This is a genomic window from Dehalococcoidia bacterium (assembly GCA_022449765.1).
Taxonomy (GTDB): domain Bacteria; phylum Chloroflexota; class Dehalococcoidia; order Lucifugimonadales; family Australimonadaceae; genus UBA2963.
This window is the reverse complement of record JAKUPZ010000002.1, coordinates 57,672-167,446: the sequence shown is the minus strand read 5'-3', so window position 1 is coordinate 167,446 and position 109,775 is coordinate 57,672. Positions and strand designations below refer to the sequence as shown.

Genomic DNA, 109,775 nt, shown 5'->3' with positions numbered 1-109,775 from the left:
GCCCCTCCTGGTAGTGGGAGCTTTGAATGGATCGTTTGTTTTCTTAGCTGACTTGATTCGTCATTTGCATCTGCCAATCCAAGTCGATTTCATCCGCCTATCAAGCTACGATGAGGCCACCGATTCGTCAGGTACCATTCGTTTACATCACGGGGTTAGGACACCGGTGAATGGCAAAAATGTGCTGGTAGTAGAGGATATTGTGGATACAGGATTAACAGCTCAATTTATACGACGGTATTTTGATGATGAAGGGGCTGCTACGGTCCGTATATGTTCGCTGTTAGATAAACCAATTCGACGGGTCACTTCTGTTACTGTGGACTACGTTGGCTTTGAGGTTCCAGACGAATTCCTTGTCGGGTATGGCTTAGACTTCAACCAGCAATACCGAGAGTTGCGGGCCCTTTACTCCTTAGAGGGAATAACGCAAGACGCTTAAGCCTCATTAGCCGCTTGTTTCATCGAATTTCAGTTTTGAAGATTCCTAATAAATCTATTGCTTAGAGTATTAGCCGTAAATATGCTTTTTTTTATATCAAAGTAACCGAAAATGAGATTCAAGAGGCCTCTTTTACACTATTTATTAATCTTCCAAATGTGTTAGGTTCCAGCAAGACACCCACCTTGGGTTAAGTGAAGGAGACATTGATGTTAGAAAAGCTTTTTCGTTTGAAACAGGCAGGTACATCTGTCAGGACCGAACTCCTTGCCGGTTTGGCTACGTTTCTTACCATGGCCTACATAACGATTGTTAACCCGCTCACTCTGAGCACCGATGGGACTGGAATGGCATTTGGCCCGGTCTTCACGGCTACAATCATTGCAGCCGTTGTAGGCACATTAATAATGGGTCTTTGGGCAAATTGGCCAGTAGCATTAGCTCCTGGTATGGGCCTCAATGCCTATTTTACTTACACCGTTATTCTCGGTGATGGCTTCAGTTACCAACAGGCACTCGCGGCCGTATTAGTCTCTGGTATTGTTTTCTTAGCGTTGTCAGTTACGCCTGCTCGTAAATACATCATTAATTCCATACCAAAGAGTATGAAGTTAGGTGTAGGTGCAGGTATCGGTTTATTCCTTGCAATTATCGGATTCCAAAATGCAGGTATTATTGTCGACAATCCGGCAACACTGGTTGGTATCGGTGATGTTGCGTCCTCTCCGGTACTTCTGGCCGGGCTTGGCTTCATTATCATGGCGGTGCTCAGCAACCGGAACATACCGGGATCAATCATCATCGGAATCCTTGCGGTATCAGTTATTGCATGGATATCCGGCGCAGGCGGAGCCTCCCTCAGTGGAGTAGTTGATGCTGTACCAAATCCAGAACATGCCTTTAAGTTAGATTTCACTGTTGAAAGTATTGGGCTTGGAACCTTTATCGGAGTAGCCTTTGCATTCTTGTTCGTCGATTTCCTTGATACAGCAGGGACATTAACCTCTGTTGCGAACCTCACAGGCAGAATTAAGGATGATGGTGAGGTTGAAGATATTGACCGAGCATTACTTGCAGACTCCTCTGCAACAGTAGTAGGCGCATTGGCAGGTACATCCAGTACCACTTCTTACATAGAAAGTGGAGCCGGAATCAAAGAAGGTGGTCGTACTGGCTTAACAGCGGTGACCGTAGCAGTGCTATTCGCAGCCTGTCTATTCTTTGCACCACTGGCACAGTCCGTACCGGCCTTCGCAACTGCACCTGCTTTGATTTTCATTGCCACTTACTTTGTCCGCAATATTAAGGATATAGATTGGGATGACATATCAGAGTACGCACCTGCGATTCTTGCTGCAATAGTCATGCCACTGACCTATTCCATTGCTTATGGAATAGCAATTGGTTTTATTGCCTATGTAATCATCAAGGCAGCGAGCGGGAAGATAGACGCGCTTAACATCGCATCCATAGGGATTGCTATAGCGTCGGTTGTATTCTTCTACCTTAGCACTATCTAATTGCTAATTTTAAGGGCCAGGTAAATTTAATTTAACCTGGCCCTTTTTACCTTAAGAAAATCCCCCCATTGCCACAATAACGTCCTGTTATACTTCCGTGAATGACATGGCTTCCTCTCTCACTCATTCTTTTATCCGGGCTCGCACATGCGCTCTGGAACCTACTCTTGAAGCGAAGCCGAAACCAAGAAATATTCGCCTGGTTGCTTTTGGTCGCCCAAGTTGTACTATTCGCGCCGCTTGCAGTTTTTTTGCTAATCATTGGTGGAATACAAGATCAAGGCTGGTGGTTCATCCTTGGGACATCACTAATTCATGTTCTCTATTTCCTTTTTCTCAGCCGTAGTTACATATATAGCGATCTTTCCCTAGCCTATCCAATAGCAAGAGGAATTGGACCAGCTCTCATACCAATTGTCGGCGTAAGCGTACTTGATGAGAAAATTACCTTATTAGCAGTTTTAGGAATTATGGCCATAATTGGAGGCATCTTTATAGCGTACTGGTGGGGGCAGATTTTAATCATTGCAAGAGACCCATTGAAACTGCTAAAAGACCCCGGCGTAAAATACGCTTTACTTACGGGCATCACCATTACTGCTTATTCTGTATGGGACAAGATTGGAATTGGCTATGTTACTCCAATGCTATACATGTATTTGCTATCCCTTGGGGCAGCATTGGGACTAGCTCCCTATATATTGTTTCGACACAGATACAAGGCAATCAAAGAAGAATTGCAATTTAATGCAGTGAAAGTATTTGGGGCAGGAATTCTTGCTTTCTTTGCTTACGTAGCAGTTCTCGAGGCGCTACGGCGTTCCAATGTTAGTTATGTCGCACCTGCTAGGGAAATCGGCATCGTCTTCAGTGTGCTACTGGGTGCGATAGTGTTAAAGGAGTCGTTAAGCGTAGGACGAATTATTGGCGCAGTGGCAATTACTTTGGGAGTATTTTTAATTGCTCTTGGATAATTTATAGCTTTCAGTTACCAAAATACTTCGGCGATTATCAATGCCAAAAGAAGCTCCTCCGAAATGGAGGAGCTTCTTTTACTCTACTAACTATAACGATCTTAGTTCTTTGATCGAAGAGTCTGAACACCAATCCCAAGTGCTACTAGCATCATCACAAGCCAACCAACAAATCCACCCATTTCGAGGGATTCGCCTCCAAATGATGCAAGAAATCCCAATCCTGCAATTACTGCCAGTCCACCAATAGCTATATGGTAGTTTTTCTCAAGGATAATACCCACTCCAAGCAAGAGCATCAGTATTCCGCATGACGTAAAGAATGTAGTTTCACTAGCAACACTGATCTGCATGAGGTCAATGCCTATAGCATCTGAGCTAGCTTCGACAACAGCCCATTCAATTCCTAGCATAAAAGCACAAAGTACTACTAATACTAGTGCAGAAATCCCGCTAATATTGGCGTACGAAGCCCCAGGACCTCCTCCAGACGCCATCTTGCGGGAAACGTTTAACAATCCGATAAACAGTGCTGCCATACCTCCGAATCCCAAGAGCATACCCACTTTAGATAGGCCCGGGTCTGCCATCAAGTCTGCAGCATCCGTAGTCGCGACACCTTCACCTGCCGGGTAAATAAACATCCATCCTACAAGTGCAACAATGGGACCTATGATTAGCAATAAACTAGTCTGCATTTTCGATTCCATAACGAACTCCTTTTGCCTATTTAGCGAACAGACGACTCATAGTGCTCTCAAATAGGCTTCGGAGTCAACGAAATACGCTGCATATTACTCCTAATTCAACGGTTTTAATAAGTAATCGATTGAAAATTGATCTACGCTCATGCAGTATTTCTTCTGAAAGAGGCTCATTTATGCTCGATAAAAACTCACCCTTCGACCCACAGAAATGGTACGCAGAAACAATTTGGGGTAATCGAATTGATAATGATGATGCGCTCTTTGAAATAATGAGTTTGCAGATTTTCCAGGCCGGCTTAAGTTGGAACATGATAGTAAAAAAGATGCATGGATTTCGCAAAGCCTTTAGTAACTGGGATATTAATATTGTCGCAAATTTTCGAAATGAAGATATCCAAAGGCTCTGCAGTGACCGAGGAATAATTCGGAATAAATTAAAAATCGAAGCAACGATTCTTAATGCAAAAAAGATCCTAGCAATCCAGAAAGAATACGGCAGTTTTACCCATTGGTTCTACGAAGTCCTTGAAGGTGACGCGTACCCATCTCTACAAAAAATAATTAGTACCCACTTTAAATTTATGGGGCCTGAATTATGCAGGATGTGGCTTATGGCTACGGGACGAGTAAGCCTTGAAGAGGGTAATAAATATCGGCCTTCCGGAACACCTAAATATGGCAATGCTCTAGAAGTACTTTAACCAAGAGAGTGATTAAATAATTACCCGTTGATTTTCATCGGTAGCTACCATCAGGAATTCTTGACACATTGCGTTACTTTAATCTTTCTATTGCCTTTTTCTTACCCAGAATTACGCCTGGGCTATTAGGTCTAGCAGTCAAGGACTTATCAAATGCGGCAATTGCTTTTTGTAGATTCCCGACCTCACTAAAGGCCGCACCCAATTCGTAAAAAGCAACCGCTGCTTGCTCGGAATCAACCCATTTTGCAGATTCACTTATACGCATAGCAATGTATCTCTCTAAATATACAATCTGGTCCCGAAATTGACGCAATTCCAAATATGCAAGAGCTTTATGGTGATTCACCCATATCTGGTTTGGGTTGATTTCTTGGGCCCGGTCATAATCCTTTATCGCGTCCTTATACTTCCCTAAGCCAGCTAAGCTCTCTCCGCGCTTCATATATACAAGGCCATTGGCATGATCATTATCTAATGCAATCGTGCGGTCATAATCTTCTATCGCCATATCAAACATTTTTGAGTACTGGTACGACCGCCCTCTACCAAAATAACCCTCAGGGTTGTTGGGTTTCAAAATAATGTATTCGTTGAAACGCTCCCGAGCCATTGGGTAATCATCATCTTTTAGGAGAAATTCCATGCCTTCACTAAATAGGATTAGGGATCCATCATCGGGGGTTGGCGTAGGTGATGGTATTGGAGTAGATGTCGGCTGGATACTCACCGAAGTAACATCTGTATAGCTGCCTTTTTTCGGACCGGGTTTGGTTTTTCCTTTTAACTCTGTGCTTGCGGCAGTAGAAATTGCATGTTGGGTTGGATTCGGTTCAAAGTTTGCATTTATGTTGAGTGGTGATTTCGGAGTACCGAAGAAAGCAAACAATAAAAAGCAGGAAATAAGGAAGTGCATTAATATACCGATCCACAGTATTTTGTGTTTGCTTTTCTTAGTATTTGCTGCGGCGTAAGCACCACCGACAAACGGGAATATAGGTAGCGCCACTAAGGTACTTATTACAATGAATACCATAGGCCCGAATGTCGAACTTCCTACGCCCTCAAGACCTGGTAAAAAACTCTCGGAAACAGCAGCAAGTATGAAGAGCGGAAAAACCCCCGGTAACATACCGTACCCAAAACCAAATAGCCCACCAAGAAAAATGCCGCTGCATTGATGTTGGTCCTTAGGGTTCGGTGGGTTATCGCTATTTAGGTTTGTAATCAGAGTTCTCCATAATATTTAGAGCGAAGCATCTAATTAGAACCAATACTTGTTTAGTCTTTGAAAGATATCAAGTGGTGGGCGATAGAGGACTCGAACCTCTGACCCCCTGCGTGTAAAGCAGGTGCTCTAACCAACTGAGCTAACCGCCCCTGATAATATCCTCGCCCTATGATACCTCCAGTTTGTAAGTTGTGGTAGAAACGCTATTCTTTCACTTAGCGCAGCACCTCTGTGGTAGCCTAAGCCGGAAGATTTCCTATGAACAGAAAATTCTGGAGTGCAGCACTCCATCTCTACTTACCTTCGCTATTAATGATGATGGGCCAAGGGATGATAATCCCTGCACTGCCATTACTTGGCGAAACATATGGTGTATCAGGAGCGCTTGCAGTCCAGGTAATTACTGCTCAGCAAGCCGGGAGATTCCTTTCATTTATACCTACTGGTGCCATCGTGGACCGTTGGGGATCCAAAATGCCAATGGCTGTGGGAGCATCCATCTCCACATTAAGCCTTCTTGCTGCGATATTTTCACCCAATTTCATTTTTTTGATGCTAACTCAATTAATCTGGGGATTCGGGCAAAACATGTGGATGTTCGGTAGGGAAATAGCAGCAGCGGAAATGGTTAAAGCAGAACACCGTGGCAGAGCATTGAGTACTCTAATGGGCATCAGCGGAGCAGGAACAGCATTTGGACCTGCGGTGGGCGGGGTTTTAACTGAGCCCATTGGGATACAAGGATTGTTCGTAGTATTCTTTGGTGTTAGTGCGGTGGTTCTTTTGATTTCTCTATCGCATAAAAGCGTCAAAATTGAACGTCCCAAAAATCCTCGGTCAATGCTTGATTTAACGGCATTTAAGGAAATTCACACCTATTACAGACTAACTTATTTCATTCTGTTTATTTCTACTTTCGGTGTTTTAACGAGAACCCAAGTTACAAATACAATGCTACCTCTCTACGCTCAAGATCAATTAGGGTACTCGGCAGCAACAACAGGATTTTTGTTTACAATTCTCGGGATTGCCACATTTGCGATCATTATCCCAGCAGGATTTGTTTCAGATAAGTTCGGAAGAAAATGGGTTGCTGCTCCATCAGCATTAATCGCAGGGGTTACCTTCGTACTTCTTCCTTTCTCAACAAATCTCTATATGCTAGGACTTGTCCTCACGCTTATGGGTTTTGCAAGTGGAATGGCAATGGGATCAATGACTACATACACGTTTGATATTGTCCCAGTACATTTACGCGGACAATTGCAAGCTTTACGTAGAACGTTTGGTGAAACAGGAGCAATCGTTGGGCCAATAATTGCAGGAGTAGTAGCAACTGCCACTAGCCCAGCGATGTCGTTCTGGGTATTTGCACCTCTTCTATTAGTTGCAGGACTTGCACTTGTATTCGTTGCAAAGGAAGGGCTTCCTAGCAAGAGGCCCCTTGAAGCGCCTAAACTTGAAGTTGAAGAAATACCTTCAACTTAAGTTCAGAATATTAATAAAGAAATACAGATCCTATAGGAGTCTCAATGCGGTCAGGATCGACATCGTTCGCATCCGCAACATTGTTTATATATTTCCCGTCCATGCTTATGAGCATGGGACAGGGCATGATCATACCTGCGCTGCCAACAATCGGGCTTACATTCGGCGTGTCAGGCGCGATCGCAGTTCAAGCTGTTACAAGCCAGCTAATTGGTCGCACAGTTTCAATGATACCGGCAGGTGCTTTAGTTGACAGGTATGGGACAAGACCATTAATGATCAGTGGCGCCTCGTTGGCAACAGTTAGCACATTAATTGCAGCTTTCTCTCCTAGTTTCGTAATCATATTGATCACCCAGTTTTTCTGGGGCATCGGAATGAGTATGTGGATGTTCGGCCGCGAAATTGCCGCATTTGACATGGTTAAACGTGATCAGCGTGGTCGGCAAATGAGTGCATTAATGGGAATCGGAAGCACTGGGATGGCTTTCGGTCCAGCCATTGGAGGCTTTCTAACCGACTTCACGGGAATTCGAGGTTTATTCCTTGTTTACACCGCAACTGCATTCATAGTTTTACTCCTTTCTATAGCGCAAAAAGAGCAAAGCAAAAGATCCTCAGTTCCCACAAAAACCAAATTCTTTGATGTACAGGCTTTTAAGCAAATACATCCCTATTTTCGAATAACCTACGCAATTCTTTTTTATTCAACCATTGTGCAATTTACACGAGTACAAGTAGTGAATACCATGCTCCCACTCTATTCCCAAGATCAGCTAGGGTATTCCGCTTCTACATCAGGGTTAATCTTTACTGTAGCGGGCATCGCCACATTCGCGATGATAGCGCCGACAGGATTTATATCGGACAAAATTGGACGGAAATGGGCTGCTGGAATGGCTGCAGTATCATCGGCAATAGCATTTATTGCATTTCCATTGGCTACATCATTACCGGAGCTAATGATCGCGGCTGTAATTGTTGGAATTGCGAACGGTCTCGCTCTTGGGGCCATGACAATCTACACCTACGATATAGTGCCTTCACATGTGAGAGGTCAGCTCCAAGCCGTTCGCCGTTCCGTAGGGGAACTCGGTGCACTTACTTCACCTCCAGTTGCTGGTCTAATTTCTGCCACATACAGCCCTGGAGTTACTTTCTGGTTTTTCGCCCCATTACATGTCCTCTCAGCGTTTCTAATTTTTGCTATAGGAAGGGAAAGCTTACAAGGTAAGCGAGGGGAAAATGCACCTTCCACTGAGGAAATCGATAAAGGGTATAGTCCCGAATAAAGTTTTGGTGGCAACGACAGGATTTGAACCTGTGACCTAGCGCTTATGAAGCGCCCGCTCTAACCACTGAGCTACGCTGCCACCGAGTTCGTGAGGAGCCAGACGCTCAACTCATCGAGTGAAAATGATACATCACCTATTTAGTGCGTCAAACTTTACGGGCATTTGGTTTGCCAATAGGAGGCAAAAAGACAGAAGCAACTGTTGCAGCGATGGCAAATACAGCCGCATAAGGAAATATAAGACTGTAATCTTCAGTACCCGCTGGTGAAAATGTGGCGATCACAAAACCTAAGAGTATTGGAGAAAGTGAACCAAAAAGAGCATTATTACCCCATAGTAGGCCAATCATGCTCCCTTCCAAGCGTTTACCTTCCGCAATATCAAGAGAAGCAGCCTGTGCCATATTTGCGCCTGCAAAACGAACCAATCCCAAAGCACCCACCAACACAGCGAAAGCAACCCCAATAGTAGAAGTAAGACCAAGCAGAATACTAATTAATGCCGAAAAGGCTAAAACAGTAACTAAAATGGGCTTACGTCCAACTCTGTCTGAGAATGCCCCAATGAAAGGAGATACTACTACGGAAGTACCTGTCATCAATGCAAGATGGAACGCCACTACCGTGGCAATTCGAACATCGCTAACGCCGGGGTCAACCTCACGCAACAATTGAGCAATCAGAACAGGTAGGAAAAAAATCATTGATCTATCTGCCATTCCGCGAAGTCCCGTCACTAGTAGCAATAGAGGCAAGGCACGGTCTTTAAACAACCCTCCAATGCTCCTCACTTGCTCCCCTGTACTCCTGGCTTGGTGTTCACGTTCAGGTACGCCGATTTTAAGCAAAATTACCAGAAGACATGCAGCTACCAAGGCGATTAAAAAGAACCCACCTACTAGTACGCCTCTCCAAGATACAAAAATGAGAGCTCCAGCTACTAAAAACGGTGTGAAAGTTTCTCCAAAACTCCCCGCTGACCGATGAAGGGACATCATTAAAGCTCTATTATTCGGGAAAGTATAAGAAAGAATCCCTAGTCCCACAGGATGCCAGAAGGAACCAGCTGCTGATCCTAACCCTACACCCAAAACCAGTATCCAAAAATTAGGAGCCAAGCCAGCTAGCAAATACGCTAGGCCCATACTGAACAGGCTAGTAGCAAGTAGCAGCGCGCGCTTACCTGAGAACATATCTACAAGGAAACCACCTCCCATACTAAGCAAACCGCCTGCAGCTTGCCTGGCAGTTGATAAAACGCCTAATTCAACAGCGCCCACGCCAAAAGCATCTTTAATAAGAGGGAGTAGAACGAGGAAACCATCAGCATACATATGCTGGAATCCATGTCCAGTGATAATTGTTCCGGCTACGCTTTTAGGCCGCTTAAAAACATTAGTCCCTGTAGTCGTAGCAGCATTTGCTTGAGTCACTTAAACCTACGCTTTCAATTGTAAAAAATATCAGAGACGAAAGCATTTTTCCGCATTATCCCACATTAACTTCCGCATTCTTTCTTCGCCAAGGCTATCCCAGTCAAGCACAATATCAGCAGACTTGGGAAAACGTGACTCCGCATGGGGGTAATCTGAACCAAACATCAGAACATGATCACCCATCATTTCGCTCACCATTTTGGTCATTTCTTCACCTTCGTGAATCACTATGCCTGCAAAAAAGCGCCCTCCTGTCATGTATTCATCCATCCTGTGCTTTAGGCCATCTGCCACATAACCCATATAGTGAACTTGATCTTCCATTCTTCTCATCCAAAATGGCAACCAGCCAAATCCGGATTCTAAAATGGCAAGATTAAGGTTGGGGTATTTATCTAACAATCCAGCACCAAGAAAAGCCGCGATCATACGCATTGCTGCCCACGGGTGTGAAGCCGTTCTTCCTATGAACGGGTTATCCCATAAATCCCGATAACCCGGGTAACCCCAAGCAAAGCTATGGTGAACTATTGTCAGCCCATGGCTATCAGCTGCTTCCCATATCGGGTTTAATTCAGGATGATCAACGGGATAGTCAACAGGCAAGTTCACCCATATACCTTTAGCCCATTTACTCCCTGCATATTTATTAATTTCTGATAAAGAGCCTTTTACATCACGTGCAGTAGCGAGGATAAGTGAATTCAATCTCTCGGGGTAACGAGAGCATGCGTCATCCAGTTGCCGATGGACGCTTTCAATCATTGCCATATCCACAGAGGGGTCCTTATGACCTAAGGATGCACCAGGAACCATTAAATGTACGTCGACTCCTTCTTCGTCCATATCCCGAATTCTGGCATCAATGTCCCAGTCTGAACCACCTACGGTTGGAAATTTGAAGCCTTGGAATTTTTGGAAATGGCGTTCAGCGTTTGGCCTCGGTCCTGCCTCACCCAAATACCTTGGCGGAGCAGCTCCCCAACCAGAGGTATCTCCTAGCCTATAAAGATGGTTATAGGGAGCTTCCAATTTTTCTCCTGCCCATCCTGTTCGGAATTCTTGCAGCCCCACCCCTTCAATTGAATCTCTTAATGAAGGAGCTAAGAAAGGTTGGAGGGTCTCGGAAGATGCATGAAAATGGGTATCAGCATCAAATATTTTGTAACCATTCCGCATAATAGCCTCTCGCTTATATATTCTTCGGTGCAACTATATCGATTGTATCTGATATAACTTTTTTATCAGAACCAAATGGAAACATAAGTATTGGAAGCGTAACACCCGCGTCGAATAAGCTCATAAGCTGATTCTTGGCATGCTGGAGACTGCCCGCAACACTTGTTTGATCAACCATTTCATCTGTCACTAAATCTCTTGCCATGACTCTACCTTTGCGATCTGGCATATCCCAAGCAGCACGTATATCTTCGGCTTCAGAGCCCCATCCAAATTTACTCATCATGTTTTTATAAAAACTGCCCATGCCACCTACATAAAAAGCTATATGGGCTTTAACCATGTTCCTAGTTATTAATGCGTCGTCCGAAACGGCTGCAAGCACAGAAGGAGCAATTTCAAAGTCCTCTAAATCTCTTGGCGCGATAGTAGCCCCTTTTCGAATCAACTCTTTACATTGGGCTATAGCATCTCGCTTAAGAAATATCGGCAGCCAGCCATCTGCAATTTCACCAGTCAATTCGATATTTTTTGGTCCAATCGAGGCAATCATGATTGGGATTTTTACTTCCTCTACAAGGTCGCGAAGCTTGAATCCTTTAAGTTGGTAGAGGCTCCCGTCGTAATCAACTCGCTGACCGCTCAAAGCTAACCTGATAATTTCTACATACTCCCGAGTACGAACCAAAGGGCTTTCCCATTTAACTCCATGCCAGTGTTCCACCACCAGTGGTCCACTTGTTCCAATTCCCAAAGTGAGTCGACCTCCAGATATTTCATTCAGTGAAAAAGCACTTTGAGCTGTCATTGCAGGAGTTCTACTGAAGATCGTAGAAATGTGAGTACCTAACCTAATTTTCTTTGCGTGGGAAGCGACCCAAGCAAGCGTCGTAAACGCATCGTATCCCCAAGATTCACCAAACCAAATTGATTCGTACCCTAATTCCTCTGCGCGAAGCACAAAGTCCAATGTTTCTTGGCGGCTAAAGCCATTACCTAGTGGCATATGCAGCCCTACTCGAGGGGACATCTTCGAATTCAAATAATTACACTAATAGAGAAGCAAGCCTATCGGGCAATTCAATATCGCCTTGAGCTATTTCTTCTATTCTTTCCGATGTAATTGGAAAACTAAATTCCTCATTCCTCATATACAAACGTTGCATTGAAATTGCTGTAACCATCTCTTTTGCCAAGGCCCAGTCAGTTTCTGTCTGAGCTACGGTATTCAAGTCACTAGCTCCATGTGCAGCATGATCAACTTCATCGTCATAAACATTTTTGCAGGCTGCAGCAATCTTATCGCTCAAAGGGTCTCCACTTATCTGCATGCCTTCATAAAAAATTGATGCCCCACCTCCCTCACAAAAAGATGAAGCAAAACGTCCAAGCTCGCCATGTGTTTCGTAACATTCTCGCCGTACCTGGCGAAGCTTCTGTTCACCTTCTGTATCATAGGTTGCAAGTTCTTCGGTAGTTAAATTTCCGCCAGTGATGTAGTCAATGATGTCTGCAAAGACGACATAATGGCGAAATTCTTCTTCCAAAAATTGAATATTATAGAGAAAGTCTGAACGAGTTACCCCTTTCTCAAGGGAGGGATAGTTGTTAGCTAACTGTTGAATATTCCTTAAGATTATCCCATCGTTACGCGGCTGAAGCTCCTTGTAAGCCTGCACGCGCAACCAGACCAGATGCTCTTCAGGAGTTCTGCGCGCAGCAAAAAACGTCTGCGCAATTTCAGCTTCACCAGCCCAAAATCGTGCTGCATACCGAGTCAATTCATTCTGATGCGCCCTAGAAATCTTCTTATCCATATCCCCTCCTTCAATTGGGATTATAATCCATTCGAATACGTTGTCCGACGGCAAATTACTTTTTAGGCGGTGTTATGCGAGCAGCAGTTTTTTCTGAACCAGGGAAGCCCATGAATATTGAGGACTTAGTCACTCCAGAGCCTCTCGAGCATGAGGTTCGTATCAAAGTAGAAGCTTGTGGCGTATGTCACACCGATCTTCATGTGCTCAAAGGTGAAGTGGCCTTCCCTACCCCTGGTGTATTAGGCCATGAAGTTTCAGGCATCGTTGATGCTGTTGGAGCAAATGTTTCCAACGTCTCTCCAGGTGACCAAGTAGCCTGCTCGTTCATCATGCCCTGTGGTTACTGTAACTACTGCATCCGTGGCCGTGAGGACCTATGTGAAACATTTTTTTCCTTTAATCGCCTAAAAGGACAACTGTATGATGGGAGCACTCGACTCTATCGAAGCAGTGGAACCCCGATAGCAATGTACAGCATGGGTGGGCTAGCAGAATATGCTGTCACACCAGACACATCTGTATTCAAATTACCATCAACCATCCCTTTAGATGACGCAGCAATCATAGGCTGCTCCATATTCACTGCTTACGGAGCCGTCCGTAATCAGGCTGATATTCGACCTGGTCAACGAGTCGCTGTTTTCGCTATTGGTGGTGTCGGAACGCAAGTATTGCAAATGGCTAGGGCATTTGGAGCGTCCCAGGTGATCGCTGTAGATATAAAGCCAGAAAAACTAGAAAGCTCTTTGCAATTCGGGGCAACGCACACGATTAACAGCTTAGAAGAAGACGTAACCGAAAAAATTAAAGAATTGACCGAAGGAAAAGGTGTTGATGTTGCGATTGAGGCTTTAGGATCTCCTATTACTGTGAAGCAAGCCTTCAATTCAGTTCGTGATGGGGGCAAAGTCGTATTAATCGGAATTGCCGCTGCGGGAGTTGAAGTTCCGTTAGAAATCACAAGATTCGTACGAAGAGGTGTCACTGTAGTTGGTTCCTATGGAGCACGCGCGCGAAGTGATATGCCAGAAGTAATCAACTTAGTGCAACGAGGAGAATTGGACACAAGCTCTCCCATCACTAGAAGGTATTCCTTAGATCAAGTAAATGAGGCGTATGAAGCTCTCGCTAAGGGAGAAATTATAGGTAGAGCCATTATAGAAATGCGTAGTTAAAGGGGCGATTCTACCGGGCCCATGGGAACCTCTATCAAAGTAGGCAAATCTGCATCTAATCCATTTTCTATCGCAATTTTTAATTGCTCTGGAGTTTCAGCCTTTACCCCGATTGCCCCATATGCTTTTGCTAATTTCACAAAGTCAGGATTATGCAATCTTGCCCCAACAACTCGTCCATTAAAACGCTGTTCCTGATCTCGCATGACGTTTCCAAAAGCATTGTCGTTGAATACAACAACCACAGCGTTAATTCCGTATTGGACAGCAGTTGCTAATTCTTGAGAATTAAACAAAAAGCCTCCGTCTCCTGAAATACACACAACTGCCTTATCTGGTTGCGCCACTTTTGCACCTAGAGCTGTAGGCCATGCGAATCCTAGATTTCCAAAATAAGAAGAATTGAGGTAAGTACTAGGTTCTTCAACAGAATAAAAAAGTCGGCTGTAGTAGCCCATTTGTGTCATCCCTGCAACTAAAATACCATCCTGAGGAATTGCTTCCCTTATAGCTTTCATATAAGAATCTAAAGGCTCAATCCGGAGCTCAGGGCCAAACCTTTCAGCCCGTATTGCTTCTAGATCTTTCCTGCGATTCTCTCTTGGAGGCATACGCTTTTCGAGCACTTCAACTAGTAACTTAAGGGAACCTCGAGCATCTCCTTGAACTCGGAGAGTATTGCTATGGTTCCTTCCTAATTCATCTGGGTCGATATCAATTTGAATTACTCTTTGATTTTCATTTAAGTCCGCAGTCGCAAATCTCGTCCCGACCGCTAGAATTAGATCGTATTCATTGAGCATAGGGCGCCAATTATCAGAGCGTGACTTCAAAGTCCCTATGCTTAAATAATGCGAGTCTGGAATCGCCCCCTTGCCTTCATGTGTAGTCATTACAGGCGATTGGAGATATTCTGCAAGTTTGAGCAATCCCTCGGAAGCCTGAGATGAAAATACTCCACCGCCAGCCCAAATCAATGGGTTACTAGAATCTGCAATTTCATCGGCTGCTAATTGAATATCTGCTAGATCTGCGGGTAAACGCTTGTAATTGCCCGGCTCCAGCAAATCAATATCCGCAATCTCTGCCAATGTTTCAGGAGGTATTTCAATTTCTACAGGCCTAGGCCTACCAGTCCTGAGCTGCTTAAAAGCTTCATGAACGACAATTGGAACTTCATCCGCCTCCATAATTCGGTATGCAGCTTTAGTTATAGGGCGAATCGTATCCATCTGGTCATTTACTTCATGCAATATCCCCCTATCAACTCCTATCAAGTCTTTCTGGATTTGACCAGATATCACTAAAATAGGTGAGGATGCTGCATATGCAGTCCCTATGGCTGCTGATGCGTTGAGCAATCCAGGACCTGGGACAACAAGCGCAGTACCAATACCGCCACCTGCACGAGAAAAACCATCAGCCATATACGCAGTAGCCTGCTCATGCCTCACAGAAATAAATTTCATCCCAGGTTGGTCAATAATTGGGTCCGTGGCGTGATACATCTGCACACCAGGCACTCCAAAAATTACTCGGATTCCTTCACGGTAAAGTGATTGAATCAAGGCTTGTCCAGCAGTCATTTTGGGCAAAATTCACCCCCATTAGGAAATAAAATTATTCTTCCGCCTATAATGCGCATGCAAATATACGAAAAAATACCGACTCCAGCATCATATTCTAAAAAATAGGAGATTGAGATGTCTCGATTACCCAAAGTTACACGAGAAAGCCTACCTAAGGAAGATTTACCTCACTTTGACTATGTCGCAGGTAGTCGAGGCAACGTAAGTGGTCCATTTCTAGTATTACTAAATAGCCCTGATGTCGCCGAACGTATTGCGCACGTTGGTACATACATCAGATTTGAAACAACATTGAGCCCAGAAATGCGTGAAATTGCAATTTTGACTGTAGCGCGTACTTGGAATTGCCAATACGAGTGGACTGCACACCAGCCAATAGCTGAAAGCGAAGGTGTTCGTGCTGAAGCAATAGAAGCAATACGAGAGAATAAAGCCCCAGAAGGATTACTTGAAGATGAGGCTCTTGTCTTTAATTATGTGAGTAATCTTTTGAGGAATTCACGAATACCCGATGAGGTTTTTCTAAAGGCTAAAGAAAAGTTAGGCATAAAATCAGTGACTGATTTAACGGCTACTGCAGGCTATTATTCAATGCTTGCTTGTGCCTTAAATGCAGCAGAAGTGATGCCTGAAGAGGGGAATCCAGCCTTATTGAGTAATGCGGAGTATTAATTTATGGAAAAATCCTCTGCAATAAGCGTAAAAATTGATGGAGTTACAGCACTAGCATCCATTGTTGGTTCAAGTGACTCACTATTCCTATATGCACCCGGGTCTTCTTCAAACGTACATGATCCGTTCGGCGCTTTCCTTTCCCAATTTCTTACCCTGCAAGGTATTTCTTCAATTCGCTTTCAATTCCCTTACCAAGAAGCTGACAAACGCAGCCCTGATTCCGCTAAGGTGCTAAAGGAGACGTGGCGAAGCATAATTCGATGGTCGCGCCAATACCAACTAAAAACAATTATTGGTGGTCGTTCCCTAGGAGGGAAGGTAGCCTCTTATGTAGCGTCAGAAGACGAAGAAATAGATGCCCTTGCACTTTTCGCATACCCCTTCCATGCACCAGGAAGACCAGCATTAGCGCAAAATGAACATTTAACTCAAATAAATCTTCCAATATTTTTCTGCACCGGTACCCGTGACAATTTTGCAAATGCTGATCTAGTTACCAAAACGCTATCTTCATTAACTCAAGCTTCGTTTCACTCATTAGAAAATGCAGATCACGGATTCTCTCCAGGAAAAGCAGCTACGGAAACCAAGGAGCAATTATGGTCACAAGGGGCAATTGCGTTTGTTAAATGGCTAGAAAGCTATGCACTCAACTGAAGCGGTAAATCGCATTCTTTAGAGTCAATATCTGGACGAAGTGAATTGAATAACGGAAACCTGATTTCGCCTGAAGGCGAAAGTTCTCCAAATTCAATTTCAACAGCTAAAACTGGATCGCACCAATAGAAAAAACTCTCTAAATTAGGCTCATTAATAAATGGGCATTCATCAGTATGTAGCCTTGAAATTAGCTGATAAAGCATATAGACGTCACATTTACCAAAACCGCCGCCGATGTTACCTAAATAACGAAATTCACCTTGATCAAATGCTCCGACTAGTAAGGTCCCAAAAGGAAGAACGGTGCCTCCAAATGTGTAACCACCAATGACAAGATTTGCTGTACGCGCATACTTTAATGAAATCCAACTTGGGGATCTCTTCCCCGGTTCATATGCACTAAATTTATCTTTAACTAAGATCCCATGCAGGCCAAGTTCCTGAGAAAAACCATAAATATCTGATCCGTCATTTTCAGAATACCTACATATATGAACGTGCTTCACAGGCTTGATCACTTTATGCAAAAGCTTCTTCCGCTTATATAAAGGCATATCAAGTAACCATTTGCCGTCCAAATAAAGAATGTCGGAAATTTCATATCTGAAAAAGTTAGGATGATGAGATGATGTTAGCCATCGCTCCATCACAGCATGGCGCTGAGGAAGGTCGTTTTCATCTAAAGCTACAATCTCTCCATCGACGATTATGTCATGAGCTTCTATCGCACTCTGCAATGATAAGGTGATTTCAGGAAAAGCAATGGTGACATCTTGCGCACCTCTGGTATGAAGTGCAATCGATCCATTTGAGCATACAGAAACTACTCTAAGCCCTTCCCATTGAATCTCATAAATTAAATCAGAGTTACTATTCAATTCTTCAGACACAACCGGGGTCATAGGTTCAATATAATCAAAGGCTGAAGAAAATTCAGGGAGTGTAATTTGAGTACTAGTCATTTAGATTTTTCGCATGCTCTTCCACACTAAAGCCAGTGTATTTATGCGTAATCTAGCGGTCAACGAATCTTTTTTACATTAAAAGCCTACTTAGGCGTAATGGCCTCAGACAAAAAAGATCGATCCAAGTAATTATCGACATTTGTACCATTCGGGAGATGAAACCCAAAATCAGTTCTTAACGTTAATGGAATTTGTAATTCTTCTCCGATTAATTGCAATCGCGAGGGTACTCGACTAAAAATACCGCTCGCCTCACTTGCAGAAATACCTAAACCTTGTGAAATGACTTCTGTTAATCGCACATGATCCGATTCAGAATAAATCAGATCAGTAGCGCGTAGCATACTTCGAAGAAAAGCGATTACTACCTGCCTATTTTTGGTTGCCCAATCTTTGCTAACAGCGTAGGTCCCGCCTGGGTACTCCGGAAGAACTTGATTATGATCAGCAAGTAATTTCATGCCGCATTCTTCCGCTTTTTTATTCCAAGGAGGGTTCAAAATAGCACCGCAAGTTTTGCCCGAATACATTGAATCGAATCGGAATCCTGTCGAACCAGCCGGGAAGAAACTATAGTCTCGGTCTAAGATCAGGTCATGTGCTTGCAGGATCCTTCGTAAAACAAGTGCATATGCAGTATCTACCGCGTCAACTGCTAGTACTTTGCCTTTAATATCGATCCAATTGGATATCTCCTGCGTCACGTACATTGGCAAGGTAACCATCGAACTTGCTTTTGCAATAGCCAAAATCTCAGCACCGTCTCTTTTTGACCAAGCCAAAACATTGTCGAATGCAGTTGAAGCAAATTGATACGTCTCGTCAATTAAGCCTTTCATCTGAACAGATGAACTTGGGGTGCGTGTTTCCAGTACATTAAGCCCTTCTTCTTTGAAGAATCCGTAATTCTGGGCAATGGCAACTGTCGCACTTGGGGCAAAAGTAATAAGCTCAATGTCGATTAGTTTATTTGTCATCTTGTAACCTTAAGTATGGAAGCTAGCCGTATTCTACAAAATGAAAGACGTCAGCATGAAATCAACTATCAGTGATATCCAACTTTATGTTGAGAACCAGATACCAGAAATAGCGAAGACGAAAAAGCTTTTGGCTGGTTCTATCGGAGAATCACCTTCAAAATATTCGCGTAGCCCAGGCATGTGGAATGCAGTATTCGATGGGCTCGACTTCGATGCTGCATACGTTCCTTTTGACGTCCGTCCAGAAAATCTGAGTAATTTCATAAACGCTTTAAAAAATTACCCCGGCTTTATGGGTGCTAATGTAACCGTTCCTTACAAACTTGCAATTATGGATTTGCTAGATTCTATCGACTCGACTGCTCGCCAAATTGGTGCAGTCAATACGTTTGCATTAAATAGTGATATGACAATGACAGGCTTTAACACAGATGCTGACGGATTGATTGCAAGTATGCTGCTACGTTTACCTAGCGAAGTAGAGCCTTTTATACCTACGCTTGAAGGTAAAAATGTACTCCTGCTCGGAGCTGGCGGTGCTGGCAGAGCAGCAGCATTCGCAATTGCAAAAAACATCAAGGGCGGGGCTTTACTTATGACAAATCGATCGCTACAACGCGTAGAGGATCTGGTTTCAGAAGTAAACTTGACGGCCGAAAATGGAACTAGAATTGTAGCAATCGGGCAAAACATGATAGGGCAGAATGTGCATGACGTAGATTTGATAGTGAATGCGTCTACCGTAGGTCAGTCCGGAATCAGGAGTTTACCTGATAATTTTCTTACATCACTAGAACCATTTTCATCCTTGGCTCCCGCCAACCCTCCAGAAGTACCTGACCCAGGGGACTCCACTCTTTTTTGGCAAAAGTGGTTTTCGCTTTCGTATCCAGAAATTACATCCAATAACCATGAATCCATGGAAGCAATTTCATCTACAAAATCAACTGCTGCTTTTGTAGATGCGATCTACTCTCCCAGTGAGACAGTCTTGTTGAGACAAGCGCGCTTATCAGGTCGTAAAACATTAAATGGAAGAGGGATGTTGATCATGCAAGCAGCTTCATCCTTCGTAAATAGGATGACAAGACGCCACTTAGAAAATGCTGGTTATAACCCCGATTCGTTGTATGATTTTGTTGTAGAAACAATGTCGGACGCATTTTAAACAATTAGACTTTCTATTCGAAAATTGTCCTCTGGAGCAAAAAATGGTTGCAAATGAGACTAGATCAAAAAATTTAAAAATCGATGGTGATAGTCATTTTTTCCCACTACCTGATTTCACTGATGTACATAAAACATTAGGAATTTCAGAAGCAGCAATTGATATGCTCCTTCGAGATGGGGAAATTTTCTCTAATCGAGAAGCACGTAGGGGAGGTTTCAGGGCTACATCCGCTGGACGAAAAGCTGGTGCTGTAAATCCTACAGCTGCTACAACGTCCCAAGGATCTGGCCCAGTAGGGCATGGTATAGCCGAGCAGAGAGTTCGCTTACTGCCCGATACTGGATTTGATGCACAAGTTCTGATACCCGACGGGATATACGCTAACCCTTTCGGCTCACCTATAGACAGGGACTGGGATCCTGGTCTTAGGCTAGCGTTGTCGATGGCCTACAACAACGCTACTTCATCTGCACAAAATCAGTTCCCAGAGCAACTAATTGGATGTGGAGTAATCCCATTTGGGACTGAATCGATCGACAAATGTATTGCTGAAGCAAAGCGTGCATCTCAAGAACTGGGGTTAAAGGCATTAACCATTAACAGTAATTGGAACGGCCAAAACTGGGACTCGATAGAATTGTATCCACTATGGGCTGCAATTTCGGAACTTGATATGCCCCTTTATGTTCACGGGAATCCTTTCCAGTGCCAAGTAAACGACCATATCCCAACTAATCACACATTAGGCTGGGAAAGAATGCGCAGACTACATATTAGTAATTACCTCGGTTTCGCATTCGAATACATGGTAGCAATGGCAAGCCTGACCTTAGGTGGAGTACTCAAGGAATTCCCAAATTTAAGATTCGCCTTTTTTGAAGCTGGAGGATCTTGGCTTCCATGGGTGATGTACACACTTGATCGGGTATTTCAAATAGAGCCACAGTGTGCGAGATGCGATGAATTACCTAGCGAATTAATCAAGCAAAGTTGTTTGGTAGCAGTAGAGCCTGATGAAGAAGCAATAGTGGGCTCTATACAGACAATTGGAAGTAAAAATTTCATTATCGGAAGTGATTACCCTCACCCTCCATCAACCTACCCTAATACTGCAGCAGGGATTTCATCGATGGAAGGCTTATCAGAGGAAGCAAAACAAGATATTTTAGGTGACAACATGTCTCGCTTTTTTAGGCTTAGCAATTAGCTTACATTCCTCAAATGGAGGTGCGTTATTTCTGAATCAAAAAGACCTTATGTATTAGTTCATGGGACAAATGCAGGCGGTTGGTGCTGGCGAAGAGTAGCTGACATTCTTAGATCTAAAGGCCATCAAGTATTTACTCCGACTTTGACAGGGTGTGGTGAACGATCTCACTTAATGAATGCATCAATTAACCTTGATACACACATTACCGACGTAGTTAATGTAATTAAATGGGAAGAACTATCCGATGTAGTATTGTGCGGGCATTCTTCCGGAGGATGGGTTATATCCGGAGTGGTAGAGGCAATTCCTGATAAGATTGGATCCATTGTTTATTTAGATGCCTTTTTGCCAGAGAATGGCCAAAAAGCTTTTGATATGCAATCTCCAGGAAGCCGGGAGGCGGTACTTGCAGCAAGAGAAGCTGGAGAAATTTCTCGTCCACCAGGTTCTATGGAGAGATATAACATAAATGAAAATGACCGGTATTGGTTCGAGTCGCTAGCGACTCCGCAACCCATAGGCACTTCACTCCAAGAGATAACTCTGACAGGTGCAATAAATAGAGTACCTAAAAAATGTTATATAAGAGCTACCGCCTACGAACATCAGTATTTCCAAGCTTATTACGATTCACTAAAGAGTGATTCATCCTGGAAACTGTTTGATCTACATTGCGGGCATATTGTAATGGCCGATATGCCTGTAGAACTTGCGGAAATTCTAATTGATGTAGCTTGATCGAACTAGCGCGCTACTTTCTTGTTTCTACCCCTTCAATATGACCATCGCTGAAAGCGTATCTTTCTTCGCCAGTTAAAGTCCTAACACCGTCCCATTCAGTAAGCGAAGCACCTTGGCCAGATAGTATTGCTTCTACCGCAGCTGGCGCTGGTTTTAAATCTTTGAAGGGTCCGCCAGTACCTTCATATCCAGGGTATTGAAAATATTCACAAGGAAGCACGAGAATTTCGTTTTCTAATTCATCCCTATAAATATTCATCGGCTCTCCACCGTCCTCAACCACGCTAATTTGTTCATCAAGTAAACGACGAAACATAATCACCCCTACATCTGTAACGCCGAGTCTTTCAGTGGTTCTATCCGATATAGGGCCTTGTATTACCCAAGCCAACTGATCTTGCGCTACTACATAGTCGTACCTAAGTTTGCCCGCATCATCAAACAGTGGCTCTTCAATATAAGGAATTTCTTCCTGGTGCTTTTCCTCCTGAGCTAATGGTCTAAATTGCATTGTCACATGCAGCGTATGTGTGTCGTCTACGGGGGTTCTAAATTGCATTCCATGAGCTACTCTAAGAATATTAGGGAATAAAATCGGGTGCCCAATACGCCAAAATTCACTCTCCTCTGTCTCTTCCCCAACCAAGCGACGCTTGATTACGCCATATTCAGTTAAATCAAATCCTATTTTCTTATGATCCGAGCCTTTAGCCCCAGTGGTCGCATTCCAAGCATCTCGTTCTTCAGGGGATTTACCACGGTTCATCATCCAACCGCCAAAATACCTATGGAGCCATTGGAAATGCAATGGGTCTAATGAGTTTTCCTGACATTGCAGCCAATTGCATGGGAGGCTAGTAACTTGCCATTGACGATGTCCCTCCCATTCGAGAACATCCCAATGAGGAAGCAGGGGTGCCGGCTCAGGTCCTACATACGCCCAAATTGCACCTGCATAATCCTGAGCTTTATATGCCTTTAGTTTGACTTTGTCTTTGAATTTTGAACCTTCAGGTTCCGAAGGCTGATCTACACATGCGCCAGTTTCATTGAATATCCAGCCGTGATAAGCGCATCTGATTCCTTCGTCTTCAGGGATGCCATAAGCAAGACTTGCTTTGCGATGCGCACAACTTGGTTCTATTAAGCCCAAGACACCTTTCTTATCCCTATAAAGAACAAGATCCTCTCCAAGTAAGCGTACTTCTCTTGTAGGGTTCTCTTCATCTAACTGGGAGGAGCCTGCAATAGGATGCCAATATCGCCTCATCAATTCGCCCATAGGCGAACCAGGTCCCACTCTAGTAATCCTATCGTTCATTTCTTGGGTAAGCATAAAACACCCCTGCGATAGATAAAAAAATCCCTAGTTAGACTCTCTCTTGTGTAGCACATAAGATGTCGCAGCTAGGCCTGCAGCAATCACAAACCAGCCTATAAATATAATCCAAAATTCTGTACCCATTAGGTAAGCACCTCAACGATGGTAATCATACTCTAAAGATGATAAATCATAGGCGCAAGACTAGCAGGTGTTGTTATAAGTAAATAGTAGGAAAGGAGAATTATGGCAAACCAAGTGGCAAGATTTAATTACCCTGGTCCATATGCTGAGGGATCAAGAGATAGAGGATCAGAAAACGGGCGATCGTACGATCTCATCTACAACGAATCGGTAATCAGCACAGTTCAAGTTATGGAAAAAGGGCAAGGGAATAAACTTCATTATCACAACGATCAGGATGGTTATTGGTTAATACTAGGCGGGAAAGCGAGGTTTCACGGTGAAGAAGGCGTAATTTTAGGTGACCTTGGGCCATTTGAAGGTATATTCATCCCGCATCACACGCGTTACTGGTTTGAAAGTATTGATGACAAGCCACTAGAAATATTAAGGGTAAGCTCACTGCTCAATAGCAAGCAGTGAACCTTTTACTACGCTGCAGTTTTTCGGCCACCTAAAAGTGATACTGCAACCTTCACATCCATTGATCTTCCGCATTGAAGGCAACGGGCTTCAGGGCCATCAATTTCTTCAAGGCAATTTACGTCACCACCGCAGTTGGTACATGCCTTTACTAAAATACCTGTCATTACAACTAATCTCCTGTCTTTGATACCGAAATGGTGGCTATGCAGCCACCATTTCTAACTGTTCAGAATCGTTAATCAAATCAGTTCCAGCTTCAAAGTTACGAGTTTCGTACTTCGAAGCCATTGCTGACTGTATCAATCGAACCATTTGAGAGGGTTGGTCTGAATGGTTACTCGCGATTGCGAAATACGCCAAGCCTTCCTCTAAAGCAGTAAACAATGAACTCAACATAGTTAGCATCTTGCTCCTTCCTTCGTGTTATTCAGCAAACCATAGTAGCGCCACAATTTAGCCGACATGTGTCATTATACATCATATATATGCCGGAAAACAACTATGCGGTTACGAATTTATATCAATACGGCTAAAATTTAAGTAATTTACGAATATTTTTCTACGACAATCGCACATAATGAAAGACGCTCTATTACCATTTATTTATTGATCAAAGGAATACCAAACTACCTGTTTTGACAGATTCCGAAAAAGAATTACGCCTTCCGTAAATGTGGCTACCCGCCGCCAACGGGTCGAACTATTTCAACAATGTCGTTATTTGAAAAACATATTTCCGGAAACGATTTACGATCAATTATATTTCCATTAATTGCAACAGCTACGTAATTACCTACAAACCCCATCTCGTCAAGGTAGCTTTTAACAGTTGTGGCCTCAGGCATTTCTTGCTCCAGCCCATTGATCACAATTTTAATCATCAGAATTAAACCTCGAATTCCAACTGTTGTTCACAATCCTAACTAGTTCAGCCGCCGTCGCTTGGGGATCTGAGGCTTGAATTATTTCACTAATCACTGCAACCCCCGCAGCTCCAGAATAAATAACCTCCGCTGCATTGGCAGGATTGATTCCTCCAATGCCTACAACAGGTATCTTGGCTCTTTGCACGCTTTTCTCAATAAGTGTGACACCCGATCCTGTAGTCTCTTCATGGCTTGGGCTCCGGAAAATTGTCCCTGCAATTAATAAGTCTGCTCCATGTGAAATTGCTGATTCTGCAGCTTTAATAGAATGCACTGAGCAACCAAAATACATATTCTCATGATATTCAGCCATCTCTTCAATCTGGGTGATTCCAGATTCAGGGATTTGGATTCCATCTGCGCCCACTATCTGCGCAATTTCCAATTCACTATTAATGAATAATAAAGCCCTATCCTGTGTAACCTGCCGCAACTGGCTAGCTAAGTCTAGTTGCCTACTGTAGTCCATGGTTTTCTCACGAAGCTGCACAGCATTTATTCCCCCGTCAATAGCATCTGCAACAATAGAAACTAGAGGTTCAACTCCTCCCGCAAGATGAGTATTTGTAACCAGAATTGTTAATGGTAAATAGTTTGTTATATCTAATTTCAAGCTATTATTTTGATGCGTTAATTACGCCTTCCAAAGGGCTACTTGCTTGAGCATATTGCTGACGTTCTATTCGACCAGCCAAAAATGCTTTCCTACCTGCCTCAACTCCCAGTCTAAATGCTCCGGCCATAAGCTGAGGGTTTTTTGCGCGTGCGATAGCAGTATTAACCAAAACTGCGTCTGCGCCCATTTCCATAGCCTGGGAAGCATGCGAAGGCACAGCTAATCCTGCATCAACAATTACAGGAATCTTAGCTTGCTCAATAATAATTGATATCTCTTCAGCGGTATGTATACCTTGACCAGATCCTATTGCAGATCCTAAAGGCATTACCGTGACGCAACCAATTTCTTCAAGATGCCTAGCTAAGACAGGGTCAGCGTTAATATAAGGCATCACATCAAATCCTTCTTTTATCAAGACTTTTGCAGCCTCTAACGTCCCCACAGGGTCTGGCAACAAATATTTTGGGTCTGGAATAACTTCAAGCTTTATCCAATTAGGTAAGCCCATTGAACGTGACAATTTTGCAATCATCACTACCTCTTCCACAGTGGAGCAACCAGCTGTATTGGGAAGGATTGTGTAAAAATTAGGATCAATTGAATCCAGAATACTAGGAGTATTTGGGTTAGTAAGATCTAAGCGGCGTATAGCGACGGTTACAATTTCTGTACCCGCTTCCTTAAGGCTATTTTGCAATTCAACATCATTCCGATGCCTACCAGTACCTAAAAGTAGTCTCGAGGAAAAAACTTTTTCTCCAATTTTCAACTGATCGTTAACCATTCAATTCCTCCAAATTAAAAAGGGGAAAATCAGAGGCAAGAGATGTACTTATACCACAAAGAAAATCCAACATATAGAAATTCTATTCTCTGGAGTTCTTAGCTGTAAAACTTCAACGCGAGTTCTTACTTAAATAAGTCTTTATCAATGTCTCTAAGTAGTGGTTGGACTCCACTATTTTCAGTGCTAATTCTGAATTCGTAACCTCTGACAATTGCCACAGGAATTCTATCTATCTTATTCATTACTAATTCTGCAGCAGAAGCCAATTCATCTGCCGTAGCAATGGTAGTCGAGTGCATTTCCCGACCGTCAGTATCTTCAATGCCTCTATAATCAACCAATGGGTCCATCCCGGCCACTCCTACAGCTACGTTAATGGCACCTTCACGCCAAGGACGACCAAACGTATCTGAGATAACTATAGCGACTTGAACATCAGTCAATTCTTCAATTCTTCTTTTAATTGCCATGGCTGATTTGTCACAGTCCACTGGTAATAAAATCACAAAGTCTCCATTTTTCCCCACATTAGATGCGTCTATACCAGAGTTAGCGCATACAAATCCATTTTTATTCTCAGTAATTAAAATGCCATCCTGCATGCGGACGACTCTATTGCTCTCCTGCAATGCAAGTTCTATAACACGCGCATCCTTACCCCATTCTTCAGCAAATTCTATTGATTGCCTTGAAGGCACAACCGAACTTAGATCAATTATCCGACCCTCTGCCTTAGAAACGATTTTCTGAGTGATCACGACAATGTCATTTTGTAATAAATCAAAGCCTTCTCTAGCCAACGCCTCGATAATTAATACTGCTAAGTCGTCACCAGGTAAAACCTCTGGCAAATTTTTGACACCTGATATAAGGATTGAACGCTGCATGGCGAAATCCTAACAGAGAACTTTGAAACAGATATGTTATTGAAACAATCTTATTTAAATTAGGTGACTGTTACACTTCAGGTATGGATTACATTGAAGTGGACGTATACAGCGGAGGCAATTGCGATCTCGATATAAATCGCATTTTTGAGCCATTAGAAAACCCTTTTCAAGTGAGTTGGGTAGAAACCGCGTTCCGGCCTGATGGATGGGAGGGTCCATGCGAGATAATCGGCTGGTCTTCAGAAGGTCCGGTTGCAGCTTATGCTGCAAAGGTTATGGATTCCGGTGACGGGGCAGTGATTTTAATCTTTGGAGGAGATGAAGGAATACGGCTCAGACCCCAAAACTCTTCAGATGACTGGTCCCTGGAAAGCAAATCCCAATGGGGAGAGCCTTGTCTGATGCTCGAACCTACTACAAGAATATCGTAAATTATGAAACCCGAATTACTACTAGAAAACGCCATATTGGGGTTTATACAAGGAGTCTCAGAATGGTTGCCTATTAGTTCAGAAGGCCTAGTGGCATTGGTAGGAAATTTAGCTTGGGGCCGAGATTTTGAAGATGCAATCGCCTTGGCACTGTTGCTTCACATTGGTACGGCGCTATCTGCAATAGTTTATTTCAGAAGAGAGATCAAAACTCTTATTCTTGACACCTATAAAGGACCTCGAGAATCAAACCCCTTGCTCGCATTCATTCTCTATTCATCCATTGGGTCAGCTTTAAGTGGAATCCCCATATTGATTGGCATAAATTCTATTTCTGCTTTAAATGGTTCGGTTGTCATGATCATAGTGGGGTCATTGGTGTGGATTAACGGTGCTGTTCAAACGAAGCAAAAAACCGCTATAGAGCTTAGGAAAATTGATTCTATTAATTGGGTAGAGGCTACTGGAGCAGGGTTAATTCAAGGGCTTGCCATACTGCCTGGGCTCAGTAGATCCGGCTTAACAATTTCTTTCTTGCTATTTAGGAAATATGAAAGTAAGTATGCGCTTTTCCTAAGCTTCCTAATGAGCATTCCAGCAAGCCTCGGGGCGGCCTTGCTAATCATCATTACACGTGATTTCTCCTTACAAATAGAGGAAATAATAGGTGCGGTAGTCGCATTTTTTATAGGCCTCATAACTATCCATTTACTAATCTCCTTAGCATCACGAATTAGATTTAGCAGCTTCCTATTCACTGCAGGCCTTGTGCTAATTATTGGTGGCATTATGGGGCTAATTTAAGTAAACCAGTGTAAAAGATTGTTCGCGTTTTCACCTATGATGAGCTTAGTTTTCTCAGGGCTCAGCGTCTCAAAAACCTGCCTCATTACGCGCTTTGCACTTAACAAAGGATAATCCGAGCCAAAAATAATTTTCTCGGCCCCTATAATCTGATCTGCAATACTAAATATTGACGGATCGTACAAGAATGGCGATGCAGCGCTATCAAAAAACACATTTTTTAGTAGTTCGCGGACTTCAGGCATCAACGCATAAAATGGTAATCCGCCTCCCCAGTGAGCAAAGACAAGTGAAGCTTCGGGAAACCGCATAGCAAACGAAGCTAATTGTTCTGGCGACGTAAGTCCTTTACCTGGATATTTATGACCTACTGGCTCCGATCCATGGATAACTATAGGCATATCATTTTCACTAGAAATTTGAACTAATGAAGATATAGATTCGCTAAGAGCGAGATCTATAGATTGCGAAGTGGGATGTAATTCTCCAATTCCTTTTGCACCAAGAGAGAGGCACCTCTCAATTTCGTAAACAGCTAGGTCTCCCCAATCCGGATGTACCGAACAAAATGGAATTATCTTAGGGTGGTATTTTTGGGCTGTCTCTAAAATGAAATCATTAGAAGCTTTTGCTATTTCGTAATCACACCATCCGTACCCCATTACTACCGAAGCATCAATATCATCTGCTTCCATTGATCGAATAAGATCTTCAGTCGAAGGCAAATTCAAATCACTTTTACCGAACATCGATGCAAATGTTTGATCCTTCATAACTTGATCGTAGTTCTCTTTAATAAAAGAGGGTGGCAAAAGATGAGTATGGAAATCAATTATCATCAGATTTAATTCTCTGAGTTTGCTTGATCATCCTCGGAATACTCACTATTCGAAAATATGCCTACTTCACGTCCTTGATGAACATGCACGACAAAGTCGTCTCGCGCCAAGCCAATTGCATCCAAAATTTCGTCGTTAATATCTTCTATAAGATCTTGTATTTCATCCGTTGTAAATCTCTCAGATACACATAACGTTGCATGAATCAAGCTTCCCGCAAAATGAACGTCAAAACGACCTTGCGGTTGACCATCATCAAAAATCGTATATGCCTCTGAGTTCGGGGTTCTACATTCACGCTCAAATCGCAACATTTTCTCTCCGATGCAACAGTAAATTATCGGTTTTACTTCACCTTACTTGGCCTTGCCCAAAAGCAATCCATTTATAAGTTGTGAGCTCTTTTAGTCCCATCGGACCGCGTGCATGCAATTTATTAGTACTTATTGCAACTTCTGCACCTAATCCCAATTGCCCGCCATCGTTAAATCTGGTACTAGCATTTACTAAAACGACAGATGCTTCAACTTCATCAAGAAATTTATTTGCCGACTGAGGATTTTCAGTGATGATCGCTTCAGTATGGCCAGAACCAAATTCTTCTATGTGATCGATAGCGTCGTCGATACTATCCAAAATCTTCACTGACATAATTAATGAGAGGAATTCCTGTCCAAAATCACTTTCTTCTGCAGCCTTTACTAATTCGGAAGAACCAGCAGAACCCATAACAGACAAAGCTCGTTTATCACAACGTATCTCTACTCCTGCACTAGTTATATTCGGCACTAGCGACGCCAACAAATCCGCAGCAATGGTTGAATGAACTAACAGCGTATCTAAAGCATTGCAGACGTCAGGTCGCTGCGTCTTCGCATTGTGCACAATTTCGACCACTTTTTGTAAATCTGCAGACTCATCTGCGTAAATATGAACCACTCCGATACCTCCTGTAATTGAAGGAACGGTAGCGTTATCTCTAACGTACTGTATTAACGAGGCTCCCCCACGAGGTATAAATAAATCTATACAGTCATTAGCCCGAATCATTTGATCCACCACAGATCTATCTGTGCTATTTATAAATTGAACTACATCAGCTGAAATATCTGACTTTTCCAAAGCTTGCCTAATAAGTTTAATCAAGGCAGCGTTGGAATTAACTGCCTCTTTACCTCCCCGAAGGATTACGGTGTTACCTGATTTCAAACACAGGGCAACAATGTCGGTAGTTACGTTAGGCCTGCTCTCATATACGCAGCCAATCACTCCTAAAGGTACCCGGCGCTTCTCAATTTTTATTCCATTATCCAGAGTCTTAGCATCAAAACTCTCCCCTACAGGATCAGGCAAAGATGCAACCGAGCGAAGATCCATTGACATGCTATTTAAACGTGTTTCATCAAGCAAAAGCCGGCCTAAAACTGCAGTTGATAATCCATCTTTTTGGCCAAGCTCCATATCAATCATATTCGCTTGCAATATTTCTTCGTGACTTTGGTCTAATGAATCTGCAATCGCATTTAATGCTATATTTTTTCTTTCAGATGAAAGAGTCCGTAAATCTCGGAAGGCATCTCTCGCTTTTCCAGCTTTTTGGATCAGCTCAAGGCTATTTGTTGAATTAACCATTTTTGCCTCCATAATCTACTTTTGCAGTGAATAAGGTGCCCACTTGAGATCCAAATGCAGAAATCTGTATAACGTTTTTGAGATTTCCGGGGGCCACAATTACCGCTACCCCAGCGTCTGTCGCATAACGTGCTGACTCCAATTTAGAAATCATTCCTCCACGACTAATATTGCTACTGTGCTCTTCAGCTAGCGACATAATCGACTCATCAATAATTTCAACTTTACTAATCAATTTTGCTTGCTGATTGCGTTTGGGGTCTGAAGTGAATAAGCCGTCAGTGTCAGTCAGTAATAGTAAAAGATCAGCACTTACAATTTTTGCGACTATCGCAGACAAAACATCATTATCACCAAAACGCTGATTGTTAATTTCAGCAGTATCGACTACGTCATTTTCATTAACTATAGGAATTATCCTTCTCTCTAAAAGGCCCACCAGGGTGTTCCTCACATTTTGATATCCAATTTGATCATCAACATCCTGTGCGGTTAGCAACGCTTGCGCCACTGTGATACCTCTCTTGGAGAATAGTTCTTGGTAGGCATGCATCAACCTACTTTGGCCAATAGCCGCGAGCATTTGGCTAGCTCCTATACTTTTTCCTCCTGAAATATTTGGCTCTACCTCACGACCTGCGGCAATTGCTCCCGAGGTCACTAATAAAATTTCAATTCCTTCGCTCCAAGCTTTGGCAATCTGGTCAACAAGGGAGTCCATTGCAGCTCGATTAAGATCAGAACCCCCATGTGTCAAAACGTTCGTCCCTGCTTTAACTACAATTCTTTTATAAACCAAAGCATCATTCTTAAACGGTGGTATTTGCCTTGCCATATTTGTTCCCCATTACCAATTCACGCTGCAATTGTATCCCATGCAGTAGTTACAATTCTCTTAACCAAGCTCAGCTGCTAAAATATGTCTAATCAGGCGCCCTTTTACAAGGTGCGCCCCTTCTTTGCGAGCAAAACATGGATGCCTCAAAACTAATCAATGTTTTTGATGATATTGAAGAATACAGGTCTATTAACCAGTTAGTAGGAAGCTCTTACTTAAAAATCGGGTCAGTACCTGATTCTTCTAAAGCTATATTGATTTCAAGGCTACAAAAAGATCAAAATCGTCCAATTCTGGTTATCTGCCCCTCAGCTGACTCCGCACGCGAGCTAACCCAAAGCCTTGAAAAATACTCCAGTGAGAGTAATAAAGCTTTCCATTTCCCCGAAGCTGAGATTCTCCCTTTCGAAAGGCTTTCAATTGAAGCCGGAACCGTACACGAGCGACTGGTGGCCCTAGGGTCTATATATTCGGCTACATCTAATCCTCCGATTATTATCACCTCAATCATGGGCCTACTACAAAAAACTTTAGATCCCGAAATTTATAAACATTACGCACAAGTATTAGATACGGGTGAAAAAATATCCTACGAATCCATGTTTTTAAACTGGAATAATCTAGGATATAGCGTCGACGCTACAGTGGAACGTATGGGTTCAGCAGCTAAACGGGGCGGGATTATCGACATTTTCTCCACTGCCCACGAAATGCCTTGCAGGATAGATATGTGGGGAGATGTCATAGATAAAATTTGCACATTTGATCTGCTAACTCAACGGTCATTAGATACTCATATGCCTTTAAAAATATACCCAGCCAAGGAAATTCTTCCACAGCTATCGAATAATCAACAGATTAATGAATTGATCTCCCGCTTAGATTTCTCACAAATGGATCAACTTGAAATCGACAGAGTGCAAGAAGAACTAGCAAATCTTATAGCTGGTATCCACTCTGAACATGCTGCTATGTATTCTGGGTTTTTTCTACAACACACGTTATTAGATCATTTACCAGAAAACACATTAATAATCACAAACGAATTCTCAGAGATAACTGAATTAGCGACTCAGATTGAAACTAGGCTGATTCAGCTACGAAAATTAAAAGAAAGTAGATCTGAATTACCCTTCAATTTCCCTTCAGTATTATGCTCCTGGGATGATGCCAAAGCCCATCTAAAGAGATTTAGTAGTCAAATTTCATTATCAAGGTACCTTTATCCTGACCGAGAAACCGATTCGGTTAATTTCCCATTTTCTCCAGCACCGAGTTATCACGGAGCAATTGAAAAAATGGCCTCTGATATAAAAATGGGCTCTCTGGGGAAAGTCGTGCTCTCTACACGTCATGCAGAACGACTTAGGGAAATTCTTTCAGAAAATGATATAGGCGTTTCTGAATCCGACTCAATCACTGGAGATGTCTCTTACTACAACCCTATTCTTACAGATTCAACTCACTCTACAGGGTATGTTGTTGAAGATCTAGAAAAAAATCAAAAAATATTAACCCTGCTGACTGACACTGAGTTATTTGGTACTAAAAAGCAATTTGTTTCAAAGCCTAAAAGGCATTCTTCCAAATTTCGATCAACCTCTATCGAGGAATTAATTCATGGAGAATACGTTGTACATGCGGATCATGGGATTGGAAAATTCATAGGGACAGTAATTCGCTCTGAGGAAAGCCCTAAAGAATACCTAGTATTAGAGTACGCCGAAAAAGATCGACTCTACATACCCATGGAGCAACTTTCCAGAATCACGCCTTACTCTGGAGGTACGGATACTCCTCCAAATCCTACAAGGTTAGGCACACAAGAATGGACTAGAACGCTTGCAAGAGCAAAAGAGTCTACAAAAAAACTAGCCTTTGATCTTCTAGAATTGTATGCACAGAGAGAGTCTGTTAAGGGGTTTTCTCACGAAACTGATTCAACTTGGCAGTATGAAATGGAAGACGCATTTCCTTTCATAGAGACACCTGATCAGTTGACCGCAATTCAAGATGTTAAATATGACATGCAACAACCCCGCCCAATGGATCGTTTGATCTGCGGAGATGTTGGCTACGGAAAAACTGAAATAGCGTTGAGAGCAGTTTTTAAATCAATTCTAAGTCGCAAGCAAGCAGCTATATTGGTACCCACGACTGTACTTGCTTCACAGCATCATCAAACATTGTCAGACCGATTAGCACCGTTCCCTGTAAGTGTTGAGTTACTTAGTCGATTTAAATCCCCTAAAGAACAACAGGAGATTCTACTCAAGTTAAAAAACGGCACTATTGATGTAATAGTAGGGACACACCGACTCGTACAAAAAGATATCGAATTCAAGAACCTTGGCATAGTGATTATTGACGAAGAGCATCGTTTCGGAGTAAATCACAAAGAGCAACTAAAATCATTACGCGAAGAGGTAGATGTTCTCACTTTAAGTGCTACACCAATACCAAGAACGTTGCATATGGCCTTAGCCGGTATACGTGATATCTCAACAATACAAACTCCACCTGAAGAAAGACTTCCTGTAAGAACATTCCTTGCCGAAAAATCCAATGATTTAATCAAGGAAGCTATTCAACGTGAAATAGACAGAGGTGGTCAAGTTTTCTATCTGCACAACCGAGTACAAAGTATTCAATTTGTAGCGTCTCAAATTCGCCTTATGCTACCTCATGTAAAAATAGCCGTCGCCCATGGGCAAATGCCAGAAAATGATCTCTCTACAGTGATGGATGAATTTGCTGAAGGCGAAGCAGATGTTTTGGTTTGCACTACTATCATTGAGTCCGGATTAGATATTCCGAACGTTAACACTTTGATCGTAGAAAATGCCGATAAATTCGGTCTTGCTCAGCTCTATCAACTACGCGGAAGGATTGGTAGGAGAGCGCAAAGATCTTATGCATATTTAATGGTAGAACATGGCAAAACACTGACAAATACCGCTCAAAAACGCCTAGAAACAATATTAGCTGCTAACGAACTCGGAGCAGGCTTTAAGATCGCGATGAAAGACTTAGAAATACGTGGAGCTGGCAATCTACTTGGAGCAGATCAAAGCGGTCATGTTCATGCAATAGGATTTGAAATGTACTCCAAGCTTTTGGCAGAGGCCGTAGAAGAATTACGCAGTCAAAATAATGAGACTGCTAGCGTTAAGCATTCAAGATCTGAGGCAATTATTGATTTAGAGTTGACCGCTTCAATTCCTGAAGCATTCATTGAAGATATGCCTACCCGAATGAGAATGTATCAAAAATTAGCGAATGTCAGAGATAAAAAGGATATTACAAACCTTCAAGACGAAATTGCTGAGAGATTTGGAAGGAAATTACCTGACGAAATGCACAATCTGATATTTTCGACCAGAGTAAAATATCTTGCAGAAATCGCGAATGTTCAATCCATACACCAAAAGCACAATGAAATTCAAATTCGAATGAACGAGGAAATAGCAGGAGCGCGATATGCATTAGCAACATGCTTAGGCGCTAATGTACATGTAGGCAACCAATTCATTACGATAAGGACAGACAAGGATACTGATCCTTGGGGGAAAAAATTGATTGAAACTCTAGAAAATCTCTATTCCTTCCAAGAAAAGCTTTATTCCTTAAACGAAGAGATTACTAATTTTCAGAACCCGAAGACCTTGAAGAGCGACTAGACGTTGAGTTCCGTCGTGAGCTCCGCCGGATTCCACCACGGCCGTAGCTACGAGGAGTGGGCTCCTCTACAATCGTCTGAGGCCATGGAGTTGGACTACCTCTGAGTTCTTCTAAAAGCTTTGCCTCGTTATTCTCTATAGTCCCCGCCTCTTCTTTAAGGCGAAGGAGTGTTAGCGTTAGCGCTTTATTCTCTTCAGATAAATCGGCAAAATATACTTGATATGCCATTGCAGGACACCTATATAAAATTTCTCAATCTTTGATGGAGAATACCATTATCGCAATGAATTAGGTTCTCGCCAAGTGTTTCTATAGTAATGTGCACAATTTTCGATTGCATATAGTACAGAATAAACCCTATGCTAAATACAAATTCTCCCCCGAATCAGATAAATGGAGGAATAGATTGAGTGTCCTTGCAGAAAATGACCCAGCAATTGCAGATGCAATAAAAAAAGAAACCGAAAGGCAACGTAGAAATATCGTACTGATTGCCTCTGAGAATTACGCAAGCAGCGCAGTACTTGAAGCGCAAGGTTCGGCTCTGACTAATAAATATGCAGAAGGCTATCCTGGCAGGCGCTATTACGGCTCATGTGAATATGTCGACATTGCAGAGCAGTTTGCTATAGATAGATCAAAGGAGCTTTTCGGAGCGCAGCACTCTAATGTACAGCCACATAGCGGTGCAACCGCTAATTTAGAAGCCTATGCTGCAATCTGTGAACCAGGGGACACAATCATGGGGTTGCGTCTTGACCAAGGAGGACATCTAACTCATGGCAGTTCCGTTAATTTCTCCTCAAAACTTTATAATTTCGTTGCATATGGGCTGAATTCAGAAACAGAGCAACTGGACTACGAAGAGATTTCTGCACTTGCGCGACAGTCAATGCCAAAAGTAATTGTAGCGGGCTATACCGCCTATCCTAGGACAATTGATTTTGCTCGCTTCAGGCAGATTGCAGATGAAGTAGGGGCAATATTAATGGTCGACATGGCTCATATCTCTGGCCTTGTAGCTTCAGGGGCTCATCCTTCTCCGGTTCCATATGCATCGGTAATCACTAGCACAACGCACAAATCCCTAAGAGGGCCAAGAGGCGCATTCATCCTATGCACTGAGGATTACCAGAGAAACATAGACCGTGCTGTATTCCCATATGCTCAGGGTGGCCCGCTAATGCATGCCGTTGCAGCCAAGGCAGTTTGCTTCCAGGAAGCACTTTCACCAGATTTTAAAAAATATGGTGCCGATATCGTTGAAAATGCGCGCGCAATGGCTTCAGCGCTCGAAGGTGCGGGGATTCGAATCGTATCCGGCGGGACAGACAATCACTTAATGCTAGTTGATTTGAGGCCCATTAATTTAACTGGTGCTGAGGCCGAGGATGCACTGGGTAAAGTAGGCATAACCGCAAATAAAAATGCGATTCCGAATGATCCCCAACCACCTCGAATTACTAGCGGTTTAAGGCTAGGAACACCTGCGATTACCAGCAGAGGGTTTGGGGTTGAGGAGTCGCAAAAAGTCGCCCAATTTATTGTTAGGGCTCTCAATGAAAAAGATAATCCTGCGCAATTGAAAGTAATCGCTGATGAGGTTAACCAATTAACTGCAAACTTCCCTGTCCCTGGAATTGATTATTAAATTTGCAAAATATTTGAGTAGGCTTACATTCACTGCTATAATCTTGATTCGCGTGTAGGTTTATCCCGCATAACGTTTTGAGTATTAGGAGAAATAGTGCGCCAGTACGAATTAGTTTTAATGATTAACCCAGAAGCTGATCAGGAGCGGGTCGATGCAGTAGTTGAGCGTGTCCGCAAAATTACTGTTGACCACGGTGGTGACATTATCAGTGAAAACAACTGGGGTAGACGCAAGCTTGCCTATAAAATTGGCTCATATACTGAAGCAAACTACCATCAAGCTAATATCCAAATGGAAAATGACGGAACTCATGCATTGGAAAGTAATTTAAAGCTGGCAGATGATGTTATACGCCATTTGCTAGTCCGTGCAGAGGACTAGGAGTCTTCCTTGGTAGGACTAAATAAAATTATGGTAATAGGGAACGTGGGTACTGACCCCGAGATGCGGTACACGCCCTCCGGAAGTCCTGTAACGTCTTTTCGCATTGCTACAAGTAGATCTTACAACGCACAAGATGGAGAGAGAAAACAGGAAACTGAATGGTTTACTGTTGTTGCGTGGAATAGCTTGGCGGAGCAAGTTAATCAATATTTGGCTAAGGGCCGCAGAGCTTACGTTGAAGGAAGGCTTCAAAGTCATTCCTTCCAAGGCAATGACGGGCAAATGCGCTTTCGCAATGAAATTATTGCAAATCGCGTCCTATTTCTTGACAGGCCTAGTTCGGGTGAAAATTACGAAGATTATGGGAATGCTAGTTCCATTTCCACCCAAGAATTTTACGGGAGTGAAGCTAACTCACCTGAAGACTTACCCTTTTAACCAATCACGTCCCTAAGCGAGTTATTTAAGGAGTTTCTGAATGCAGAGTACACGACGTCGAAGAACTGGAGGAAGGAGATTTTTCCCAAGGAGGAAAGTCTGCTACTTCAGTGCTGAACATAAGTCACCTGATTACAAGGATGTTTCTATTCTTCGTCGCTTTGTTTCGGAATGGGGGAAAATAGATTCCCGAAGGCGTACAGGAACTCGGTCAAGACATCAACGTAAGCTTGCAGTCGCAATCAAGCGTGCTCGATTTTTAGCTCTTCTTCCTTATACTGGAGGCCATAGTCAAATCGAACTGGGGCGCCCTGACAGGGGTAATCGAGACCGGAAGTTCACCCCTCGGGATAATTCAGGAAGCAGATTTTCTGCCCCTCCCGCTAATGTAGAAGTTCCACAATCTGCAGCGCTAGCAAACGAAACAGGTGCTACAGAGACAAAAGCACCTAATATGGAAACCGTTGCTACTGATAGCGCCACTATTGAAGCTGAAAATTTGGATGAGTCATCAGCCCCAGTAGAAACCGCGCCTGCAGATGAGCAATCGGAAGAATAAATGCGACAGCGCCGTCGTGCGGAACGCCAAAATACCGCGCGCCCGACTCTGAAGGACAACGTCCATAACAGGACAGAGGAGCGCTATTTACAACGCATCCTAATTGGAGCTGCCGTGGCATTGGGCCTGTTGATTATAGGGTTATTGGCTACAGGTTGGTATTTCAATTTTTTAAAACCTCCAGAGAAAATCGTTGCGAGCGTTAACGGCGAGGATTATCTTTTACACGAAGTAGTTCCTTACACAAAAATTGAAGGCTTTTACACGAGTCAATTCAATCCAAATATTGCACTGAATACACTTATTAAAAACAATACTCTGGATCAATTTTCTCAAGACCAAGGTATTGATATCCAATTGAACCAGGTTGAAAACAAACTGATCACCATGTTTGAAAAAGCGACAGGTACTTCGGATGTCCCCAGCTCTCTAAGTCAAGAAGGTGAAAGAGAATTAGAAAATTTCGTAAATCTCATCGGAATTGAAGTCTCTGATTATAAAAACTGGATACGAGGGCAACTTTTAGAAGATGCCTACTTTGATTTATTCCTCACCCAAGCTTCAAAAACGGCAGACCAGGTATTTTTAGAATGGATAGTCGCCGCTAATTCAATCAGCGGGCAAAACGCATATGAACGAATTTCTTCAGGAGAAAATTTCAATTCTGTGGCCACAGAATTGAACGTTGATAGTATATTCGCTGATAAAGCAGGAGTTGTTGGCTGGGTCCCGAAAGGTGCTCTTTTAGAAATGGACCCTTATTTATTTGCAAATGATAATCAGAACAATTCCATAAGCCCGCCTATCGTGACAAGCCTTGGAAGCATCGTCTATCGCATAACAAATAATTCAAAGGATCGTGAGATTTCAGAATCAATGCGAATATTATTGGCTCAGAATAACTTCCAATCTTGGATGGACCAAATAACAAGTGAAATCATATTCACTTTCAATGATGATGATATTAAGTGGGTTCTTGGCCAAATTGAAAGGGAATATGAATAAAGTAAAACCAATTGGCATTGGCTTACTTGGAGCAGGTACTATCGGAGCTGGTGTTATAAATGCTCTTGAAGGCAAATCTGATTTACTTACAGAGCGAATCGGGCGACCGGTAAAACTGATGGGCATTCTAGTAAGAAATGCATCAAACCATCATGCATCTTCAAATATTGATTTGCCATTTACTGAAAACGCAGAAGCTCTAATCACGTCTGATGACGTAGATATAATTATAGAAGTATTAGGTGGTGAGCACCCTGCTATTGAATTGATAAACCTTGCCATTAAATCAAATAAACATGTTGTTACTGCAAATAAAGAAGTGATGGCTAAACATGGAATGGCGCTGCTTCACAATGCAAACAAAGAAGGAGTTTTAATAGGCTATGAAGGATCAGTTGGGGGAGGTATCCCCATTATTTCGGCGCTAACGCACCAATTAGCTACTAACGAAATTAGTGCAGTTCAAGCAATCATTAATGGAACTACAAATTATATTCTCTCAAATATGTCAGCAGGCGGAGCCTCTTTCAATGCAGCCTTAAATGAAGCTCAAATGAAAGGGTTCGCAGAAGCCGACTCTTCATATGACGTTAATGGTGATGATGCAGCTTACAAATTGGCAATTCTTAGCTCTGTGGCATTTCGGTCCGCAATTCATGATGAAGATGTATTTAGAGAAGGGATTGAGTCAATAGGGCCCGAAGATTTTATTTATGCAAAAGAGCTTGGATATTGCATCAAGCTGTTAGCGATCAGCAAACTGGAAGGCCAATTCGTACGAGCGCGTGTTCATCCTTCTCTTATTCCTATGGATCATCCATTAGCGCAAGTGAATGGTGTTGATAATGCAATTGAATTAGAGGGGGATCTTGTAGAGTGGTCAATGCTACAGGGACCAGGCGCAGGCTCGGGTCCGACTACTTCTGCCATCCTAGGTGATGTCATTAACATTGGGCAAAAATTAGATTCTGCCGGACTGAAACCAAACAATATTGAAATCGCCTCAAAATATAAGTCCTTACCGCTTGATGATTTGGAAACAAAATACTACCTTCGCCTCCATGTCAAAGATTTACCAGGAGTAATGGCGAAAATTTCTAGAGTTCTTGGTGATATGAATGTTAGTCTTGCAACAGTAATCCAAAAAGAAATTGACGACGAAGCCGAGTCTACGGCTGAAATTGTCATTACAACTCATAAATCCTTAGAAAAATCAATGCAGAACGCAATCAAGCAGCTAAAATCCTTAGACGTAATCAATGCTATTTGCAGTTTCATACGCATTGAAGACAGCGGATTTAGTAAATCTTGATTGGAGGTATGCATGGGTCAAGGAATCATAAAAAAATATGCGGCCTATCTTCCAATCGATAATCAAACACCTTCCTTAAGTATAGGAGAAGGGGATACGCCTTTAGTTAAATCCCGTTCTATTGGTGCCCATCTAGGTCTTGAATCTTTGTATTTTAAACTTGAAGGATGCAACCCCACTGGGTCTTTCAAAGACAGGGGAATGGTTGTGGCTGTAGCTAAGTCACTTGAGCGAGGTAGTCCCAAATTGCTATGTGCCTCTACAGGTAATACCAGCGCTTCAGCAGCAGCATATGGAGCTGCAGCTGGTCTTGAAACAATAGTACTTGTACCAAAGGGAAACATAGCCATAGGGAAAATGAGCCAAGCCATCGCTTATGGGGCTCGAATAATTACCGTCAACGGTAATTTCGACGAATCTTTAAATATTGCCATCAAGCTAGGTGAAGATGAAGCCAATTTCGCATTGGTCAACTCAGTAAATCCCCATAGAATTGAAGGTCAAAAAACTGCTTCATTCGAATTGATTGATGAATTAGGGGATTCGCCAGACTATGTATATATACCTGTAGGAAACGCTGGGAATATCACTGCTTATTGGAAAGGGTTCAAAGAATATTTAAGTATCGGAAAATCAACCCATAGTCCTCGTATGATGGGGATCCAAGCATCCGGGGCTGCGCCTATCGTGCACGGGCACCCAGTGGCAAATCCTGAGACGATTGCTACCGCTATTCGTATTGGAAATCCCGCAAGTTGGGCAACTGCCATTACTGCTCGTGATGAATCAAAAGGAACGATCGATTCAGTATCTGACGAGGAAATACTAAGTTCCTATAAGCGTATGGCAAGAGAGGAAGGTATTTTTTGTGAACCTGCCTCAGCTGCTTCTATTGCAGGCTTGATCAAGCATGTAAATCAAGGATTGGATCTACGTAATAAAACTATTGTATGCATAATTACTGGCAACGGACTTAAGGATCCACCAATCGCAAATTCACTGGCAGAGGCTCCCCCCGAAGAAGCTTTGCCTAGTTTTCAGGAAGTAATGAAAATAATTGAAAGCAATAGAGGATAAAAATGACAGTAGACACGTCCCGTGTTGAAAAAGCAGTTCATGAGTTACTAATAGCTATAGGGGAAGACCCGAACAGAGACGGTCTGCTTAATACTCCTAAACGCGTAGCGCATATGTATGAGGAAATCGTCGGTGGATACGAAATGGATCCCCACGAAGTATTAAAAGTTCAATTTGAAGAAGATCATCAAGAAATGGTGATAATGCGCGATGCTCCATTTTATTCTTTATGCGAGCATCACTTACTACCTTTTTTTGGTACTGCACATGTCGCATATATACCAAGAGGAAAAGTTGTAGGGATAAGCAAATTGGCCCGAGCTGTAGATATTTTTGCTAAGCGTCCTCAAGTACAGGAGCGACTAACATCCCAAATTGCTGATTCCATCATGGATGTCGTAAATCCTGAAGGAGTTGCCGTAGTTATGCGCGCAGAGCATCTATGCATGGCCATGCGAGGCGTTCGAAAACCTGGAACATCAATTGTCACTTCAGCATTAAGAGGCATATTTGAAACGAGTAGCCGTACTCGTTCAGAAGTCCTGAGCTTACTTCAAGAGGGTCTGCATTGACATTAGCGCATGCGCATAACTCGTCGTCATTCGATGAAATTCGTGAACAATGGAAAGAGTTTCAACTACTTCAGGCGTGGAGTAGCGTGTTCCTTACTCCTGAATGGCAAGAAACATGGTGGTCTGTCTATGGTGACAGGGAGACCTTAAGTCTTATTGACGTGAAATCTATTAATAAATCCCTGGGTGTTGCCCCTCTCACCTTAAAAGATAACACTTTAAGATTCATTGGAGATACCGACCTATTTGATTACCATGATTTCATTACTAATGACAGAGAATTTTATCCGTATTTATTTGAAAGTGTTGAGCAATTAGACTGGACGAGCTTCGAATTGACATCAATCCCTGCATGGACACCAACGTTTTCATTATTACCTAAAGCCGCATCAGAGCGTGGATACAGCGTTTCAATCGAATTTGAAGACGTTGTGCCAGGAATAAGCTTGCCTTCGTCTTGGGATGAATACCTTTATCTCCTTAATAAAAAAGATAGGCATGAGTTGCGTCGGAAATTTAGACGAATTGAAAGCTCTGGAGATCTTCGTCTTCGTACCTCTAATTCATCCACGCTAGAAGATGATTTAAATTTATTCATATCAATGATGGCCGGGAGCCGTGAAGACAAGAAAGATTTTTTAATACCTCAACGGGAAAATTTCCTTCAGGCAGTAGCATATAAAATGCAGGAATGCCATTACCTAAAATTATTTATCCTTGAATTGAAGGACGCACCAGTAGCTGCAGTAATGTGTTTTGATTATCAAAATACAAGACTTGTTTATAATAGTGGGTACTTGCAAAACTTCTCAAACTTATCAGTTGGTTTAATATTGAAGGCGCTCTGTATAAAAGATGCGATTGAATCTGGTTTAGGCTATTTCGACCTGCTGAGGGGGCCAGAGGCTTATAAGTACCATTTAGGTGCAACTGATTCAAGTGTACATAAGATACGAATCTCACGTAGTCTTCTCTAATCGAATGAATACCTTTTCAATTAACAAAAATTGCAGAAGAGTGGCATTTATTTCTACTCATGGTTGCCCATTAATGACACCAGGTATGCGATCCGCAGGTGGAATGAATGTTTTTTTGAGAAGAATTGCACCGTTACTCTCGCGACAAGGTATTTTGGTTGACATTTTTACAAGATGTCATCATGTAGGCGGTCCAGAAATTTTCCAATTTGACCAAAATTCACATATTTTTCATCTTCCCGCAGGCAACCCACAAATAAGTAAAGATGAAATTACTAAGCACCTGGACGAGTTCACGGACAATCTACTCGATTTTATTTCGGACAACGAACTCTCCTACGATCTTGTACATAGTCATTACTGGCTCTCTGCAAGTGCAGGGCAGAGTCTCGCAAATTACCTAGGTGTACCTCATTTATTCACTTTCCATACATCTGCTGAAATAAAGGAACGTTCTGGTGGTCATAAAGAGGGTTCCTACCGAAAGCAAAATGAAGCAAATATTGCAGTTACTGCGGATGGGATCATCACTTTTACTGAAGAAGAATCCCATGCGATGCATCGTATATATGGAACAGAGGTAAATAAGACAAATGCTGTTCAGCTTGGAGTTGATTCCAAGTTGTTTCACCCAGGAAGCCAATCAGATTCTAGGCTCCGGCTAGGCCTTAGCCCTGACAGCAAAATTATCTTGTTCGTAGGACGGATAGAATATTTTAAGGGCCCGGAACTGCTGCTCTCGTCCGTAGCGCAAATGCAAAATCTTGATGATGTGAAAATACTATTTGTGGGGGGAGACGTTGGAGACTCCAGTTTGATTTGGCTAAAGGGAATTGCCTCTAAACTGGGTGTTTATGAAAAAATAATTTGGCATCCTGCGGTTCCTCAAGCAACCTTGCCAGATTATTACATCGCCTCTGATCTCTGTGCCATTCCTTCACTAAATGAAACCTTCGGTCTAGTTGCCTTAGAAGCGATGGCGTGTCGAACGCCTGTGGTTTCTTTTGATATTGGAGGATTGAAATCAATTGTTGTTAATGAAGTTACCGGATATAGAGTCCCGCCAGGCGACATTATAGAAATGGGCAATAAATTTCAAAAAATTCTTTTTGACAACAATTTAGCCAAAAATTTGGGAGACCATAGTTTTGAACATTCAAAGTATTTTTCATGGGAGCATTCAGCGCACGAACTTTCCAAAATATATCGATCATATGTGACTAGCGAAAGTTCTTATGCTGCGCTTCAACCCAACGAAAAATTAGCATGACTTATCTTCTTTGGTCCTTTATAGCATTGACTCTTTATGGCATAGCGATCGCCCTGCTAAAAGTCTCACTTAAGACCATTCATCCTTCTGTAGCATTAATTATCACAAACTCTTCGATTGTATTATTAGGATTTATTTGGTGGGCTATCGAAGGAACTAAAGCCACTAGAGGATTGGGTTTTAATCAAACTACAGGTATTTTACTTCTCACATCAATAGTTTTGGCGGGTGCCATATTCTCACTCTATCGCGCTCTAAACCTTGGTCCTGCCTCCATAGTTGCTCCAATTTTTTCCATGAATTTAATTATTGCTGCAACTATAGGGTTCCTTATCTTGGGTGAGCCTTTCAAGGTCTCCTATGTTGCTGGGATCGTACTTGCGGTTATAGCTCTGGCCTTCCTGATCAAATAAATATTACCCGCCTGGTTTACGCTCATACCAAAATGATTTCCAATCTAAAGTAAATCCTGCTTTTTGATATACGTGAATTGCAGATGGGTTTTCACTATCCACAGTTATTTCAAAGCAATCCAAACCTGATGCTTGTAAGTGGCTTAACCCCGAAGATAAAAGTATTTTCCCAAATCCGTTGCCTTGATAGGAAGGAATCACGCCTATCATACCTATAATTCCAGAATTCTTTATTGAGTCTACGTGTGTCCAGCAATAGCCTACTGCCTCTGTATTTTGTTCCAGAATTAATACTCTGTCAGGTTTGTACTCAGGTAGATCAAAAATCCTGTATTCAATCTCTGCCACGGTATTGGGGCAATACCCCCAGCTACCTTGAAATGCTTGATTCTGAATAGAAGTAACCACGGCTGCATCTTCTTTATTAGCGATTCTCAAATTTAAATTCCCTGGAATCTCTATCTCAGGGAATTCTCTAACATTGGTAACCAAGTGCAGGTGTGTTCGAATATGCTCCCATTGAGGGTTTGCATTAAAATTTTCCAAATATTGACTCGATTCCGGAACGTCTACGTGAAGTATTTTAAGATCGGAGTCCGCTGCTATTTTTGATGCGGCATCCAATAAAAATCGAGTTATCCTATTTCGTTCAGGAACATCAATAACGCTATATTCTAGTACTCCTCTCGATAATAGCGTCTCCTGAATTAGCAGAAAATACCCGACAGGTAATGACCCATCTAGGACGAAAAAACAGTCTCGCTCTGGATCGATATTAGGCTGGGCCAATTGGCGCATCAGAAAATTTTGCTCTCTCTTTGAAGCTGGAAACCCTAACTTTAAATCAGCTAATTGGGGAAGTTTATCTAAGGTAAACGTAGCCAAACTCAAAGAGTTGCTCATAGAAATTAATCTCCAACAATCCAAGAAACCAAATGACAGCGGGATCATAGCAGAATAACATGAGACCAATGAATATTATTGAGACACCTAAACGTGCCATGCTTGTTATCCCACATCCAGATGATGGTGAATCTGGGGTTGGAGGTACTGTCGCAAAATGGGTCAATGAAGGCGCGCACATCCTTTATGTAATCTGCACCAATGGCGATAAAGGATCTTCTGACATTAATATGACAAGTGAAAAATTAGCCGCCATAAGACGCGTAGAGCAAATAAATGCTGCAACTATATTAGGGGTGGAGGAAGTTCATTTTCTAGAATATGGTGATGGAGAATTAGCAGATAACAATGAGTTTTTAGGGCTCGTGGTTGAACAGATACGTCGCTGGCAACCAGAAATAGTAATGGCTATGGACCCAATAAGGCATTTGTCACACAGTCACCGCGATCATCGTATCTCAGGGCAGATTGCATTAGATGCATGTTTCCCATTTGCCAGAGATTTCTTGCATTTTCCTTCACATTCCCAAAATGGCCTTAATACTCATAAGACTAGCTGCGCTCTTCTTTGGGGAACAGAAAACCCTACAGACATGGTAGATATTGGCGCAACTATTAATCAAAAAATTCAAGGACTTGCAGCGCATGTAAGTCAATTATCATCAGATCTTCAAAAAATAGAACAATTCGCTAAACGACGTGCCGAAGACGCTGCGAGCAAAGCTAACAAAGATGGGCATAATGTAAAATACGCAGAGGTATTCAGGCGAATAAATTTCCGCCAATAAGTATTATCTCCAGGGAATTTCAAGAGGTGCCAGTATATGAACCCTTCAAACTCGGAAGCATTTAATCATCCCCTCCTACTCGAAACCGAAGAATTTAGGTTCGGCATTGATTCGATTAAAGGAACAATCGATTACCCTGATGAAGCAGGGATTGATTCAATTCTCCTAACGAATTTACGCGTCCTCAAGTTAGGTAGAACTTCAGAATCTGTCACTTCAACAGCGGTCCCTATTCAGCAAATTACAAGTATTGATGTAGTTAAAGTTACAAAATCTAACGCAAAGCTATTGCAAAGCTTTGCACTTATGCTAGCAGGAGTTTCATTAAGTGCGCTTAGTTGGCTATTACTTGATGTAATGGCGATTACTATAATACTCGGAGGCCTACCGACTCTTGCTGGAATTTATTTATTTTCGGGATGGGCAATACCTGACGCTAAGAATGAGCTAATTCTTTATTCAATGCAGCAAGCCATTAGCCAATCCTTGCAAACTAAAGAGTCTGAATTAGCTGCTCATCAATTCCTTTTAAATTTTTATAGTGATTATTTTGCAACCAATTCAATCGCTCGAAAAAATATTCTCGCCGATGATTCAGGCATTTCAATTTCTCCTAATTCAACGTTTGGAGGTACTAGTACTGCAAACCCTTTAGAGAACGCAATTTTGTCGAATTTGAGAAAAGCACTTCCCTACTCTAATAACGACCCCGATCCATCAAAAGAGGAGCCCCAGTAAGCTTTACGGCTTTGTGATTTTCATAATCACTTTATTTGTTTCAGTTGTTTGCAATTTCCCTGCCTTGCCTAAATAAACTTCCCCGGAACTATGGATAACTCTCGTCATTTGCTGTAGTTTTTTTGACCCGAGAGTTGAACCGTCCTCGGTTAATTGCCGCCAGGAATTCTCAAGAATACGAACAAGTAAAGGCTCCGGTATTTGCCTCAATTGCTTCTTATCCCATTCAATAGAAAATTTGTGTCTGGATTCAAAACCAGCCACTGCTTCAAGCGCAAGGTCCTCCAATAATTGATTGTCGCTGGCAGCACGTTCCGCAAAAGAAGCTAAGGCAGATTGGGCCTGGCTATTTACTTTAATGAGCTCAGGAATAACCTTTAATCGAACTCTATTCCTAGAATAACGTAATGACTCATTCGACTTGTCCCGAGCAGGCTGAATATTAAATTCATTGCAAATTGCTTCCGTCTGGTCCCTAGTCACTTCAAGCATTGGCCGAAGTAAATAAATTTCATTGCCATATATTTTTCGACTAGAAATCTCACGGATTGAACGAATTCCCTTAAGTCCAGTGCCGCGAATAAGCCTGAGTAATACCGTTTCTGCTTGATCATTCCTTGTATGGGCGGTAAGAATCGCACTTGCATCATTTTCCAGCGCGACTTTACCTAAAAAATTGTATCGCGCTTCTCTCGCAGAAGCTTCATTGGCTAGGACTTCACCTGATCCTGAGGTAAAACTAAATCCGAAATTTTCGGCTATATTTTTAACCAAGATCCGCTCTGATTCGTCCTCCTTAGGACGAAGGCCATGTGAGAAATTAGCTACAATAAATTTTTTTTTAATATTGAGTCCCACATTTTGCGCAGCTAATAGCATTGCCAATGAATCTGGTCCACCCGACACTGCTAATATCATTTTTTTATCTTCTAATTTTTCACTGTATTTGAGGATAGAAGCACGAATTTTCATTGCGACTAGTTTATTAACAGGACCTAATGGTTTATCCATTCTCCGAAACCACTCGTGTTAATCTAACCCGCGAAATTCTCGCTCCTTTCATTTCAACAATTGCACATCTGAAATTTTTATGCACAACGACTACGTCCAGAGTAGGAATTCTCCCCAATTGTTCCAATAAAAACCCTGCCACTGTTTCATACTCTCCAGCAGGTAAACCTAATCCTAATCGTTCGTTTGCCTCACTAATTGAAAGGCCAGCGTCTAATTCGACGGTATTCTCGTCTAACGGGTTAATAGCCGTATCCGCTTGGTTTTCTTCTTTGTCTCCAACTCTCCCTACCATCCCCTCAACTAACCTTTTCAAAGTTACCAATCCTGCGATACCGCCAAACTCATCCACAACCATCACCATCTGATCTCCAGAAGCTCGCATTTCGTCAAACAATTCTTGTACCCGTTTCGTTTCGGGAACGAAGCGCACTGAGCGTACTGAAGAAGTAGTAGAGGAATCATAACTAGTACCTTTAGAAAGCTGCCTCATTACATCTTTGACAGCGATGAAGCCAATGACATCATCAAGGTTATCCCTTATTACAGGAAATCTTGTATGGTAATTATCGTTATATATCTTGAAAAAATCAGTAACTGTTGTCCCCTCTAATACAGTTATAATTTCGGGCCTAGGTGTCATAAGTTCATTCACCTTACGATCACCAAATTCAAGAACTCTTCTGATTATGTCTGCCTCACCTTGTTCTACAGCACCACGATCACTGCCTACTTGAACGATCGCCTTTATTTCCTCTTCAGTTATTTCACCAACCGAAGAATTACTCCCAAATATCGAAGCCGTAGCCGTGCTTATTAGCTGCAATAAATAAGAGATTGGGCGTAAAACGTAAGCCAGTGCTTGCACAGGTGCAGCGACTATTATCGAGAACCTTTCAGGATGTTTCGTTGCAATGGTCTTAGGTACTGTTTCACCAAAAATAAGTAGCGCAATGGTGACTGAAGCTGTGGCTATTAAAACTGCCATACTTTCATCTTCAATCAACGTAATCGCAATACTTGTTGCAATAGCCGCAGCGCCCGTATTCACAAGATTATTACCCAGCAAAATAGGAGGTAATAATTTCTCAGGATGCTCGATTAATCTTGCAACTCTAGTTGCTCCCGGAATTTTCAGATTTATTAAATGAGCCAGCCTTACACGTTGCACGGATAATAGCGCCGCTTCGGAGCCTGAAAAAAAAGCAGAGAGTAACAAAAACGCCGCCAACAAAAAAGCGCTGACGACGCCAATTTCATCAAACATAGATTTCCTTTTTACGACTTTGCATCATTGCAACGCATACCGCACACATACCCTACGATGGTAGCATATATAGTAAATAGTTGGATGCGGAATGTATGTTAATTCTAGGAATTGAAAGTTCTTGTGATGAAACAGCTGCGGCAGTCGTTGAGAACGGGCATAAAGCCCTCTCAGACGTAATATCTTCACAAGTAGAAATCCATGCTAGGTATGGGGGTATTGTGCCTGAGGTCGCCTCCAGGCAGCATTTGCTTGAAATATCCCCAGTGATTCAAAAAGCTCTTGATCAAGCAGAGATCACTCTCGATGATATTGATGCAGTCGCCGTGACACGCGGTCCAGGGCTCATAGGAGCTTTGATGGTAGGAATCAATATGGCAAAATCTATCGCATATTCACGCGACCTGCCATTAATTGGAATTCACCATCTAGAAGGCCATACTTATGCCGCATGGCTCGAATATTCTGACCCTGCAATCGACCCAGGCTTCCCTCTAATCGTTCTAATAGCCTCAGGGGCGCATACAGATTTAATTTTGATGGAAGGCCATGGGAAATATGAATTCCTTGGCAGAACAAGGGATGATGCTTCGGGAGAAGCTTTTGATAAAGCTGCGCGTGTTCTCAATCTAGGCTTTCCTGGAGGTCCAGCCATTCAAAAAATTTCAGAGAATGTAGTCCCTACATTCAAATTCCCTCGCGCATGGCTCAAAGGTTCTTATGATTTCAGCTTTTCAGGGCTAAAAACTGCGGTCTTGCATAAAGCTCAAGATTCTCTCATCTATCCATACTCAGAAGATACTTACGATCTTCAAAAAGTATCCGAAATTGCAGCAGCATTCCAAGAATCAGTAGTAGACGTTATTTCGTATAAGGCTGCAGAAGCAGTGGCAAAATACCATGCCAAAGGTTTAATTTTAGGAGGCGGTGTTTCAGCAAATACGCCGCTTAGAATCGCTTGTAAAGAGAGGAGTTCTGCTCCAGTACTGATACCTTCACCTAAGCTTTGCACGGATAATGGCTCAATGATTGCTACCGTTGCATATTACAGGCTAATGAATGGTGAAACGCATGGCCTCGATATGGATGCAAATCCAAATTTGTCACTGGAGTGAATTTAATGTACGTAGGAAGAATTGTAGCTTTAGGTAAAACGAAGGACGGTCACAATTCAGCTTTATATAGAGTGTCCAGTAGATCATTCCCCAACAGAAAAGCTGTAACTAATAATGGCATCATCTCAGTAATTCCTCGTGAAGGGTTTGAAAATGATATTCACCGAAATCCCTATATTGCATATAACGCTATCCGAATAGCTTCTGGATGGGCAGTAGCAACAAATGGAACACATACTGACCCAATTGTAGAAAAAATTCACTCAGGAGTTCCAATACGCGATGCAATTGCACTTTCCTTAATGACCTTAGATTATGAAAAGGATGAATACAGTACCCCTCGAATAGTTGCCGCTGTCCCAAGCCAAGGTGATTCTGGATGGCTAGCCATTGTTAGGCGTGATGCACTAATCATAAAAGAAGTAGAGCTCAAAGCAGGGCAATCCCAATATTTAGCCACGTACGAAGCAGACGAAATTAATACAGAACACACTAGTATCTATGATGCTGATTCAGCTGAAACTGCAGCTCGCTATATTATTGACGGTGGCTCATATGCTGCATTTGAGAAGCCCGTTACTAGTGCATCAGCAGTTGCAATTAAAAATAACTTCGAACTAGGAACCTACATAGTCGGAAATTAAAGTAATCTCAGTAATCTTGGATTAGGTGGCATTGGATCCAATTCTTGTGGAACTTCTTTATCGCTTATTGATCTGATGTTTGGAGAAAACGGAACTGGCGACGATGAAGCGATATAGCTCGTGTCATGAAGAATATCTACAGGTGCGTTATTTTCCACTAGATCCATAATTCGTTCGGGAGATAATCTGCCACTTAAGACTATTTGAACATGATTAGCATCTATTTCATCAAGCCTTTGCCGCACTAAATGTATATCCGAAGCATCGACTAACCTTCCACCAGGAGCTCGCGATATTCTAACGCTGTTTAAATGGTCTTTGGTACCAGCCGCCACCGAAATAACTTGATCAATTATGTCCTTGCGAGGGTCTACATAAGCCACTCTTTGGACATCAGGCGGAAAAGCCTTGTCAAATGCCAGAACTGCTTTTAGAGGGTCTCCCATTAATTGAACAAGAGCACCAGAAACCGTTGCAACAGGGGGAGTATTAGCAAGTTTTGCTCCAAGTGCGGTTGAACCAGAGGCGCATCCTCCAACAACTGCAGCATAATCCATTACTGCAGCTACCGAAGGATGAACATTATGTGCACCAACCGAAATTACAGGAATTCCTTTAGCAGCATCAGTTAATCTCCTTGCAGCAGTAGCCCATCCCGTTTGATGCGCTAGCGTTCCACAAATTGCCGTTTCATATAATCCAAAAGACGAATAGGGAGCACGAACCTGAAGGCAAACCTCACTAGGACTCACACTTAACCCTTCTTCTAATGCCCATATCTCTCGATTTCCCTCAGAAGTCACTTTGCTAAGAATCGCTTTTACCTCTAACGCCCCACACATAATTGCATGCTCAGTAGCTGCAAATTCCATTAACACATTAGGGTTCATTCCTTCATTACGCATAATTCTCTGCGTTCTGTGCAAATACACATCGGCCGTATCACCGGTAATTACAGAAGGTTTTACTTCAAATAAGGGGTTTCTAGAATTGAAATTCATCATATAAAAGCATAACTAATCTGGCACAAAAACGTTAGGTATTCCGCCGAACCGAAGTCGCATAAGACCTTTAATGTCTTGCAATGCCGTGCGAAAAACCTTAACCCGCGAATCTGGATCCTCAGTCCATCTGACTGGAATTTCTTTACTTTTTAGTCCATTTTTTTCGGCGATAATCAATAATTCAGTATCGAAAAACCATTCATTGTCTTTAATTTGGGGAATTATAGCTCTCGCAGTTTCAACGCTTAAAGCCTTGAAGCCACACTGCGCATCCCTGAAGCGAGTCCCCATAATCATACGAATTAAAAGGTTGTAGGACCGTGAAATAAATTCCCTACTCAAAGAACGGCGGGTCATTGAATCCCGTGATAGCCTTGAGCCCCATGCAAGATGCTTCTTTTCTTCTAAGATAGCTTCAATCAACTGAGGAAATGATTCGAGGTCAGTAGATAAGTCTACATCCATATACGAAACGACCTGGGCATCGCTTTCCATCCAAGCTTTTTTCAAAGCCCGGCCTCTACCTCTTTCGCTTAAGTAGATAACACCTATTTCGTTAGGATGCATATTCTGGTATTGCTGCGCAACAGCAAAAGTACGATCAGTTGAACCATTGTCAGCAACTACTACACGCCAGTTGTAATCCAAATTCTCGCCTAAAAAATCCATAAGCATATCTAAACATCTGGGTAGCGAATGTTCTTCATTTAATACAGGAATTACTATATCTACACTAGGCATAGTTTTTTACTTCAATTAATTTACTAATCACTAGTATTTCAATGATTAGCCTTGTTTTCTTTTGAAGAAAGGGTTGGGATAGATCGTTCTAATGAAAGTTTGTCCAACTGCAATTGTACTGGAATTGGGTAGTTCCCTGTAAAGCAGGCATTACAAAATCCTTCGGAAGAACGGTCATTATTAATAGCCAGATGTAGACCATCTAAACTCAAATACCCTAAAGAATCAGCCCCGATAAATTCTCGGATCTCTTCAACGGAACGATCAGATGCAATAAGCTCGTCCTTTGTAGCCATGTCAACCCCGAAGAAGCAAGGATTAGTAATTGGGGGTGCACATACCCTCATATGAACTTCAACTGCGCCAGCTCTTCTAAGCAAAGCAACGATAGGCGGGGTGGTAGTGCCTCTCACTATACTGTCATCCACAACAATAATTTTTTTACCTGATAAAACCTCAGGGAGTGGATTAAATTTGTTCCTAACCCCAAGTTCTCTAAATCTTTGGTCAGGCTCAATAAATGTTCTCCCGACGTACCTATTCTTTATAAGGCCGTAACTAAATGGGATTCCTGATTCCTGTGCGTATCCCACGGCTGCAGAATTAGCAGAATCGGGAACACCGATCACGAGATCAGCATCTACAGGATGCTCTCTAGCTAATTCTTGCCCCATACGTGTCCGTGAGCTATGGGTCAAAACTCCGTCTAAAATTGAATCTGGCCGCGCAAAATAGATATGCTCGAATACGCAGTGTGCCTTCTTCGCCTCTGGTACAGGAGATGCAAAGCTTTTCAATCCATCTCGGTCAATTAATATTGCTTCACCAGGTTCTATCTCTCGTAAAAATTGAGCTCCTACATGGTCAAACGCGCAAGATTCTGAAGCAATGACCCATCCTCCAGACTGGTACTTGCCTAAAGCCAATGGGCGCAAGCCATGTGGATCTCTTATTCCAAGAAGACTGTCAGCAGTAGATACCGTCAGTGAATAAGCTCCCTCTAAAGTTTTCATTAAATGCGCAATTTTCTGAGACCAATCATTGCCAGGAGCCCATGCGAGCAAATGCGCAATAACTTCAGAATCGGTACCAGTGGCACACTGGACGCCATGCTCAATCTCTAGGCGTTCCCTAACAGCTGCAGCATTTATCACGTTCCCGTTATGAGCTAAGGCTAATTCAACGCTTGAGCTCTTAGAAACAATAGGTTGAGCATTTAGCAAGCTGCTTGATCCTGTTGTTGAATAGCGAGTGTGACCAATTGCAATATGACCAGGAAGCCTCTCAATATCCTCCTGGCGGAAAGCATTGGAAACTAATCCTTCGTTAGTAAAGTTACGTATATTTCGGCCATCCGATGCAGCAATTCCTGCGCTTTCTTGACCACGATGCTGGAGTGCAAAAAGCGCATGGAATGCTACGCTTGCTGCTTCATATCCAGACAAGCTGGGAAGGTAAACCCCAGCGACGCCACACGCCTCCCGTGGTCCGTCAGATTCATGGTTGCTGGCTAGCATATAAATAAAACTAATCCTCCATCATGACATATAACATTCTATCCGAAAAAAAACCAAGTAATCTCATTGTCACCTATGCCTTATCTTTTTATTTTTCTGAATAGGGCAAAAAATTCCTGATTTCCATTTCCACCTTTGATGACCGAAGGGCGGACGCCTAAAACCTTTAAGCCATTTTCGATAGCCCAAAGACAAAATTCTCCCAAAACACTCGCATGAACCTTAGGATCTTTGATAATACCGCGATTCCCTACTTTGCTTTTGGAAGCTTCAAATTGAGGTTTTATTAAACTTAAGATTTGTCCATTTAATCTCAAATGCTCCAAAGAAGGTAATAGAACTAACTTCAACGATATGAACGATACGTCGGCAACTATTAAATCTACCTCCTCGGGGAGATCAAAGGGATATCTAGCATTGACTCCCTCTTTGTACCAAACTCTCGGATCATGGCGTAATTTCTCTGCTAATTGAGCACGGCCCACATCCAATGCATACGACTGTGAAGCACCATACTGTAATAAACAATCAGTAAATCCACCTGTGGATGCGCCTATATCCAAAAACTTCACTCCGGTAACTTCTATACCAAAGTCTTGCAAAGCACCTTCAATTTTTTCACCGCCTCTACTTACAAACTTTCTCTTTGCTTTTATCCAGACTGGGGTATCTACCGGTAAGAATTGCCCGGGTTTTTCTATTCTTCCTTTATGCGAAAAAACCTCTCCCGCTAATATCGAGGCTCTAGCACTTTCTTTTGAAACGAGGAGTCCATTACTGATTAGCAATTCGTCTGCACGTAATTTTCTCTTAGCTGGCATGAAAATAATTCCCCAAAATAGACTTTGCCGTAAATTTATCCTCTCGCATATTTGACACTCTCCTTACTCAAAAGTAAAATTGACGGGTTAAAAATCCTTTTGGAGACTCTTATGCCCAAGCGTACTTGGCAACCAAAAAAAAGACGTCGTCAACGACGCCACGGGTTCATGCACCGCATGCACACTCCTGGTGGTCGCAGAGTTCTTAGTGCGCGCCGCTTAAAGGGCCGCCATAAGCTGACCGTATAGGCGAGATTCGTTATGTCCATTCAACGCATCGGGCGTGAGCAGCGGTTGCGTTTAAAAAGTGACTTCGAGAACCTTCGTGATCAGGGCAAGTCTCGCTCAAACACATTTCTTGTAGTTAGAACTGTACCAAATGGCTTGAAACACTCTAGGTATGGCTTCATTGTAAGCAAACGAACATCGCCATTGGCAGTAAACCGAAACCGTATTAAAAGAATTTTGAGAGATGTAATTAGCAGGATTCCATTGCGCGAGGAACGAGATATCCTGTTTATCGCAAGAAAATCGGCTTTAAATGCCACTCACGCCGAATTGTTAAACGCAACTTGGCATTTGTGCAATAAATTAGAATTGCTTCATGCAGATGGTCGCGAAACTACGACTTCTAAATTAAGATAGGGACATGCAAACGTTCTTACTGTCACTGATAACCTTATACCAAAAAATCCTTTCTCCCTATTGGCCAAGTCAATGCCGCTACACTCCGTCATGCTCTGAGTACACTAAACAGGCCATCCTGGAATATGGTGTTTGGGTTGGAAGTTGGATCGGAATAAAACGTGTAGTACGCTGTAATCCGTTTGGAAATCATGGTTACGACCCAGTGCCTGATAGAGGCTCTCGATCTAATCATTTTCATTTGTAATGAATCAGGCATGCATCATAATCATGCCTACAGTTAATTGAGGAAACATATTTGAGTCTGAGCATTTTTCGTAAATTTAATTTGGGGCGCTTATTTTTTGGTGTGCTTCTTATCTTGATCGCTGTACCTATACTCGTAGGTTGCACAGGTCAGAATCGTAACGCTGCAACCCAAAGCTGGTCTGGTGTAGCTGTCTCCAACGACACAACTTATATTGGGACTAAGGATGGTAAGCTAATTCAATTATCCGTTGAGGGCGGAATTGCAAGAATTGCGCCCTTTGAAGCACCTCAGACCAAGCAGAACCAAGGCTTCCCTGCAATATACGGAACTCCCACGATAAACGAAGACCGCATTTACTTTGGCACTTACAACGGCCTTGTAGTATCTCTCAATCGTACCGATCTCAGAGACATGCGAAGTTTTGAAATAGGAGGTAATGATCTGACGAAGGGCATTGCAGGCTCGGTAATTGTGCACGAGAACCGCTTAGTGGTAGCTGCTGCGGAAGATGCAAATGAAGGCAGACTCTACGTTCTCGATTCTCAAACACTCTCCGAAATTTGCAGATACCCCGCAAGAAACGAAGATCCTATTGGACAATTATGGACGACCCCAATCGCCGCGAATGGCGTAGCTTATTTCGGAGATTTGAACCATTACGTACATTCAATCTCTATTGCGGATTGCTCCACAAATTGGGTATCGCCAACCAAACTTGGAGGAGCTGTTGTATCGCCGCCGACCATACTAGGTAATAACCTGTATTTGGGCACCTTTGACCAGTATTTTTATGAGATAGACCTTCTCACAGGCTCATCTAAAAAATTATTCGCAGGGGAAAATTGGTTTTGGGCAGGAAGTATTACTGATGGAAATACGTTCTACATTCCCAATATGGATGGGAATATTTATGCTTACGATGTAGGCACGGGTCGTATTCGATGGGTATACCCTGATGAACCTCAAATTGATCCTATACTTGCCGCCCCTGTTTTATATGAAGACAAACTAGTATATGCAACAGATGCAGGAATGATGGTTGTCCTCGATGCTGTAAGTGGCTCGCGCTTGTGGGACCGCCGCGTTGGCGACAGCGTCCGCTCGCCATTAACATCAAGCGAGAATTTAGTCTTTCTACATTCTATCGATGAAACTATTACCGCAATTGATATGGAAACAAGGCAGCTTGCATGGGCTCGCAACTTAGAGGATGTAAGGTAAGTTATGGAATTTTTGGGCCTGATTTGGAATGAATTAATTACCAAACCCATGACGAACAGTCTATTGGGCCTCTACGTACTACTAGGCGCAAATTTAGGCATAGCAATTATTGCTTTCACCGTAATCGTTCGGGCACTTACCTATCCCTTAGTTGTCCGTCAGTTACGTCAAATGAAACGCATGCAAAGCCTTCAGCCTCGGATCAAGGAAATCAACGAAAAATACAAATCTAACCCCCAGCTTCGTGGCCAAGAGACCATGAAAGTTTACAAAGAAACAGGTGTTAATCCTGTTGGGTGTTTAGGCCCCTTAGTAATTCAAATGCCTATATTTATAGGGCTTTTTTGGGCAATTAATGGTGTACTACCGTTTACTCCAGAGAATTTGGCTGGCCTATCTGGGAAATTATATTCTTGGTTACCTTTACTGGATTCAGTAGTACCTGTTAATCGTGCGTTCCTTGGAATGGACCTCGCGCTCGAGCCAATGCGCGCAGGGAGTACTTTAGGTTTCATTCTTGTAGGGCTTTCTGGCTTAAGTATGTACGTGCAGCAAAAAATGAGCCAAGTTTCCACATCTGACCCTGCACAACAAAGTACGCAGCGAATGATGCTATTTATGTTCCCCGTCATGTTTGGGATGTTCAGTTTATTTTTCCCTCTCGGGCTGGTGATTTATTGGGTAGCATCTACTCTAATTGGAATAGTTATGCAGTATTTCGTAACAGGCTGGGGAGGATTGATACCTCAGTCAACTGCATCCGAAGGAAATTCATCTCCAAAGCTAGGTCCAACGCTTGGGGGATATATACAAGATAAGGAGGAAGGCAATGGAGGACCAGAGCCTAATCCGCTCAGCGAAGACAGTGGAAGAAGCGATAGAGCTCGCGACTCTCGAGCTCGGCGTAGGCCGAGACGAAATAGAGGTCGACGTAATTAGTAATGGTAGAGCCGGTATTTTAGGTATTGGCTCTGAACCGGCAAAGGTTCGCGTACAACTAATCACTGAAACCGATGGGGTCGCAAGTGATGCGATACATACGGTACGGGAAATATTGTCATTGCTTAATGTCGAAGTTTCTCCAACCATCCGTAATTCAGGGAAACAGCCGGAAGAGCGTGCAATCATCGACATCCAAGGGGAGGATGCTGGCCTGATTATAGGTAAAAAAGGTGAAACATTACGAGCTCTTCAAATGGTTGTGAATATGATCATCAATAATAATAATGATCGGTCCGTCGGTGTAATAATTGACGTCGAAAAGTATCGAGATCGACGCTACCGAGAATTGCGGATTTTAGCAGAACGTACTGCTCAACGGGTGCGAAATAATGACGAAGAAATTGCCCTAGAACCTATGCCAGCTGGTGACCGGCGAGTTATCCATTCAACTCTCAGCGAGTTTGAAGGCGTTGAAACCATAAGTTCAGGAGAAGGCATACAGCGGAAAGTGACAATACGTCCGGTAGAGAATTCTAGCTCTAGCGAAAGAAAAACTCGTCAGCCAAGGAGAACTAAGGGGCGCGAGTCTACTGAAACGCAACAGGATTAATATGGTTACGGCCTTAGATCCGCAAACTACACCTGCAGACAGAACTAGATTACTGATTACGCTTGGGACTCCCTTCATGCTACTTTCCCTTTCGTCTTTAGTCGCCTGGCCTTGGCGAGCTTTGGAGATTCCTGGATCAGTAGGCTCACTAACTCCACCAAGCTTCATTCTGCTTATCGCTACAGTGGCAGGTTCCACTTTTGCTCTTCGCCGCCGATTGCCGCTTTCGATGATTACATGGCTACCTGCAGGGCAAGGCGCTATAGTTCTACTGGCAACAGGTTTCTTTACCGGAGGGGACGCAACTGAAATAACTGCGATTGCTTTTTTAATTGCGTATATCCTTATATACCTTATAGTCCTGATACTCTCCGTGATAATTTCAAATAATGGAGGGCAACTAGGCGTTAGCTTTGTCTCTTTCTTTATCCTGACTCAAGCAGCGAGATTCCCAATATTTGAAGTAGAAAGTACTACCAGCCTAAGCTGGGCTCCATTCTTTACTTTTATAGCAGCTCTCTTTTCAATTTGTGAGATAATCGTGCTAGTCTGGCTAGCTCGACGAGTTGTTGAAGCTGATGATCGGTCTGGTGCAAAAACAACTTTATTATTAGTAGCTTTAGCAGTATCGCACGGTATCGTTGCATGCTGGCAAGATCCACTATTGAGAGGAACTATGGGAATTGCTGAAATGTTAGAACAAAGCTTCCGTTGGCTAATGTTAGCTGGTATTCAACTTGGAATGGCTGCAGTTTTAATACGATTTCGCATAGCACATATTCGGCAAGAAGCCCAAAGACAAGCCTTACTAGCCGAAGGAACCAATCATAATGGCTAACCAAAACACAGCCTACAATCCCGTTCCCAGCCAAATCAACTTACCTCAGCTTGAACAGGAAATTCTTGATTATTGGCAAAAAATTCAGATCCTTGATGAAGTTGAAAATATACGCTCGCATTCACCAATTTTTGTTTTCTATGAAGGGCCTCCTACTGCAAACGGTAGTCCAGGAATTCATCATGTACTTTCTCGTTCATTTAAAGATGTCATTCTGCGATTCAAAACAATGCAAGGCTATCGGCCGCTTCGGAGAGGTGGATGGGATACACACGGATTACCAGTTGAGCTCGAGGTAGAAAAAGAACTGGGTCTTTCTTCCAAGCAAGAAATTGAGAACTTTGGAATACAAGAATTTAATCAAAAGTGTCGTGAGAGTGTATTCAAATATGTCTCAGAGTGGGAGTCCATGACAGATCGCGTAGGCGTCTGGCTAGATATGGATAACGCTTACGTCACTTATCACAATTCCTATATTGAAACTGCATGGGAGATTTTTAAAAGATTATGGGACCAAGGCCTTATGTACGAAGGCTATAAAGTTACTCCCCACTGTCCAAGATGCGTAACTAGTTTAAGCTCCCATGAAGTTGCACTAGGGTATAAGGACAATACGCCCGACCCTAGTGTGTTTGTCAGATTCCGATTATCTAAGAATCAAGATTCACATGCATCGGACGCCATTCTAAAGAAAATAGGTTTCGAGGCAGGAAGTTGGCCTAACGGCACACCTTCCTTTATAGCTTGGACCACAACTCCATGGACATTAACTGCCAACGCAGCATTAGCAGTCGGGCCAAATGAAAAATATGTACTTTGTACAAGTACCGTATCGCAAGAACTTGCTATTGTTGCATCTAATTTAAAGACGAAAGTCCTTGGAGATGAGTGGGATCCAATTGTTGAATTTTCAGGAACCGAACTCGCGGGAATTCAATACGATCCACCATATAGTTCACTACCGATTAATACTCATACTTATCGAGTCTTAACAGCTGCATATGTCACAACTGACGACGGTACGGGCATAGTGCATACTGCCGTGGCATATGGAGCAGAGGATGCTGAATTAGGTAAGGCTCATGGCATTGAAACGTTTCATACTGTTGATTTAAAGGGAACATTACAAAGTCCTTTCCCTGGTGGCGGTAAGTTCGTAAAGGATGCGGATAAGGAAATCATCAAAGATTTGATGAACAGGGAATTGCTTTTCAAAGATACATCTCCTTATTTACACACTTACCCTTTCTGCTGGCGCTGCAACACACCATTGCTGTATTACGCTAAAGCTTCGTGGTACATACAAACTACTTCTAAAAAGGAAGCAATGGTGCAAGGAAATCGCGCTATAAAATGGGTACCTGAACATATTCAAGAAGGAAGGTTCGGTGAATGGTTACGTAATAATATCGATTGGTCAGTGTCCCGTGAGCGATATTGGGGAACGCCTATACCCATATGGAGATGTCAAGACGATAGCGAACATTTAAAAGTAATCGGGTCAAAAATTGAATTGCAAAGCCAGTGTAATAACTCAGAAAATATTGACTTCATCAATCTCGATTTACACAAACCATTCATTGATCAAATAAAGATCAACTGTAACCAGTGCACGGGAATTATGGAGCGCATACCTGAAGTTGCGGATGCATGGTTTGACTCAGGTGCAATGCCATTTGCTCAATGGAACTATCCAGTAACTTTAAAAGGGCCCGATTCAAACCCCATAACACTCAATAATATTGATGATCTAATCGAAAGTCCTTTTTTCCCTGCGAATTATATTACTGAAGCGGTTGACCAAACTCGTGGATGGTTTTATAGCCTCCTTGCACTGTCTACATTAATTGCTGATAAACCTTCTTTTGAAAGCTGCTTGGTTCTAGGCCTCATTCTAGATGGCAAAGGGGAAAAGATGTCCAAATCCAAGGGAAATGTGGTGAACCCTTGGGACGTAGTTTCAGAACACGGTGCGGATGCATTACGGTGGTATCTATTCACAGCAGCTCCAGCTTCAGAAGCACGAAGATTTTCGACAGAACTCGTGCAAGAAACGTTACGGCAATTCATTCTTACTTTATGGAATACATATAGTTTCTTCACGACCTATGCAAATATAGATAATTTCGATGCAGATAAATATTCTTCGTTTTGGAAAACTGAAACAGGAAGCCCTGACTTAGCTGAGCTACCTCCAAATGAACTCGATAAATGGATAATTTCGGAGTTAAACGAGCTGGTCAAGCAAGTTTCTAACGATCTAGACGAAATTAATCCCACTTCAGCAGGGCGTAAAATACAAGACTTCGTAGATTTATTATCAAATTGGTATGTAAGGCGTAGCCGCCGAAGGTTCTGGAAATCAGAAAATGATGATGACAAAATTTGGGCTTATGTCAGTCTATATTCTTGCCTTTTGACAGTTAGTAAGTTGATAGCACCTTTAGCTCCATTTATTTCTGACGCTATTTTCCAAAACCTTGCACCAAAAAACTCACCGAAAAGTGTGCATTTATCTGACTTCCCTGTTTCAAACGAACTTCTAATTGATAATGAACTTTCTCGTGCAGTAAGGCTAGCTAAGCGAATTGCAAGCTTAGGTAGAAGTGCGCGTAGTAAGGGAAAAATTAAAGTAAGGCAACCATTAGCTAGCCTGCTGGTTCGCCCAAGACCTGAAGATAGCGCGCTAATTCCGCTTGTCGAAAATCAAATTCGTGAAGAGCTAAATGTTAAAACAATATCTATTGCTTCTGCAGAAGATATTGGTAATTACGTAATCAAACCAAACCTGCCGGTTCTAGGGCCAAAACTTGGCTCTACACTGAGCAAAGTTCGAGCAGGGATCGAGAGTGCCAATGCCTCGCTACTAATGCAGAGCCTAGCTAAAGATGGAAGCGTAGTTATCGAACAATCCAATTTACTTGCCGAGGATTTACTAATTGAGCTTCAACCAAAAGATGACGTAATTGCAAGTATGGAAAGTTCGTCAGATGGGCTAATCGTAGGGATTAACACTCTTATTACTGAAGATTTACTCGACGAAGGCTTCACCCGAGAAATAATTCATCGAATACAAAACATGAGAAAAAGCGCGGGACTAAAGATTGAAGACCGTATAGTTTGCTATATCGATTGCACCCATTCCCATTCTTCAAATGCACTTAGAAAGCATGCAAGTTACTTAAAAGAAGAAACTTTAAGCGATACTTTGCACTTTGAAACGCCTACACAAAATGCCTATTCGGAGCAACACGAAATTGAGGGGGTCATATTGAATATCGGAATCACAAAGACCGAAGTGAAAATCCTATGACAACGCTTATCACCGGAGGGTTTGGTTTTATCGGAGCGCATGTGGTCAAAAAATTTACTGACGCAGGAGAAAGCGTTGTTGTAACTTCATATGAAAATCTAGAACCTCCTAGTTTTCTGAGACAAGAAGTGAAAAATGGGCTACTTATCAAGCAAATTGATATTGGGGAGCCCGGAGCTATTGAACGTCTATCTAAGGAACATAACGTCAATACAATAATTAATTTAGCTATCCATCGGAAATCCTCTTCTGATCCAGCAGAAGATATCCGTATAAATATGGATAAACTTTCCCATTTTTTTGAGGGAGCGTTAAAAAGTGGTGTCGAGAAATTGTTTTGGGCATCCAATGGAGCAATATTTGCCGAATTACCCGAAGGTCCGTTTTATGAAGACACCGCAGTCTCTCTATCTGGAGCCATTCAACCAGGGGCTTTTAAAAAAGCATGGGAAGTATTAGCGCATAATTTCGCACAAAATTATCAAATACAGTCATCATTAAAAATTGTCTCTATGCGAATAAGTGGAGTGTTTGGACCAACTTATCGCTCAATGCTGAATTTACCTAGTCGGTTATGTCACGCTGCATCAAAAAATCTTCCTCCTGATTTTTCTGCGCAGCGTGGAGGTGTTCCTTATTCTGATGACACTTTCGACTTGACCTATGCCAAAGACGTTGCGGCGGCAGTACTTGCTCTCTACGAGGCTGATGATTTGCCTCATCTCGTTTACAACATCTCGCGCGGTACAACAGTCAGAGCACAGGAATTAGTAGATGCTGTTACGAAAGTCAAATCCAATTTCACTCCGCAACTACAGGAAGGGGCTGGGCCTCGGTTTAGAGCCAATGCATACCTAGATAACTCCAGGGTATTAAAAGACTCGAAATGGGAACCAAAGTTCCATATCGAATCGGCAATAGAAGATTATTTAGATTGGCTTGATTCTGGTGAACAATATTGATCACTAGTACCAAGAAGCACAATAGTTTACTCTAACAAAGATTTAATTCGTTTTTCATGGAGGGGCAATGACTGTTTTAATTACTGGGGGCATGGGGTTTATAGGACTCCACACTACAAAATCACTTGTAGAAGCAGGGGAAGACGTAGTAATCACGTATTACCAAACCTGGCGAGAGCCAAGTTTTATAAAAGATGAATTTGGTAAACGGGTAACTGTAGAAAAAGCTGATGTCTCCCAGCCAGCAGTTATAGAAGAACTTGCCAAAAAACATAACGTCGAGCACATTGTGCACTTAGCCGTCCCTGGGGTCGCTGCTCTTAGTGCCTACGAAGACTATAGAGTCAATATGAACGGCCTTATTGGTGTACTTGAAGCAGCTACAAACGCAAAAGTAAAACGGCTTTCCCTAGCTAGCTCCATAGCAACATATCATTCACTTCCTTCAGGACCATACAAAGAAACAGATCTTTTGCCCGTGCAATCTGCTAACCCTACCGAAACATTCAAAAAAGCTTGGGAAATACTCTCTTTCCATTACGCTGACCGAACTGGACTTGAGGTAATTGCAATGAGGATTGGTGGGATATGGGGCCCGCTATATCACTCTATGATGAACCTCCCAAGCAGACTTGCTCACGCAGCTTATAACGGTACTGAACCCGATTATTCACGCGGAATCCCATTTGCTGAGGACACAGGTGATGTCTGCTATGTAAAGGACTGTGCGGAAGGGATCAAATTAATCGTGACTAAGGAAAAGCTGGAGCACCGAATTTATAACATCAGCTCCGGTATTGCTGTCACCAACCAGCAACTTGTAGATGCTGCTCTTTCAGTGGAACCAAATGCGAAGCTTTCTTTACAGCCCGGTAAAAGCCCTGCATACAAAGAAAATAACTTCCTCGATATGTCGAGAGCAGAATCTGAACTTGGATTCGTTAATAAATTTGGACCTAAAGAAGCCATGGCCGACTACATAGAATGGCTAAAAGAGGGTAACGAGCAATAGTGATCAGCAATAGCCTTTCAATAGGGATAGTCGGGTGCGGAGCAATTGGAAGAGCAATCTTACAAGCTTCTGATCAAGGTACTCTGAATGTGAAAGTGGTCGGGGTTAATAGTAAGTCAGAGGAAAAAGCTAAAGCTTATATTCGGACCCTGAGAAACCCGCCATCTTTTATGTCACAAGACGAACTCATCGATCAAGCAGACCTAATCGTGGAAGCAGCCGGTAGTGAAGTTGTCCCAGATTTAGTGAGAAATGCTTTTCACAATAAAAAAGGAGCAATGGTAATCAGTGTGGGAGCTTTAATCGCAAATTCTGAGTTGCTTGAACTAGCGCGTGATACCAATTGCAGATTGTTGATGCCGTCTGGCGCAATCATTGGACTAGATGGGATCAAATCTGCGGCGGTGGGGAGAATAGATAGGGTAGTAATGGAATCGCGAAAAGCCCCTGAAGCCCTTGCAGGCGCTCCTCATGTCTTAGATAGTGCCATTGATTTGTGGAGCTTGAATGAGGAAACAGTAATTTTTGAAGGCAATGCCAGAGAAGCTTGTGTTGGATTCCCTGCTAACTTAAACGTCTCAGCAGCTGTCAGTTTTGCAGGAATTGGCCCCGATGCTACAACTGTAAAAATGATCGCCGCTCCCGGGTTACAAAGAAATTGCCATGACATAGAGGTTGAAGGTGAATTCGGGTTAATGCGAATTCATCTGGAGAATATACCTGGGGAAAACCCGAAAACTGGAAAATTAACAGCGATGTCTATAATTCGTACTATCCAACAAGAAGTTGACCCAGTGCGACTAGGCACGTAAATCAAGGTGAATAATTGAATAGAGTAGATGGCCGCAACACAAATCAAATTCGTCCAACTAGCATAAAAATTGGTATTCAAGATTACGCTGAAGGATCAGTGCTAATAGAAACTGGCCAAACAAAGGTGATCTGTGCTGCAAGTATTGACGAAAAAGTTCCACCTTTCTTAAGAGGCCAAGGTAGAGGATGGGTTACGGCAGAATACAATATGCTACCCAGAGCTACACATACCAGGACTTCAAGGGAGCGCAGTCTTTCAAGCGGCAGAACTCATGAAATTCAAAGGCTGATAGGTAGATCCTTGCGTGCAGTGTGTGACCTAGAAAAAATTGGCGAAAGATCAATAAATATTGACTGCGATGTCCTGCAAGCTGATGGAGGAACGCGGACCGCATCCATCACGGGGGCATATGTCGCTCTATACCAAGCGCTTCTTTTATTGGTCCAAAAAAAAGCACTGCATCATGTACCACTCAAAGAAAGTGTTGCAGCGACAAGCGTGGGTATATTGAACGACGTTCCTGTGCTTGACTTATGCTATGAAGAGGATTTCAAAGCATCCGTAGATTTGAATGTTGTAATGACAGATTCCGGAGAATTCGTAGAAGTGCAAGGCACTGCTGAAGAGTCGCCGTTCTCCCGAGAAATGTTAAGCGAGATGCTAGATCTAGCGGCTGCGGGTATAAAAGAACTGCACGAGATCCAAAGAGTAACGATTTCAGACCTCTCAAAATTACATAATTGACGCCATATCCATTTATACTATTAAGAGCCTCCACATAAGTGAGTTATGTTAAGTTTGTTAAAAAAAGTAAATTACTTTTTCCTTCTTATAGCTTTTTGCATCGGTTGTACCAGTACCGCCGCGCCTACTGCAACTCCTATGCCGTTGCCTGAGCCAACGCCTACTGTAACTAACGAATCCTCATTGCCTTCAATCCAATTGCCTGATATCGCATCCGTTGTTGAAAAAGTTATGCCATCAGTCGTACAAGTTATCACTGACGTTCAACAAACATCCTTTTTTGGGCAACCTTCAATCGGTCGATCGCAGGGTTCAGGAGTATTTTTTGATAATCGCGGATATCTTTTAACCAACCATCATGTAGTTGAAAATGCAACCAAAGTTGAAATAGCCCTAATAAACCGACAACGCATTACTGCCGAAATTATTGGAACAGATCCGGAAACTGATCTTGCAGTATTAAAAGTAAACCCTGCAGATATTGAGGACTTCGCTATTGCTCCTATCGGTAATGCGAGTGAAATGCGCATTGGAGATTGGGTCATCACTATTGGAAGTCCGTTGGGGTTTGAAGGCTCCGTCACAGTTGGCGTAGTAAGTGCAAAAGATCGTTCACTTAATATTGACGCTAGCACACGATTAGATGACCTAATTCAAACAGACGCTGTTATTAACCCAGGGAATAGCGGCGGTCCTTTACTCAACCTTAGAGGCGAAATTATCGGTATCAATACAGCGATAATTAGAGGCGGTCAGGCAGATGGCATTGGCTTCGCAATTAGCGTGGACACAGCTTCTTCTATCGCAAGTCAACTAATTGATCATGGTCGTGTAATTAGGCCAAGAATAGGCGTCATGATCCGTGATGTAACTCCTGCAACAGCAGCAGAACTTAAACTTCCTATCGACGAAGGAATTCTTGTTGTTTCTGTATCAGAAGACGGTCCTGCAAGCAGAGCAGGTATAAAAGCTAATGATGTAATTGTCCAAATCGATAATAATACTGTCTCTTCTATGACTGAGCTTGTTAGGCTGATACTTAAAAAATACCAAGTTGGCGACAATATACGAGTGACAGTTGTGCGAAATACAATTTACCTAACATTTGACGTTACATTAGAAAATTTAGATTGATATTTTCGCATTGATAAATGCAGGAAGCATCCTTAGCTAATGCAACAAAATAATTCAAACCCGAGAATATTTTTCGGATGGTATATCGTAGCTGGTAGTGTTATTACTAACGCGATTTTATCCGCTGCTTATTTCCAAGGGTTCAATGCGTTCATATTGCCAATTGAGAGTCACTTCGGTTGGAGTCGATCAGTGATTAGTGGCGCAATGTCTCTCCGTCAACTTGAGTCCGGGATCATAAGCCCTGTAGTAGGGTTTCTACTCGATAAAATCAGGCCACGCACTTTGCTATTCTGGAGTGCAATCACCACCGGGATCGGTCTCATTTCCTTGGGCCTCATTAATGGAATCGTTACTTTTTATCTAGCTATATTCGTTGTATCTATCGGTACTTCAGGAATGAGTCATGCCGTTACTTGGCCAGTAGTAATCGCTAGATGGTTTCGAAAAAAATTAGGTCTCGCAACGGGTATTGCAGTTATGGGACCAATTTTTGGTTCTCCATTTGTAATACTAAACACTTCATTGGAAGAAACATTCGGATGGCGATCTATACTCATAGGGTATGGGGTTATAGTCTTAATGTTTCTTACGCTCATTAGTGCAATTGCACGAGAGAGGCCAGAGAAATATGGTTTACTTCCTGACGGGGAGCATTCACAAGAACTTTCAAATTACAGTACAAATAACCCCTCTAAAACGATAGAGCACGGAATGAGGCTTGGCGAAGCAGCGCGTACATTGGAATTTTGGCTATTTACTGGGTATCTATCAGGAATGTTCATGGTTAATTCTGCATTCCAAGTTCATCTAATCCCCTATTTCATACAAGATGTTGGACTTACTGCAAAATCTGCAGCAGTAATTTTCACGCTTGTATTTACGCTTAGCGGAGTGGGAAGGATGGGCGCAGGCTATATGTTAGATAAGGCAGATTATCGCCTTGTGCTATGCACGGTAGCAGCATTTATGGGACTTGCTTTCATATATCTGCAACTTGTTACAGTCAGTTCTATACTTATGGCAGCCCCTTTCATAATTTTATTCGGAGTGGGCTTTGGGAGCATCATTCCAATGCGAGGGACATTGGGCAGCATGATGTTTGGTACAAAATCACTAGGGTCAATAGTCGGAGTATTACAGGGTGGAGCAGTTGCTGCAGGAGTAATCGGTCCTATTTTCATGGGAGTTATCTTTGATATAGATGGGAGGTATTTCCTATCTATATGGGGGCTAGTGGCAGTTTGCGTAATAATGATCCCTTTGTCCTTTTTAATGAAATCTCATTCAAAATTACAAATTCGATTAGCAACAGTTATGAATACCGATGGCTGATGCGAAATGAATATATAATATTTGACACGCTGAGATATAGATGACGATAATCTTCTGATTGCAATAAAGGTTATATAAGCGAGAAAACATAAATGTCCAATCCTGTAGCTTTCCTGAATGGTGAATATGTCCCCTTACACGAAGCAAAAGTCGGCATAATGACGCATGCACTTCATTACGGTACAGGAGCATTTGAAGGAATTCGTGGAAACTGGAATTCCAAAGATAAGAAAATATACATTTACAAGCTAAGGGAGCACTACGAAAGACTCCTTAGTGGGTGCAAAATGCTTTGGATAGACCTTCCATACAGCGTTCAAGACCTGTGTGACATAACTGTTGAAGTTGTAGAACGTTCGGGATTTACAGAAGATCTCTATATTCGCCCAGTTGCGTATAAATCCGAAGAAAAGGTTGCGAACTTAAACCTTAAGGCGCTTGCTGATGGATTCTTTTGCCTCGCAATACCATTCGGCAACTACATCGATACGGATGGAGCAATCAATTGCTGTGTAGCATCGTATCGCAGAATTGATGACACAATGGTACCTCCACGCTTCAAACTGAATGGACTGTATCTTAATTCGATACTCGCAAAAACCGACGCTTTAGCAACAGGATTTGATGAAGCCATAATGCTAAATACGGACGGTCACGTCAGTGAAGGGACAGGCGAAAATATATTCTTTGTATACGGAAACACTATCGCTACTCCTACCCTAGAAAGCAACGTGCTACCAGGAATTACTCGCCAGACTGTTATTGATCTTGCTCAAGAAGAGCTCGGTATGAAAATTGTAGAACGGCCGGTAGATAGAAGCGAGCTTTATACTGCAGAAGAGATTTTCTTGTCTGGTACAGCCGCGCATATACAGGGAGTTGGTTCAGTGGACCATCGAAAAGTAGGAAATGGCGCCGTTGGACCTGTTACTAGAAAACTACAGGAACTTTATTTCCCGATAGTGCGTGGGGACAATACAAAATATATGAATACTTTGACCGTAGCTTCCCCAAATAATATTCATTAGAGAGACCATGTCAGGTTTTGAATTCGAATACACCTTATGGGTTTTCTTGAGTACCATAGGAGTATTCCAATATACAGTACTGAAAAATAATTTATGGGGCTTTGTAGTGCTTCGTAACATGCCGTCAACTACAAAAATTTTATCGGTCGCAATCGTAATTTGCTCATTCCTATGGTTCTTTCTTAGTGAAGATCGGAATGTACCAGACACAGCTGAAGGAATTGATGGCGTCGTTCAAACCCGTTGGTTTGCTATCGGTGCAATTAGTGCAATTGCCCTACTATCTCTTATTTCATCTATTACTAATCACCGTTGGGGTGCGCAACATGGATGGGATTCAAGTGCACAAAATTGGCCTCCAATAGGTATTTCATGGATAGAAAAAACCACTTTCTTGCGAGCAATTTTCTGCATAATTCAAGCTATCTATAAAAACGGAATCATATGGAAAATTCGATAGTTTTATCCCTAAACACAATTGTAGGTAAATCTGCGACCTTAGATTTCATCATGGGAATATTGGTTAGTGATTATGCTGTTCCGGTAATTGGAAGTCTAATTTTAATGTCCCTATGGTTTACGGGTAACGAAAAAGATCGATCGTACAATCAAGCAATCACATTAATCGGTACAGGAAGTGTGGGAATATCCAATTTAATTACATCAATGATTAATGTTCGTATAGATCGGGCTAGGCCCTTCGTTGAAAATGAACTTAAGCCGTTATTCTACGAACCTACTGACCCTTCATTCCCATCGAATGCTGCAGCTGTTGGTTTCGCAATTGCGACATGTGTTGTATTCAAGCACCGAAAAACAGGAGTCCTACTTTATTTACTTGCGTTCGGATGGGGATTTGCTCGCGTTTACGCAGGAGTACATTTCCCCACCGATATAATCGGTGGTGCTTTGATAGGAATTTCTGCAGCAATATTAGTTGCTGCAATTGTCAGGCTTTTTCTTTTCATACCCAGAAATATACATAAGGTTTTTCGACTCTTCTACTTAGCTTGATTTTCAACTTACTGTTCTTATTACTTGACTATGGGCTAGATACTTTTTACGATATCTCCACATAGAGGAAATTATGTCAATCACAACTGAACCTTTGACGATCACAATCACTGAGAACGGAGCAAAGCATGTCCGCAGCTTCATGGAAGCAGAGGGCGTTGCATCTGGAATACTAAGAGTTGCAGTCAAAGGTGGAGGCTGTTCTGGTCTAACCTATGCCTTGGATATTGCGTCTGAGGCACAAGAAGATGACAAAGTAATACAGCAAAACGGGGTAACACTTGCTGTTGACAAAAAAAGCTATATTTTCCTTGCTGGAACAGAACTAGATTACTCTGGGGGATTAAACGGTAAAGGGTTTGTTTTCAATAATCCCAATGCAAAGAAATCCTGCGGGTGCGGTACATCGTTTGCCGTCTAGTACTGATAAATCGAACTCTAATTTTCTATGCCAACTATGACAACCAATTCAGGCCGTGAATCACTCATGGAAGGCCGATCTATTTTCTCAGATATTAGCGAGCACGGTCGACTGCACATGTCTGGTTCTGATGCAATTGACCTTCTTAACAGGCTCACTACAAATGATCTTTCTGCATTTAAGAGTAATTCTGCAATCTCAACAGTTATTACCAATGGTGATGCAAAAGTAATCGACTATTTGCTTTTGGCCGGAGATGGACGCCAAGGACTTTGGTGTGTCACAAGTAATAAACGTTCTTCTACAGTAGCTGATTGGCTTGATCTATATACGTTCGGTGAAGATATAACTACAGAAGATCGAACAGAAAACACAGGGCAACTCATAATCCTAAAACTGCCAGGTGCTTCATTTTCATTAGCTGAAAATGAAGGTTTCAGCATTCCTGCAAATAGCAGTAGTTCAACAGAAAATCCTTTTAATTCAGTAATGTTCTCTGCAAATTTTGGGCAATATCTCTCCTATCATATTCTGGTTCCAAATAAAGATGATCTTCCGGCAGTAAAGAGTATCTTGAAAGCCCAATCAATTGTCGAAATTAGTACTGAAGAATTCGAAAATTTAAGGATCCACGAAGGCGTCCCTTCATACTCAAAAGAGTTCGGGGAATTTAATAATCCACTTGAAGCACGACTTACTGGTTCCATCAGTGAATCTAAAGGTTGCTATACGGGCCAGGAAGTAATTGCAAGATTGCAAACTTATCAAAAAATACAGCGATTACTTATGTCATTTGAGGCTGACAAAAATATCAGTATCGGAACTATATTAACCACTAAAGATGGACATAATGCAGGAGTCGTCACGTCAGCCTACAAAAATGGTAGCGTGACCAGAGGATTAGCTCTTGTATCTTCGAAGTACGCGAACTCAGACCATTTACTAACGGAAAGTGAGCAAAATGCACTAATTAAGCTTTCCGATCCTAATCATGCACTAGCAACAGAGCCAAGTGAACTGTGATCAACCTAGATAAAAATATTTAAATGATTCAGCTAAATCAAGAGGGATGCCATTTTCTTTAGGCATACGTAGCCAGCTTTTTATTCTCTCATCAAAGGCTTCCGTGATATTTTGCATCTGACTTTCATGAGCTTTTAGAGCCCTCAATTTAGTATCAACCGTACGAGAAACATCAAAAAAAACATTTGCAGAATCATCTCTTGCACCAACATATAAGTGTTCAACTATATGAGCATCTAAGCCTTCTTGTTTTGCTAGGTGCGGGAACATATGAATATCGCGTGCTGAAGGAAATACTGCATCCAAAACAGCATCACCCGTATTCCGATGATCAGGATGGTTAATATAGTTACCTGACCATCGAATAGTCGGATTCTGAGTAATCACTGCAGTCGGTTTATGCTTACGTATAAGCCTCACTATGTCTTCTCTTAATTTCAGAGTGTTTTGGACCATTCCGTCTTCGTAGCGCAAAAATTCTATCGCCTGTACACCTAAAATCCTGCAAACTTCTGCTTGCTCTTTTTCACGTATGACTGCGAGATCAGAGGGCAGGATGCTAGGGTCAGGGGTACCTTTATCACCTGAAGTCACCAATCCATAAACCACCGATTTACCTTCACTACACCATCTTGCAACGCTACCAGCGCACATAAATTCGGCATCGTCAGGATGCGCTACTATAACTAAAATTTTCTCACCTGGACCTGAATGATCAATCGGCCAAATATCCATTAAAGACTTAATCCTCCATCAATACCTATAACTTGTCCGGTTACGTATCGAGCATCCTCGCTTGCTAGAAACGCCACAACACCTGCGACATCTTCGGGAGTCCCAAAATACCCTAGCGGTATCCGCTCTAAAATTTTTTCCTGCAATTGTGAACTAATAGCATCCACCATTTGTGTTTCAATAAAGCCAGGAGCTATAGCATTTACGGTTATCCCACGAGAAGCGACCTCTTTTGCCACTGTTTTTGTGAACCCTATTAGGCCCGCCTTTGCTGCTGTGTAATTCGATTGCCCAGCATTTCCAGTTATCGCTACAACCGAAGACATATTTATTATCCGACCAGAACGTTGGCGGACCATCGATCTCAGCGCAGCTTTTGTGCATAAAAAAGCCCCCTTCAGGTTGGTATCAATGACTTGATCCCAATCTTCTTCGGGTAGCCTCATTATCAAATTATCTTTAGTAATCCCCGCATTGTTAACAAGTATATCCAGTCCTCCAAGTTTATCTTCAGCTGCTTGGATTAGACTTTGAACCTCTAAACTATCTGCAACACTGCCTTTTAGAATTATTGCTTTGCCACCTAATGATTGAATTTCGTCGACCACTTTAGCAGCCTCTTGCTCACTAGCGTTGTAATTAACTCCTACACTTACTCCTTCTGTAGCCAAGCGAATTGCAATCGCTTTGCCAATTCCTCGACTAGCACCCGTGACTAAAGCTTTTTTACCATCAAGATTTATCATCAGAATCCCCTGTCCTAGTTGTTACTCGAGCAAGATCTTCGCGCATTGTCTGAACAAAATTTGAATCCAAAACTTGCATCGCCAATAAAACAGAACCTGCTATGTTCTTTGCACTAGATCTGCCATGACCTGCAATTACTACGCCATTAACACCAAAAAGAGGACCTCCACCACCTTCAGCAGCTTCCGCAAGTCCTTCAATTGCAGCAACCGCGGGATTATCGTTCCCTAGCTTACTTGCTAAATATTGTCCTGCCGCCGCAGCCAGTCCTTCTGTGTATTTCAATAGGACATTACCTACAAATCCGTCGCATACCACGACGTCAGCCTTTCGCATAAATATCTCGTGGGGTTCAATATTGCCAACAAAATTCAAGCCACTCGATTGAAAAAGAGGAAACGCCTCTTGAACTTGCTTATTACCTTTGCCATCTTCGGATCCTACGCTTAGCAACGCTACTCTGGGATCATTTATTTTATGGTAAAATCTCTCAAACGATGCACCAAGCGATCCAAAATTGACTAATTGAGACGGTTTACAATCGACATTGGCACCCAAGTCAATGATTGTTGTTTCTGGAGCCAATCCTATAAACGGTCCCCCTAAAGTAGGTCGTTCAAGCCCATCAAATAACCCAAGCGCAAAAACAGATGCCGCCATAGTTGCCCCAGTTGAACCCATGCTAATTGAAGCATGAGCGATCCCTTCTTTAAGTAGCCCCACTGTAATTGCAATTGAAGAACGAGGTTTTCTGCGTAAGGCCAGTGCGGGATGTTCTCCTTCATTAATAACGTCATCCGCGTGAAGTACCTTGATTGGTAAAGACGCACTTTTATGCCTTTGAAGTTCTTCATGTACAGAACTTTCATCACCAACCAGTATTATTCCTACTCCGTAATCACGAGCAGCAATTACACCTGCTTCAACGGGAACAGCGGGCACATCGTCCCCTCCCATAGCATCTATTGCAATCGTATATTTAGACATAGTCCTCCAGACCTTGTGAATCTAATTTGAGCTTCGCGTCTCCAGTGATTACCTGGCTCTCATTTTGATTAATAACGATAACTTGATAGACCACTTCCTCATCGTTAGAAGATTTTAATTGAGCATTCACTTTCACAACATCACCAGGAAATACAGGTGCTCGAAACCGAGCTTTTAGTTTGCCTGTACGTAACCATGTATTTCCAAATGCACTGGTCATTAATGCTGAGATAAAAGCAAGTATTAGCATTCCATGGGCTATAGTTTTCCCGTAAGGAGTGTTCCTAGCGAATTCCTCATCTAAATGAAGAGGATTATAATCTCCACTTGCTTCAGCATACTTAATCAGACGCTCCTGAGTAATAACATGCTCTATCGGTTTCAATTTTTCAGGAATTTTTCCCATTACTCAGTCACTACCAAAGTGGTCCTTGCAACAAAAATTCTGTCCCTGCTAGCAGAAGTACATTTAAATTCCAAGACTAAAAATCTAATATCACTACGCAATGTATTCGAGTTGATAGCGCAAGTACATTCAACGGAGGCTCCCACGCTAGCCAAATGGTCAACCTCAAGATCTTGGCTAGTATGTACAGTACCTGGCGGCAATTTTATAGCAGCCATTGCTTCAGCCATTGCCTGAGCTAAAATTGCCATCGGAGGTACAATTGCCTCGTCTAAAAATAACGTTGATTTGTCTCCAACCGCATCTAAATAGCACGCTATTTGGTCTTGGGACAGAGCAATGTTTTTTTTAAAAATAATCTGATCTTTTTGAAGTAAGCTTAAATTCATGATCTTCACATGGATTATAGGCGGTTCTAAAATGAAAAATACATGTTCTAGGAGTAAGTAAATGCCTGTAGTAAGCCTTGGATTCTTAAGTGCGAATAACCGAAGAGGTTCACATTATGATGATTTCTTGAACCTTATACCTCAAGAAGCCTCAGTTGAAATTACTCCTTTAAGCCTGTGGAAAGATTCTTTGTACGACCTGAAAGGTAAAACAGAGGAACATATTCATCTGGTAACAGGGCTCCAATCCCAGAATAAATGGGACGGGATTGCATTAATGGGTGCTCCTATGCAAGTACAAAACCCAGATCATATCCAAAAATTACGTGCAGTTATTGAGATCCCCATAACCACAGCTTTGGAAGCAGGGACTGCTGCTTTGAAAGCATTTGGGGCAAAAAAAATTCTTCTTCTTACGCCATTTGATGATGGTCTCAATTCGCTGCTTCAAGATTTCCTTGAAGATCAAGCTTTGGAAGTTTCTGTTCCCATTAATAATAGAACTGATACTCGAAAAGCAGACGTGGATTCCACGGAGCGCAAAACCACTGAAGAAGTGTTTAGCTTAGCAATAAATGCATACCAAGAATATCCTGATGTTGAGGCAATATATTTTCAAGGTGCGCCACTAAACCCCTTACACGCAATTGAAGATATTGAATCTACACTCGGTATACCAGTGATAGCGAGTAATCCTGCAATGTTTTGGCATATTTCTTCTCTTCTAAGCTATCGATTCCCTGGTAGCAAAGGCGGGCGACTGCTAGAAGAGTGGCCCAGCCTTAGTAGGTGATATATAGTCGGCGTATGCAATGTATAGAATGCGGTACTACTTTTGACATCATTGAACAAGAATTAATTCAATGTCCAATCTGTTTAATGACCTACGCTAATTCCGAAGACACATTTATTGAAGATGGTTTGTCATTAAGTGATGTTATGAAAATAATGAGTGAAGCAGATGATACATAAAGGTTTCGCTTTAGATATAGATTCTCCTATAGCTACTATTACAATCAATCGTCCTTCACAGTTGAATGCGATCACATCTGAAATGTGGCAGCAAATTCCTCAAATAGCCACTGAATTACAATCAAATGACTCTGTTCGAGTAGTAATTTTTCAAGGTGCAGGCACCAAGGCATTTTCTGCAGGGGCAGATATTAACGATTTTGATACCACCAGAAGTACCCCTCAACTAGCCCAGAAGTACCGCCAGAATGTTGATGAAGCATGCGATGCGATATCTAGCCTTACTAAGCCTACTGTAGCTGCAATAGAAGGGTATTGCTTGGGTGGAGGCTTTGAGCTAGCGCTCTGTATGGACATAAGAGTTTCCTCTGATACAGCAAAATTTGGATTGCCTGCAGCAAAAAGAGGAATTGCTATTTCACACCATCATTTGGAAAAATTAATTCAAGCTGTTGGTCATAATGAGGCAAATTATCTTTTACTAACTGGGCGTTCTATCGATGCAAATCGTGCACTGTCACTAGGGCTAGTATCTACTATTACCGAACATGGAAAACTTTATGATGCCACTGCAGCATTAGCTATAGAAATTGCTGAACTATCCCCTGTTTCGCATCGTTTCCATAAACAAGCCCTGAGTGATTTAAAACGGTACGGGGGCGTAAGAGGAATTCCTAAGGATTCCCTTCAAGCAATAGATGCTACGGAAGCGAGTAACGATTTTATTGAAGGGGTTATTTCATTTAAAGAAAAAAGGGATGCACATTTCACTGGGAACTGACACATCAGATCAATACCATGGTAGATGTGGCTCTAGTGCTAATACCAAGAACACCAAAGCTAAATGCAATAAGCTAAATTTATAGGTACTTAAGGTGTTTTTTGAACTTGGTTCTTTAAACATCAAGCGGATCTTCTGAAGCCAAAAAACACCCAGAATAGAACTAGAAAAAGCAAATGTTAAGCCAGCGTACCCTGCAACAACAGGCAACCACGAAAACACTATAAGGAGCATAACGTAAAGTGCGATTTGAACCGTTGTATCCCTGAGACTAGCGACTACAGATAGCATTGGGATTTTTGCATCTGCATAATCATCTTTAAGCAATATAGAAAGAGTCCAGAAATGTGGTGGAGTCCAAAAAAATATGAACCCAAACATATACAAGCCAATTGCTGTAATCTCTCCAGAAACAGCAGTCGCCCCTATTAGTGGCGGGAATGCACCTGCTGCACCTCCAATAACTATATTATTCCAGGATCGTCTTTTCAAAACGATTGTATATACAAAAACATACACTGCGGCAGCAACCATCATCAAAATGGATGCTAGTAAATTCGTCCATAGAAACATAATTAATATCGATAGGATGATAAAAAACATCCCTACTGCAGATGCGTAAAAAGCACCGATATCGTTTGATGGCACTGGACGATGTCTTGTTCGGCGCATCAAAGCGTCGATATCAGAATCAAAAGCCTGATTTATAGCGTTTGAGCCCGCTGAAGCTAGTGTCCCTCCAAAAATAACAGCGAGCAGGATTGCAATGTCAGGATCTCCTTCCGAAGCTTTCCATACTCCTGCCGCCCCAGTAACCACTAATAAAAAAATTACTCGAGGCTTAGAGAGAGTTATAATCTGACGAGCAAACCTCACTTTTGGCTCTCTCCCTTGAGGCTCAAATTAAATTGAGCTACCACAAATGACCATATGGTAGCTGCAAGTGCCAAATGAATAACTCTAAGTGATTGAGGAAGATCGGTAACGATCGCACTAATTCCTACACTAAATTGCAAAAGAGCAAGTGATGCAATCACTAAGCTAATAATCCATGTAAAACCCTTCGCCCCATTTTTTCGGACTTGAAATGCTGTCCACACAAACACAAAAACAAGAAGTGTTGCGGCAATACGATGGAGGCTATGAAACAATAACGCAGCGTTACTGCTCCTAGAATCACACAAAGGAAGCCCTGGACATCCTGAACTTTCGCCGGATCCTACTATTAGGCCTCCAGCAAGCACCACAAATAAAGTAGCAATAATCATTGCCCTCGCTCTTTTGGGAGTTGGCATACTTATGCCCTTGATGTTAAGCGAGCGTGCTGCTCCACTAACTAATAGTCCCAGCGTGAGCATAGCGAATGTCAAGTGTGCCAACCTAACCATCCCATGAAGCTCGGTTAATACTGTAATTCCACCAAGAATTGCTTGGATAAAAATAGCTGAAAGCGCTAGGAATATTAACTTTGCAGTCAACATATCTTCTGTACGGCCTTTATATGCAAAAAAAGATGTCACAATAACCAAAATCATTGTGATCCCTGCAAGAAATCGATGACCGAACTCAATGGCAACATCTCCCTGTAATTCAGGGATAACGTTACCTTCACACAGAGGCCAATCAGGGCAACCTAAGCCAGAACCAGATACACGGACCCATGAACCATACGCTATAAGTAGTATAGTCAATACAGACGCTACCAATGCTGATTTCCCTGCCCTCGAAACCCATTCACTCTGATCTGTTTTCATTTAACCTCATACCCTAAAAGAAATCCAAATAATGGCCACGGTCAAACCAAAAGGCAACACGGTCCAAAGCAATTCAATAACACGTGTACCCAATATTCCTCGTTTTATTTCATAACTGATTTTCATTCGAGTCGCAGTTATAACTATCCCTAGGTTGACTAAGGCAATTAATCCAATCACCACCCAAGAATAAATATCTATTTCAACTTGCAATACTCTTACCTCGAATTGCTATCCACTATACTCAAGCTTATGGTATCTGAAGCGAAGGCTTATAACTATATCTGAACGACGAGACGACTATCTAAAATGGAAAAACTCAGCTTACAATTAAATGATGGAGTGATGACGGTATTTGTATTTAATGTAACTAAGCAAGCAGATATCCCAACAATCATTATGGTACACGATGCTCATGGACTCACTCCTGATGCGCTAGAGCAAGCCAAATGGCTATCTCAGCATGGCTATCGCGTAGTCGCCCCTGATGTATTTTATAGAGTTGGTGAATTGCAAACGACATCTATATTGGGTAACACGATTGAGGCGATGATGAGCTTGCGAAAAGGTATGACAAATCAAGGTCATAAATCTGATATGGAAATACTTTCAAGGCATATCAAAAATACTTATCACTCCAATCGGAAAATAGGAATTACAGGCTTTTGTTTAGGAGGACGTATAACTTATTTAGCTGCTTCAAATACCAGCGATTTTGATGCTGCAGTTGCCTTTTATCCCACTCGGCTCAGAGAAGCAGACCCGGCCATTAAAGCATCACTAAAACCAATAGACAACGGTAAGAATATTAATATTCCTCTAATGATTTTTTTCCCAGAGCTAGACGAATTCAATCCTCCTGATGGAATCGAAGTTATTCATAAAGCATCGATTACGAATAAACACCCTCTCGAAATAATCACAGTTAAAGGGGCAAATCACGGATTCGCTCAATCGGGCAGCCCTGGCTTCCATCCACAATCAAGTAAAGAAGCATGGGGCCGCGCGTTAGATTTTTTTTCTACTCACCTATTTTAAATTTACGGAGTAATTATGGAAATCACGAAAGAAATAATAGATATTGCAACACCTGATGGAGATATGGCGCTGGTGACAGCAAAACCAGTAGGAACAAAACCTCATTCAGCAATTATTGTAATTATGGAAGCTTTTGGGTTAGACCCTCATATCGTAAATATCACGGAAAGATTTGCAAATGCAGGGTTTTTTGCTGTTGCGCCTGATTTATTCCATCGATCTGGGAGATTACGTTTTGCCACCTACGATAAACTCCAAGAAATGCGCGAAGATTTGCGTCAAGGCTTCTCAGACCAATCCATCGATACTGATATCCAGCAAACTATAAATTTTTTGCACAACCGTGAAGACGTAACCAGCAATATAGGAATTGTGGGGTTTTGCTTGGGTGGCCGCATTTCTCTGCAATCGGCCATTCGTGCCAAAGGGTTGGCAGGAGCTGCCATTTTTTACGGAGGGAACATGTTCCCTTCGCAAGATACTAAGGGCACCTTCTCCGCAGATATAGAAGCAGATCAGTTAGAGATACCTATCATAGGATTCTTTGGAGTAGAAGACCAAAACCCCACAATTACACAGGTACAAGGGCTTGAGAATAAATTGATGAGTTTAGGCAAAGTCTGTAATTTCAATTACTATGAGAATGCAGGACATGGATTCTTCTGTGAAGAGCGTGAAAGTTTTCGCCCAGACTCTGCAAAAGATGCATGGGCAAAAACCTTAGATTTCTTCAATACGTACTGCCCCTAGTCAGAATTGACTAGCTCGAGGTAAAACATGAATTATACCGATATTCTTTTTTCCAAAACAAACGGAATAGCTACTATTACCATCAATCGTCCTGAGGTGAGAAATGCTTTTCGGCCATTAACTATTGACGAGATGATTAGTGCATTCCAAGACGCTTGGGATGACGACCAGATTGGCGTAGTTATACTTACTGGAGCAGGCGATAAGGCGTTTTCAAGTGGTGGTGATCAAAAAATTCGCGGTAATCACGGATACCAAGCAAACGACGGACATAATAAATTACGAATATCTGAATTGCATACAATTATCAGAATGATTCCAAAGCCTGTGATAGCAGCCGTAAATGGGTATGCAATTGGCGGAGGGCATGTCCTGCATGTCATATGTGATCTTAGTATAGCTTCAGAAAATGCTATTTTTGGGCAAACCGGACCGAAAGTTGGTAGTTTTGACGCAGGTTTTGGAACGGCATTTCTAACAAATATAGTAGGGGAGAAGAAGGCAAGAGAAATATGGTACTTATGCCTCCAATACAGCGCATCCGAAGCTCTCGAAATGAGATTAATTAATAAAATTGTCCCGTTTGAAGAACTTGAAGCCACCGCCATAGACTGGGCTAATAGGATTTTAGAAATGAGTCCTACAGCAATACGATTCCTAAAGGCATCATTCAATCAAAGTACTGATTGGGCATACGGATTACAACAAATGGCGCATGGCGCCGTGCAAATGTACTACGGAACAGCAGAAGCCCAAGAAGGAGTTGATGCATTTAACGAAAAAAGAAAGCCTGATTTCAGTTCATTCCGGAATCAAAATTGGTAAATATAAACCGAACGCAATTCCTTGCAAAGTTACATGCTTGGTTTTGGGGGATAAGACCTTTTTCGCTATCCGCTTCAATCGCTCCAATTTTAGTAGGGACTTCGCTCGCCACAACAGTAACTACAATTAATTTACCTTTATTCTTTCTTTGTATCACAGGGTCAATTGCGATTCAAATTGGAACCAATTTAACTGATGAATACGCTGATCACAGAAGTACAGGGGGCTCAGACAAATTTCTAGCTCCCCACAAAGTTATACAGCGTGGGCTTTTAAGTGAACGAAACGTTTTAAATGGAATGATTGTAGTGTTCACCTACGGAATCATTACAGGATTAATTATAACTTACTACGCGGGGTTCCCTATCCTCTTAATTGGGCTAGTAAGCGTCTTAGTAGCATACCTTTACGCGGGAGGCCCAAAACCTCTGGGCCATATTGGCTTAGGCGAAATAATAGTTTTCATATTTATGGGACCTGTAATGGTTATGTCTGCTTATTTCGTACAAGTGCAATCAATTTCTGTGCACTCATTCCTTGTTTCAATTCCTGTTGGGTGCATAGTCACTGCGATTCTTCATTGCAACAATATGCGCGATGTTGATGAGGATTCTAAAGCAGGCAAAATCAGTATCGCTATTTTATTAGGGTCTAATTTTTCTAAATTCGTTTATTCTATGTTCATAGTAACTGCGTATTTAGTTATAGGAGCTTTGGCGTTAAGTGAACTAGGTTACTGGATATCACTAGGCCTCGTTACAATCCCGATAGGTATTCAATCAATTGTCAAAGTTTTCAGGGGCAATGACAAAGCCTCAATGAATAAGCTTATGGTTATTAGTGCGAAATTACACGCTTGGACAGGTTATGCCCTTTCTTTAGGTATTTTGCTTACAGGCTTATAAATCAATCACTGGTTGGAGCAAGAGGTTTCCTCTTGCTCCAACCAGTGATTTTATTCTTCTTCAATTTCCTCAAAAGGATCATCGTCCGAAGTGATTTCGGGATCTGCAATATCATCGTCTGCAGTTATTTCTGGTTCTGCTAAGTCATCTTCTACAGAATCGAAGATATCATCATCCCCTTCATCGTCTGTACCTAAAATATCTTCTAAGATATTGTCGATACTTGAATTATCTCCAGGAATATCTTCAATCAATTGTGCTAAGTCAGCCACATCATTCTCACCATCGTCTACAACAGCGGCATTAGTAGCAAATGAAGATTCAGGCAAGCCAAGTAATTGACGTCCTTCTTCAGAAACATCCAGTCTTGCTGGGATCAATCGTCCAATGATCACGTTCTCTTTGAGACCGCGAAGGTAATCGACTTCACCTAAAATTGCGGCTTCGGTAAGCACTCTTGCAGTCTCTTGAAAAGAAGCTTTCGCTAAGAAGCTGTCAGTATTCAAGGATGCGCGAGTTACCCCTAAAATTTCTGGCTTACTAGTAGCAGGCTCGCCGCCTTCAGCAATAATTCGTTCATTGACTTCCTGGAATTGTAATCGGTCCGTCAATTGGTTCGGTAAAAGGTCAGTATCGCCGCTTGTTTCAACACGTACCCAACGCAGCAATTGCCGAATAATAGTTTCAATATGCTTATCATTTATCGAAACACCTTGGTTCCTGTAAACAGTTTGCACCTGCTCAACTAAATACCGTTGAGTTGCTTCAATTCCTTCTACACGAAGAATATCGTGGGGATCTTTGACTCCGCTAGTTAGCTTGCCTCCAGCATAAGCTGCATCTCCTGTTCGCACTAATCTTTGATCAGTCGCATCTACAGGATGATCCCTCACTTCAATTTCAAAAGCATCTATTTCAATTCCGCCGTCCACAGCCCGTACCACTCCAGAAACACGTGCCAATAAATCCACCAGTTGAGGGCTTTGATCAACTTCTTCATCATTATCGTCCGAGGGTTTCGTACCCTTTTTCGGACGCGCCTGTGCAAGAACTTGACCTGCCTTTACTACCTGCTTGGCCTTAACCACTAACTTGTGAGTCTCTGGGATCAAATATGAATCTGTGAAAGGGATTTTATTTACAACACGAATCACTGTAGTCATTGATGTTGGAGGGGTATAAACCTGAGGATCCGGATCTTCAACATAATCCCCAATTATTGTTCCATTCTCGAAAATAATTACATCCCCATCAATCTCTGCAATTGTCGATTTACCTTTTGGTGACCTAGCTTCGAAAAGCTCTTCGACCCTTGGCAAACCAGAGGTAATATCTTTCCCAGCAATACCTCCCATGTGAAAGGTACGCATCGTTAATTGTGTTCCTGGTTCTCCAATTGACTGAGCAGCAATGATACCTACAGCATCGCCAATCAACGCATATTTCCCAGACGCAGGGCTGCGGCCATAGCAAACCTGGCAGATACCTCTAGTAGCTTCACAAGTCAGAGGACTTCGGAGCCAAAGTTCTTTTACACCAGCATTTTCGATCTCTTTAGCCTTGTGCTCTTCAATAATCAGACCAATATCTGCGATGATTTCACCTGTCTCTGGATGAGCAATTGGAGAGGAAACTACCCGACCAATAATTCTTTCTGCAATCCCAGCAATCATTACATCTTCTTCAGATGCATCGGCATGCAAAATTACTCCACGATCAGTTTCACAATCTTCTTCAAGAACAATAACTTCTTGTGCTACGTCAATTAATCTCCTTGTCAAATAACCAGAATCTGCTGTCCGCAAAGCCGTGTCAGCCAATCCTTTTCTAGCACCGTGAGTTGAGATGAAATACTCTAAAACCGTGAGGCCCTCGCGGAAGCTTGATTTAATTGGCAGTTCAATAATGTCACCACGTGGATTGCTCATTAATCCACGCATAACTGCCATCTGTTTGATCTGGGCTTCATTACCGCGAGCTCCGGAGTGAGCCATTGTGTAGATCCCACCAAATTCGGGTAAGTGCTTCTGGATAACTTCATCCATTTTCCCAGAAACTCTCTGCCAGGCTGCTACAGCACGATTGTGCTTCTCTCGCTCAGTTATCAAGCCCATTTCATACTGATCTTCAAGCTCAGTAATTTCAGCATCAGCTCCAGCTATAATCTCTGACTTCTCCTTAGGAACTTTAATATCCGTAATTCCAATGGTGGTACCGGATACAGTCGCGTAATGAAATCCAATCTGTTTTAGTTTATCTAATACAACAGAAGTAACTTCATTCCCCGAAAGTCTGTAAACAGCAGTAACAAGCTCTTTAAGCTCTTTCTTGTCCATTACTTTCTGATATGCACGCACTTCTTCTGGTAATACTTGGTTAAATATTATTCGACCGGGAGTAGTTTTAAGCCAACCCTCTTCATGGTCTTTTGTGCGTACCGATACTTGGGAATGCAGCTCAATAAGACCAGAATCATAAGCCATCATCACATCTTCAAAATCACGGTACTTCGTGTCAGTACCTTTAGCGTTCTCTTTTACTTGCGTGAGGTAGTAACAGCCAAGCACGATTTCATAAGTAGGAGCTACTAAAGGCTCACCCGAACTAGGTGAAAGCATGTTAAAAGTGCTAAGCATTACATTTCGAGCTTCATGCACTGCCTCTTGAGAAAGTGGCACATGAACAGCCATCTGATCACCATCAAAATCTGCGTTGAAAGCAGCGCATACTAGGGGATGAAGTTGAATAGCACTACCCTCTACAAGCGTAGGCATAAATGCTTGAATACCTAAGCGATGTAAAGTAGGAGCACGATTGAGCATCACAGGGCGACCCTGGATTACTTCTTCTAATATATCCCAAACTTCAGGTCTTTCCCGCTCTACCATCCTCTTTGCACTTTTGATGTTGTGTGCAAATCCTTGTACCACAAGTCTATTCATTACAAACGGTTTAAATAATTCCAGTGCCATTTTCTTAGGCAATCCGCATTGATGTAAGCGAAGGCTAGGTCCTACTACAATGACGGAACGGCCTCCATAATCAACTCGCTTACCTAACAAATTTTGACGAAAGCGCCCTTGTTTCCCTCGAAGCAAATCAGACAGACTCTTTAATTTATGATTATGACTACCAACAATTGCGCGGCCTCTGCGACCATTATCGATTAAATCATCTACAGCCTCTTGCAGCATCCGTTTCTCGTTACGGATAATTATCTCTGGTGCCCCTAACTCAAGCAGCCGCCTCAACCGATTGTTCCGATTAATAACCCTTCGGTAGAGATCGTTTAGATCACTAGTGGCAAAACGCCCCCCATCTAATTGCACCATTGGCCGTAAGTCTGGAGGTAGGACTGGAAGGGAAGTCATAACCATCCATTCAGGTTTGTTTCCACTACGGCGAAAAGCCTCAATAACTCTCGCTCTCTTTATTGCTCTTTTTCTTTTTTGCCCAGAAGTTGTACGTATTTCAATTTCTAATTCTTGGCTAATGCGTTCCAAATCAACTGTTTTAAGAATATCAAGTATCGCCTCAGCACCCATTCCTGCACGGAAAAGATCAGAATACTTATCATTGAGATCGCGATACCTAGTTTCTGTAAGAAGCATCATAGGTTGAATACTCTCTATGTCATCAACCTCTTGTTTTAGTGCATTTTCAAGTTCGGCAGTAGCTCTTTTATTATTCTCGTGCAACTCGTCGATTTTGCTTTGAATTTCTAATTTCGCATCACTAGACTCAGATTCTAATTCAGCTTCGAGAACGAGTAGTTGCTCTGTAAATTGTGTTTCCAAAGCCTCAGTTTGCTGTGCAAATAAATTCTCTAATTCTTCAACTTTTCGAGTCTGCAAAAGAGGGTCAGTAGAGATCACTACATACTGCGCAAAGTATAGTACCCGTTCCATATTCCTTGGGGATAAATCTAACAGCAGGCCCAATCTACTGGGGATTCCTTTGGCAAACCATATGTGTGCCACTGGAGCAGCAAGAGCAACATGCCCCATACGCTCACGCCTCACTTTTGCCCTAGCGACTTCAACTCCACAGCGATCACAAATTACACCCTTATACCGAATCTTTTTATATTTACCGCAATAGCATTCCCAGTCCTTGGTAGGTCCAAAAATACGCTCACAGAAAAGACCATCCTTCTCTGGTCGCAACGTACGGTAATTAATTGTTTCCGGCTTAGTTATTTCTCCATATGACCATTGCCTGATCTGTTCAGGTGATGCAAGAGAAATTCGTATGGCATTAAAGTCAGTCCCGTTCGGCATGTCAATTCTCCTAGGTGAACCTCGCAGTAGGTTCACTCATACATTCAAGTAATAAAATTAATTATTCAGATCGTTGTCATTTTCCTCTTCGGAAGCATGGCGGGCATATGTGCCCAAATCCATACGAACCTCATTGGAAATTTCTGACTCCTGCTCTTCTAATGGAACAAAATCAGCCTCCCAAGCAGGTGCAACTGGTTGCTCCTGAGGAGCGGCTAATACTCCTGAAATATCGTCTTCATCCTCTTCAGCATATGTAAATCTTGGTGTTGGCACTCCTCGGTCATCTTCATAGCGCAGTTCTACAGCCAACCCTAGGCTCTGTAATTCTTTCACCAATACATGAAATGATTCAGGGACGCCTGGTTGCACAACGTCTTCGCCTTTGACGATTGCTTCGTAAGTTTTCACTCTCCCTACAACGTCATCCGATTTAACAGTAAGCATTTCTTGAAGGTTATATGCGGCGCTGTATGCTTCAAGTGCCCAGACTTCCATTTCTCCAAATCGCTGGCCGCCAAATTGAGCTTTCCCGCCCAATGGTTGCTGCGTAATTAGCGAGTACGGTCCTGTAGAACGAGCGTGAATTTTATCTTCCACTAAATGTATAAGTTTAAGCATATATATATAGCCAACTGTCACAGGCCCATCAAATTTTTCTCCAGTTCTGCCATCAAAAAGAGTGGATTTCCCTAATACAGGAGCGGCAACACTCAAGACACGACCTACTTCCAATGCAAGCTCATAAAGCTCATTGAAACCTAGGTCCTCAGTTGTTATAGAAATATTTGTCTGATCATAGTAGGCCTCAGTGAAATCATTAAGCCAAATTTTCAGACAAACCTCTGCTGCATAATTAATTGCGGTTTCATCGAATATTTTATCTGCAGAATAGCCTCTTTCTGATACCCACGCTCGTGCCTTGCTCCAATCGGGCTCATAATTAGTAGCGCCTAATAAATCGCTTCCAAGTGAATTTGATCGCTCTAGGATCCAAGAACGGGCTAATGCGTCCTGTATGTCTCCGTCAGATGCCCCGTCGAATACTGGCGTAGCAGCACGAAATCGGAGTTTATGAGCAGCAAGCCCTAAATGAGTTTCAAGCACTTGACCCAGATTCATACGAGAAGGTACTCCAATTGGGTTCAAAATAATATCTATTGGCGTGCCGTCAGAAAGGTAAGGCATATCTTCTACGGGCATAATTCGGGATACAACGCCTTTATTACCATGTCGACCTGCCATCTTGTCGCCCTGAGACAAAGTTCGGGTTTGTGCAACCCAAACACGAACAAGCTTGTTCACACCGGGAAGAAGATCATCCCCGTTTTCACGTGTTAGGATCTTAACCTCAATAACCTTACCTCTCTCCCCATGTGGAACTCTTAAAGAGGTATCTTTAACATCTCTCGCTTTTTCTCCAAAAATTGCTCTAAGCAATTTTTCTTCCGCAGTGAGCTCAGTTTCACCTTTTGGTGTAATTTTACCAACGAGAATGTCACCAGGAGTAACTTCTGCGCCTATTCTTATAATCCCATCCTCATCAAGGTTGCGTAGCGCATCCTCCCCAACATTAGGGATATCGCGAGTAATCTCACCAGGGCCTAATTTTGTATCTCTGGATTCAACTTCATACTTTTCAATGTGAATGGAAGTAAATTTCGAATTTCGCACAATGTTCTCAGATACAATTATTGCATCCTCAAAGTTATAGCCTTCCATGGCCATAAATGCGCACAATACATTCTGTCCAAGTGCGAGATCCCCTTCCTGTGTAGATGAACTATCAGCAAGCGGATCACCTTCTTCAACATATTGACCAACGGAGACTATGGCTCGTTGGGTTAAACAGGTGCCTTGGTTGGAACGAACGAATTTTCTTAGTATCTGAGGATGTTCATACCCTTCAGAATCTCGTATTACGACTAAATCTCCCGTCACTGAAATAACGGTACCCTCAACTTTAGCCAGCACCATCTGCCCAGAATCTCTCGCAACTCGCCTTTCCATTCCAGTGCCTACCAAAGGAGCATCAGGACGAAGAAGAGGAACCGCCTGGCGTTGCATATTTGAACCCATCAATGCACGGTTAGCATCATCGTGTTCCAAGAAAGGAATCAAGGCTGTAGAAACACTTACTATTTGCATGGGAGCCACGTCGACATAATCGACGTTTTCAGGGGATTCCATTGAATAATCTTCAGAAACTCTGCATTCTACTTTGTCTTCAGTCAGCTGAAATTTTGCATCCATTTGGGAGTTTGCTTGCGCAACAACATATTTTTCTTCTTCGTCTGCAGAAAGATAAACCACGTCTTCAGGTGATTCCGAAACATAAGGCTGAATTGCCATAACTTGATCTAGCAGTGCAAGTTTTTTGGCCGCGGCTGTCGAAATTATATTCCCTGAACGTACAATATTTTTCCCTTCTGCATCTTTAACATCCTGCCGAGATATTCGACCAGTTAAATCATCTGATTTTGTAGAAATTTCTTTTAGCACTTTTCTATATGGAGTCTCAATGAAACCGTAGTCATTAATACGCCCATAGGTGGCAAGAGAACCTAGCAGGCCAATATTCGGCCCCTCAGGAGTTTCAATCGGACATATACGACCATAGTGGGAGTAATGGACATCTCGCACATCAAATCCTGCTCGCTCCCTTGATAATCCGCCTGGTCCAAGAGCAGAAAGCCTGCGTTTGTGCGTCAATTCGGCAAGAGGGTTGGTCTGGTCCATAAATTGAGACAATTGTGACCCACCAAAAAACTCACGTAACGCCGCAACAACCGGGCGTATGTTAATCAGCGCACTTGGAGTAGCTTCTTCTTGGTCCAAAATGGTCATGCGCTCTTTAACAACACGCTCCATCCTAAGCAAACCTACCCTTAGCTGGTTCATAATTAATTCACCAACTGCACGAACACGACGGTTTCCTAGATGGTCAATATCATCAGCGTGTGAAACCCCATTGTTAATCCTGATCATCATACGAATCATTTCAACAATGTCTTCCTTAGTAAGCGTACGATTTTGTTGAGGAATATCTTGGCCCATACGCCTATTCATCTTGTACCGGCCAACTTTCCCAAGATCATACCTACGAGGATTGAAAAACAGATTGTCAATTAATGAGCGTGCACTCTCAACGCTCGCAGGCTCACCTGGCCTCAAGCGTCGATAGACCTCCACAAGGGCCTGAGCTTCCGTTTCAATACCTCCGTCTTTCTCCAATGTAGTGCGCATATATGGATGATCAGGGTCAACATCTACATCGTCGAACATTCCCAAAAGCTGCTCATTCTCTGCAAAACCTAGCGCTCTGAGGAAAGTTGTGATTGGAAGTTTTCGTTTCCTATCAATTTTTACTGAAATTATGTCTCGAGGACTAGTTTCAAATTCTAACCAAGCTCCTCGATAAGGTATCAATTTTGATAAAGAAACATTCCGGCCAGTACCAGGGTCAATAACTCTCGTAAAATAGGCACCTGGAGATCGTACCAACTGGCTGACTACTACCCGTTCAGCCCCATTGATTACAAATGTACCCGTCGGGGTCATCATTGGAATGTCACCGAAAAATAAAGTCTGTTCCTTTATTTCCCCAGTTTCTTTAACTTCCAACTCAACTGTGACGTACAAGGGCGCCTCAAACGTAATTTCTCGATCGCGACACTCTTCCTCAGTATATTTAGGCTTACGGAACTCATAAGACCCAAATTTCAATTCAAATCGGCTTCCCGTAACATCCTGTATGGGGTTAATTTCATCAAGCACCTCACGGATGCCATCGATTTTTAATGAGTCAAACGACTGGGTCTGTATTTGGACCAAGCTTGAAGGCTCAATGACCTTATGTATACGAGCATAAGATTTAAGAGGGTGAACCGGATATTGATCAGATCTAGATACTAGCGTAGTCATGAATTCTCCTACAACCGAAATTGACGTGTCAAAGACACGAAAAAAGGTCCAACGGACAATGCACCGTTAGACCTGTTACGCTTTTATGCGTTAATTGGGATATTTAGTGTGGTTACGCGCCTGCGCACCTCTACTCCTATATGGGGGTAATTATACTGCGTTAATAGATTAGATGCAAACGCTTCATTAGCGAAGTTAAATCTATAACACCTAAAGCTTTGAACTAAGCCTTCTCACTGTTATTATTATATTGTTACGAAATTTTAATATTTTGAGGTGCACAAAATGCCAGATCTTAAAGGTACTCAAAGTGAGCAAAACTTAAAAGACGCCTTTGCGGGAGAATCACAAGCAAACAGGCGTTATCTATACTTTGCAAGACGCGCTGACATCGAAGGGTATGCAGAGATAGGTGGTCTATTCCGTGATATATCTGAAGCTGAAACAGGACACGCTTTCGGTCATCTAGATTTCTTGAAAGAGACTGGAGACCCTGGAACAGGATTAGCAATCGGTACAACTGAAAATAACCTTAAGGCAGCGGAGGCTGGTGAGACTTACGAATACAGTGAAATGTATCCAGGGTTTGCACGTACTGCCCGCGACGAAGGTTTCGAGGAATTAGCAGAATGGTTTGAAACTTTGGCTCGAGCTGAAAAATCTCATGCAGGTAGATTTTCCAAGGGTTCAGAGAATCTAAGTCTATAAGCTAATAATTTTAAGGATACTTCGGCGCCCTCCGTTCGTTTCTGGAGGGCGCCTTTTTGAGGGTTACATATAAATGCAGCACGTTCCAGCTTCGAATACAAATGAACCCCGTTATTGGGACTCTGAAGACTTAATCGCTGAACAGCGCAGGCAATATGATCTTTGCCACGGTTGTCGTCTATGCTGGAATTTATGCCCTGTTTTTCCTGATTTGTTTGATCTCACGGATTCGGTTCAAGGTGAAATGGAGCAAATCAGCGCAGGCCAATTTTCCCAAATTGAAAGTAATTGCTTCCAATGCAAATTGTGCTGGGTTGTATGCCCCTACACTTCACCACACGAATACAATTTAGACGTTCCTAGGATGATTGCTCGTTCAAAATTTGTCCGCGCAAAGAACGAGGGGATCAAATTTTCAAAGAAAATAATTGCGGATCAAGATCGCCTAGCAAAGCTCGCGGGAGGTGCACTAGCTCCATTCACAAATTTTGCTAATAGCTTCCCACCTACACGCATAGTGAGTGAATTAGTACTAGACATCAATCGAAATGCTAAATTACCCGAATATAAAACCCAAACATTTTCCTCGTGGTTTAATAAACATTACGGAACATGTTTAAAACCGTCTGATAACCCTGTCAAAAAAATTGCATTCTTCCCTAGCTGCACAATCGACTATAACGACACCCAAATTGGGAAAGCAGCTATATCTGTATTGGCTCATAACAATGTTGAAGTAATTTTGCCCGATCATCAATGCTGCGGTATGCCTCTAATGGATATCGGCGAATATGACAAATCGGTAGACAAAATGAATTTCAATCTGAATTCGTTGTCCGCATTGATCGACCAAGGGTACGAAATCGTTGTTGCGCAACCTACATGCACTTTGGTTATGAGAGAAGATTACCCCCAAATGTCTGAGAACAAAGAGCTCTCACAAAAAGTTGCAACGCATACCATGGAGATTGGTACTTTTTTGACACAATTAGCGAGGGAAAAGCTACTTAATCGTGATTTCAAAAAACCCTTAGGGAAAATCGCATTTCACGTTGCTTGTCACACTAGAGCGCAAGCGATGGGAATAAATTCTCCTCGGTTATTAGGAATTATTCCTGATACGCAAGTCGATACCAGTGAATATTGCTCTGGTCATGACGGTTCCTGGGGAGTAGGCAAAAAAACTTTCCCAATCGCTATTAAGATAGGAGAGAAATTATTCAACAATCTATCCAAATCATCCCCTGACCTAATAGTTTCCGACTGCCCTCTGGCTGCTCGGCACATTGAAATAGGGACGGGAATTCGACCAATCCATACAGTTCAGGCTTTAGCGGCAGCGTACGGACTTTCAGGAGAGCAATAATGGACCCACTATCCATAGTAGACATTGTCAATATCGCAGAATATGAAATCGAGAGACCTTCATATCGAGATCAAATCATAAAATTCAAAAAAAACAGAAGAATTCAGATTGGTGAATTGGTCACGCTTGTCTTTGAAAATAGAGAAACAATTAGATTTCAAATACAAGAAATGATGCGCGCAGAGAGAATCGTACTAGAAGATAGGATTCAAGAAGAAATTGATACCTATAATCAGCTTTTGCCTAAGTTGAACTCATTTTCTGCAACGTTATTGATTGAAGTGACAGATCAAGCGAAAATGAGAGAGATACTTGATAGTTTTATTGGTATCGATCATGGTAATACCACTTCACTGAAAATTGGAGATTCAGTAGTGTATGGCGAATACGAAGGTGGCCGAAGCAAGGAAGATCGTGTCAGTGCCGTTCATTATGTCACTTTTTCGCTCACTGACCAGCAGGTATCTCAATTCATTTCAGGTGAAGAACCTATTTCATTTGAAATTGATCATTTCAAGTACAAAGCAGAAACTGTAATAAATGAGATGGTGAGGGAATCACTCAGCCAAGATCTTTTATAAACGAACTGCGAGTATTTCAAATACTCAATTAATATACACACCTGAATGACGTATAATGGTGAAAATATTCGCCTGGAGTAAATCTCCCTGATGAGAGTTCCTTTATCATGGCTACAAGATTATGTGCCATTACAGAACATTGACCCGCTAGATCTAGCTCACAGGTTAACTATGGCAGGATTGGAAACGACCTTTGAACAAGGGGGGAGTCAATACTGGAATAAAGTTATCGTTGGGCAAATAGTATCAATTGAAAAACACCCCAACGCGGATAGATTACAGTTGGCGACTGTAGACACGGGTGATCAACGCGTGACTGTGGTTTGCGGAGCTCCCAATATAGAAGTAGGTCAAAAAATTGCCTACGCACAATTAGGTGCTCGTCTTCTCAATGCTAAAACCGGCGAAACGGTCGAATTAACTGCTGCGAAAATTAGAGGAGTAGAGTCAGCCGGCATGATCTGCTCTGAATTAGAGTTAGGTTTGAGTAGCAATCACCATGGAATTCTAGTTTTACCCGAAGAAAGCTCTGTAGGCACCCCAATTAATGAAATTTTAGACTCTTCAGATGCTTTCGAAATCGAAATCACTGCTAACCGAGGAGATTGTCTTTCGGTTTTAGGTGTTGCTCATGAAGTAGCTGCAATTATTGGCGCACAAGTTACTGAACCAAATTTAGAGTATGAAGAAGTTTCGCCATCTGTCGAAGAATGCATAAATGTAATCGTCGAAGATCCACAGTTATGTCAAAGATATGCATGTACTCTTACCAAGGGGATCAAAGTCGAAGATTCGCCTGAATGGCTTCAGAAAAAACTCCGAGACTCAGGCCACCGGCCAATCAATAATGTTGTTGATATCACAAATTTTGTAATGCTTGAATATGGCCAGCCGTTGCACGCGTTCGACTACGATCAGATTTTAGAATCTACTTTAATTGTTCGAACTGCAAATTCCGGTGAGACGTTTACTTCACTTGATGGGGCTCTTCACGAACTAAAACCCCCAATGCTTATGATTACGGATCCTCAGCGCTCTATAGGAATTGCGGGTGTCATGGGTGGATTAAATTCAGAAATGACTAAATCCACTAAAAATGTACTACTTGAATCAGCAACTTTTAATGGAATTAATACTAGAAGAACCGCAAGCACATTGAAATTGCGAACAGAGGCTTCACTACGATTTGAAAAAGGATTAAATCCAGAGCTCGCTGAAAGAGCCCTGAAACGCGCTACCGCACTTATCCACTCTATTGCAGGTGGTGAAGTTCGCAAAGGAATATACGATGTATTCCCAGGGAAGAAAGATCCTCTGCAAATACAATTCTCTTTAAATTCTCTGCAAAAAATATTAGGTACCTCATACCCAAGTAGCCAAGTAGAGCAAGTGCTGAATTCATTAGGGTTTGTATACACCAAAATGGATGATCTTAATTTAAAAATTCAACCTCCCTATTGGAGGACCGACATAGAAATAGAGGAAGATATCGTAGAAGAAATTGCGCGCGCTATTGGCTATGACTCTATTCCTGATATACCTCTAGCAGGCCTAGTACCTCAACCCCTTAATCAGCCCATACGGATACTCCGGGAAAAAGTAAAAGACTTATTAGTCAGCTTAGGTCTTCAAGAAACTATTTCACACAGTTTAGTAAGCGGACAAAATCTTGAATCGATTAATACGCCTATGGAATCTGTAATTCGAACAGAGAACCCCATGAGCCGCGAACAAGAATTTTTAAGAGCTTCACTAATCCCAGAGCTTCTAAGAGCTACATCCGAAGCATTAAAACACCCTCCTAATTCTGTTGCATTTTTTGAAACTGGCCGAAGTTTCAAAAAACAAAAAAATGATTTACCAACCGAAGACGAGATGGCAGTAGGTGTACTAGCTGGGATAAGAAGCCATTCTTTTTGGGAAGATACTCAAGAAACTTATGATTTCTTCGATGCTAAGGGGATTATTGAGGCTATTTTTGCTAACTTGGGTGTTCAAGTTGACTATATACCTTCAAAAAATAACACCGTTAAGATCGGGCATTCTGCTGAATTATTCATTGATGGAACACAGGTGGGCATGATAGGGGAAATAAACCCGTTATCCATCAATAAATTTAACCTTCCAACCTCCGCTGTCGTGATTTTTGAACTCAATCTAAGCCAGATAACTCAATTTTTACCAGAGCAAAAGTCCTTTTTTGTACCCTTCTCACGCTACCCTGCTGCTATTCGTGACTTAGCACTAGTCGTAAAATCAGAAATATCTGCAGAGCAAATCGAAACTGTTATTCGAAAAGAGGCATTTGTCACTCGTGTCAGTTTATTCGATCTATACGAGGGAGGGTCTTTATCTCCTGGCGAAAAGAGCCTCGCTTTCCGTGTGGAAGTTCAATCTAGTGAAGGAACATTAACAACAGAGCAGTTGGATGCAATCTTCTCAAAAATTTTGCAAATGCTGGCACAAGAAACTGGTGCCGTTACGAGAACATAATGAATCACAAAAATCACACTAAACACCATTCTCACAGTCATCCTCCAACAGCAAATATGCTTACTGTCGAAGATGCCCTCGCAAGAATTTTGAACCTTGTATATGTCTTGGAGGAAACATCTGAGGAGTTGTTGAATTCTGACAATCTGGTCTTAGCTCAAGATATTTTTTCATCACTAAACATTCCTAGCTTGGCTAATTCAGCCATGGACGGCTACGCCGTTCGCGCGATCGACACCAAAACTGCAACGGCAGATAGTCCCGTTACATTAAACGTTTTGGGGCAGGTACAAGCCGGTGATCTTCCCAGCTTAAGCGTCTCTTCCGAAGCAGCTATACGTATTATGACGGGTGCTCCTATCCCTGAAGGGGCTGACTCAATTATCCCTTACGAATTAACTGATGAGCGAAACCGACTAGAAAATAACACCGGCCTTGATCGCATTCAGATACATTCACCTGCAACGCTCGGGGATCACGTCAGACCACCTGGAGAAGACACATCTATTGGAGAACTTGCACTAGAATCAGGGTATGAATTAAATCCTGCAGGAATTGGGTTATTAGCGGCACTAGGATTGCAACATGTACCAGTAATCCGACGCCCTACGGTTGCGATTTTAGCCACAGGGAATGAAGTTCAGTCACCTGGTGAAGTATTAAAGCCTGGGCATCTTTACGATAGCAATACATATGGAATCGCTACGGCCGTAAAAAGATGGGGCGGAATACCCAAAATAATTGGGGTTGCGTCAGATGATCTAGGCGATATACGACAGAAAATCCTGTCAAGCCTCAGCTCTGACTTATTAATCACATCTGCAGGTGTTAGTGGAGGGGCATACGACTTGGTTAAAGATGTTTTATCTGAACTAGGAACCGTAGATTTTTGGTCAGTCAAAATGCGACCGGCTAAACCAATTGCATTTGGAATATTAAAGAATGGAGACCGAAATATTCCTCACATAGGTCTTCCTGGAAACCCCGTCAGTGCGCTAGTAGCGTTAATAGAATTCGCCCGTCCAGCAATCATGAAAATGATGGGGAAAAATGCTAGAGCCCTTCCCACAATAGAAGCAATACTTGATGACGATATCGAAAACACCGACGGACGAAGAGTTTATGCCCGTGTCCAATTGTATAAGCAAAACGATAAAGTCCATGCTCATCTTACTGGTTCGCAAGGGTCTAACTTGCTTACCTCTATGACTCTTGCCAATGGACTTGCTATTTGTCCAGAAAATTATTCCAAGCTTGCAAAAGGAGACCAGGTCGTTGTTCAATTACTGGACTGGCTTGATCACTATGACATTTTGACAAAACCACACGATATTTCTATAGCTTTGAGGTAAAAATGACCACAGATTACTATTCCGATGAATTAATCGAATCTAACGAACAAGAAAACGACTTTAGCTACGCTTTCGATCCTACATTAATTGAGCAACAAGGCCACTCACTTGTTGTAATACTTGAAGCAAAACTTTGCCCGAATGGTCAGCAAAAACTCAATACATCTGACGAAAAAATTACTTTTAAGGCATTGCGTAAAATTTTTCGCGAACAGTGTGCAGGCGCTCAGGATTTTCTTTCACCACAACACCCTATCCTAGAAAGTGCGGTAAGAATTCTATTGTCCTCTAAAACAGAATCTCTGAAATTAAGTGAATTGCATTCAAAAATTTCAGCACTCTGGCTTACATCTACTTGGCCAAGGCACATGAGCAAAGATGCCATGCGACGAGTGCTTGATAACGCTACATCCTTTGGGATAACTAGGGTTTAAAAACGGGTTATTATAATATTAGGCTACAGCAAGTTGGTTCTTTGCTTTGCCGACTACTTCAGCAAATGCAGCAGGGTCAGATATCGCTAAATCTGATAACACTTTACGATCAAGTTGGATTTCTGCCAATTTTAACCCATGAACTAGTTGAGAGTAGGAAATCCCATTCTCCCTGGCAGCTGCGCCAAGCCTTACAATCCAAAGGCGACGCATATCGCCTTTAAGTTCTTTTCGATGTGCATAGGAATAGGCCAGTGCATGGAGCATAGATTCATGAGCTCTTCTATATAGTGAATGGCGTGTTCCTCTATGGCCCTTAGTGAGCTTTAATACTTTTTTATGTTTTTGTCGAGCCGTAACCCCACGTTTAACCCGTGCCATCGAATCCCCCTACTACTTATTCAAACCTGGAACTAATCTTAATAATCGCTTTCTGTTAGTCGGACTAGCAGAAACTGTATCACTGTACTCTCTGGTAACAGACCTGGGTTTTTTTCGTCTAAGATGACTTGAATGCCTCTTCATACGAAGCAGTTTACCCGAGCCACTGATGCGAAAACGCCCCGCTGCTCCTTTATGTGTTTTCATTTTAGGCATCTATAGACTCCTTAGTTTCCTCACGTTCATTTTGCTGTGTAGGCGCCGGCTTTCCTGGAGCCAATACAATGCTCATGAATCGTCCTTCCAGCTTGGGTGCCTGCTCAAGTTTCGCACCTTCTTTAACTGCTTCATGGACTTGCCTAAGCAACCCTACAGCCAATTCAGGGTGATCTAGCTCGCGACCCCTATGCATGACAGAAACTTTAACCTTGTTACCTTGAACTAGTAATTTTGAAACAAGGCGTTCTTTCGATTGCATATCATGCTGGCCGATCCTAGGTCGAAATCTAACTTCTCGAAGACCCAGGTTTTTGTGCGTCTTCCGCATTTCACGTTCTTTTGTGGACTGGAGGTATCTAAATTTCCCATAATCCAAGAGACGACATACCGGAGGCACAGAATTCGGTGCAACTTCGACCAAATCGAGATCATGCTCACGGGCCAGAGCCAAAGCATCGGGCACAGTCATAACCCCGAATTGTTCGCCTTTTTCATCGACAACCCTAACTTCAGGGACCCGAATTCGTTCATTAACTCGATATTCCTTAGCTATTCGTAAACCCTTTCATGACTAAAATCGGCTGCCGAGTAAAGCGGCAGCCACCTTCATTATACACGGATAGAGCACATCGTAAAGAAGTATCAACTATCAGTGATAAATTATTATTTTTTAAGAGCCGTGTCCAATTTTACGCTCTGTCCCTTGAAAAAGACGAGCTATATTATCTTTGTGCATATATATAATTAATGCACCACATGTTGATGAGAAAATTACATATTCCCACGGTAAATCGCCCCAAATCACTCCGATACCGAATCCCATCATTACGGTCACGACAGATAATATTGATCCTAAAGAAACAAATCGAGTCAAAAAAATCACTGGAAGAAAAACAAATAAACCAAATAAAGAAGGTAGCGCAAATAATCCAGTTGCAGCGCCAAATCCGGTTGCAACTCCACGCCCTCCTTTAAATTTAAAAAATACAGGGAAGACATGCCCCAAAATCACAGCCATGCCTACAGCAGCCTCAAATAACGGATCTTCAAAAAATGCTTTTGCTAATACTACAACTGCTAGGCCTTTACCAACGTCTAATAGTAGTACTACCAAGGCGTGTTTTTTGCCTGCAGTACGCAAAACATTCGTGACTCCTGTTTTCCCGCTACCAAAATTGCGAACATCAATTCGATGAGTTAAGCGAACGATCAATAGTCCTGGCTGGAAACTTCCAAGTAAGTACGAAAATAGAACCAATGCCAATTCAATCATTAGGTTTCCTGCGACGGGCCGTTTTCCAATTACCACGATTGGCAGATTGACGTTTACGGGCAGATGCCTTGGAGCGATTATCACCTATAACATGCACTCCACCTTTCCCTCTAAATTCGATTTTCAAAGGGACTCCATAGAATGCGAATTCGTCACGAATCGTATTTGCAAGGTATCGTTCATATGAAAAATGGACTCTAGACGTATTATTGACGTAAAAAACAAACGTAGGTGGTCTTATCGAGTCCTGCTTAACTCTATACAGTTTCAAGGATCCTGTAGGGCCGACAGATGGGGGTAGGTGGCGTGAAATTGCATCTGTGACAATTCGGGAAAGATGTGACGAATCCACCCATTGGTTGCGTTTATGAAACAAACGAAGCCCTTCAGTGAGCAAAGTGTCAATCCCTGATTTATTGATTGCAGATGTAAAGACAATGGGAACATCTGGTATGAACCGGAACCGCGAGCGTAGCATGTAAGTGAACCGCTTCTCTTCCCTTCTTATATCGTCTGTTTCTACAAGGTCCCATTTATTTACTACCACCAAGACGGATTTAAACGCTTCTGCCGCTTGGCCCGCAATATGTAGGTCTTGGTCAGTAGCAGGCTGGTTAGCATCCAAAACCAATATAGCTACATCGGAACGGTGAATAGAGGTAACAGAACGCAAAACACTAAATTTTTCAACACCCGGCTCAATCGCTCCCCTCCGACGTATTCCCGCAGTGTCTATTAGGAGAATTTTGCTATCCTCAAATACAAACTCTGAATCCAATGCATCCCTTGTAGTGCCAGGTATGTCACTGACTATAGATCGTTCTTCATTCAAAATTGCATTTGCAATTGCAGATTTACCGACATTCGGGCGACCAACAATGGCAAAGCGAGGCATATCAATCGATTCTTCAGCCTGTAGAGGTAAATCAATGACTGACAATAGAGAATCCATCAATTCTCCAAGTCCTCTCCGATGTAGAGCGCTCACTGCAACTAAGTCAGAAAGTCCAAGAGCATAACTCTCCGGCATCATATTCTCGAGCTTAAGATTGTCGGCCTTATTGACTGCTACAACTACCGGTTTATCGGTACGACGTAATTTTCGAGCTACTTCTTGATCTGCATATATCGGACCCGTTCGCACGTCTGTGACAAGCAATATTGCATCTGCAACTTCTAGTGCTTCGTTTACCTGAGCCTCTATATGAGCTTCTATCTCAGTTTCAGGCTGTGGTACCAATCCGCCAGTATCTGCAAGCAGAAAATGATGACCTTCAAATTCAACGGGTGAAATCAACCTATCTCTGGTGGTACCTGTTTCCTCAGCCACAATCGCGCTGCGCCTACCAACCAAGGCGTTGAATAAGCTTGATTTACCAACATTTGGCCGGCCAACAATGGCTATCAGCGGAATTGCCTCTGGATTTCTCATTTGAGAACCTTCTATACGCTAGACATTAGATAGGTAATTATAGCCTTCTGAGCATGCAATCTATTTTCGGCTTGCTGATATGCTCTAGACTGGGAATGATCTAGCATTCCTAAAGACATTTCCTCGCCATAGTGAACTGGCATTGGATGCAATACAATCGCTTCACGATCCGCTAGCTCAAGCAATTTTTCGTTCACTTGGAAACCTTGAAAAGCCGATTTCCTCGTTTCAGTTTCAGATTCCTGCCCCATACTGGTCCAGACATCAGTGTAAATCACATGAGATCCCTCAATCGCATCTTTAGGGGAAGTACCAGTGTAAAACTCGACCTCACCGTTCTTTTGGCCTGAAGCTCTCGCCAAGATTTTATGTTGATCATTCGCGCTGAATCCATATGCCTCAGGGGAAATGATTTTATAATTTGCACCCTGAGACACAGCTGCAAGCCCTAAACTAAGAGCACAGTTATTCGCATCTCCCACATACGCGATATTGAGGCCTTGGATCGACCCGAATTTTTGCTTTACTGTCAAAATATCCGCTAATGCTTGACACGGATGCTCTATATCTGACAGAGCATTAATTACAGGGATTGAAGATGAGACTGATAGCCGATCTAAAGTACTATGCGAATTGACTCGAGCAACAATCAATGCAGCCCAGCTAGATAAAACTTTAGCCACATCTTCAACTGGTTCTCTCAGGTCTAAACCTACTTCGTCAGAACTTAAATAAATTCCATGACCACCAAGTTCATAACATGCAATGTCAAAAGAAACCTTAGTGCGTAATGAAGGCTTTTCAAAAATCATTGCAGCAATTTTCCCTAGAAAAGGGGTAGTACTATCAGAACGATTTGCAAACTCAATACTCTTATCTACCAGCCAAGTCAGCTCTTCATCAGATACGTCATCTATTGAAAGGAAGTTTTTCTTCACAATTACTCCTTTCTAGGACCATTCAAGTCTGAAATAGTTTCAATATAGGCATCCCAAGCAATATCGGCCATCACTTTCGTAGCCAATATTTCCGACTCAACCACATCCCTTCGAACAGCATCGTAGTAAAGTAAATTTAATTCATACCACCGGTAATATAGACGTTCTCTTTCGGTATCAGGAATCATCATTTCATTCACATTTGTATCGTAGCCTCTATAGCTACGGAATTAATTTAGAACTGCCTCAGAAAGCGAATATCATTCTGCAGGAAATGCCTTATATCATTAATACCATATTTCAGCATTGCTATCCGTTCGGGACCCATTCCAAAAGCAAATCCTGAGTAGATTGAGGGGTCATACCCAACTGCACGTAAAACGTTCGGGTGAACCATTCCAGCTCCCAAAATTTCCAACCATTTGCCTTTCCATTCAATGGACATATCCACCCCAGGTTCAACAAAAGGAAAATAGTCGCAGCGAAAGCGAACTTTGGTGTCAGCTCCAAACATTTGGCGAGCAAATTCAAACAAGGTATGTTTAAGATTTGCAAAAGTTATCCCTTTGTCTACAGCAAGACCTTCAATTTGGTGGAATTGCGATTCATGTGTTGCATCAGTGGCCTCATATCTATAACACTTACCTGGAATAATAACCCTAACTGGAGGGTCATTTGATTCCATTACTCGAGCCTGCATTGGCGAAGTATGTGTCCTGAGAAGAGTCGTGAATGCCCCGTCATCCTGGCGATTTATATCTAGCCAAAACGTATCAAACATATCTCTAGCAGGATGATCCTGAGGAATATTCAGCATTTCGAAATTGTATCGATCCCATTCAACTTCAGGGCCGTCAATTATTTGAAATCCCATATTTGCAAAAATTGCACTAATCTCTCGAATGACTAACGTCGAAGGGTGGTAACGACCTAGCAATCCATTACGTCCCGGCAAAGAAATATCTACAAAATCTTGCCCATCTTTAGCTAAGCTATCAAATTCAATAGCCTCCCGATGCAGATGCAATTGATCTTCTAACGCAACTTTCACTGCATTAGCCGCAGAACCCACCGTTTTCCTTTGCTCCACAGGTAATTCCGATACTGATCGTAGTAATTGAGTCAGGCTTCCAGAACGCCCTAAATACTGGAGTCTCCAAGCATCTAACGCATCGAGAGTATTAATTTCATTCAACTCCTTTAAGGAGTTCTCTTTTAGCAACTCTATGTCACGTAAAGATTTTGTAATCATGGATGAATTATACATAATGAGCATTCCTGAATCCTCTAATGTGTAAAACCTGACAAAAAATATATTTATATCTCTGTTAATATTTAAGTATTTTGCGTAACTCCCTACTAATTGCTACTAACAATGCTCATAAAATTTTAGAGTTTAAACGGCTTCTAAATGGCATAAATCATGAAATACTTACCCCTGCAAGTATTGGCGTCAATCTAGATGTCGAAGAGTCAGGGAATACTTTTGAGCAAAACGCACGCTTAAAAGCCCATGCTTTTGCAAAAGCTACAGGCATTGACTCGCTTGCAGATGATTCAGGAATTGAAGTAGATGCACTAGATGGACGCCCCGGTGTTTACTCCGCAAGGTACGGTGGCACAAATCTGTCAGATGAAGACCGAGTCCAATTATTATTGAGAGAATTGGTTGATGTTCCTACTGAAAAAAGAACATGCAGGTACAGGGTTATTCTAGTTTTAGCAAGACCTGATGGGAGTGAAATACTCTCTGAAGGTAAATGTGAAGGATCAATCGCTCACAAACCAATAGGCTTAAATGGTTTCGGGTATGATCCTATTTTCTTAGTAGATAATTCTCAGGTCTCTATGGCGGAATTATCTCCAGAGCAAAAAGATTTGATTAGTCATCGAGGAATGGCAACTAAAAAAATGATTCAACTGCTACAAAGTGAAGGAGGCATCTGATGGGTAACCAAGTTAATGATTTACTCGGTCGCCCTTTGCGGGATCTTCGCATTTCTGTTACGGATAGATGCAATTTTCGCTGTACCTACTGCATGCCATCAGAAATTTTTGGCGAAAAATACCATTTCCTCAATCGAGAGGAAGTCCTTTCTTATGAAGAAATTAAAAGGCTTACAGAGATTTTTATACACCTAGGAGTCCGCAAAGTCAGAATTACTGGAGGGGAGCCTTTAGTTAGACGTGACATAGATAAACTCATTGCGCAATTGAGTAATATTGAGGAGATAGAAGACTTAACTCTGACTACTAACGGGTATTTATTAGCTGAGCAAGTAGAAAAACTACAAAAAGCTGGTCTACGCCGAATAACAGTAAGCCTTGATAGCTTGGATGAAGATATATTTGCAAAAATGAATGGCAAGGGCTACAAGCCTGACGTAGTGTTGAACGGTATCAAAGCCGCTGAGGATTTGGGTTTGCCAGTAAAAGTCAATGCAGTAATTGAACGAGGGGTAAACGACAATGGAGTTCTCGATTTAGTCAAGTACTTTAAAGGTTCAGGGCATATATTACGATTTATAGAATTCATGGATGTAGGCAATGTTAATGGATGGGCACGTGATCAAGTTGTGCCATCAAAAGAACTTTGCGAATCTATCAACAAAATTTTTCCAATTGAGCCCGTTGATGCAAATTACGTAGGTGAAGTGGCAGAAAGATGGAAATTCTTAGATGGTGATGGGGAAATTGGGTTCATATCTTCGATAACTCAGCCCTTTTGTCAATCCTGCACAAGAGCTAGGTTATCCCCTGAAGGATTTTTCTTTACCTGCTTATTCGCCAACTCAGGAATCGATTTAAAAACGCCATTGCGCGCGGGTGAATCAAATACTGAATTACTTACCCGAATACGAAATATTTGGGAGAACAGAACAGATCGTTACTCTGAATTAAGAAATTCACCTAATTCGCCAACTGCGGGTCAAAGAAAAATTGAAATGTTTCAAATTGGAGGGTAATCAACATGAGCAAATTCGAGATTTACACTGATGGCTCATGCAGTGGTAACCCTGGCCCTGGTGGGTGGGGGGTTGTACTGCTTGAAAATCAAAACCGGTACGACCTTTCGGGCGGAGAAGCCGCTACAACAAATAATCGGATGGAATTGACCGCTGTAATAAGGGGCTTAGAAGCCACTCCAGAAGGTTCATCCTCAGTTATCAATTCTGACAGTCAATATATTGTCAACACTATGAATTTAGGCTGGAAGCGCAATGCGAATAAAGATTTATGGGGGGCGCTTGATAGCCTGGTTAAATCAAGAGATGTGAAGTTCATTTGGGTAAAAGGTCACGCAGGGAACACATGGAATGAAAAAGCAGATCGATTAGCAGTTGAGGCAATGGAGCAAAAAAAATAATGGCAAACGAACATGAAAAGAAATTATCCCACCTCACAGATCAAGGGACAGCTCAAATGGTTAATGTTGGTTCCAAGCCTGATTCTGCTAGAACTGCCAAAGCTGCAGGTCTAATTACTATGGCAAAAGATACATTGGCTCTGATTCAAGAGGGGAAAATTAAAAAAGGCGAAGTCTTCACTGTAGCGCGCCTTGCAGGAATCAACGCTGCAAAAAACACTTGGAATTTGATCCCATTAGCTCATCAAATCCCGTTGCATCAAATCTCAGTTGATTTTGAAATCACGGGGAATGAAGGTGAACTAAGGATTATTGGAGAAGCATCCACAGATTACAAAACTGGAGTAGAAATGGAGGCATTAACTGCAGTTAATATAGCCGCTCTGACAATTTATGATATGTGCAAAGCGGTTGATAGGGGTATGATCATAAGTGATATCCATCTAGTGGAAAAAACTGGCGGAACTCATGGTGATTTCAATAGTGCAATAAAGGAGTAACCGATTATGGCAGGGATCTTAGATGCAGATACGCATATCGCAGAACCTCTACAAATGTGGGATTACCTTGAGCCAGAATGGCATTCCCGTCGCCCCGTAATAGTTAGTGTTCCGGACGATACTCAATACGGAACAGCAGATCATATGTGGCTAATTGACGGTCAAATTTTTCCTAAAGTTGCTGGACGTGCTGGAAACACCTTCGTCACTCCTACTTCACAGACAAGAGTGAGGGGTAGAGCTGATGTGCCTGCTCGAGAATTAACAGACATCCCAATGCGATTTGAAGGCATGCGCGCTACTCATGTTGATGCACAAGTTGTATATCCAACTTTATTCCTAGGATATCTAACTGATGAACCTGCTTATGAAGTAGCTTTAGCAAAAGCCTACAATCGCTATATGGCCGATGTTTTTAGCAAATCGGAAAATAGAATCCACTGGGTACTTGTACCGGCCTTACGTGATATTGACGCAACTATCGAAGAAATGCGCTATGGCAAAAAAAATGGAGCCTGCGGGGTATTTTTTCGTGGAATTGAAAAAGATCGCATGCTTGACGATCCATATTTTTTCCCCGTATATGAGGAGGCCCAGTCCCTAGGCCTAGGAATATGTATACATCAAGGTCAAGGTGCGCCTGCGCTCAATAGCCTAATAGATCCAGTCCGTAGTCATACATTTACTCACGGTCGCCTACCTCCCATCTCGGCATTCAGGAATTTGGTGCATAACAGAATTCCTGAAATGTTCAAAACTTTACGCTTCGGATTTATTGAAACAGGAGCATCTTGGATTCCTTTTGCTCTGTACCAATTAGCAGGAACCATGAAAGTGGATCCAAAGTTTTTTGGACCTAAATTGTTTGATGAATACAACATGTGGATTTCAATCGAAGTTGCTGAAGACATGCCTTATCTATTGGACATAATTGGCGCCGACCATTTAGTCACTGGTACTGATTATGGTCATCATTCTATTGGGACAAACGAGCGCTTGGATGCGGACCCTTCTGCACAGACCCATATGGTCCAAAATCTACGATCCCGTTCTGACATAAAGTCATCCGATGTAGAAAAAATATTAACTGCCAATCCTAACGCCCTTTACGGCGTGTCCTAGAAGTACTCTCTATGACAGAGGCTATATTTGATTCAACCCGTGCATTGAACCCAGCACAATTAGAAGCGGTCCAACACATTGAAGGACCGCTTCTAATTGTGGCGGGCCCTGGGTCAGGGAAAACGCGGGTCATAACACATCGGATTGCACATTTAAATCAAATAGGTGTTTACCCAAGCCAAATAGCTGCGGTTACTTTCACCAATCGAGCGGCTCGCGAAATGCGCAATCGTCTAGAGCGCTTGATGGGCGAAAAGTCTAAGTATTTAAAAGCGGGAACATTTCATTCTTTTTCAGCAATGATTCTTCGACGTGACGGCGAGGCCATTGGGATTCCACAAGATTTTGTGATTATGGATGACGATGACCAATTGAATCTGATCAAGCAATCAATGGAGATTACTCAGATAGACCCTAAGAGATTTCAGCCACGCGCAATCTTATCCACGATTAGTTCCTCAAAATCGAAACTTCTAGGGCCTGAGGCGTTATCAAATGCCGCTTCGGGGTACTTTGAAGAAATTGTCAGTCGTGTCTATACCGAATATCAAAAATTACTCATGCAAAATCACGGTCTTGATTTTGATGATCTTCTGTCTCGTACCGTGGAATTACTTAAGAATTCTGATGAGATTAGAGATAAATATCAACAGAGATACCAATATTTAATGGTGGATGAATTTCAGGATACTAATACCGCCCAATATCAAATTTCACGTGAAATTACTAAATCTCATCGAAATCTTGCAGTTGTCGGGGATCCCGACCAATCAATATATTCATGGAGAAACGCAGATATAACGAATATCCTGTCATTTCAAAAGGATTATCCCGAAACAAAGATCATACATTTATCCCAAAATTATCGCTCTACTGGCAATATCTTAGAAGCAGCAAAAAACGTAATTCGTCCGAATCAAAAACGTATTGATCATGAGTTGTTTACTGACAATCCTGAAGGAGAACTTGTCTTCATTACCGAGGCCTACACGGAGGAGGAAGAAGCTACAGGTGCCATAACCGAAGTACAACGTCTAATCGAAGAAGAAGGGTTCAATTTAAGAGACTGTGTCATCACGTATCGAGTCAATGCTCAATCTCGAGCCTTAGAAGAAGCATGTATTCGTTATGGAATACCTTACAAATTAGTAGGGGGAGTCCGTTTTTATCAACGCAAGGAAATAAAAGACTTACTCGCCTACCTAAGGCTTCTGCAAGATCCTTATGACGAGATAAGTCTGGAAAGAATCATCAACGTACCCTCTCGAGCAATAGGAAAGCGCACATTCGACGAATTGATCAGCTGGTCAAGAAATCTTGAAATCCCTCCGTACACAGCACTACAGTTAATTAACGATCAATCCTCCACCCTACAGATGCCATTCAATAATCGACAACAAAAGCAATTATGTGAATTCATCACTTTACTTAACAATCTAAAAGATTTAGCAAATGAACTCGAATTAGCAGAGCTCATCGATGCTGTAATGGACCAGACTGGATATAAAAAGAACCTTTTGCAATCGGACGAACCAGACGCAGAAGATCGTTTAGATAATATTCGCGAAATACGCGGGTTAGCCACAGATTTTAACGGGCTCGTCTCAAAAGAGAGCCTACCTTCATTCATTGAAAATGCGACATTAGTCTCTGAGCAAGACTCATTGGAAGAAAATGAGCAGCAATATCTAACATTAATCACACTACATCAAATAAAAGGCCTCGAATACCCAGTAGTATTCATGATCGGAATGGAAGAAGGTTTAATACCTCACGCAAGATCAATGGATGACCCTGACCAAATTGAAGAGGAACGACGACTTGCATACGTCGGAATTACCAGGGCTCAATCCCGTTTATACCTATTAAGATCTATTCGTCGACGCATGTATGGAATGACTAGCCCGGCCATTGGGTCACGTTTCTTACGGGATATACCATTGCAGTTGATACAGACGCCTCGAATGGCAAGATCCAGCAAAGCACATGCGATTAAAATAGAGAACGTCGTAGAAATGCCACGTAATGAAGAAATCGCTTATCCTTTCAAGGCAGGTGATAAAGTTTCACATGCATCATTTGGAGAAGGGATTGTAGTGAATTGTTCTGAACGACCTGGAGATTTCGAAATTACCGTAGCATTTGTCGGTAATGTAGGTATCAAAAGATTATTAAATAGTTACGCAAAATTAGTTAAATCAGCGGCGAATGATGGCACTTGAACTCTCGATCGTTATTCCTGCTTACAATGAGCAGGACCGAATA

General features: G+C 42.3%; 114 protein-coding genes, 2 tRNA genes and 1 pseudogene (1 of these 117 only partly in view). 69 read left to right on the top strand and 48 right to left on the bottom strand.

The annotated features are described in order from the left end of the window. The 3 genes from hpt to MK127_01750 form a co-directional block, all read left to right on the top strand. The coding region (hpt, locus tag MK127_01760) for a hypoxanthine phosphoribosyltransferase (protein MCH2531526.1) at positions 1 to 442 on the top strand (442 nt) is incomplete at its 5' end. A 209-nt stretch (positions 443 to 651) separates the two neighbouring features. Further along, positions 652 to 1,962 (top strand): NCS2 family permease, encoded by a 1,311-nt coding sequence (locus MK127_01755; GenBank protein MCH2531525.1) that lies wholly within the window; start codon positions 652 to 654, stop codon positions 1,960 to 1,962. A 101-nt stretch (positions 1,963 to 2,063) separates the two neighbouring features. After that, positions 2,064 to 2,936: an SMR family transporter gene (locus MK127_01750; GenBank protein MCH2531524.1), complete on the top strand. Its 873-nt coding sequence runs from the start codon at positions 2,064 to 2,066 to the stop codon at positions 2,934 to 2,936. Positions 2,937 to 3,037: 101 nt separating this feature from the next. Here the strand turns inward: MK127_01750 and MK127_01745 are convergent, their stop codons facing one another. After that, on the bottom strand, positions 3,038 to 3,646 hold the full coding sequence (locus MK127_01745) for a hypothetical protein (protein MCH2531523.1): 609 nt from the start codon (positions 3,644 to 3,646) through the stop codon (positions 3,038 to 3,040). Between the two features lie 119 nt (positions 3,647 to 3,765). Here MK127_01745 and MK127_01740 point away from each other — a divergent pair, with 119 nt between their 5' ends. Then, positions 3,766 to 4,344: a DNA-3-methyladenine glycosylase I gene (locus MK127_01740; protein MCH2531522.1), complete on the top strand. Its 579-nt coding sequence runs from the start codon at positions 3,766 to 3,768 to the stop codon at positions 4,342 to 4,344. A 73-nt stretch (positions 4,345 to 4,417) separates the two neighbouring features. Here the strand turns inward: MK127_01740 and MK127_01735 are convergent, their stop codons facing one another. After that, positions 4,418 to 5,476, bottom strand: coding sequence for a tetratricopeptide repeat protein (locus tag MK127_01735; GenBank protein MCH2531521.1), 1,059 nt, complete (start codon positions 5,474 to 5,476; stop codon positions 4,418 to 4,420). Between the two features lie 171 nt (positions 5,477 to 5,647). Further along, positions 5,648 to 5,724 (bottom strand) — tRNA-Val (locus MK127_01730). 109 nt (positions 5,725 to 5,833) lie between these two features. Between MK127_01730 and MK127_01725 the strand changes: the two genes are divergently transcribed. Both MK127_01725 and MK127_01720 read left to right on the top strand, forming a co-directional pair. Next, positions 5,834 to 7,063 (top strand): MFS transporter, encoded by a 1,230-nt coding sequence (locus MK127_01725; GenBank protein MCH2531520.1) that lies wholly within the window; start codon positions 5,834 to 5,836, stop codon positions 7,061 to 7,063. Between the two features lie 44 nt (positions 7,064 to 7,107). Then, positions 7,108 to 8,355 (top strand): MFS transporter, encoded by a 1,248-nt coding sequence (locus MK127_01720; protein MCH2531519.1) that lies wholly within the window; start codon positions 7,108 to 7,110, stop codon positions 8,353 to 8,355. Positions 8,356 to 8,360: 5 nt separating this feature from the next. On the opposite strand, the gene MK127_01715 is transcribed toward MK127_01720, so the two are convergent. From MK127_01715 to MK127_01695, 5 genes are all read right to left on the bottom strand, one after another. Further along, positions 8,361 to 8,436, bottom strand: a tRNA-Met gene (locus MK127_01715). A 67-nt stretch (positions 8,437 to 8,503) separates the two neighbouring features. Continuing rightward, positions 8,504 to 9,790, bottom strand: a complete 1,287-nt coding sequence (locus MK127_01710; GenBank protein ID MCH2531518.1) for an MFS transporter — start codon at positions 9,788 to 9,790, stop codon at positions 8,504 to 8,506. A gap of 30 nt (positions 9,791 to 9,820) precedes the next feature. Then, complete coding sequence (locus tag MK127_01705; protein ID MCH2531517.1) at positions 9,821 to 10,972, bottom strand: amidohydrolase; 1,152 nt, start codon at positions 10,970 to 10,972, stop codon at positions 9,821 to 9,823. A 13-nt stretch (positions 10,973 to 10,985) separates the two neighbouring features. Further along, complete coding sequence (locus MK127_01700; GenBank protein ID MCH2531516.1) at positions 10,986 to 12,002, bottom strand: LLM class flavin-dependent oxidoreductase; 1,017 nt, start codon at positions 12,000 to 12,002, stop codon at positions 10,986 to 10,988. A 16-nt stretch (positions 12,003 to 12,018) separates the two neighbouring features. Next, the gene (locus MK127_01695; GenBank protein ID MCH2531515.1) at positions 12,019 to 12,789 is read right to left on the bottom strand and encodes a hypothetical protein; all 771 of its coding nucleotides are present in this window, start codon (positions 12,787 to 12,789) and stop codon (positions 12,019 to 12,021) included. Between the two features lie 74 nt (positions 12,790 to 12,863). Here MK127_01695 and MK127_01690 point away from each other — a divergent pair, with 74 nt between their 5' ends. Continuing rightward, positions 12,864 to 13,967 (top strand): zinc-binding dehydrogenase, encoded by a 1,104-nt coding sequence (locus tag MK127_01690; GenBank protein MCH2531514.1) that lies wholly within the window; start codon positions 12,864 to 12,866, stop codon positions 13,965 to 13,967. Here MK127_01690 and MK127_01685 read toward each other — a convergent pair. Then, entirely contained in the window at positions 13,964 to 15,553 is a 1,590-nt protein-coding gene (locus MK127_01685) for a thiamine pyrophosphate-dependent enzyme (protein ID MCH2531513.1), read from the bottom strand. The two genes, MK127_01690 and MK127_01685, sit on opposite strands and share 4 nt — an antisense overlap. Positions 15,554 to 15,670: 117 nt before the next feature. Here MK127_01685 and MK127_01680 point away from each other — a divergent pair, with 117 nt between their 5' ends. Both MK127_01680 and MK127_01675 read left to right on the top strand, forming a co-directional pair. Beyond that, positions 15,671 to 16,228 (top strand): carboxymuconolactone decarboxylase family protein, encoded by a 558-nt coding sequence (locus MK127_01680; GenBank protein ID MCH2531512.1) that lies wholly within the window; start codon positions 15,671 to 15,673, stop codon positions 16,226 to 16,228. Positions 16,229 to 16,231: 3 nt separating this feature from the next. Further along, positions 16,232 to 16,888, top strand: a complete 657-nt coding sequence (locus MK127_01675; protein ID MCH2531511.1) for a dienelactone hydrolase family protein — start codon at positions 16,232 to 16,234, stop codon at positions 16,886 to 16,888. On the opposite strand, the gene MK127_01670 is transcribed toward MK127_01675, so the two are convergent. Beyond that, positions 16,873 to 17,853, bottom strand: coding sequence for a hypothetical protein (locus MK127_01670; protein MCH2531510.1), 981 nt, complete (start codon positions 17,851 to 17,853; stop codon positions 16,873 to 16,875). The two genes, MK127_01675 and MK127_01670, sit on opposite strands and share 16 nt — an antisense overlap. Before the next feature lie 86 nt (positions 17,854 to 17,939). Beyond that, positions 17,940 to 18,833, bottom strand: a complete 894-nt coding sequence (locus MK127_01665; GenBank protein MCH2531509.1) for an ABC transporter substrate-binding protein — start codon at positions 18,831 to 18,833, stop codon at positions 17,940 to 17,942. A 55-nt stretch (positions 18,834 to 18,888) separates the two neighbouring features. Here MK127_01665 and MK127_01660 point away from each other — a divergent pair, with 55 nt between their 5' ends. From MK127_01660 to MK127_01650, 3 genes are read left to right on the top strand one after another with little or no spacing between them, the layout of a single operon-like run. Then, positions 18,889 to 20,004 (top strand): hypothetical protein, encoded by a 1,116-nt coding sequence (locus MK127_01660; GenBank protein ID MCH2531508.1) that lies wholly within the window; start codon positions 18,889 to 18,891, stop codon positions 20,002 to 20,004. A gap of 43 nt (positions 20,005 to 20,047) precedes the next feature. Next, positions 20,048 to 21,214 (top strand): amidohydrolase, encoded by a 1,167-nt coding sequence (locus MK127_01655; GenBank protein MCH2531507.1) that lies wholly within the window; start codon positions 20,048 to 20,050, stop codon positions 21,212 to 21,214. Between the two features lie 27 nt (positions 21,215 to 21,241). Further along, positions 21,242 to 21,955 (top strand): alpha/beta hydrolase, encoded by a 714-nt coding sequence (locus tag MK127_01650; GenBank protein MCH2531506.1) that lies wholly within the window; start codon positions 21,242 to 21,244, stop codon positions 21,953 to 21,955. A gap of 13 nt (positions 21,956 to 21,968) precedes the next feature. Here MK127_01650 and MK127_01645 read toward each other — a convergent pair whose 3' ends face one another. Further along, the gene (locus MK127_01645; GenBank protein ID MCH2531505.1) at positions 21,969 to 23,294 is read right to left on the bottom strand and encodes a Rieske 2Fe-2S domain-containing protein; all 1,326 of its coding nucleotides are present in this window, start codon (positions 23,292 to 23,294) and stop codon (positions 21,969 to 21,971) included. A 231-nt stretch (positions 23,295 to 23,525) separates the two neighbouring features. Between MK127_01645 and MK127_01640 the strand changes: the two genes are divergently transcribed. Further along, on the top strand, positions 23,526 to 23,885 hold the full coding sequence (locus tag MK127_01640) for a cupin domain-containing protein (protein ID MCH2531504.1): 360 nt from the start codon (positions 23,526 to 23,528) through the stop codon (positions 23,883 to 23,885). Positions 23,886 to 23,893: 8 nt separating this feature from the next. Here the strand turns inward: MK127_01640 and MK127_01635 are convergent, their stop codons facing one another. The 6 genes from MK127_01635 to cofE form a co-directional block, all read right to left on the bottom strand. Beyond that, positions 23,894 to 24,052, bottom strand: a complete 159-nt coding sequence (locus MK127_01635; protein ID MCH2531503.1) for a hypothetical protein — start codon at positions 24,050 to 24,052, stop codon at positions 23,894 to 23,896. A 37-nt stretch (positions 24,053 to 24,089) separates the two neighbouring features. Continuing rightward, a complete protein-coding gene (locus tag MK127_01630) occupies positions 24,090 to 24,284 on the bottom strand; it encodes a hypothetical protein (GenBank protein MCH2531502.1) in 195 nt (64 codons plus the stop codon). 281 nt (positions 24,285 to 24,565) lie between these two features. Next, on the bottom strand, positions 24,566 to 24,769 hold the full coding sequence (thiS, locus tag MK127_01625) for a sulfur carrier protein ThiS (GenBank protein ID MCH2531501.1): 204 nt from the start codon (positions 24,767 to 24,769) through the stop codon (positions 24,566 to 24,568). Then, positions 24,762 to 25,427: a thiamine phosphate synthase gene (locus MK127_01620; GenBank protein ID MCH2531500.1), complete on the bottom strand. Its 666-nt coding sequence runs from the start codon at positions 25,425 to 25,427 to the stop codon at positions 24,762 to 24,764. Before MK127_01620 ends, thiS begins: the two co-directional genes overlap by 8 nt. Positions 25,428 to 25,431: 4 nt before the next feature. Next, on the bottom strand, positions 25,432 to 26,217 hold the full coding sequence (locus MK127_01615; protein ID MCH2531499.1) for a thiazole synthase: 786 nt from the start codon (positions 26,215 to 26,217) through the stop codon (positions 25,432 to 25,434). 125 nt (positions 26,218 to 26,342) lie between these two features. Beyond that, a complete protein-coding gene (cofE, locus tag MK127_01610) occupies positions 26,343 to 27,107 on the bottom strand; it encodes a coenzyme F420-0:L-glutamate ligase (protein ID MCH2531498.1) in 765 nt (254 codons plus the stop codon). 83 nt (positions 27,108 to 27,190) lie between these two features. Here cofE and MK127_01605 point away from each other — a divergent pair, with 83 nt between their 5' ends. Both MK127_01605 and MK127_01600 read left to right on the top strand, forming a co-directional pair. Further along, positions 27,191 to 27,541: a hypothetical protein gene (locus MK127_01605; protein MCH2531497.1), complete on the top strand. Its 351-nt coding sequence runs from the start codon at positions 27,191 to 27,193 to the stop codon at positions 27,539 to 27,541. 3 nt (positions 27,542 to 27,544) lie between these two features. Further along, positions 27,545 to 28,345, top strand: coding sequence for an undecaprenyl-diphosphate phosphatase (locus MK127_01600; protein MCH2531496.1), 801 nt, complete (start codon positions 27,545 to 27,547; stop codon positions 28,343 to 28,345). Here the strand turns inward: MK127_01600 and MK127_01595 are convergent. The 4 genes from MK127_01595 to proB form a co-directional block, all read right to left on the bottom strand. Continuing rightward, a complete protein-coding gene (locus MK127_01595) occupies positions 28,342 to 29,118 on the bottom strand; it encodes an amidohydrolase family protein (GenBank protein MCH2531495.1) in 777 nt (258 codons plus the stop codon). The genes MK127_01600 and MK127_01595 overlap by 4 nt on opposite strands. Positions 29,119 to 29,189: 71 nt before the next feature. Then, the gene (locus MK127_01590; GenBank protein MCH2531494.1) at positions 29,190 to 29,498 is read right to left on the bottom strand and encodes a hypothetical protein; all 309 of its coding nucleotides are present in this window, start codon (positions 29,496 to 29,498) and stop codon (positions 29,190 to 29,192) included. 37 nt (positions 29,499 to 29,535) lie between these two features. Beyond that, the gene (locus tag MK127_01585; protein MCH2531493.1) at positions 29,536 to 30,816 is read right to left on the bottom strand and encodes a glutamate-5-semialdehyde dehydrogenase; all 1,281 of its coding nucleotides are present in this window, start codon (positions 30,814 to 30,816) and stop codon (positions 29,536 to 29,538) included. Continuing rightward, positions 30,809 to 31,651: a glutamate 5-kinase gene (gene proB / locus MK127_01580; GenBank protein MCH2531492.1), complete on the bottom strand. Its 843-nt coding sequence runs from the start codon at positions 31,649 to 31,651 to the stop codon at positions 30,809 to 30,811. Before proB ends, MK127_01585 begins: the two co-directional genes overlap by 8 nt. A gap of 137 nt (positions 31,652 to 31,788) precedes the next feature. Here proB and mfd point away from each other — a divergent pair, with 137 nt between their 5' ends. After that, positions 31,789 to 35,334, top strand: coding sequence for a transcription-repair coupling factor (gene mfd, locus MK127_01575; protein MCH2531491.1), 3,546 nt, complete (start codon positions 31,789 to 31,791; stop codon positions 35,332 to 35,334). On the opposite strand, the gene MK127_01570 is transcribed toward mfd, so the two are convergent. Further along, complete coding sequence (locus tag MK127_01570; protein MCH2531490.1) at positions 35,297 to 35,563, bottom strand: hypothetical protein; 267 nt, start codon at positions 35,561 to 35,563, stop codon at positions 35,297 to 35,299. The two genes, mfd and MK127_01570, sit on opposite strands and share 38 nt — an antisense overlap. A 178-nt stretch (positions 35,564 to 35,741) precedes the next feature. Here MK127_01570 and MK127_01565 point away from each other — a divergent pair, with 178 nt between their 5' ends. The 11 genes and pseudogenes from MK127_01565 (at position 35,742) to MK127_01515 (ending at position 44,996) form a co-directional block, all read left to right on the top strand. Next, complete coding sequence (locus MK127_01565) at positions 35,742 to 36,986, top strand: serine hydroxymethyltransferase (protein MCH2531489.1); 1,245 nt, start codon at positions 35,742 to 35,744, stop codon at positions 36,984 to 36,986. 96 nt (positions 36,987 to 37,082) lie between these two features. Further along, the gene (gene rpsF / locus MK127_01560; protein ID MCH2531488.1) at positions 37,083 to 37,370 is read left to right on the top strand and encodes a 30S ribosomal protein S6; all 288 of its coding nucleotides are present in this window, start codon (positions 37,083 to 37,085) and stop codon (positions 37,368 to 37,370) included. A 9-nt stretch (positions 37,371 to 37,379) separates the two neighbouring features. Then, a complete protein-coding gene (gene ssb / locus MK127_01555) occupies positions 37,380 to 37,811 on the top strand; it encodes a single-stranded DNA-binding protein (protein MCH2531487.1) in 432 nt (143 codons plus the stop codon). Between the two features lie 40 nt (positions 37,812 to 37,851). Then, positions 37,852 to 38,088 (top strand): annotated as a pseudogene (gene rpsR / locus MK127_01550) (30S ribosomal protein S18). 282 nt (positions 38,089 to 38,370) lie between these two features. Further along, a complete protein-coding gene (locus tag MK127_01545; GenBank protein ID MCH2531486.1) occupies positions 38,371 to 39,375 on the top strand; it encodes a hypothetical protein in 1,005 nt (334 codons plus the stop codon). After that, positions 39,368 to 40,687, top strand: coding sequence for a homoserine dehydrogenase (locus tag MK127_01540; GenBank protein MCH2531485.1), 1,320 nt, complete (start codon positions 39,368 to 39,370; stop codon positions 40,685 to 40,687). The genes MK127_01545 and MK127_01540 overlap by 8 nt, the downstream gene beginning before the upstream one ends. A gap of 12 nt (positions 40,688 to 40,699) precedes the next feature. Then, entirely contained in the window at positions 40,700 to 41,764 is a 1,065-nt protein-coding gene (gene thrC, locus MK127_01535) for a threonine synthase (protein ID MCH2531484.1), read from the top strand. 2 nt (positions 41,765 to 41,766) lie between these two features. Further along, positions 41,767 to 42,336, top strand: coding sequence for a GTP cyclohydrolase I FolE (gene folE, locus MK127_01530; GenBank protein ID MCH2531483.1), 570 nt, complete (start codon positions 41,767 to 41,769; stop codon positions 42,334 to 42,336). Further along, on the top strand, positions 42,333 to 43,313 hold the full coding sequence (locus tag MK127_01525) for a GNAT family N-acetyltransferase (protein ID MCH2531482.1): 981 nt from the start codon (positions 42,333 to 42,335) through the stop codon (positions 43,311 to 43,313). Before folE ends, MK127_01525 begins: the two co-directional genes overlap by 4 nt. 4 nt (positions 43,314 to 43,317) lie before the next feature. Next, positions 43,318 to 44,583: a glycosyltransferase gene (locus MK127_01520; protein MCH2531481.1), complete on the top strand. Its 1,266-nt coding sequence runs from the start codon at positions 43,318 to 43,320 to the stop codon at positions 44,581 to 44,583. Next, complete coding sequence (locus MK127_01515; protein MCH2531480.1) at positions 44,580 to 44,996, top strand: EamA family transporter; 417 nt, start codon at positions 44,580 to 44,582, stop codon at positions 44,994 to 44,996. The genes MK127_01520 and MK127_01515 overlap by 4 nt, the downstream gene beginning before the upstream one ends. 3 nt (positions 44,997 to 44,999) lie before the next feature. On the opposite strand, the gene MK127_01510 is transcribed toward MK127_01515, so the two are convergent. After that, positions 45,000 to 45,899 carry a GNAT family N-acetyltransferase gene (locus tag MK127_01510; protein ID MCH2531479.1) on the bottom strand — a complete coding sequence of 300 codons (900 nt, stop codon included), beginning with the start codon at positions 45,897 to 45,899 and terminating at the stop codon, positions 45,000 to 45,002. 68 nt (positions 45,900 to 45,967) lie between these two features. Between MK127_01510 and MK127_01505 the strand changes: the two genes are divergently transcribed. Beyond that, positions 45,968 to 46,687, top strand: a complete 720-nt coding sequence (locus MK127_01505) for a PIG-L family deacetylase (protein MCH2531478.1) — start codon at positions 45,968 to 45,970, stop codon at positions 46,685 to 46,687. A 36-nt stretch (positions 46,688 to 46,723) separates the two neighbouring features. Continuing rightward, a complete protein-coding gene (locus MK127_01500; GenBank protein MCH2531477.1) occupies positions 46,724 to 47,425 on the top strand; it encodes a hypothetical protein in 702 nt (233 codons plus the stop codon). A gap of 3 nt (positions 47,426 to 47,428) precedes the next feature. Here MK127_01500 and tilS read toward each other — a convergent pair whose 3' ends face one another. Next, complete coding sequence (gene tilS / locus MK127_01495) at positions 47,429 to 48,436, bottom strand: tRNA lysidine(34) synthetase TilS (protein MCH2531476.1); 1,008 nt, start codon at positions 48,434 to 48,436, stop codon at positions 47,429 to 47,431. After that, positions 48,429 to 49,703, bottom strand: coding sequence for a hemolysin family protein (locus tag MK127_01490; protein ID MCH2531475.1), 1,275 nt, complete (start codon positions 49,701 to 49,703; stop codon positions 48,429 to 48,431). Before MK127_01490 ends, tilS begins: the two co-directional genes overlap by 8 nt. Before the next feature lie 95 nt (positions 49,704 to 49,798). On the opposite strand from MK127_01490, the gene tsaD reads away from it, so the two are divergent. Continuing rightward, positions 49,799 to 50,818: a tRNA (adenosine(37)-N6)-threonylcarbamoyltransferase complex transferase subunit TsaD gene (gene tsaD, locus MK127_01485; GenBank protein ID MCH2531474.1), complete on the top strand. Its 1,020-nt coding sequence runs from the start codon at positions 49,799 to 49,801 to the stop codon at positions 50,816 to 50,818. 5 nt (positions 50,819 to 50,823) lie between these two features. Beyond that, positions 50,824 to 51,462 carry an IMP cyclohydrolase gene (locus MK127_01480; protein MCH2531473.1) on the top strand — a complete coding sequence of 213 codons (639 nt, stop codon included), beginning with the start codon at positions 50,824 to 50,826 and terminating at the stop codon, positions 51,460 to 51,462. Here the strand turns inward: MK127_01480 and MK127_01475 are convergent. The 4 genes from MK127_01475 to MK127_01460 form a co-directional block, all read right to left on the bottom strand. After that, positions 51,459 to 52,463: a nicotinate phosphoribosyltransferase gene (locus MK127_01475; GenBank protein MCH2531472.1), complete on the bottom strand. Its 1,005-nt coding sequence runs from the start codon at positions 52,461 to 52,463 to the stop codon at positions 51,459 to 51,461. The two genes, MK127_01480 and MK127_01475, sit on opposite strands and share 4 nt — an antisense overlap. Before the next feature lie 15 nt (positions 52,464 to 52,478). Then, positions 52,479 to 53,207, bottom strand: coding sequence for a glycosyltransferase family 2 protein (locus MK127_01470; GenBank protein ID MCH2531471.1), 729 nt, complete (start codon positions 53,205 to 53,207; stop codon positions 52,479 to 52,481). 38 nt (positions 53,208 to 53,245) lie between these two features. Further along, positions 53,246 to 54,724, bottom strand: coding sequence for an amidophosphoribosyltransferase (gene purF, locus MK127_01465; GenBank protein ID MCH2531470.1), 1,479 nt, complete (start codon positions 54,722 to 54,724; stop codon positions 53,246 to 53,248). Positions 54,725 to 54,804: 80 nt separating this feature from the next. After that, on the bottom strand, positions 54,805 to 55,545 hold the full coding sequence (locus MK127_01460) for a TlyA family RNA methyltransferase (GenBank protein MCH2531469.1): 741 nt from the start codon (positions 55,543 to 55,545) through the stop codon (positions 54,805 to 54,807). Positions 55,546 to 55,656: 111 nt separating this feature from the next. Between MK127_01460 and rpmH the strand changes: the two genes are divergently transcribed. From rpmH to MK127_01365, 19 genes are all read left to right on the top strand, one after another. Beyond that, positions 55,657 to 55,794, top strand: coding sequence for a 50S ribosomal protein L34 (rpmH, locus tag MK127_01455; protein MCH2531468.1), 138 nt, complete (start codon positions 55,657 to 55,659; stop codon positions 55,792 to 55,794). Positions 55,795 to 55,806: 12 nt separating this feature from the next. Further along, positions 55,807 to 56,190 (top strand): ribonuclease P protein component, encoded by a 384-nt coding sequence (gene rnpA / locus MK127_01450; protein MCH2531467.1) that lies wholly within the window; start codon positions 55,807 to 55,809, stop codon positions 56,188 to 56,190. Between the two features lie 4 nt (positions 56,191 to 56,194). Then, positions 56,195 to 56,437, top strand: coding sequence for a membrane protein insertion efficiency factor YidD (yidD, locus tag MK127_01445; GenBank protein MCH2531466.1), 243 nt, complete (start codon positions 56,195 to 56,197; stop codon positions 56,435 to 56,437). A 51-nt stretch (positions 56,438 to 56,488) separates the two neighbouring features. Further along, on the top strand, positions 56,489 to 57,661 hold the full coding sequence (locus MK127_01440; protein MCH2531465.1) for a PQQ-binding-like beta-propeller repeat protein: 1,173 nt from the start codon (positions 56,489 to 56,491) through the stop codon (positions 57,659 to 57,661). A gap of 3 nt (positions 57,662 to 57,664) precedes the next feature. Continuing rightward, entirely contained in the window at positions 57,665 to 58,600 is a 936-nt protein-coding gene (locus MK127_01435) for a YidC/Oxa1 family membrane protein insertase (protein ID MCH2531464.1), read from the top strand. Then, a complete protein-coding gene (locus MK127_01430) occupies positions 58,527 to 59,213 on the top strand; it encodes a Jag N-terminal domain-containing protein (protein ID MCH2531463.1) in 687 nt (228 codons plus the stop codon). The genes MK127_01435 and MK127_01430 overlap by 74 nt, the downstream gene beginning before the upstream one ends. Before the next feature lies 1 nt (position 59,214). Then, complete coding sequence (locus MK127_01425) at positions 59,215 to 60,051, top strand: hypothetical protein (protein MCH2531462.1); 837 nt, start codon at positions 59,215 to 59,217, stop codon at positions 60,049 to 60,051. Further along, entirely contained in the window at positions 60,044 to 63,364 is a 3,321-nt protein-coding gene (gene ileS / locus MK127_01420; GenBank protein MCH2531461.1) for an isoleucine--tRNA ligase, read from the top strand. The genes MK127_01425 and ileS overlap by 8 nt, the downstream gene beginning before the upstream one ends. After that, positions 63,361 to 64,326: an NAD(P)-dependent oxidoreductase gene (locus MK127_01415; GenBank protein MCH2531460.1), complete on the top strand. Its 966-nt coding sequence runs from the start codon at positions 63,361 to 63,363 to the stop codon at positions 64,324 to 64,326. Before ileS ends, MK127_01415 begins: the two co-directional genes overlap by 4 nt. 67 nt (positions 64,327 to 64,393) lie before the next feature. Then, positions 64,394 to 65,338 (top strand): NAD(P)-dependent oxidoreductase, encoded by a 945-nt coding sequence (locus tag MK127_01410; protein ID MCH2531459.1) that lies wholly within the window; start codon positions 64,394 to 64,396, stop codon positions 65,336 to 65,338. Further along, positions 65,338 to 66,150, top strand: coding sequence for an aspartate dehydrogenase (locus MK127_01405; protein MCH2531458.1), 813 nt, complete (start codon positions 65,338 to 65,340; stop codon positions 66,148 to 66,150). Before MK127_01410 ends, MK127_01405 begins: the two co-directional genes overlap by 1 nt. A gap of 47 nt (positions 66,151 to 66,197) precedes the next feature. Beyond that, positions 66,198 to 66,896, top strand: coding sequence for a ribonuclease PH (rph, locus tag MK127_01400; protein MCH2531457.1), 699 nt, complete (start codon positions 66,198 to 66,200; stop codon positions 66,894 to 66,896). Between the two features lie 45 nt (positions 66,897 to 66,941). Continuing rightward, entirely contained in the window at positions 66,942 to 68,030 is a 1,089-nt protein-coding gene (locus MK127_01395) for a trypsin-like peptidase domain-containing protein (protein ID MCH2531456.1), read from the top strand. Positions 68,031 to 68,069: 39 nt separating this feature from the next. After that, the gene (locus MK127_01390; protein MCH2531455.1) at positions 68,070 to 69,365 is read left to right on the top strand and encodes an MFS transporter; all 1,296 of its coding nucleotides are present in this window, start codon (positions 68,070 to 68,072) and stop codon (positions 69,363 to 69,365) included. Between the two features lie 92 nt (positions 69,366 to 69,457). Next, on the top strand, positions 69,458 to 70,393 hold the full coding sequence (locus MK127_01385) for a branched-chain amino acid transaminase (protein MCH2531454.1): 936 nt from the start codon (positions 69,458 to 69,460) through the stop codon (positions 70,391 to 70,393). A gap of 7 nt (positions 70,394 to 70,400) precedes the next feature. Continuing rightward, positions 70,401 to 70,853, top strand: a complete 453-nt coding sequence (locus tag MK127_01380) for a hypothetical protein (GenBank protein MCH2531453.1) — start codon at positions 70,401 to 70,403, stop codon at positions 70,851 to 70,853. Next, positions 70,838 to 71,407 (top strand): phosphatase PAP2 family protein, encoded by a 570-nt coding sequence (locus MK127_01375; GenBank protein MCH2531452.1) that lies wholly within the window; start codon positions 70,838 to 70,840, stop codon positions 71,405 to 71,407. Before MK127_01380 ends, MK127_01375 begins: the two co-directional genes overlap by 16 nt. Positions 71,408 to 71,480: 73 nt before the next feature. Continuing rightward, positions 71,481 to 71,828: an iron-sulfur cluster assembly accessory protein gene (locus MK127_01370; protein MCH2531451.1), complete on the top strand. Its 348-nt coding sequence runs from the start codon at positions 71,481 to 71,483 to the stop codon at positions 71,826 to 71,828. A gap of 36 nt (positions 71,829 to 71,864) precedes the next feature. After that, the gene (locus MK127_01365) at positions 71,865 to 72,851 is read left to right on the top strand and encodes a hypothetical protein (protein MCH2531450.1); all 987 of its coding nucleotides are present in this window, start codon (positions 71,865 to 71,867) and stop codon (positions 72,849 to 72,851) included. Here the strand turns inward: MK127_01365 and MK127_01360 are convergent, their stop codons facing one another. From MK127_01360 to MK127_01340, 5 genes are read right to left on the bottom strand one after another with little or no spacing between them, the layout of a single operon-like run. After that, positions 72,852 to 73,586 carry a PIG-L family deacetylase gene (locus MK127_01360; GenBank protein MCH2531449.1) on the bottom strand — a complete coding sequence of 245 codons (735 nt, stop codon included), beginning with the start codon at positions 73,584 to 73,586 and terminating at the stop codon, positions 72,852 to 72,854. It abuts the gene before it with no gap. After that, positions 73,586 to 74,329, bottom strand: a complete 744-nt coding sequence (fabG, locus tag MK127_01355) for a 3-oxoacyl-[acyl-carrier-protein] reductase (GenBank protein ID MCH2531448.1) — start codon at positions 74,327 to 74,329, stop codon at positions 73,586 to 73,588. Before fabG ends, MK127_01360 begins: the two co-directional genes overlap by 1 nt. Beyond that, positions 74,319 to 75,320 (bottom strand): phosphate acyltransferase PlsX, encoded by a 1,002-nt coding sequence (gene plsX, locus MK127_01350; GenBank protein ID MCH2531447.1) that lies wholly within the window; start codon positions 75,318 to 75,320, stop codon positions 74,319 to 74,321. The genes fabG and plsX overlap by 11 nt, the downstream gene beginning before the upstream one ends. Further along, positions 75,313 to 75,726, bottom strand: a complete 414-nt coding sequence (locus MK127_01345; protein ID MCH2531446.1) for a MaoC family dehydratase — start codon at positions 75,724 to 75,726, stop codon at positions 75,313 to 75,315. The genes plsX and MK127_01345 overlap by 8 nt, the downstream gene beginning before the upstream one ends. Further along, complete coding sequence (locus MK127_01340) at positions 75,726 to 76,115, bottom strand: hypothetical protein (protein ID MCH2531445.1); 390 nt, start codon at positions 76,113 to 76,115, stop codon at positions 75,726 to 75,728. The genes MK127_01345 and MK127_01340 overlap by 1 nt, the downstream gene beginning before the upstream one ends. A gap of 61 nt (positions 76,116 to 76,176) precedes the next feature. Here MK127_01340 and MK127_01335 point away from each other — a divergent pair, with 61 nt between their 5' ends. Together MK127_01335 and MK127_01330 are read left to right on the top strand one after the other, a co-directional pair. Next, the gene (locus tag MK127_01335; GenBank protein MCH2531444.1) at positions 76,177 to 76,908 is read left to right on the top strand and encodes an aspartate/glutamate racemase family protein; all 732 of its coding nucleotides are present in this window, start codon (positions 76,177 to 76,179) and stop codon (positions 76,906 to 76,908) included. 168 nt (positions 76,909 to 77,076) lie between these two features. Next, complete coding sequence (locus MK127_01330) at positions 77,077 to 77,868, top strand: enoyl-CoA hydratase/isomerase family protein (GenBank protein ID MCH2531443.1); 792 nt, start codon at positions 77,077 to 77,079, stop codon at positions 77,866 to 77,868. A 9-nt stretch (positions 77,869 to 77,877) separates the two neighbouring features. On the opposite strand, the gene MK127_01325 is transcribed toward MK127_01330, so the two are convergent. From MK127_01325 to MK127_01315, 3 genes are read right to left on the bottom strand one after another with little or no spacing between them, the layout of a single operon-like run. Continuing rightward, a complete protein-coding gene (locus tag MK127_01325) occupies positions 77,878 to 78,744 on the bottom strand; it encodes a heme o synthase (GenBank protein MCH2531442.1) in 867 nt (288 codons plus the stop codon). Next, positions 78,741 to 79,622: a COX15/CtaA family protein gene (locus tag MK127_01320; GenBank protein MCH2531441.1), complete on the bottom strand. Its 882-nt coding sequence runs from the start codon at positions 79,620 to 79,622 to the stop codon at positions 78,741 to 78,743. The genes MK127_01325 and MK127_01320 overlap by 4 nt, the downstream gene beginning before the upstream one ends. 6 nt (positions 79,623 to 79,628) lie before the next feature. Continuing rightward, positions 79,629 to 79,835: a hypothetical protein gene (locus MK127_01315; protein MCH2531440.1), complete on the bottom strand. Its 207-nt coding sequence runs from the start codon at positions 79,833 to 79,835 to the stop codon at positions 79,629 to 79,631. A 96-nt stretch (positions 79,836 to 79,931) separates the two neighbouring features. Here MK127_01315 and MK127_01310 point away from each other — a divergent pair, with 96 nt between their 5' ends. From MK127_01310 to menA, 4 genes are read left to right on the top strand one after another with little or no spacing between them, the layout of a single operon-like run. Then, positions 79,932 to 80,660 (top strand): dienelactone hydrolase family protein, encoded by a 729-nt coding sequence (locus tag MK127_01310; protein MCH2531439.1) that lies wholly within the window; start codon positions 79,932 to 79,934, stop codon positions 80,658 to 80,660. 15 nt (positions 80,661 to 80,675) lie between these two features. Continuing rightward, on the top strand, positions 80,676 to 81,410 hold the full coding sequence (locus tag MK127_01305; protein ID MCH2531438.1) for a dienelactone hydrolase family protein: 735 nt from the start codon (positions 80,676 to 80,678) through the stop codon (positions 81,408 to 81,410). Positions 81,411 to 81,437: 27 nt separating this feature from the next. Then, the gene (menB, locus tag MK127_01300) at positions 81,438 to 82,235 is read left to right on the top strand and encodes a 1,4-dihydroxy-2-naphthoyl-CoA synthase (GenBank protein ID MCH2531437.1); all 798 of its coding nucleotides are present in this window, start codon (positions 81,438 to 81,440) and stop codon (positions 82,233 to 82,235) included. Next, positions 82,229 to 83,140, top strand: coding sequence for a 1,4-dihydroxy-2-naphthoate octaprenyltransferase (gene menA / locus MK127_01295; protein ID MCH2531436.1), 912 nt, complete (start codon positions 82,229 to 82,231; stop codon positions 83,138 to 83,140). The genes menB and menA overlap by 7 nt, the downstream gene beginning before the upstream one ends. Before the next feature lie 50 nt (positions 83,141 to 83,190). On the opposite strand, the gene rpoC is transcribed toward menA, so the two are convergent. Together rpoC and MK127_01285 are read right to left on the bottom strand one after the other, a co-directional pair. Further along, positions 83,191 to 87,420 (bottom strand): DNA-directed RNA polymerase subunit beta', encoded by a 4,230-nt coding sequence (gene rpoC, locus MK127_01290; GenBank protein MCH2531435.1) that lies wholly within the window; start codon positions 87,418 to 87,420, stop codon positions 83,191 to 83,193. Positions 87,421 to 87,477: 57 nt separating this feature from the next. Further along, on the bottom strand, positions 87,478 to 91,344 hold the full coding sequence (locus MK127_01285) for a DNA-directed RNA polymerase subunit beta (GenBank protein ID MCH2531434.1): 3,867 nt from the start codon (positions 91,342 to 91,344) through the stop codon (positions 87,478 to 87,480). A gap of 285 nt (positions 91,345 to 91,629) precedes the next feature. On the opposite strand from MK127_01285, the gene MK127_01280 reads away from it, so the two are divergent. From MK127_01280 to MK127_01255, 6 genes are all read left to right on the top strand, one after another. Then, on the top strand, positions 91,630 to 92,052 hold the full coding sequence (locus tag MK127_01280; GenBank protein ID MCH2531433.1) for a rubrerythrin family protein: 423 nt from the start codon (positions 91,630 to 91,632) through the stop codon (positions 92,050 to 92,052). Between the two features lie 73 nt (positions 92,053 to 92,125). After that, a complete protein-coding gene (locus MK127_01275; GenBank protein ID MCH2531432.1) occupies positions 92,126 to 93,418 on the top strand; it encodes a hypothetical protein in 1,293 nt (430 codons plus the stop codon). Beyond that, complete coding sequence (locus MK127_01270; protein ID MCH2531431.1) at positions 93,418 to 93,999, top strand: DUF3501 family protein; 582 nt, start codon at positions 93,418 to 93,420, stop codon at positions 93,997 to 93,999. Before MK127_01275 ends, MK127_01270 begins: the two co-directional genes overlap by 1 nt. Positions 94,000 to 94,089: 90 nt before the next feature. Next, entirely contained in the window at positions 94,090 to 96,492 is a 2,403-nt protein-coding gene (gene pheT, locus MK127_01265; protein MCH2531430.1) for a phenylalanine--tRNA ligase subunit beta, read from the top strand. Then, the gene (locus MK127_01260; GenBank protein ID MCH2531429.1) at positions 96,492 to 97,844 is read left to right on the top strand and encodes a molybdopterin molybdotransferase MoeA; all 1,353 of its coding nucleotides are present in this window, start codon (positions 96,492 to 96,494) and stop codon (positions 97,842 to 97,844) included. Before pheT ends, MK127_01260 begins: the two co-directional genes overlap by 1 nt. A gap of 2 nt (positions 97,845 to 97,846) precedes the next feature. Then, the gene (locus MK127_01255; protein MCH2531428.1) at positions 97,847 to 98,278 is read left to right on the top strand and encodes a hypothetical protein; all 432 of its coding nucleotides are present in this window, start codon (positions 97,847 to 97,849) and stop codon (positions 98,276 to 98,278) included. Between the two features lie 18 nt (positions 98,279 to 98,296). Here MK127_01255 and rplT read toward each other — a convergent pair whose 3' ends face one another. From rplT to pheS, 8 genes are all read right to left on the bottom strand, one after another. Then, complete coding sequence (gene rplT / locus MK127_01250; protein ID MCH2531427.1) at positions 98,297 to 98,659, bottom strand: 50S ribosomal protein L20; 363 nt, start codon at positions 98,657 to 98,659, stop codon at positions 98,297 to 98,299. 12 nt (positions 98,660 to 98,671) lie between these two features. Beyond that, positions 98,672 to 98,866 carry a 50S ribosomal protein L35 gene (locus tag MK127_01245; protein MCH2531426.1) on the bottom strand — a complete coding sequence of 65 codons (195 nt, stop codon included), beginning with the start codon at positions 98,864 to 98,866 and terminating at the stop codon, positions 98,672 to 98,674. A 1-nt stretch (position 98,867) separates the two neighbouring features. Continuing rightward, positions 98,868 to 99,401: a translation initiation factor IF-3 gene (infC, locus tag MK127_01240; protein ID MCH2531425.1), complete on the bottom strand. Its 534-nt coding sequence runs from the start codon at positions 99,399 to 99,401 to the stop codon at positions 98,868 to 98,870. 147 nt (positions 99,402 to 99,548) lie between these two features. Then, on the bottom strand, positions 99,549 to 100,151 hold the full coding sequence (plsY, locus tag MK127_01235; GenBank protein MCH2531424.1) for a glycerol-3-phosphate 1-O-acyltransferase PlsY: 603 nt from the start codon (positions 100,149 to 100,151) through the stop codon (positions 99,549 to 99,551). Beyond that, positions 100,144 to 101,583, bottom strand: coding sequence for a ribosome biogenesis GTPase Der (der, locus tag MK127_01230; GenBank protein MCH2531423.1), 1,440 nt, complete (start codon positions 101,581 to 101,583; stop codon positions 100,144 to 100,146). Before der ends, plsY begins: the two co-directional genes overlap by 8 nt. Positions 101,584 to 101,594: 11 nt before the next feature. Further along, on the bottom strand, positions 101,595 to 102,521 hold the full coding sequence (argF, locus tag MK127_01225; protein ID MCH2531422.1) for an ornithine carbamoyltransferase: 927 nt from the start codon (positions 102,519 to 102,521) through the stop codon (positions 101,595 to 101,597). Between the two features lie 2 nt (positions 102,522 to 102,523). Further along, a complete protein-coding gene (locus tag MK127_01220) occupies positions 102,524 to 102,721 on the bottom strand; it encodes a hypothetical protein (protein MCH2531421.1) in 198 nt (65 codons plus the stop codon). 35 nt (positions 102,722 to 102,756) lie between these two features. Next, the gene (pheS, locus tag MK127_01215; GenBank protein ID MCH2531420.1) at positions 102,757 to 103,773 is read right to left on the bottom strand and encodes a phenylalanine--tRNA ligase subunit alpha; all 1,017 of its coding nucleotides are present in this window, start codon (positions 103,771 to 103,773) and stop codon (positions 102,757 to 102,759) included. Positions 103,774 to 103,865: 92 nt separating this feature from the next. Here pheS and rdgB point away from each other — a divergent pair, with 92 nt between their 5' ends. The 7 genes in view from rdgB to MK127_01180 are tightly spaced (at most 11 nt apart) and all read left to right on the top strand, a layout consistent with a single transcriptional unit that may run on beyond the window. Next, complete coding sequence (gene rdgB / locus MK127_01210) at positions 103,866 to 104,468, top strand: RdgB/HAM1 family non-canonical purine NTP pyrophosphatase (protein MCH2531419.1); 603 nt, start codon at positions 103,866 to 103,868, stop codon at positions 104,466 to 104,468. Beyond that, a complete protein-coding gene (gene moaA, locus MK127_01205; protein ID MCH2531418.1) occupies positions 104,468 to 105,487 on the top strand; it encodes a GTP 3',8-cyclase MoaA in 1,020 nt (339 codons plus the stop codon). The genes rdgB and moaA overlap by 1 nt, the downstream gene beginning before the upstream one ends. A 5-nt stretch (positions 105,488 to 105,492) precedes the next feature. Beyond that, on the top strand, positions 105,493 to 105,888 hold the full coding sequence (locus MK127_01200) for a ribonuclease HI (protein ID MCH2531417.1): 396 nt from the start codon (positions 105,493 to 105,495) through the stop codon (positions 105,886 to 105,888). Beyond that, positions 105,888 to 106,388 (top strand): cyclic pyranopterin monophosphate synthase MoaC, encoded by a 501-nt coding sequence (gene moaC / locus MK127_01195; protein MCH2531416.1) that lies wholly within the window; start codon positions 105,888 to 105,890, stop codon positions 106,386 to 106,388. The genes MK127_01200 and moaC overlap by 1 nt, the downstream gene beginning before the upstream one ends. A 6-nt stretch (positions 106,389 to 106,394) precedes the next feature. Continuing rightward, entirely contained in the window at positions 106,395 to 107,510 is a 1,116-nt protein-coding gene (locus MK127_01190) for an amidohydrolase (GenBank protein ID MCH2531415.1), read from the top strand. An 11-nt stretch (positions 107,511 to 107,521) separates the two neighbouring features. After that, positions 107,522 to 109,732, top strand: a complete 2,211-nt coding sequence (locus MK127_01185; protein ID MCH2531414.1) for a UvrD-helicase domain-containing protein — start codon at positions 107,522 to 107,524, stop codon at positions 109,730 to 109,732. Continuing rightward, positions 109,719 to 109,775, top strand: the 5' portion of a protein-coding gene (locus tag MK127_01180; protein ID MCH2531413.1) for a glycosyltransferase. 663 nt of this gene lie beyond the right edge of the window; 57 of the gene's 720 nt are visible here — the first part of the coding sequence; it begins with the start codon at positions 109,719 to 109,721; its stop codon lies beyond the right edge, outside the window. Before MK127_01185 ends, MK127_01180 begins: the two co-directional genes overlap by 14 nt.

Bases quoted from the DNA above. Each gene is read 5' to 3' on its own strand.
- MK127_01755 (MCH2531525.1), top strand. From the start codon at position 652: ATGTTAGAAAAGCTTTTTCGTTTGAAACAGGCAGGTACATCTGTCAGG.
- MK127_01750 (MCH2531524.1), top strand. From the start codon at position 2,064: ATGACATGGCTTCCTCTCTCACTCATTCTTTTATCCGGGCTCGCACAT.
- MK127_01745 (MCH2531523.1), bottom strand. From the start codon at position 3,646: ATGGAATCGAAAATGCAGACTAGTTTATTGCTAATCATAGGTCCCATT.
- MK127_01735 (MCH2531521.1), bottom strand. From the start codon at position 5,476: ATGTTACCGGGGGTTTTTCCGCTCTTCATACTTGCTGCTGTTTCCGAG.
- MK127_01725 (MCH2531520.1), top strand. From the start codon at position 5,834: ATGAACAGAAAATTCTGGAGTGCAGCACTCCATCTCTACTTACCTTCG.
- MK127_01720 (MCH2531519.1), top strand. From the start codon at position 7,108: ATGCGGTCAGGATCGACATCGTTCGCATCCGCAACATTGTTTATATAT.
- MK127_01705 (MCH2531517.1), bottom strand. From the start codon at position 10,972: ATGCGGAATGGTTACAAAATATTTGATGCTGATACCCATTTTCATGCA.
- MK127_01700 (MCH2531516.1), bottom strand. From the start codon at position 12,002: ATGTCCCCTCGAGTAGGGCTGCATATGCCACTAGGTAATGGCTTTAGC.
- MK127_01695 (MCH2531515.1), bottom strand. From the start codon at position 12,789: ATGGATAAGAAGATTTCTAGGGCGCATCAGAATGAATTGACTCGGTAT.
- MK127_01690 (MCH2531514.1), top strand. From the start codon at position 12,864: ATGCGAGCAGCAGTTTTTTCTGAACCAGGGAAGCCCATGAATATTGAG.
- MK127_01685 (MCH2531513.1), bottom strand. From the start codon at position 15,553: ATGACTGCTGGACAAGCCTTGATTCAATCACTTTACCGTGAAGGAATC.
- MK127_01680 (MCH2531512.1), top strand. From the start codon at position 15,671: ATGTCTCGATTACCCAAAGTTACACGAGAAAGCCTACCTAAGGAAGAT.
- MK127_01675 (MCH2531511.1), top strand. From the start codon at position 16,232: ATGGAAAAATCCTCTGCAATAAGCGTAAAAATTGATGGAGTTACAGCA.
- MK127_01670 (MCH2531510.1), bottom strand. From the start codon at position 17,853: ATGACTAGTACTCAAATTACACTCCCTGAATTTTCTTCAGCCTTTGAT.
- MK127_01665 (MCH2531509.1), bottom strand. From the start codon at position 18,833: ATGACAAATAAACTAATCGACATTGAGCTTATTACTTTTGCCCCAAGT.
- MK127_01660 (MCH2531508.1), top strand. From the start codon at position 18,889: ATGAAATCAACTATCAGTGATATCCAACTTTATGTTGAGAACCAGATA.
- MK127_01655 (MCH2531507.1), top strand. From the start codon at position 20,048: ATGGTTGCAAATGAGACTAGATCAAAAAATTTAAAAATCGATGGTGAT.
- MK127_01645 (MCH2531505.1), bottom strand. From the start codon at position 23,294: ATGCTTACCCAAGAAATGAACGATAGGATTACTAGAGTGGGACCTGGT.
- MK127_01640 (MCH2531504.1), top strand. From the start codon at position 23,526: ATGGCAAACCAAGTGGCAAGATTTAATTACCCTGGTCCATATGCTGAG.
- MK127_01635 (MCH2531503.1), bottom strand. From the start codon at position 24,052: ATGACAGGTATTTTAGTAAAGGCATGTACCAACTGCGGTGGTGACGTA.
- MK127_01630 (MCH2531502.1), bottom strand. From the start codon at position 24,284: ATGTTGAGTTCATTGTTTACTGCTTTAGAGGAAGGCTTGGCGTATTTC.
- thiS (MCH2531501.1), bottom strand. From the start codon at position 24,769: ATGATTAAAATTGTGATCAATGGGCTGGAGCAAGAAATGCCTGAGGCC.
- MK127_01615 (MCH2531499.1), bottom strand. From the start codon at position 26,217: ATGGTTAACGATCAGTTGAAAATTGGAGAAAAAGTTTTTTCCTCGAGA.
- cofE (MCH2531498.1), bottom strand. From the start codon at position 27,107: ATGCAGCGTTCAATCCTTATATCAGGTGTCAAAAATTTGCCAGAGGTT.
- MK127_01605 (MCH2531497.1), top strand. From the start codon at position 27,191: ATGGATTACATTGAAGTGGACGTATACAGCGGAGGCAATTGCGATCTC.
- MK127_01600 (MCH2531496.1), top strand. From the start codon at position 27,545: ATGAAACCCGAATTACTACTAGAAAACGCCATATTGGGGTTTATACAA.
- MK127_01595 (MCH2531495.1), bottom strand. From the start codon at position 29,118: ATGAAGGATCAAACATTTGCATCGATGTTCGGTAAAAGTGATTTGAAT.
- MK127_01590 (MCH2531494.1), bottom strand. From the start codon at position 29,498: ATGTTGCGATTTGAGCGTGAATGTAGAACCCCGAACTCAGAGGCATAT.
- MK127_01585 (MCH2531493.1), bottom strand. From the start codon at position 30,816: ATGGTTAATTCAACAAATAGCCTTGAGCTGATCCAAAAAGCTGGAAAA.
- proB (MCH2531492.1), bottom strand. From the start codon at position 31,651: ATGGCAAGGCAAATACCACCGTTTAAGAATGATGCTTTGGTTTATAAA.
- mfd (MCH2531491.1), top strand. From the start codon at position 31,789: ATGGATGCCTCAAAACTAATCAATGTTTTTGATGATATTGAAGAATAC.
- MK127_01570 (MCH2531490.1), bottom strand. From the start codon at position 35,563: ATGGCATATCAAGTATATTTTGCCGATTTATCTGAAGAGAATAAAGCG.
- MK127_01545 (MCH2531486.1), top strand. From the start codon at position 38,371: ATGCGACAGCGCCGTCGTGCGGAACGCCAAAATACCGCGCGCCCGACT.
- MK127_01540 (MCH2531485.1), top strand. From the start codon at position 39,368: ATGAATAAAGTAAAACCAATTGGCATTGGCTTACTTGGAGCAGGTACT.
- thrC (MCH2531484.1), top strand. From the start codon at position 40,700: ATGGGTCAAGGAATCATAAAAAAATATGCGGCCTATCTTCCAATCGAT.
- folE (MCH2531483.1), top strand. From the start codon at position 41,767: ATGACAGTAGACACGTCCCGTGTTGAAAAAGCAGTTCATGAGTTACTA.
- MK127_01520 (MCH2531481.1), top strand. From the start codon at position 43,318: ATGAATACCTTTTCAATTAACAAAAATTGCAGAAGAGTGGCATTTATT.
- MK127_01515 (MCH2531480.1), top strand. From the start codon at position 44,580: ATGACTTATCTTCTTTGGTCCTTTATAGCATTGACTCTTTATGGCATA.
- MK127_01510 (MCH2531479.1), bottom strand. From the start codon at position 45,899: ATGAGCAACTCTTTGAGTTTGGCTACGTTTACCTTAGATAAACTTCCC.
- MK127_01505 (MCH2531478.1), top strand. From the start codon at position 45,968: ATGAATATTATTGAGACACCTAAACGTGCCATGCTTGTTATCCCACAT.
- MK127_01500 (MCH2531477.1), top strand. From the start codon at position 46,724: ATGAACCCTTCAAACTCGGAAGCATTTAATCATCCCCTCCTACTCGAA.
- tilS (MCH2531476.1), bottom strand. From the start codon at position 48,436: ATGGATAAACCATTAGGTCCTGTTAATAAACTAGTCGCAATGAAAATT.
- MK127_01490 (MCH2531475.1), bottom strand. From the start codon at position 49,703: ATGTTTGATGAAATTGGCGTCGTCAGCGCTTTTTTGTTGGCGGCGTTT.
- tsaD (MCH2531474.1), top strand. From the start codon at position 49,799: ATGTTAATTCTAGGAATTGAAAGTTCTTGTGATGAAACAGCTGCGGCA.
- MK127_01480 (MCH2531473.1), top strand. From the start codon at position 50,824: ATGTACGTAGGAAGAATTGTAGCTTTAGGTAAAACGAAGGACGGTCAC.
- MK127_01475 (MCH2531472.1), bottom strand. From the start codon at position 52,463: ATGAATTTCAATTCTAGAAACCCCTTATTTGAAGTAAAACCTTCTGTA.
- MK127_01470 (MCH2531471.1), bottom strand. From the start codon at position 53,207: ATGCCTAGTGTAGATATAGTAATTCCTGTATTAAATGAAGAACATTCG.
- purF (MCH2531470.1), bottom strand. From the start codon at position 54,724: ATGCTAGCCAGCAACCATGAATCTGACGGACCACGGGAGGCGTGTGGC.
- MK127_01460 (MCH2531469.1), bottom strand. From the start codon at position 55,545: ATGCCAGCTAAGAGAAAATTACGTGCAGACGAATTGCTAATCAGTAAT.
- rpmH (MCH2531468.1), top strand. From the start codon at position 55,657: ATGCCCAAGCGTACTTGGCAACCAAAAAAAAGACGTCGTCAACGACGC.
- rnpA (MCH2531467.1), top strand. From the start codon at position 55,807: ATGTCCATTCAACGCATCGGGCGTGAGCAGCGGTTGCGTTTAAAAAGT.
- yidD (MCH2531466.1), top strand. From the start codon at position 56,195: ATGCAAACGTTCTTACTGTCACTGATAACCTTATACCAAAAAATCCTT.
- MK127_01435 (MCH2531464.1), top strand. From the start codon at position 57,665: ATGGAATTTTTGGGCCTGATTTGGAATGAATTAATTACCAAACCCATG.
- MK127_01425 (MCH2531462.1), top strand. From the start codon at position 59,215: ATGGTTACGGCCTTAGATCCGCAAACTACACCTGCAGACAGAACTAGA.
- ileS (MCH2531461.1), top strand. From the start codon at position 60,044: ATGGCTAACCAAAACACAGCCTACAATCCCGTTCCCAGCCAAATCAAC.
- MK127_01415 (MCH2531460.1), top strand. From the start codon at position 63,361: ATGACAACGCTTATCACCGGAGGGTTTGGTTTTATCGGAGCGCATGTG.
- MK127_01410 (MCH2531459.1), top strand. From the start codon at position 64,394: ATGACTGTTTTAATTACTGGGGGCATGGGGTTTATAGGACTCCACACT.
- MK127_01395 (MCH2531456.1), top strand. From the start codon at position 66,942: ATGTTAAGTTTGTTAAAAAAAGTAAATTACTTTTTCCTTCTTATAGCT.
- MK127_01390 (MCH2531455.1), top strand. From the start codon at position 68,070: ATGCAACAAAATAATTCAAACCCGAGAATATTTTTCGGATGGTATATC.
- MK127_01385 (MCH2531454.1), top strand. From the start codon at position 69,458: ATGTCCAATCCTGTAGCTTTCCTGAATGGTGAATATGTCCCCTTACAC.
- MK127_01380 (MCH2531453.1), top strand. From the start codon at position 70,401: ATGTCAGGTTTTGAATTCGAATACACCTTATGGGTTTTCTTGAGTACC.
- MK127_01375 (MCH2531452.1), top strand. From the start codon at position 70,838: ATGGAAAATTCGATAGTTTTATCCCTAAACACAATTGTAGGTAAATCT.
- MK127_01370 (MCH2531451.1), top strand. From the start codon at position 71,481: ATGTCAATCACAACTGAACCTTTGACGATCACAATCACTGAGAACGGA.
- MK127_01365 (MCH2531450.1), top strand. From the start codon at position 71,865: ATGACAACCAATTCAGGCCGTGAATCACTCATGGAAGGCCGATCTATT.
- MK127_01360 (MCH2531449.1), bottom strand. From the start codon at position 73,586: ATGGATATTTGGCCGATTGATCATTCAGGTCCAGGTGAGAAAATTTTA.
- plsX (MCH2531447.1), bottom strand. From the start codon at position 75,320: ATGTCTAAATATACGATTGCAATAGATGCTATGGGAGGGGACGATGTG.
- MK127_01345 (MCH2531446.1), bottom strand. From the start codon at position 75,726: ATGGGAAAAATTCCTGAAAAATTGAAACCGATAGAGCATGTTATTACT.
- MK127_01340 (MCH2531445.1), bottom strand. From the start codon at position 76,115: ATGAATTTAAGCTTACTTCAAAAAGATCAGATTATTTTTAAAAAAAAC.
- MK127_01335 (MCH2531444.1), top strand. From the start codon at position 76,177: ATGCCTGTAGTAAGCCTTGGATTCTTAAGTGCGAATAACCGAAGAGGT.
- MK127_01330 (MCH2531443.1), top strand. From the start codon at position 77,077: ATGATACATAAAGGTTTCGCTTTAGATATAGATTCTCCTATAGCTACT.
- MK127_01320 (MCH2531441.1), bottom strand. From the start codon at position 79,622: ATGAAAACAGATCAGAGTGAATGGGTTTCGAGGGCAGGGAAATCAGCA.
- MK127_01310 (MCH2531439.1), top strand. From the start codon at position 79,932: ATGGAAAAACTCAGCTTACAATTAAATGATGGAGTGATGACGGTATTT.
- MK127_01305 (MCH2531438.1), top strand. From the start codon at position 80,676: ATGGAAATCACGAAAGAAATAATAGATATTGCAACACCTGATGGAGAT.
- menB (MCH2531437.1), top strand. From the start codon at position 81,438: ATGAATTATACCGATATTCTTTTTTCCAAAACAAACGGAATAGCTACT.
- rpoC (MCH2531435.1), bottom strand. From the start codon at position 87,420: ATGCCGAACGGGACTGACTTTAATGCCATACGAATTTCTCTTGCATCA.
- MK127_01285 (MCH2531434.1), bottom strand. From the start codon at position 91,344: ATGACTACGCTAGTATCTAGATCTGATCAATATCCGGTTCACCCTCTT.
- MK127_01280 (MCH2531433.1), top strand. From the start codon at position 91,630: ATGCCAGATCTTAAAGGTACTCAAAGTGAGCAAAACTTAAAAGACGCC.
- MK127_01275 (MCH2531432.1), top strand. From the start codon at position 92,126: ATGCAGCACGTTCCAGCTTCGAATACAAATGAACCCCGTTATTGGGAC.
- MK127_01270 (MCH2531431.1), top strand. From the start codon at position 93,418: ATGGACCCACTATCCATAGTAGACATTGTCAATATCGCAGAATATGAA.
- pheT (MCH2531430.1), top strand. From the start codon at position 94,090: ATGAGAGTTCCTTTATCATGGCTACAAGATTATGTGCCATTACAGAAC.
- MK127_01260 (MCH2531429.1), top strand. From the start codon at position 96,492: ATGAATCACAAAAATCACACTAAACACCATTCTCACAGTCATCCTCCA.
- MK127_01255 (MCH2531428.1), top strand. From the start codon at position 97,847: ATGACCACAGATTACTATTCCGATGAATTAATCGAATCTAACGAACAA.
- rplT (MCH2531427.1), bottom strand. From the start codon at position 98,659: ATGGCACGGGTTAAACGTGGGGTTACGGCTCGACAAAAACATAAAAAA.
- MK127_01245 (MCH2531426.1), bottom strand. From the start codon at position 98,866: ATGAAAACACATAAAGGAGCAGCGGGGCGTTTTCGCATCAGTGGCTCG.
- plsY (MCH2531424.1), bottom strand. From the start codon at position 100,151: ATGATTGAATTGGCATTGGTTCTATTTTCGTACTTACTTGGAAGTTTC.
- der (MCH2531423.1), bottom strand. From the start codon at position 101,583: ATGAGAAATCCAGAGGCAATTCCGCTGATAGCCATTGTTGGCCGGCCA.
- pheS (MCH2531420.1), bottom strand. From the start codon at position 103,773: ATGATTACAAAATCTTTACGTGACATAGAGTTGCTAAAAGAGAACTCC.
- moaA (MCH2531418.1), top strand. From the start codon at position 104,468: ATGGGTAACCAAGTTAATGATTTACTCGGTCGCCCTTTGCGGGATCTT.
- MK127_01200 (MCH2531417.1), top strand. From the start codon at position 105,493: ATGAGCAAATTCGAGATTTACACTGATGGCTCATGCAGTGGTAACCCT.
- moaC (MCH2531416.1), top strand. From the start codon at position 105,888: ATGGCAAACGAACATGAAAAGAAATTATCCCACCTCACAGATCAAGGG.
- MK127_01190 (MCH2531415.1), top strand. From the start codon at position 106,395: ATGGCAGGGATCTTAGATGCAGATACGCATATCGCAGAACCTCTACAA.
- MK127_01185 (MCH2531414.1), top strand. From the start codon at position 107,522: ATGACAGAGGCTATATTTGATTCAACCCGTGCATTGAACCCAGCACAA.